Raw genomic sequence first — 113,540 nt, forward strand, 5'->3', positions numbered from 1 at the left:
TGTTCGCCGTTATTGATATCCGTGTGCGTCGGGGCTTGCACATTTTGCGATTATATTGTAGGCTATGTCCCGGATTGAATGAACTTGATATTTTTGATATATAGCGGAGGAAGAAATACGATGATCGAAGCGTGGCTCAAAAGTGCGCCGCGTCCGACGACGTTCTGCGCCGGCGTTTCGGCGGCGGCGCTCGCGATGAGCTTTGCGGGGGTTCCCGATTTGCCCGCCGATCCCGCATGGATTGCGGTCATTCTGTGCGGCGTTCCCATTCTCTATGTCGCGGGGCGCGGCATCATGGACGGGTTTGACATCCGCGCCGGCGTCCTCGTCTCGCTCGCCCTCATCGCCGCGCTGCTGACGAAGGAGTATTTCGCCGCGGGCGAGGTCGCGCTCATCATGCAGATCGGCACGCTGCTTGAGGACTGGACGGTCGCGCGGGCGCGTGCGGGGCTCGAGGGACTTGCGGCGCTTGCGCCGCAGGCGGCGCACCGCCTGCGCGGGGATGTGCAGGAGACGGTTCCCGCGGCGGAGGTGCGTGCCGGCGATCTGCTGGTCGTGCGCGCGGGCGAAACCGTACCCGTCGACGGTACGGTGACGGCGGGGGAGAGCGCTGTGGACGCCGCCGTCATGACGGGCGAATCCCTGCCCGTGGATAAGCGTGCGGGCGACGCTGTCATCAGCGGCACGGTGAACACCTACGGCACATTTACCATGCGGGCGGAGAAGGCCGCGACGGATTCCTCCCTCCAACGCATGATCGCGCTTGCGCGTGAAGCGGATGCGAAAAAGGCGCCCATCGTGCGGCTGGCCGACCGCTGGGCCTCATGGCTCGTCGGCATCGCGCTCGCCTGTGCGCTGCTCGTCTGGTGGGGGACGGGCGAGCTCGTGCGCGGCGTTACGGTGCTTGTCGTCTTCTGCCCCTGCGCCTTCGTGCTCGCCACGCCGACGGCCGTCGCGGCGAGCATCGGCAACCTCACGCGTCACGGCGTTTTGATCCGTACGGGGGACGCGCTTGAACGTCTTGCCCGGGTTCAGACCGTCGCCTTTGATAAGACGGGGACGCTGACGCACGGGACGCCTCGGGTTGTTGCCGTACGCGCGCTGTCGGGCGCGTATACCGACGAAGAGGTTCTGCGGCTCGCCGCCGCCGCGGAGCAGCATTCCGAGCACCCGCTGGGACGCGCCGTCGTCGCGGCGTATTTGGAGCATGGAATGCCGCTGCCGTCGGCGCGGGATACGCAGGTGCGCGCGGGGCGCGGCATCACAGCGGAGGTCGAGCGCCGGAAGATTACGGTCGGGAGCCCAGCGCTGCTCGCAGAATATGCGGCGGCCGATACGGCGGAACAGCGTGCCGCCGCCTATGCGCGGGACGGCGCGACGGTCAGCTGCGTTGCCGTGGATGACGAGATTATCGGCATCGTCGCGCTCGCCGATACGCTGCGCGCAGAGGCCGCGGCCGTCGTCGCTGCGCTGCACGCGCGGGGCATCGACACCGTCCTGCTCACGGGGGACAGCGCCGCCGCCGCGGAACATATCGGCGCGCAGGCGGGGATTGCGGAGCTGAGGAGCGCCCTTCTCCCCGCCGATAAGATGAACTATGTTGCGGACGAACGGCGCCGCATCGCGATGGTCGGCGACGGCATCAACGACGCGCTCGCGCTGAAGGCGGCCTATGTCGGAGTCGCCGTGGGCGGCGTCGGCTCGGATATCGCGGCGGCGTCCGCGGACGCGGTGCTCGTTGCGGGAGGCGTGCGGCGGCTCCCCCATCTCTTCGCGATGGCGGAGCGCTGTATGCGGAAAGTGCGGCAGAATATCTTCCTCGGCCTCTGCATCAACTTCGTTGCCGTTGCGCTCTCGGCGCTCGGCCTGCTGACGCCCGTCACGGGCGCCCTCTGGCACAACGCGGGATCGGTTCTTGTCGTCGTGAACGCGGCGCTCCTGCTGCGCGCGCGGGATGACTGAGCGCAAAGGTTCTGCCGCATATGACTTAGGGGAAAATCAAACGCGCATCGGAAACGGGGCTGCTGCACTCTAGTTGTGCAACAGCCCCGTTGTGCCGTATCTATTATTTTTCCTCCATGAGCCGCACAAGCAGCGCGCGGCATCCCGCGTCGACATCGCGGTAGGTTGTTTCGAAGTCGCCCGTGTACCACGGGTCGGCGACATCGCGGCGTTCGCCGACAAAGGAGAGGAGCATATGCGTCTTGCCCGCGGGATCGCCGTTTGTGAGGCGGTCAAGATCGCGCATGTTCTCTTTGTCCATGCCGACGATGCAGTCGTAGGCATCGTAATCCTCGCGCCGCATGAGCGCGGCGCTTCGCTTCGTGAAAGGAATGCCGTGCGCGCGCAGGACCTCCCGGGTGCCGCGGTGGGTGTCGCTGCCGATCTCGTCCGCGCGCATCGCTTTTGATTCGACGCTGATCTCATCCGCGATGCCCGCCGCGCGCACAAGGGATTTCATGACGAACTCCGCCATCGGCGAGCGGCAGATGTTGCCGTGGCAGACGAATAAAATTTTCTTCATAGGCAGCCTCCTCATCGGTTCAAGGTTCATCTCGGCCATATTGCGATTCTATCGTAAAAGTCGGCGTATCGCAACCGCCGCCGCTTGTCTTTTGTATATGAAGATGCTAGAATACGAATGAAACGGCAAACTGGGCAAAGTATCATGTGGGAGTTGAGTTTCGATCGTGTGTAAAGCCGGAGATGTGAGAAAGAGGAAGGCCGCGGTGCGCGGAGGTTTTGCGGCGCTGCTCTGTGCGGCGATTGCCGGCGCGGGGACGAATGTCTGCGCCGCGCCGTCGCTGGCGCGCCCGGGGGAGGACATCGCGGATCAGGCGGTGCGGCCGGAGATCGGCGTCGAGGATCGGACGCCGACATATCGGCAGGATGATTTTGAGGCGCACTTCACGGTGGAGAATTTCGTTCTTGAGGCGCCGGAATTGAATCTCGACAAGGAAGAGCTTTCGCGGATTCTCGAAGAGGGGATGGGCTCCGGCAAGACCATCGCGGATCTGCGCCGTACGGTCGACGCGCTGACGACGTACTGCCGTACGCACGGCTATCCTGCCGCCGCGGCCTATCTTCCGCCGCAGGAGAGCATGGACGGCGTGATTGTCCTGCGCATTATTCCGGGGCGCTACAATGATATCCGGATTGAGAACAACAGCAGACTCAAGACGCCCGTGGCGCAGCGCATCATCGCGGGGCTGAAGCGGGACGATATCATCACCACGGCAAAGCTGGAGACGGCGCTCTATTCGGTCTCGGATGCGACCGGGGCGCGCGCGGTCGGCGTGCTGAGCCCAGGGGCTTCGTTCGGCACCAGTAATCTGACCGTGCGGATCGAGGACTCGAAGGAGTCGAATACGGTGTTCTATGTCGAGAACTACGGCAGTACGAGCACGGGGCGCTACCGCTACGGGCTGCAGGAGACGCTCTATGATCCGTCGGGCGCGGGGGATAAAGTGAGCGCAGGCGCGATCGTCTCGAACGGGAGCCTCCGCAATTTCTATGTGAACTATGAGACGGTCGTCGGTCATGGAGGCACGACGTTCGGCCTCGGCGTTTCGCGGATGAACTATAAGGTCGGCGGCGCGCTCGCGGCGATCGGCGCGGAGGGGAATTCGCTGACGCTGACGCTCTTCGGGCAGGCGCCGCTCTATCACATGACGAACCGCAGCCTCACATTCCGCTACGGCTATAACTACCGCGATTTGAACGACGATATCACGGGGTTTGATCTGGAAGGGAAAAAGCATACGCACAGCGTCTATGCGGGGCTCGTCGGGATGCGGCGGATGCGCGGCCTCCTGCTCAACTATAATATGAACTTGACGCTCGGGCATCTGTCCTACGATTCGACGTATACGAATATTCTTGGCATGATCAATCGAACGAACGAGGGCGCCTATGAGAAACTCGAAGCGGATATGACGGCGGTGCAGCGGCTCGGCAATGCGACGGATCTCATGGTCAAACTGTCGGGGCAAAAGGCGTGGCAGAATCTCGACAGCTCGGAGGATTTCTATCTTGGCGGGCCGAACGGCGTGCGTGCCTACGCGCAGGGCGAGGCGTCGGGCGACGAGGGGCTGCTCGGCACGGCGGAGCTGCGCTGGCACACGCCGCTGCGCGGACTCACGCTCAGTACGTTCTATGACGCCGGCACGGTTTGGCTCAGCCGCAGCCACCTTGCGGGGACAACCAACCGCATGACGCTGCGCGGCTGGGGCGTCGGCGCGGCGTACAGCAATCCGGGCGATTGGTTCGCGCGTCTCGACTATGCCCGCCGGATCGGGCTCGATACGCTGGTATCGCCGAAGAATGCCGCGTCGGGACGCGTTTGGTTCCTCATGGGCAAGATTTGGTAGCCGCGGCACGCCGGGACGGTGGGCGGAGACAACGGGTTAGGCTATGAGACTGCGACGAAAACCGTGGATTGATACGGCAATTTTGGATTATGCGGACTTTGTGACCCCGCGCGGCGGGGATTGGCAGCATCATGCGGGACGTTGGGCGGAGGAATTTGGCCGTACGGCGCCGCTCCATATCGAGATCGGCGTCGGTAAGGGGGACTTCCTTACGGAACTCGCCGCGCGGCATCCCGCGGTCAACTATGTGGGGCTTGAGGCGCAGCAGGGCGTGCTCTACTTTGCCGCGCGCAAGGCGGCGGCGCGGGAACTGAAGAATATCCGCCTCCTCGTTTTCGACGCGGCGCGGCTCACAGAACTGTTCGCGCCGGGCGAGGCCGATCGTATCTATTTGAATTTTTCCGATCCGTGGCCGAAGAAGCGTCATGCGAAGCGGCGGCTGACGAGCGAGGTATTCCTCGCGCGCTATGCCGCCGTGCTGCGTCCGGGTGGGGAGATTCGCTTTAAAACGGATAACGAGGGCCTTTTTTCGTATTCGTTGGAGACGCTGGCGGCCGAGGGGTGGCGGATCTCGGATGTGACGCGCGACCTCCATGCGCTGGGCGACCCGGAGAATATTATGACGGAGTATGAACGCAAATTCAGCGCGCGCGGCGCGAAGATCGGGTACCTCGCGGCGCGCCTGCCGCAGGAGGATACGTGATGCGTACGCGCTATGCGCTCTTTAAGAGTGAGACGGAGCCGATCATTATCATCATGGCAATCCTCATCGTGGCAGGGACGATCAATGTGTTCAGTTCGAGCTATGTGCTTGCCGCGATGGATTTTGAGGATCCGTATTATTTCCTGTGGCGCCATCTGAAATGGCTGCTCATCGGGGCTCCGATCTGCTGGATTTGCCGAAAACTGGATTATCGGAAGTGGCGCGGACTGATGTTTGTCGGCATGGGGATCACGGTGTTCCTGCTCATCGCCGTGCTGTTTGTCGGAACGCCGGTGAACGGGGCGCAGCGCTGGCTGTCCGTCGCGGGATTCACGTTCCAGCCCGCGGAGTTTGCAAAACTGATGGCGGTCCTGATGGGCACGTTTTCCATTTCGACGGTGCTCGGGAAGGAGCATTTCCGCATGTCTGAGGATTGGCCGCGCGTCGTCGTCCCGTTCGGCGCGATTCTCGCGATGGCCTTTCTCGTCTATCGCGAGCCGGATTTTGGGACGGCCTGCATCGTGTTCGGCGTGCCGCTCCTGATGGCTGTCGCCCTCCTGATCCCGCCGCGCTACTGGCTCGCAATTGTACCGATAGGGCTCGGCCTTGCGTTTTTGATCGGCGCGCTTCAGCCCTACCGCATGAAGCGCATTGCGGTCTGGCTCGATCCGTGGTCGGATGCACGCGACGCGGGCTATCAGATGGTGCAGTCGCTCTCGACGATCGGTTCGGGGGGCATCTTCGGTATGGGATTCGGCGACGGCGTGAGCAAGTATGAGTATCTGCCGGAGGCGCATACGGACTTTGCATTTGCGATCTTTAGTCAGGAACACGGCTTTCTCGGCGTGCTCCTGATCTTCTTCCTAATCGGCGTTCTTCTGGCCTATTGTATTCGCGTTGCGGCACAGGCGAAGGACGTTTTCGGGCAGGTGCTTGCGCTCGGCATCATCTTCCTCGTCCCCGGCCAGGCGCTCGCGAACCTCGCGATGGTTGCGGGCCTCCTGCCTGTCGTCGGGGTGCCGCTGCCGTTCATTAGCTACGGCGGGTCGTCGCTCATCGTTACGATGGCGGGCATGGGGATGCTGCTCGGCATTGCCGATCGAAACCATAACGGGGAAGCCGGCGGCCCAACGAAAAAATCTGCGCCGTCCGAGCCGCCCGAAGAGCGGCGCAGCCGCATGCATGTGGTGCGATAGTGAGCGGGCTGCCGTGCGCTGCGGGCGTACGGCATTTTTCTATATTTGAGGAAGCGGATCGTTATTGTGAGGATACCGGATGTTCAGTGATTTTTTCCTAGGTCTGCAGCAGGATATCAAGATCGCGCTGCTGCCTCCGCTCATTTGCGCGGTGTTCCGCCTGATCTTTATCCTGACCTATCGTCCAAAGAAGACGCCGTTTGGCGAGTGGCGCAAATGGCTGTCTTGTTTTAACTACGGATTTTGGTGGGGGATGGACTTCAACGCGTATGTCTATCTCGCGCTTCTGCTCTTTGTCTCCGTGCCGGGGGCGTTCCTGCCCGCTTATTTTGCGGTCGGCGATACGGTGCGCACGGCGTTCGTCCTCGTTTACGCCGCGGCGCTCTATACGGCGTTCATCGGGAAGATGATCTTCTATTTCCACTTCCGCGATACGTTCAATCAGACATTGTGGCTCGGCAGGAATGCGGATAAGCGGAATTTCGCCGATATTTTCTTCAACCAAAATCACGGCGCGTGGCTCTTGTTCGGCTTTCTGCCGTACCTTGCGCTTTGCCTGATGGCCGCGCGCGGTCTGCTCTCTGTGCCGTCGATGCCGTATCCGGTCATGGCGGACGGCGCGCTTCGGTATGCGGCGAATGCGCTCGCGTTCCTCGCCGCGATTTTGTTTTTCTATTGGCTGCGCTACGGCGGAACCCTGCGGCACCGGAAAAAGCCGGAGTGGGACGAGGTGCCGACTCTTGTGAAGAACGATATGGTCCTCGGGAAGGCGACGATCGACGACTTTATCGCGCTCGAAATGGTGTGGAAACGCCCGCCGAACGCGGCGCTGCGGCATTCGGATGAGGAGGCGCGGCATATTCTCGCGGCGGTACTGCCGCAGGGGCGCGGTTTTGCGGAGCGGCCGCTTGAGGCGTATCAAAGAACCGCACGGGGGCATGGGATAGCGCCGCCGCGGCATATTTTCTTTCTCTTGGGAGAGAGCCATATGCAGGCGCTCTTTGACGCGCCCTTTGCGCGGCTGCATCTGATGGAGGCAAGCGAACGCTTTCGTGCCGATCCCCATACGGTGAGCATCAACAATTTCCTCTCGGCGGGGATGATCTCGCAGCCGTCGCTTACGAGTCTGCTCCTGGGCATCTACGATGCGGATATGGAGCTGAACGAGAATAAGGATTTTTGGAGCGGGACACTGTCGACGTCGCTGCCGCTGCAGATGAAAACGCTCGGTTATCATACGGATTTTTGGTACGGCGGCGGCCTGAACTGGGGCAGCCTCGCACATTTTCTGCCGGCGCTCGGCTTTGACGAATCCCACGGCGGCCCCGACATCTGTTCGGCCGACGCGCCGCGCACATGGCTCGGCGTGCACGACCATATCTTCCTCGCGGAGGCGGCGCGCCGCATTCGCGCGGCGGGGGAACGGCGGGGCTTTCATTTTCTCTATACGACGTCGAATCACGGACCTTATCTTCTGCCGTTTGCAGAATACGGATTCGACCCGGAGCGTGTCCTGCGGGATGCGCCCGTATCGTTTCAGGAGGAGAATCTCAGGAGACGCGGCCTTGCCTGCGCGTGGTATGCGGATCAAGCGCTCTGTACGTTCATCGACGAGATGCGGACGTCGTTTCCGGACAGCCTCTTCGTCGTAACGGGCGATCATATGGGCGGGGAACTTCCGATTGAGGAACTGCTTGAGCGACATGAAATCAGTCTGCGAGAGCGTCTGCTGACATCCTTTGCCATCCATCATCCGCAGCTGACGGCGGCGCATTTTGCCGGCAATACCATCGGCGGGCATATGAATATTCTGCCGACGCTCTTTGAACTCGTTGCGCCGAAGGGATTCGAATACTGTGCGATTGAGCGGCCGCTGACGGAGCCTATTGAACGTGTCGTTACGCCCTATGCATGGGTGACGCGTGAGGAGATTGGATTTTACGCCGAGCGTGCGGCGCAGCCTCTGACCGTATCGGCGGGTGAGATCCCACGGCAAAACGATGCAGAGCGTTATGCAGCGGAGCGTGACGGGTGGCGCGAGATGGCGGCGTTCTATGTGCGCCACCCGGAACTATTGGAGGCGTGAAAACCCGGTCATGGGCCCCGGCGTCGTTATATCACCGTGCGTATCGGTCGACGCAGCTTTTCACTGCGGCCCCCTCGCGCTCTCCTCATACCCCGTTATACTTCCGCCTACGCTTGACTCAGGTTGCGGTGAGAGGTACTGCGCCGTCCGATGAACACGCGATGTCTGCCGAAGAATTGCCGCAAAGAAGGAGCGCCTTTACGGCGGGGAGATGTGTTTTTCTTGTGCGAGGACAGATAAATTTCAAAATGGGTCGTTTTTTTACAGAAAGATACGCTAGGAGAAGTGTCAATAAAAAACTTTGTAAAATATGCGTTGACAAGGGTTTTAGCGGGTGATATTATGTGACAGTCCCCTTTTTGGAGGTGAGGATATGTCTCTGGAGAAACTGCGCTCTGCGCGCCGGATTGCCGGCGTTCGGCAGGTGCAAAAGGCCGTGATGAACGGTTCGGCGGAGATGGTATTCATCGCATCCGACGCCGATGAACGCGTGACGCACACGCTTCTTGCGGCGTGTGCGGAGAAGGACGTCGCGGTTGACCGAACGGCGACGAAGGACGAGCTCGGACAGCGGGCGCGCCTCGAAGTCGGCGCCGCCGCAGTCGCAGTACTACGGTAAAAACGCAGCCTCTGCGTTTTCCTACAAAAGAATTGGAAACTCGACGACAAAGGAAGGAGGTGCAGTATGCCAACGATCAATCAGCTCATTCGCAAGAGCAGAAAGAGCCTTGAGGAGAAATCGAAAGCACCAGCACTGAAGAACAGCCCGCAGAAGCGAGGGGTCTGCACGCGTGTCTACACATCCACGCCGAAGAAACCGAACTCTGCTCTTAGAAAGGTTGCTCGTGTTCGCTTGACGAACAGCATCGAGGTGACCGCATATATCCCCGGCATCGGGCACAATCTGCAGGAACACAGCGTCGTCCTCATCCGCGGCGGACGCGTGAAGGATCTGCCGGGCGTGCGTTATCATATCATCCGCGGCTCGCTCGATACGGCCGGCGTGCAGGATCGCGCACAGGGACGTTCGAAATACGGTGCGAAACGCGCCAAGAAGAAGTAAGCGGGAAGTATATCGTTAGGAGGTTGGGCTATGCCACGTAAGGGCCCCGTACCGAAGCGGGATGTTCTGCCGGATCCGGTATATCATTCCAAGACGGTGACGAAGTTTATCAACAAGGTGATGCTCTCAGGCAAGAAGAGTGTGGCGGAGCGCGTTGTGTACGACGCGTTCGACACGATTCGCGAGAAGACGGGACAGGATCCGCTCGAGGTATTTGAGACGGCGCTGCGCAACGTCATGCCTGTGCTCGAAGTCAAGGCGCGCCGCGTCGGCGGCGCCAACTATCAGGTGCCGATCGAAGTGCGTGCCGACCGCCGCATGACGCTCGGCATTCGCTGGCTCGTCAGCTATGCGCGTCTGCGCGGCGAGAAGACGATGGAAGCGCGCCTGTCGGCAGAGCTGATGGACGCCGCGAACAATACGGGCGCAGCAATTAAAAAGAAGGAAGATACGCACAAGATGGCGGAGGCCAACAAGGCATTCGCGCATTATCGCTGGTAAAACCGGCAGTGTAAGGAGCGATAGGAAACAGTGGCAAGAGAATATTCCCTTGAAAAAACGCGGAATATCGGCATCATGGCGCACATCGATGCCGGCAAGACGACGACCACCGAGCGCATTCTCTTCTACACGGGCGTAACGCACAAGATCGGCGAGGTCCACGAAGGCGCAGCCACGATGGACTGGATGGTTCAGGAACAGGAACGCGGCATTACGATTACGTCGGCGGCGACGACCTGCCACTGGAAAGACCATCGCATCAATATCATTGACACGCCGGGTCACGTTGACTTTACGGTCGAGGTAGAGCGCTCGCTGCGCGTGCTGGACGGCACGGTCGCCGTTCTGACCGCGCGCGGCGGCGTCGAGCCGCAGACGGAGACGGTCTGGCGTCAGGCGGAGCGCTACAATGTCCCGCGCATGGCGTATGTCAACAAGATGGACATCACGGGCGCGGACTTCTTCAATGTTATGGACATGATGCGGGAGCGCCTCAATGCGAACCCGGTAGCGATCCAGCTGCCGATCGGGGCGGAGGACGAGTTTAAGGGCATCATCGACCTCGTGAAGATGGATGCTATCGTCTATGAGGACGATCTCGGCAAGGTGACCGACGAGGTCGAGATTCCCGCGGAGTACAAAGAGCAGGCCGAAGAGTACCGCGAGAAGCTGCTTGAGGCGTGCGCCGAGGCCGATGACGAGCTGATGGAGAAGTACCTCGGCGGCGAGGAGGTCACGGAGGAGGAGATCCGCCGTGCGATCCGCAAGGCAACGATCAACTGCGAGATGACCCCGGTCACCTGCGGCACATCGTACCGCAACAAGGGCGTTCAGCCGCTGCTCGACGCGATCGTCGACTACATGCCCGCGCCGACGGATATCCCGCCGATCGCGGGCGTGAACCCCGATACGGGCGAGGCGGACAGTCGCCCGGCATCCGACAGCGCGCCGTTCTCGGCGCTTGCGTTCAAGATCATGACCGATCCGTTCGTCGGCAAGCTCGCGTTTTTCCGCGTATACTCCGGCACGCTCAACTCCGGTTCTTATGTCTTCAACGCGACGAAGGACAACAAGGAGCGCATCGGCCGTATCCTGCAGATGCATGCGAACAACCGCAAGGAGATCGACGTGGTCTACAGCGGCGATATCGCGGCTGCCGTCGGACTCAAGAACACGACGACGGGCGACACGCTCTGCGATGAGGCGCACCCGATCATCCTCGAGTCGATGGAGTTCCCGGATCCCGTCATTTCCGTTGCGGTGGAACCCGCGACGAAGAACGACCAGGAGAAGATGGGCATTGCGCTCCAGAAGCTCGCGGAGGAAGACCCGACGTTCCGCGTGCATACGGACCCGGAAACCGGTCAGGTCATCATCTCGGGGATGGGCGAGCTGCATCTGCAGATCATCGTCGACCGCATGCTGCGCGAGTTCAAGGTCGACTGCAAGGTCGGCGAGCCGCAGGTGGCGTACCGTGAGACGATCCGCAAATCGGTGAAGTCCGAGGGCAAGTTTGTCCGCCAGTCCGGCGGGCACGGCCAGTACGGACACTGCTGGCTCGAACTCTTTCCGCAGGAAGCGGGTGCCGGCTTCACCTTTGAGAACAAAGTCGTCGGCGGCGTGATTCCGAAGGAATTCATCAACCCGATCGAGGCCGGCGTTCGCCAAGCAATGGAGAGCGGCGTTGTCGCGGGCTACCCGATGGTCGACATCAAGGTCGTCGTCTACGACGGCTCGTTCCACGAAGTCGACTCCTCGGAGGCGGCGTTCAAGGTGGCGGGTTCGATGGCGTTCAAGGCGGGCGCCGAAAAGGCGAACCCGGTGCTGCTGGAGCCGTACGTCAAGGTTGAGGTCACGGTGCCGGAGGACTACATGGGCGATGTGATCGGCGATCTGAACGCGCGCCGCGGCCGTATCGACGGCATGGAGCCGCGCAACGGCGTGCAGGTCATCAACGCGTTCGTTCCGCTCTCGGAGATGTTCGGCTACTCGACGGATCTCCGTTCCAAAACTCAGGGCCGCGGGAACTACTCGATGGAGGTTTCCTTCTACGACGAAGTTCCTAAGAATATAGCTGACGCTGTAGTCGCCAAGAACAAAGGCGAATAAGGAGGCAATTTTTAATGGCAAAGGAAAAGTTTAACCGCAGCAAGCCGCATGTCAACATCGGCACGATCGGTCACGTTGACCACGGCAAGACGACGCTGACGGCTGCGATCACGAAGGTGCTCTCCGAGAAGGGCTACGCGAAGTTCGAGGACTATGCGGACATCGACAAGGCGCCGGAGGAGCGCGAGCGCGGCATCACGATCAATACGGCGCACGTTGAGTATGAGACGGATAAACGTCACTATGCGCACGTCGACTGCCCGGGCCACGCGGACTATGTGAAGAATATGATCACGGGCGCGGCGCAGATGGACGGCGCGATCCTCGTTGTGTCGGCTGCCGACGGCCCGATGCCCCAGACGCGCGAGCACATCCTGCTCGCCCGTCAGGTCGGCGTTCCGGCGCTCGTTGTTTTCCTGAACAAAGTCGATCAGGTCGACGATCCCGAGCTCCTCGAGCTCGTCGAGATGGAAGTGCGCGAGCTGCTCTCGCAGTACGAGTTCCCCGGCGACGACATCCCCGTCATCACGGGTTCTGCACTCAAAGCGCTCGAGGGTGACGAGGCGATGAAGGCGAAGATTCTCGAGCTCATGGATGCGGTTGATTCCTATATCCCGACGCCGGTGCGCGACACGGATAAGCCCTTCCTCATGCCGGTTGAGGACGTCTTCACGATCACGGGCCGCGGCACGGTCGCGACGGGTCGTGTGGAGCGCGGCGAGCTGAAGCTGAACGATACGGTTGAGATCGTCGGTCTCCAGGATGAGGCGCGCAGCACGGTCGTTACGGGTATCGAGATGTTCCGCAAGCTGCTCGACAGCGCGGTTGCGGGCGATAACATCGGCGCGCTGCTCCGCGGCGTCGACCGCAAGGACATCGAGCGCGGCCAGGTTCTCGCAAAGCCGGGTTCCATTAAGCCCCACACGAAGTTCAAGGCGCAGGTCTACGTCCTGACGAAGGAAGAGGGCGGCCGTCATACGCCGTTCTTCACGAACTATCGTCCCCAGTTCTACTTCCGTACCACCGACGTGACGGGCGTTGTCCGTCTTCCAGAGGGCACCGAGATGGTGATGCCCGGCGACAACGTCGAGATGGAAGTCGAGCTTATTACCCCGATCGCGATCGAGCAGGGGCTCCGTTTCGCTATCCGCGAGGGCGGCCATACGGTCGGCGCGGGACGCGTTACGGCAATCGAGGGTTAATCTCATTTGATATTCCCATGAGGAGGAGCGGCGCACCGCGTCGCTCCTTTTCGAGGGAGTATGGCAAAACTTCTTAAAATCATCTTTTGGAATCATACGACAGACGACGTACTCCATGCGATGACATGGCAGATGGCTATGCCCCGGCGGGGCAGAGGGAACTGCCGTGGAGAAATGTTTGGGGCGAGACCCCGGACGAAGGAGGAAAACTACTTTGGCGAAACAGCAGAAAATCAGAATTCGTTTGAAAGCCTATGACCACAAGGCGCTGGATCAGAGTGCGGCGAAGATCGTCGACACGGCGAAGAAGACCGGCGCGATGGTCTCCGGGCCCATCCCACTTCCGACGGAGAAGAACGTTTACACGATTCTCCGTTCCCCGCACGTCAACAAGGACTCGCGCGAGCAGTTCGAGATGCGCACGCACAAGCGCCTCATCGATATCCTGCAGCCGACGAACAAGACGGTCGATTCGCTCATGCGCCTCGATCTGCCTGCCGGCGTTGACATCGAGATTAAGCTCTGACAATAGGAGGTGGAAGCCTTGGCTAAGGCTATTTTAGGAAGAAAACTGGGCATGACCCAGATCTTCACAGAGGAAGGCCGCGTCGTCCCCGTGACGGTCGTCGAGTCGGGCAACAATTTGGTGCTCCAGAACAAGACCGACGAGACGGACGGCTACAACGCTGTGCAGATCGGGTTCGGCGATGTGAAGGAAAAGAACGTCAACAAGCCGCTCAAGGGACACTTTGAGAAGGCGGGCGTGAAGGCGGTGCGCTTCATCCGTGAGATGCGCCTCTCGGCTCCTTCCGAATATAACGTCGGCGATACGATCGGCGTCGACATCTTCGCGGAGGGCGACCTCGTCGATGTGGTCGGCACCTCGAAGGGCAAAGGCTTTGCCGGCGGCATCAAGCGCCACAACTTTGCGCGCGGCCCGATGGGCCACGGCTCGAAGTCGCACCGCGAGCCGGGCTCGACGGGCGCGATGATTTCGGGCCCTGGCGGACGCGTCCTCAAGGGCAAGAAGCTCCCGGGACGCATGGGCGGCGAGCGCGTCACAGTGCAGCGTCTGACGGTTGTCCGTGTGGACGCCGACCGCAATCTCATCCTCATCAAGGGCGCGATTCCGGGCCCGAAGAAGGGATTTGTCGTCATCAAAGATACCGTAAAGCCCGCGAAGCAGGCGAAGAAATAAGGAAGGGGGAACAGCAGTATGGCAAACGTAGCAGTATACGATATGTCGCATAAGCAGGTTGGCGAGATCAACTTGAACGACGAATTTTTCAATGTCGAAATGAATGCCGGTCTCCTTCACCAGGCGGTTGTCCTCCAGCTCGCATCGCAGCGTCTCGGCACGCACGCCACAAAGACGCGCGGTCTCGTGCGCGGCGGCGGCAAAAAGCCTTGGCGCCAGAAGGGTACGGGGCGCGCCCGCGCAGGTTCGACGCGCAGCCCGTTGTGGGTCGGCGGCGGTACGGTCTTTGGGCCGCATCCGCGCAAATACGGCTTTACGATGCCGCGCAAGCAGCGCCGCCTCGCCCTCAAATGCGCGCTGTCGGATAAGGTGCGCTCGGGCGACTTCATCGTTCTTGAGAGCCTTGATTTCGATGCGCCGAAAACGAAGGCGGCGGTAAAGTTGCTGAACGATTTCGGCGTCGATGCGAAGAGTCTTTTCGTCACGGCGGACGAGGCCGTGAACGTCGCGCGTTCAACGAGCAATATTCCGGGTGTGAAGGCCATCACGGCAGCCGGCATCAATGTCTTTGACATTCTCCATCACGATAAACTCTTCATTACGAAGGATGCCGTCACCCGTATCGAGGAGGTATTCGCATAATGGAAGCACGCGATATTCTCGTTCGCCCGCTCATCACCGAGCGGACGACGCAGCTCATGGCGGAGGGCAAATACGTCTTCGTCGTTGCAAAGGCTGCCAACAAAATCGAGATCGCCAAGGCGGTCGCAGAGATCTTCAAGGTGAAGGTCGCAAAGGTCAATACCGTGAACGTCCTCGGCAAGACGAAGCGCATGGGACGCACGCAGGGCAAGCGCCCGGATTATAAGAAGGCCATCGTAAAACTCGCGCCGGGCGAGACCATCGAGTTCTTTGAAGGCTGAGACGAAAGGGAGGTACGAACGTGGCAGTAAAGAGTTTTAAGCCGTATTCTGCCGGCAGACGTTTCATGACGGTCTCTTCCTTCGATGAGATCACAACGGACAAGCCGGAGAAGTCCCTCACGCGGCGCCTCACGAAAACGGGCGGGCGCAATCAGCAGGGCAAACTGACCGTGCGCCATCGCGGCGGTGGGCACAAGCGGCTCTACCGCATCATTGATTTTAAGCGCACGAAGGACGGCATCCCCGCCCGCGTCGCAACGATTGAATACGATCCGAACCGCAGCGCGCGCATCGCGCTCCTGAATTATGCGGACGGAGAGAAACGCTATATCCTCGCGCCGAACGGACTGAAGGTCGGCACGATCGTCGAGTCGGGCCCCGAGTCCGACATCAAGCCGGGCAACGCGCTCCCGCTGAAGAACATCCCGCTCGGTACGGTCATTCATGCCGTCGAGCTCAAGATCGGCAAGGGCGCACAGCTCGTCCGCAGCGCGGGCACGTCGGCGCAGCTCATGGCAAAGGAAGGCAACTACGCCCTCCTGCGCATGCCATCGGGCGAGATTCGCCGCGTGCATGTGAGCTGCCGCGCGACGATCGGCGAGGTCGGCAACCTTGAGCATGAGAACATCACCATCGGCAAGGCGGGACGCAGCCGCTGGCTCGGACGCCGTCCGGAGGTGCGCGGTACCGTTATGAACCCGAACGACCATCCGCACGGCGGCGGCGAGGGCCGTTCGCCGGTCGGACGCAAGAGCCCGATGACGAAGTGGGGCAAGATCGCGATGGGCAAGAAGACGCGCAAGAAGAAGAAAGCGTCGAACCGCCTCATCGTTCACCGCCGTAAATAATCAACCCCGATAGAGCCTCGTCGGACGGGGAAACGCCGTCCGGCGAAAGGAGGAGAAACTTTGTCAAGATCGATTAAAAAGGGGCCTTTCGTCGCAGAGAGCCTGATGAAGAAGATCGAGGCGCTCAACGAGAAGAACGAGAAGAAGGTCGTGCGCACATGGTCGCGCAGCTCGACGATCTTCCCGGACTTTGTTGGGCACACCATCGCCGTCCATGACGGCCGCAAGCACGTCCCCGTGTACGTCACGGAGGACATGGTCGGACATAAGCTCGGCGAATTCGCGCCGACACGCACGTTTAAGGGTCACGCGGGCGAAGAACGCAAGACCTCGCTGCGCTGATAGAGAGGAGGACGATTCGTGGCACAGGAAGTAAAGGCTACCGCCAAATACATCCGTATCGCGCCGCGCAAGGTTCGCATCGTGATGAACCTCGTGCGCGGCAAGAGCGTCGCCGACGCTCTCGCAATCCTGAAATTCACGCCGAAGGTCGGCGCCGACGCCGTGGAGAAGGTGCTCCGCTCTGCCGTTGCAAACGCGGAGAACAACTTCGACATGGATGTGGACCGACTGTTCATTTCCTCCGCTTTCGTTGACCAGGGACCGACGCTCAAGCGCATTCACCCGCGTTCCCGCGGGCAGGCATTCAAAATCTTGAAGCACACGTCTCACATCACGGTTGCCGTAAACGAAAAGTAATAAGGAGGGACACAGTTTGGGTCAGAAAGTAAATCCCCATGGCATTCGCCTTGGCATCGTCAAGGACTGGGATGCCCGCTGGTACGCAGACAAGGATTTCGCGCAGAATCTGCACGAGGACATCAAGATTCGCGATTACCTCAAGAAGAGCCTCCAGACTGCCGGCGTGCCCCGCGTTGAGACGGAGCGCAGCAAGAACCGCCTGAAGCTCACGATCCATACGGCCAAGCCGGGCATGGTCATCGGGCGCGGCGGCTCGGGCATCGAGCAGATCAAGGTAGGCCTCAAGGGCCTTACCGATAAGCGCGTCGACATCAATATCGCGGAGATTAAGCAGCCCGATCTCGATGCGACGCTCGTCGCGGAGAACATCGCGGCGCAGCTCGAGCGCCGCATCGCGTTCCGCCGTGCGATGAAGCAGGCGGTCGGACGCACGATGCGTCTCGGCGCCAAGGGCATCAAGATCGCCGTCAGCGGCCGGCTCGGCGGTGCGGAAATCGCACGCCGCGAGTCCTACCGCGAGGGCAGCATTCCCCTGCACACACTGCGTGCAGATATCGACTACGGCACGGCTGAGGCGCATACGACCTACGGCCGCATCGGCATCAAGGTCTGGATTTTCAAGGGCGAGGTACTCCCCGATAAGAAACAGCAGCCGAAAGCCGCCAAGGAAAGGAGCGAGGCATAATGTTACTCCCAAAGCGTGTGAAATACCGCAAGCAGTTCCGCGGCCGTATGAAGGGCAAGGCACAGCGCGGCAACACAGTCAGCCACGGTCAGTACGGCCTCGTCGCCCTGGAACCCGCATGGATTACGAACCGTCAGATTGAGGCTGCGCGTATCGCGATGACGCGTTACATCAAGCGCGGCGGTAAAGTCTGGATTAAGATTTTTCCGGATAAGCCCGTCACGGCAAAACCCGCCGAGACCCGCATGGGCTCCGGCAAAGGTTCGCCCGAGTACTGGGTTGCCGTCGTAAAGCCCGGCCGCGTCCTCTTCGAGATGGACGGCGTCGCGCGCGATGTGGCGGCGGAGGCGATGCGCCTCGCGGGACATAAGCTCCCCATCAAGACGAAATTTGTCGTACGGGAAGAACTAGAGGGCGGTGAAGTGAATGAAGGTTGATGAGATCCGCGGTCTGAGTGCCGACGAGCTCACGGAAAAACTCGCGTCGCTCAAGGAAGAGCTCTTTGGCCTCCGTTTCCAGCACGCCACCGGACAGCTCGACAACCCGATGCGTATCAAGGACGTAAAGAAGACGATTGCCCGCATCAAGACCATTCAGCGCGAGCAGGCAAACGCCTAAGAAAACGTCGATGAAATCGGCCGTTAGATTCGCACAGATTTTCGTCCTGTCTAGGAAACAAGCCAAACGCAGAGTGGCGCTCTGTGGAGGATTGTTGACGAAAAGACTGCGCAAAGACGGCGAAGCTGGTGATACGCAGAAGGAAGGAGGCTCATAGACACATGAGCGATAGAAACGTACGCAAGGTAAGAGTCGGCAAAGTCGTGTCCGATAAGATGGACAAGACGGTTGTCGTTGCTGTCGAGGAGCTCGAACAGCATAAAATGTATAAGAAACCGGTCAAGAAGACGGTCAAGTTCCACGCACACGACGAGAAGAACGACGCCCACATCGGCGACCGCGTATCCATCATGGAGACGCGTCCGCTCTCGAAGACCAAGCGCTGGCGCGTCGTCGAAATCGTCGAGCGCGCGAAGTAAGGAGGAGAGAGATCAATGATACAGCAGGAAACAATCCTGAATGTCGGCGATAACACAGGAGCGAAGGAAATCCTCTGCATTCGTGTGCTGGGTGGCTCGTACCGCAAATATGCCAACATCGGCGATGTGATCGTCGCATCGGTGAAATCGGCGGCGCCGGGCGGCACCGTGAAGAAGGGCGACGTCGTGAAGGCCGTCGTCGTTCGCAGCGTGAAGGGCAAGCGCCGTGCGGACGGTTCCTACATCCGTTTTGACGAGAATGCGGCCGTGCTCATCAAAGACGATCACACGCCGCGCGGAACGCGCATTTTCGGACCCGTTGCCCGCGAGCTGCGCGAGAAGGATTTCATGAAGATCGTCTCGCTCGCTCCCGAAGTTCTTTGAGGAGGAGGTGTTATTTTGTCACCGGCAAAACTGAATGTCAAGAAGGGCGATACGGTCGTCGTTCTTTCCGGCAAGGATAAGGGGAAGCAGGGCAAGATCATCGAGGCGCAGCCCAAGAAGGGCAAGGTCATCGTCGAGGGCGTCAACAAGGTGAAACGCCACACGAAGCCCAGCCAGAGCGCCCCGCAGGGCGGCATCATCACGAAGGAAGCACCGCTCTTCGCGAGCAAGGTGCAGCTCGTCTGCCCCGCCTGCGGAAAGGCCACGCGCATCGCGCACCGCTTCGTTGACGGGCGCAAGATCCGCGCCTGCAAGAAGTGCGGCGAAGCGATTGAGCAGTAATCTTTAGCGGAAAGGAGGAATACGCAAAGTGGAAAGACTCAAGGAAAAGTATCAGAAGGAAGTTGCGCCCGCCCTCACGGAAAAGTTCGGCTATAAGAACGTCATGCAACTGCCGAAGGTAGAGAAGGTCATCATCAATATGGGCGTCGGCGAAGCCGTCGGCAACCCGAAGGCCCTTGACGCCGCCGTGACGGATCTCACGGCAATTTCGGGACAAAAGCCGCAGCTCACGCGTGCGAAGAAATCCCTTGCCGCATGGAAACTGCGCGAGGGCATGCCGATCGGCTGCAAGGTTACGCTGCGCGGCACGCGTATGTACCAGTTCCTCGACAAATTCATGAATGTAGCGCTTCCGCGCGTCCGCGATTTCCGCGGCGTCAGCGAGAAGGCGTTCGACGGCCGCGGCAACTATGCTGTGGGACTGCGCGAGCAGCTCATTTTTCCAGAAATTGACTACGATAAGATCGACAAGATCCGCGGCATGAATATCGTCATCGTCACGAGCGCGCATACCGACGAAGAAGCGAAAGAACTGCTTAGTCTGATGGGTATGCCGTTCCGCGCATAACCCACAAGGAGGAACCACTGTGGCAAAGAAGGCAATGATTGAGAAGTGGAGCAAAGAGCCCAAGTTCTCGACACGCAAGTACAACCGCTGCAAGATCTGCGGACGCCCGCACGGCTACATCCGCAAATTCGACATGTGCCGTATCTGCTTCCGTGAGCAGAGTTACAAGGGCGCCATCCCCGGCGTAACAAAGGCAAGCTGGTAAGACAAACACAAAGGAGGATATCGATTCATGGCAATGACTGATCCTATCGCAGATATGCTGACCCGCATCCGCAACGCGAACTCGGTCTACCACGAGAGCGTCGCAATTCCCGGGTCCAAGGTCAAGACCGCGATCGCAGAGGTCTTGAAAAAAGAAGGTTTCATCAAGGACTACACCTTCAAAGAGGACGGCAAGCAGGGCGTCCTCACCGTCACGCTCAAGTATGGAGCAAAGCGTGAGCACGTCATCTCCGGTCTAAAACGCATCTCGAAGCCGGGACTGCGCCAGTATGCAAAGCACGATGCGCTCCCGCGCGTTTACGGCGGCCTCGGCATCTCCGTGATCTCCACCTCGAAAGGGATCATGAGCGACAAGGATGCCCGTAAGGCCGGTCTCGGCGGCGAAGTGCTCGCATTCGTATGGTAATGCACAGGCAGGAGGTGTAAGAATGTCAAGAATTGGAAGAGCACCGATTGACATCCCGTCCGGCGTTACCGTCACGGTCGGTGCGGATAATCTCGTGAAGGTCAAGGGCCCCAAGGGCGAGCTTTCACGCGTCATCCATCCGGATATGAAAATCACCGTCGAGGGTGCGGTCGTTACGGTCGCGCGTCCCTCCGACGATAAACAGCACAGGTCTCTGCACGGCCTTTCCCGTGCGCTCATCCACAACATGGTGGTCGGCGTCTCGGAAGGCTTTACGAAGACCCTTGAAATCAGCGGCGTCGGCTACCGCGCGGCAAAGCAGGGCAAGAACCTCAATCTCTCGCTCGGCTTCTCGCATCCCGTGATCGTCGAACCGCCCGAGGGCATCACGTTCGAGTGCCCCTCGGCAACCGTGATCACGATCTCCGGCATCAACAAGGAGACCGTCGGTCAGACCGCCGCGGAGATTCGCGCCCACCGCGAGCCGGAGCCGTACAAGGGCAAGGGCATCAAGTACGCCGGAGAGCATGTCCGCCGCAAAGAGGGCAAGGCCGGCGCCAAGGGCAAGAAATAAGAAGGAGAGGAGTGACACTCTGTGCTTATCAGACAGGATAAGAATAAGGCGCGTCAGAAGCGCCATCTGCGTGTGCGCAACCACATTGCGGGCACAGCTGCGCGCCCGCGTCTCAACGTGTTCCGCAGCTTAAAGAACATTTACGCACAGATCATCGACGATGAAAAGGGCGTGACGCTCGTCTCCGCGAGTTCCAAGGACAAGGACTTCTCGCAGTACGGCGGCAACGTCGCGGCGGCAAAGCTCATCGGCGCGGCCGTTGCAAAGCGTGCCCTTGAAAAGGGGATCACCGAGGTCGTATTTGACCGCGGTGGCTACATTTACCATGGCCGCGTCGCCGCTCTCGCCGAGGCGGCGCGCGAAGCCGGACTCAAATTCTAAAGGAGGGAAAGCATGGCTAGACATAACGAAAACGAGACGCCGGAGTTTGAGGAGCGTGTCGTATTCATCAACCGCGTATCGAAGGTTGTCAAGGGCGGCCGACGCTCCTCCTTCAGCGCGCTTGTTGTCGTCGGCAACAAGAAGGGCAAGGTCGGCGTCGGGCTCGGCAAGGCTGCCGAGGTGCCCGAGGCGATTCGCAAGGGCGTGGAGGACGCCAAGAAGAGCCTCATCGAGATCCCGCTTCGTGAAGAGCGTACGATCACGCATGAGATCACGGGTATCTTCGGTGCCGGCCGCGTGCTCTTAAAGCCCGCCGCCAAAGGTACCGGCGTCATCGCCGGCGGCCCTGCGCGTGCGGTGCTCGAGCTTGCGGGCGTGCGCGACATCCTCACGAAGTCGCTCGGCTCGTCCAACCCCAACAACATGGTCCGCGCGACGATGGAAGGCCTCCTCGGGCTCAAGAGCCCCGCGGAGGTCGCGGAACTCCGCGGCAAATCCGTGGCTGAGATCTTTGGCTGATAAGGAGAAACGAACATGGCAAAAGTCAGAGTTACCTTGACCCGAAGCCTGATCGGTCGTCCTGAGACCCAGCGAAAGACCGTGAAATCCCTCGGGCTGCGCAAGCGCAATTCCGTAAAAGAGCTTCCCGACACGCCGGCCGTGCGCGGACAGCTTCACAAGGTCTCCCACCTCGTCACGGTGGAAGAGATTGCAGACTGAAGGGGAGGCTAAATATCTATGAAACTGCATGAACTACAGCCCGCCGAGGGCTCGCGCAAGACGCGCAAGCGCGTTGGACGCGGCATCGGTTCCGGGCTCGGCAAGACCTCCGGCCGCGGCATGAAGGGGCAGAAGTCCCGTTCCGGCGGCGGCGTCCGCACGGGCTTTGAAGGCGGTCAGATGCCTCTTTACCGTCGTCTCCCAAAACGCGGCTTTAAGAACATCTGGGCAAAGACCTTTGCCGAGGTGAATGTCGGCAGCCTCAACTGCTTTGAGGACGGCACAACCGTCGATCCCGTCGCCCTCATCGAGGCGGGGATCCTCAAGAACGTCCGCGACGGCATTCGCATCCTCGGCGACGGCGCGCTCACGGCAAAGAACCTCACCGTCCGCGCGAACGGCTTTACCCATGCGGCGGCGGAGAAGATCGCGGCGGCGGGCGGCAAAATCGAGGTGATCTGAGGTGCTCGAAGCCCTTGGAAACATCTTCCGGATCCCCGAACTGCGGCAGAAGATCATCTTTACCCTCATCATGTTCTCAGTGTTCCGCATGGGGACGCATATCCCCGTACCCGGCGTCGACCCCGGTGCGATCGAACAGCTCTTCGCGCAGGGGACCCTGTTCGGACTGCTCGACCTCTTTTCAGGCGGCGCGTTCAGTAAATTCTCCGTCTTTGCGATGAGCATCACGCCCTATATCAACGCGGCCATCATCATCCAGCTGCTCAACGTCGTCGTACCGACGCTCGAACAGTGGTCGAAGGAAGGCGCGGAGGGGCAGAAAAAGACGACGAAGGTCACACGGTATCTGACGGTGGCGCTCGCATTCTTTCAGGCGATCGGCATGTCGATCGGCCTCAAGAGCGCCATTCTCAACCCGAATCCCGTGAACATCCTCATCATCGCCATCACGCTCACTGCAGGCACCGTCTTCCTCATGTGGCTCGGCGAGCAGATTACGGCACACGGCGTCGGCAACGGCATCTCGCTGATCATCTTTGCCGGCATCGTTGCGGCGCTGCCGAAGAACATCGGAACAATTTATGCCTATCTGAAGGCGGGGACCATCAGCTACTTCAGCGTATTCGCCTTCGCCGTGATCGCGCTTGCAATGATCGTCTTTGTCATTCACATCGAAACGGGCTTCCGCCGCGTTCCGATCACCTATGCGAAGCGCGTTGTCGGCGGCCGTATGGCGACGGGGCATTCGAGCCATATACCGTTCAAGGTCAATCAGGCGGGCGTCATCCCGATCATCTTCGCCTCGTCGGTGCTCATGTTCCCGATCACGGTGGCGCAGTTCATCGACATCCCGTGGGTCAAGACCGTGGCGAGTTATCTGGAGTGGGGCAGACCCCTCCAGACGACGCTTTATGTGCTCATGATCATCTTCTTCACCTACTTTTACACATCCGTGACGGTGAAGATCCAGGATATGGCTGATAACCTCAAGAAATACGGCGGCTTCGTACCGGGCCTTCGTCCCGGACAGGCGACCGCCGACTATCTTGACTACGTACTGACGCGCATCACGCTCGCGGGGGCATTCTTCCTCGCATTTATCGCCGTCCTGCCGAATATGGTGGCGGGTGCGACGAATATCCAGGGCGTATACTTCGGCGGTACCGCGCTCCTCATTGTCGTCGGCGTCGCGCTGCAGACGATGAAGCAGATCGAATCCATGATCGTCATGCGCAACTACGAAGGCTTCATGAAATAAGTGAAGGAGAGTCATATGCACATCATTTTAATGGGGCCCCCGGGTGCCGGCAAAGGCACGCAGGCGGTGAACCTTGTAAAACGATACGGTATTCTCCACATCTCCACAGGCGATATGTTTCGTGAGGCCGTGAAAGAGGGCACGCCGCTCGGCAAAGAGGCTAAGTCCTATATGGATGCGGGCAAACTCGTGCCCGACAGCGTCACCATCGGTATCGTGCGGGAGCGTCTCAGCAAGCCCGACTGCAAGAAGGGCTTTATCCTCGACGGGTTCCCGCGTACCGTAGAGCAGGCGGATGCGCTCGCTCAGATTCTTTCCGATAACGGAATGAAGCTGACGGGCGTACTGAATATCAACGTGCCGCAGGCGGACCTTATTGAGCGCGCCGTCGGGCGGCGCATCTGCAAATCCTGCGGACACTCCTTCCATGTGAAATTTCACCCGACGAAGATCGAAGGCGTCTGCGACGACTGCGGTGGCGAGACATATCAACGTGCCGACGACAGTGAAGAAACCATGAAGAGCCGTCTTTCCGTCTACGAATCCTCTACGCGTCCCCTGATCGAGTATTATCGGAAGGCCGGCGTCTACAAGGAGATCGACGGCAGGCAGGACATCGCAAAGGTCGAGGCGGATCTTTCCGCCGCCCTTGAGGCGTAAAAGGAGCGAAAGGGAAGTATGTCAAAACAGGATGTCATCGAGGTAGAGGGAAGAGTTGTCGAGAAACTTCCCAATGCGATGTTCCAGGTCGAGCTTGAGAACGGGCACGTCGTCCTCGCTCATGTTTCCGGAAAGATACGCATGAACTTCATCCGTATTCTGCCGGGCGATAAGGTGACAATCGAGCTCACACCGTACGATCTTACCCGAGGACGCATTACCTATCGCTTCAAATAAAAACTAGTCACAGAAAATATTTTGTGCTAAAATAGGAAAGATCGACTTGAACGCAGGCAGGACGGAAGGAGGAAGCACCGTGAAAGTAAGACCGTCTGTCAAGAAAATCTGTGAAAAATGCAAGATTATCAAGCGCAAGGGCCGCGTCATGGTCATTTGCGAGAACCCCAAGCATAAACAAAGACAAGGATAAAAGGAGGTGCACTTATGGCACGTATTGCCGGTGTAGATTTGCCCCGTGACAAGAGAATTGAAATCGCCCTGACGTACATCTACGGCATCGGCCTCACGACTTCGCAGAAGCTGCTTGCGATTGCGAACGTGAACCCCGATACTCGTACGCGGGACCTCACGGAGGATGAAGTCGTCAGACTTCGTGATGCCATCGACAAGAACGCCGTGGTCGAAGGAGATCTTCGCCGCGAGGTTCAGATGAACATCAAGCGTCTCGTTGATATCGGCTGCTACCGTGGCCGCCGCCACCGTCTCGGCCTGCCTGTCCGCGGACAGAACACGAAGAACAATGCGCGTACGCGCAAGGGCCCGAAAAAGGCCGTTGCAGGCAAGAAAAAGTAAAGGAGGCTCGTAGAGGTGGCTGTTAAGAAAACAACACGTTCCAAGAAAAAAGTTCGCAAGAACATAGAGTCGGGCGTTGCGCACATCAGCTCGACGTTCAATAATACGATCGTCACGCTCACGGATAAGAGCGGCAATGCACTCTCTTGGGCGAGCGCGGGCGGACTCGGGTTCCGCGGCTCCCGCAAGAGCACCCCGTTCGCGGCGCAGATGGCTGCGGAGACGGCGGCAAAAGCTGCGATGGAGCACGGACTCAAGTCCGTCGAGGTTTACGTCAAGGGCCCCGGCGCCGGCCGCGAGGCGGCGATCCGCTCGCTGCAGGCCACGGGACTCGAAGTCAATATGATCAAAGACGTGACGCCCATCCCGCACAACGGATGCCGTCCGCCGAAGCGTCGCCGCGTCTAATAGGAGGTGTATGTAAAGCATGGCAATAGATAGAGTACCGGTATTAAAACGCTGCCGCGCCCTCGGCCTCGAGCCGGCCACACTCGGCCGCTCCCGTCAGTCGACGCGTCAGCTGCGCCGCACGAACCGCAAGGTCTCCGAGTACGGCCTCCAGCTCAAGGAAAAGCAGAAGGCAAAGTTCATCTACGGCGTCCTTGAGCGTCAGTTCCGCGGCTACTACGAAAAGGCAAAGAAGATGTCGGGCGTCACAGGTGAGAACCTGCTGAACCTCCTCGAGCGCCGTCTCGACAACGTCGTGTTCCGCCTCGGTCTTGCCAACACGCGCCGTCAGGCACGTCAGCTTGTCCGTCACGGACATTTCACCGTGAACGGCAAGCGCGTTGACATCCCCTCCGCGCTCGTCCATGAGGGCGATGTCGTCGAGGTCGCGGAGAAGAGCCGCACAGGTGCGTTCTTTAAGGAACTCAAGGAGAGCAGCAACGCCCTTTCCGCTCCCGCATGGCTGACCGCCGATCAGGCGAACCTCACGGGTACGGTGACGCGTTTCCCCCGCCGTGAGGAAATCGACGTTCCCGTCAACGAGCAGGCCATCGTCGAGCTCTACTCCAAATAATGAATGTGAATGTGTCTGCATTACGCGTTTATTATGGAGGAGGCACATAGATGACAGATATCGAGAAACCGAAGATCGAAATCACGGAGATCAGCGAGGACGGACGCTACGGGCGTTTCGTCTGCGAGCCGCTCGAACCGGGATACGGCACGACGTTCGGCAACAGCCTGCGCCGTATGCTTCTTTCCTCTTTGGAAGGAGCGGCCGTGACCTCTATTCAGATTGACGGCGTGCTCCACGAATTTTCCACCATTCCGGGCGTACGCGACGATGTGACGAGCATCGTGCTCAACATCAAGCAGCTCTGCCTCAAGATGCAGGGCAGCGAACCGCATACGATCCGCATCGAGGCGGAGGGGGAGCGCGAGGTCACCGCGGCCGACATCGAGTGCGGCAGCGATATAGAGATCCTCAACCCCGAGCTGCACATTGCAACGCTCAACGCAACGGGAAAACTCAAGATCGAGATGACCGTCGAACGCGGCAGAGGATATGTCCCCGCCGACAAGAACAAACGGCCGGACGACGCCATCGGCGTCATTCCCATCGATTCCATTTTCTCTCCCGTGCATCGCGTGAATTACACTGTGGAGGATACGCGCGTCGGCAACGTCACCGACTACGACCGTCTCATCCTCGACGTTTGGACGAACGGTTCCATTCGTCCGGAGGAGGCCGTGAGCAAGGCGGCCGCCATCCTCGTCATGCATTTGCGCCTGTTCCAAAATATGGACGGCAGCGCCGTTGAGGAAGAGGAGGAAGTTACGAACTTCCTGCCGGAGGAAGTGGACGACAGCGCCAAGGTGCTGGAGATGACCATCGACGACCTCGATCTCTCCGTCCGTTCCTTCAACTGCCTCAAGCGCGCGGGCATCAATACCGTCGCCGATCTCACGCAGAAGACCGAAGAGGATATGATGAAGGTGCGCAATCTTGGGCGCAAATCCCTGGACGAAGTGAAGAAAAAACTTGAGGAGCTTGGACTCTCCTTGAGACAGGACAACGAATAACGATAGGAGTGGGAACACACATGAGAAAGCTCGGACGCAATTCTGCGGCCCGCAAGGCACTCCTGAGGAGCATCCTCACATCCTTCTTCAAGTACGGACGCATTGAGACCACCGAGGCAAAGGCGAAGGAGCTGCGCTCTCTCGCGGACGGCCTCATCACGCTCGCCAAGCGCGGCGATCTCAGCGCGCGTCGTCGCGCTATTGCGGCGTTGGCAGAAGAAGATGTTGTGCGTAAACTCTTCGGCGAAATCGCAGAGAAGTACGCTGAACGCAAGAGCGGTTACACCCGCATCTTGAAGCTCGGCCCTCGCCGCGGCGATGCCGCCCCGATGGCGATTATTGAGCTGGTCTGAACAGAATAAGAAAAAGAGCCGCCGCACCATATCGGTGCGGCGGCTTTTCCCATGTAATAAATAATATATTTCTTCTTGCAGGAAAGAATAACATAAGTATTGAAATAGAATAGTTAATAAAATCTATATAATAGATGAGCGAAGAAATGAGAAAGGATAGCAATAAAATAAAATGAATGAGAAAACAAAAGAAAATACCTTAGCGTTGTTCGAATATGTTAAGAAAATAAAAGAACAGAGTCGCCGTGTCATTACAGATATTATGAAATATGATAAAATATATGACCCGAGAGAACTGGCACAAAGAGATCCGGAGCATATACATATATATTTTAGGGAAAATGATTCTAGCTCGGAAGAACGGGAATCGTTTGTTCTCTTTGAGGTGGAGCAGCCTGAACTCCATACCTGCCCTAGGCCGCCTGCATCTATTGTAGATTGGCTTGCCGCGGATTGGGAGCGGCTTTCAACTGAGCGTGTCGGGATACGAAAGCAGATTACTTCGACAACATCTATGTCCGAGTTCATCACGGAAGATTTTATTGCAGATCAAAAACGTGTAAAAGCTTTCCATACATGGAATGAACTGCGCAACCAATGGAGAGTACAGGAACAAAAAAGAAGAAATACGAAACGTACCTTTGACGATTTATATAGTATATACCAGGAAATGCGTGACAACCTTGATGGAATGGAGCTTGTTGTCGGCAATGGGGACTTTCGGTGTCGAGAGATGCCGGCAAAAGGAGAAATCATAGATCATCCCCTTTTGCTTAGAAAAGTTCGCTTACAATATCACAAACAGAAACGATCCATTCAAATTGTCGATACAGATGAGCAGACGGAGTTCTATGATGAGTGCTTAAAGTATCTTGACGATATACCTGGACTAAATCAACAACATGTTCGTGAGTATATTCAAGAGAATGATCCGCATCCCATGGATGCGGATATAGAAACGGTATTAAGACATATAGCGTCGGAGTTGACACCAGAATGTCATTTTATCGACAAAAAGGAGAAATCTCCAAAACTTGCAAAATACTATCTTGAGGAAGATATTCGTATATTTCGGCGACAACCGAAGAGCGGTATGATACAGCTTCTAAACGGTGTCATTCAGAAAATAAAAGACGGTGCGGAACTTGCGCCGGGGTTGGAGAAGATTGTCGAGGAACGTGAAGGGGAAATAAATAAAGACGAATCGGTAAACAATTATACAGACGATTCCGTACATAATATTTATGGGGAAGCAGAGGATCTCTATCTGACGAAGCCTGCAAACGAAGAGCAGATTGCCGTTGCTAGACTGATTGAAAGAGAGCCTGCAGTTGTCGTACAGGGGCCACCGGGAACAGGAAAAACGCATACAATCGCAAATTTGATGGGGCATTTTTTGGCGCAAGGAAAGCGTGTATTAGTGACGAGTTTCACACCAAAGGCATTACGCGTTTTGAAGGATAAACTGCCGAAAAATATTCAATGCCTTTGCGTTTCCACATTGGAAGACGGTCATGCCGACATGGAGCAATCCGTTGACGGTATCTGTCAAGTAATGAGTACAAAGAAAGTGAACGATTTGTTCAGTAAAGCTCATAACCTTGAAAAACGGAGGCGTACGATTCTTTCAGAACTGCAGTCAAATCGTGAGAAGCTGCTGCGTATTCGTAAGCTGGAACTACGGCATGATGCTTTTGTTTTTGATGGCAAAGGATATTCGTTGAGCGATATGGCAAAGTTTATTGCCGCACATGAGACGTATGACTTTATTCCGGGCGACGTTAGGGAAGGAGCGCCGTTTCCCCTGACTGCGGATGAGACGGAAAACCTTGCCATTTTGAGTCAACGGATAGATGCAGACGTTTTGCGGGAACTAGGGAACGATATGCCTTGCTCCAGTGATGTTCCGCATGCCATGGCATTTGCCCAGTGGTTGTCGGATAGTGAGCGGATTCGATATGCCTGGGAAAGCGTTCTATCGGAGGTCGGTGGAGTAACATGTAGTTCGGACGGGGGCGTTCTTTTTCATGGAAAACCTGTTATGCGAGAATTTCATGCAGAAGAATTCGATGCGCTTTGTGCATGGTGCACACAGCAAAAGTTGACGCCCGAAACTGAATTATGGGTGCAGGATGCTATTTTGGCAGGCCGCCAGGGAGGGGGGAGACTCGAGGTATGGAATCGTTTGGGGGAAACGATTCGTGAAAGTCGGCAAAAACAAGAGGAGAGTCGTGCCGTCCTATTTGGAAAAACTATCGTGGTGGAATCCTCTATTTTGTATGATGATAGAATTAAAAAGGCACTGGGAGAGCTTTTCAATGAATATGGAGAAAACGCTACACCAAGTAAGGTAAAGCTTCTCATGCATCGAGACTGGAAGTGGGCTATGGAGGGCATCAAAATTGACGGGGACTCGTTAAACGGACGAGAAGCCTATCGATCAGCATTACTGTATTTAGAACTCACAGCGTGTCATGAACAGGTGCGTAAATCGTGGAATGCACTTATGGTGCCGCTTGGTGCAAAGTCCTATGAATCAATGGAGGAGTCTGACGACGATACCGATGATTTATGTGCGGCAGAGTGGACGAAGATAGATCAGGCGCTTCACTGGTATGAAGAGGTCTTTTGTACGCTAAAAAATATGGCGGCGACAGCGGGGATTGATACGGAGGTATTATTCCCGCAGGATGATGCGGCGCTGACACCAAAAGCGGCACTTGATCGTGATATCACATGGATGCACAGTGAGTGGCCAAAGTATCTTGAATTATTTAGGTTGTATTATGTTGAAGAAGCGGAGATTCAAGATCGTATCAGGAGCCTAATAAATATCTTGGGGCAATATACGGGAGGGATTGGAAGAGCTTTATTAAATGCTGTTCAAAGTGGTGATGTAGAGGAATATAGGGCTCATTACGAGAAACTGGTGCAATATGAAGCGCTAATACCTTCCTGTAAGCAGCGCAACGAGCTGATTCAAAAGATTTATCCAGTTGCAGAGCTTTGGGCAAATAGTTTAAGTCAGGGCACCTATATGTTCACAATGGAGCATGCGCATATGGCACAAGATGCGTGGAAGTATAAGCAGTTTGCTCTTCAACTTGAAAATATGCGTACAGAGGATAGTATATATGTCGAGGGGCGCATCTGGGAACTTACGGAAGAGCTTCATATGATAACAGGAGACCTTGCGGAGCTTCTTACATGGGGGCATCTCCTGCGGCGTATTGAGGGGACGGATATTGACCGTGCCCTGCAATTCTGGAAACAATCGGTGAGAAAGCTCGGCAAAGGTACGGGAAAAAAGGCGGGGATGTACCGCAGTGAAGCGAAGAAACATATGCAAAAAGTACAACCGGCCGTACCGGCATGGATTATGTCTATCGAGCAAGTGTGGAACAATTTGTCACCGGAAAGCGAGCGTTTTGATATCGTTATCGTTGATGAGTCGAGTCAGGCAGATATTACGGCATTACCGCTATTTTATTATGGCAATCGTGTCATTATTGTCGGAGATGACGAGCAGGTAAGCCCGTCCTTTTCGCGTATCCCAGATGATGAACTGAAAAAACTCCAGGAACAGACAATTGTTGGGAAAATAGAAAATGCACGTCTGCTGGATTTGAAAACATCTCTTTATGATATAGCGAATTCGAACTTTGAGCGACGCATGCTGTGCGAGCATTTTCGGTGTGTTCCGGAGATTATCGGATACAGCAATAGACTTTCTTACCATAATCAAATTCAACCGTTGCGAGAGTCTGGAAGCAGCGGGTTAAAGCCTGTGATTTCTTATCGTGTTGACGGACACCGTGATAATAACGATGTGAATAAGAAAGAGGCTGAAACCATTGTTGCACTTATTGCAGCGTGTTGTCAGCAAAAAGAGTACGAAGGAAAAACGATCGGGGTCATCAGCATGCTCGGAACGGCGCAAGCGTACGCTGTCAATCAAGCGGTTGCGGAATATTTGCCGTTTGAGCAACGGGAAGCCTGTAATTTTTTAGTAGGGAGCCCTGCGGAGTTCCAAGGAGATGAACGCGACGTTATTTTTCTCAGTCTTGTTGACAGTAATGAGACACCGGGGAAGAAAATGCGCTTACAAGGATTCGGCGCCGATAATCTCATGAAAAAGCGCTATAATGTAGCCGTCAGCCGTGCTAGAGATCAACTCTGGGTCATACATTCTATGGGGCTTGCAGATCTTAAAGAGGCTGAGACGAATCAGGAAGGCGATATTCGTCGTGGTCTTTTAGACTATGTGGAGAATGCAGCGGATAATTTGGATGAGCTGATGACGGCAGCTCAGCGCGCCGAATCAGAATTCGAAAAGCGTGTTGTGCAAGGCTTGTTGGGATATGGCTACCATTTGGAACAACAAGTACGCATCGGCGGGTATCGTCTCGACATTGCAGTAGAATATCAAGGAAAGAAAATTGCTGTCGAATGTGATGGAGATAGGTTCCATAGTACGGATGAGCAGCTTGCAAGTGATTTGAAGCGCCAGTCACAGCTTGAGCGCTTAGGTTGGAGATTTATTCGAATTCGAGGTAGTGAATTCTTTCGTGCTCCGAAAGCGACACTTGAGCGGGTTCATAAAGAGTTGGCTCATTATGGGATTTTCCCAGAAAAAACGTCGTCGGCGATTGGGGATAAACAGCGTGATGAGCTATTCGAGCGCGTGAAGATTCGCGCCCAGGAATTACTCGTAGAATGGGGATTATGCGAGTAATTTTGAAACAGAGTAATATATCCAGGAGCGTGTAAAACCAGCACAGAGCATCGACTATGAAATATTATGATGCCGAATCCTGCGCGAGAATATCCTTCAGACGCTCTTCGTCCTCGGTGACGAAGAGCGTTTTTTCGTTGACGAAGCGGACGAAGCCGGGGACGGCGCCCGCGGGTTTCTTGACGAAGTGGATGCTCGTGTAGTCGACGGGGACGTTCGAGGAGCCGCGCGCCTTGCTGAAATGCGCGGCGAGCTGCGCGGCGAGGTGGAGCGTCTCGTCGGGGACGGGGGCGCCGCCCGTGCGCAGGACGACGTGCGAGCCGGGAATGTTCCGCACATGCAGCCAAATGTCGTTTGGCGCTGCTGTCTTAAAGGTCAGCGCGTCGTTCTGCGTGTTGTTCTTGCCGACGAGGATGGTCATCCCGTCGGGCGCGGTGAAGGCGAACGGACGGGCGCGTCGATCCTTGCTGCGTTTCGGCAGTTTCTGACGGAGGTAGCCCGCCGTGATGAGTTCGTCCTCGATCTCCGCGATCTCGGCGAGCCGCGTGGAGGAGTCGAGCGACGCCTCGATGCTCTCGAGATGGCGGATGCTCGCGGCGCAGCGTTCCTGCTGGACGGCGAGGAGGGCGCGGGCGCGTTTGAGTTTGTCGTATTTCTTGTAATACGCCTGCATATTTTGAATGATACTCTGGCGGCGGTCGAGCGGGATGGTGAGAGATTCCCCGCGCTCGCTGTAGATATTCTTGACGGTGATTTCTGCGTCCGCACGGTCTGTAAAGTTATATTGATAGGTCATAAGGTTGTCGGCATAGATTTTCTGTATCTCGGCGTTCTCGGCGGCGGCGATTTCCTCATCCAGCTTGCCGTATTTTTCGCGCGCGCGGGCAAGCTCCGTGCGCACGAGGCGGCGGAAGCGTTCGCGGTCGGGGATGACATAGCTGCCGAGTCTGCGGTCGGCGTCGATCATGAGGGCGCTGACGGTCGGATAGGAGAGACGGTGCGTGCCGGGCATCTCGCCGAGCGGGAACGCCGCCATCGCCGATACCTTGCCGTTCTCGTCAAGACGCAGGGAGGGGGCGGGGCGCTCCATGAGCCCGCGGAGTTCCGCGAGTGCGGCGGCGAGCGTCGTGAAATCTGCGGCGTCGAGTGCGGAGACGGCAATGTTCGGCGCAAACCCCGCCATAAAGCAGACTTCTTTCGCGGAGACGGGACCAAAGCCGAGACATGCGCCGATGAGCGCTTGGAAGAGTTTTGCCTCCGATTCTGTCCGGATACGCGTGATGATGTCGTCGATACGCGCCGATAGCAGGTCGAGTTTGTCCTGCGCGGGCGGGAGTGCGTAGGGCTGTCCCTTCAGTACGGTGCGGATGCGGCTCGAGTTCTCGCCGATGCGGCGGAGCGCCTCGACGATGGTGCCGTCCTCGGTGAGGATGATGTTGCTGTATTTGCCGATGAGTTCGAGAGTGAGCGTGCGTGTGACGATGCGCCCGCCGCCCGCGATGACGTCGATATCGAGGTGCAGGATGCGGTCACGCCCCTCCTGCCGGACGGCGGCGATGCGCCCCGTCTCGAGCTGCTTGCGCAGTACCATGCAGAACGTGGGCGGCTCGGGCGGATTCTCGGGCGCAGTTTCGATGATGTACGCCGCGGGATTGCCGGCGTTCGTATTGATGTAGAGGAGGATGTTTTTGCCCGGCTGACGAACGGAGAAAACAACGGACTGCTTATTCGGCTGGGTGATCTTGTCGATGCGCCCGCCTGTGAGCGCATCCGCAAGCTCCGTGGCGAGCGCGGACATGGAGAATCCGTCAAGACTCATACGGCGATCCTTCTTTCGTCAATCATATTGGAAAAATTATAGCATCTGCGGGGCGGAATACGCAAGCGCGCCTTGCGCCGAAGGGAAAATCATCGTATAATACAGCAAGGCTAAATGAACGGAAGGCAAGGAAAACGATGGAGTTTACCAAATGGCAGGGCTGCGGAAACGATTTCGTGGTCGTGGATTTCCTTGAGAGGGAACCCGTGGACTTCGCGGCGCTTGCCGTGCGCATGTGCGACCGGCATTTCGGCATCGGGGCGGACGGGCTGATGGTCGTCTGCCCGTCGGAAACGGCGGACATCCGGATGCGCGAGTTCAACCCCGATGGCTCGGAGCCGGAGATGTGCGGCAACGGCATCCGCTGTTTCGCTCGTTATCTTTACGAATATGGGCGCATCCGGAAGGAACGGTTCACGATTGAGACGCTTGCGGGCACGATGACGCCGCGTATTATCATAGCGGACGGGAAGGTGACGGCGGTCGAGGTGGACATGGGCATGCCTGTGCTCGCGGGCGGCGACATCCCTGTGCGCGGATTCGGCGCGGCGCGTGTCGTCGCAGAGCCGCTCACGGTTGCGGGCAGGGAGTACAAAATGACTTGCGTCTCGATGGGGAACCCGCACGCGGTGATCTTCGTGGACGACGCGGAGAACTTCCCGCTCGCAGAGCTAGGAGCGCAGTTTGAACATCACGAACTGTTTCCGCGCAAAATCAATACGGAGTTCGTCGAGGTAAAGGACCGCACACACGCGCGGATGCGCGTATGGGAGCGCGGCGCGGGCATCACGCTCGCCTGCGGCACGGGGACGTGCGCGACGCTGACGGCCGGCGTCCTGACCGGCGTGCTTGACCGTGCGGCGGACATTGAGGTGGACGGCGGCGTGATTCATGTCGAGTGGCGCGCGGCCGGGCATATCTTCATGACGGGCCCTGCGGAGCCTGTCTTTACGGGCGTATGGCAGGGTGCAGTATGAGCGAGATGCAGCGCAGGAGTATGACGGGCTACGGGGCGGCGACGGCGGAGACGCAGGCGTACCGCATGACCGTCGAGATCAAGGCGGTCAACCAGCGGTTCCTGGAGATTACGCCGCATATGCCGCGTTCCTTCGCGGCGTGGGAGAGCGCGCTGCGCGAGACGATCCGCACACAAGTGGCGCGCGGGAAACTCGACATCTTTGTGAATTTTGAGGATCGCAGTGAAAAGCAGTACGACGTCCGCGTCAACGAGGGGCTTGCACGCGCCTATTATGCCGCATTGGCAAAGGTCGCACGCGCGGTGGATGCGCCGCTCAATGACGGCGTGCGTATCGTCGCGGCCCGGGACGGCGTGATTGAAATCAATGAGAATGCGGACGTCTCGGGGGCGCGCGAGGTGTTCATGGGCGCCGTGCGCCGCGCACTCGACGCGTTGGATCACATGCGGCTGACGGAGGGCGCACATATCGCGGGCGACCTTTTAAAACGCATTGATCGCCTCGAGGCGCAGCGCGCACAGGTCAAAGAGATCGCGCCGCAGATTGTGGCGGACTACCGTGCGCATCTGACGGAACTGCTCGCGGAGTTCAAAGAAGTGATGCCGGACGAGACACGCATTGTGCAGGAGGCGGCGCTCTATGCCGACCGCGTCAATGTGACGGAGGAACTGGTGCGGCTCGCGAGCCATTTTGCCCAGTTCCGCGCGATTCTCGCCGAGGACGAACCGGTCGGGCGGCGGCTCGATTTTCTCCTGCAGGAGATCAACCGCGAGGTGAATACGATCGGGTCGAAGGCAAACAACGCCGCCGCGCAGCAGCTCGTCGTCGCGATGAAGAATGAAGTCGAAAAACTGCGCGAGCAGGTACAGAATTTGGAGTGAGAGCATGGAGATCAAACCGATCAACATCGGTTTCGGCGACATCGTATTCGCCGGGCGCATCGTCGCTATCGTTGCGCCAACGTCCGCATCCGCCAAGCGCATGGTGCAGGACGCGCGGGATGCCGGGCGGCTCGTCGACGCGACGTACAAGCGGCGGACGCGCGCCGTCATCGTCACGGACAGCGGACACGTCGTGCTCTCGGCGCTCCAGCCGGAGACGATCGCGAACCGTGTGGGCGGCGTGAAGGAGGATGCGGAATGAAAAAAGGCCTGCTCATCGTGATCTCGGGCGCTTCGGGCACGGGGAAGGGGACGGTCTGCAAGGAACTGCTCTCCCGCGAACCGGACATCGCGTTTTCTGTCTCCGCAACCTCGCGTGCACCGCGGGACGGCGAGGCGGAAGGGCGCGAGTATTACTTCCGTACGCGCGCGGCGTTCGAGGAAATGATCGCGGCGGGCGCGTTCCTCGAGTATGCGGACGTCTACGGCAACTATTACGGCACGCCGCTTGCGCCCATCCAGGAGCGGCGCGCGGCCGGCGAGGATATCCTCCTCGAAATCGATACGCAGGGAGCGCTGAACGTGATGGAGCGATGCCCGGACGGCACGTTCATCTTCCTCCTGCCGCCGTCCTTTGAGGAACTGCGCCGCCGCATCACGAGGCGCGGGACCGAGACCGAGGAGGAACTTATGTGCCGCTTGCATGCCGCGCAGGACGAGATACGGCTCGGGAAAAAGTACCGCTATGCCGTTGTCAACGATACGGTGGCTGCGGCCGTGGAGCGCATCCGCACGATCCTCGCGGCGGAGCGGTTCCGCGCGGATATGAACCCGGCACAGTTTGAACGAGTGAGCTAAGAAACGAGGTACGAACAATGAAAACGAATGCGGAAATCGGCATGGTCAACCCCTCTACGGACGAACTGCTGACGAAGGTGGACAGCCGTTATGGCATGGTTGTGCTCGCCGCGAAACGCACGCGCCAGATCCTAGAGGGCGATCCTGTGAAGTCCGAGCTGGCGCGCTCGACGAAAAACGTCACAAACGCGTTTGAGGAGATTGCCGAGGGCAAAATCAGCTACGACCTCTATAAGGAGAGCATCTGACAATGGGAACTCTTGCGGGACGACGGATTGTTCTCGGCGTCACGGGCGGCATCGCCGCGTATAAGGCGGTCGAGATCGCAAGCAGACTGAAAAAATCGGGCGCCGAAGTCCACGTCGTTATGACGCGGGCGGCGGCGTCCTTTGTCGCGCCGCTGACGTTCCGCGAGATCACGGGCCGGGCGGTCGCGACAAGCATGTGGGCGGAGGTTCCCGCGCATCACGTCGAACATATCGCGCTCGCGGAGATGGCAGACCTTGTGCTCGTCGCGCCTGCAACGGCGAACTTCATCGCAAAGGCGGCGGCGGGCATCGCCGACGACCTCCTGACGACAACTGTCCTCGCAACGCGCGCGCCGCTCTATATCGCACCTGCGATGAATACGGGCATGTGGGAGAATCCCGCCACACGGGAAAACGTCGCGCGTCTGCGTGACCGCGGCGCCCGGATCATCCCGCCCGCCGAGGGGCCGCTTGCGTGCGGAACGACGGGGGCGGGACGTCTGCCCGAGCCGGAGGAAATCGCCGCGGTGATCGAGCGTCACTTTGCATCGGCAGAGCGCCTTGTGGGACGGCGCATCATCGTGACCGCGGGCGGCACGGAGGAGGCGCTCGACCCCGTGCGCTACCTCGGCAACCGCTCCACGGGACGCATGGGCTATGCCGTCGCGGCGGAGGCGGCGCGGCGCGGTGCGGAGGTCATTCTCATCTCCGCCCCCACGCATTTTGATACCCCCGCGGGCGTGCGCCGCGTGAACGTGCGGAGCGCGCGGGAGATGTACGCCGCGGTCATGGCGGAGTACGAGAACGCGGACGCCGTCGTCAAGGCGGCGGCGGTCGCCGACTACCGCCCCGCAGAGGTCGCCCCGCAGAAGATCAAGAAATCGGACGGGGAACTCACGATCACCCTTACGCGCAACCCCGACATCTTGTTCGAACTGGGCCGGAAAAAGACGCGTCAGGTACTCGTCGGTTTTGCGGCCGAGACGGAGAATGTCGAGACATACGCACAGGGAAAACTCACGAAGAAAAACCTCGATTTCATCGTTGCGAACAACGTTGCCGAAAAGGACGCGGGTTTTAGTGTTGGAACAAACCGCGTCAAAATATTTTTCAAGGGCGGCAGAGTCGAGGAGCACCCTCTCATGGCAAAGTCGGAACTCGCAGGGATCATCCTCGACCGACTGGCAGAAGCATTCAAGCAAAAAACGTAGGCTTAGTTGATTTCCCATAGAAGATATGCCGCGCCGCAAAGAGCAGGCGAGTGCGGCAGTGCCTTCCTATGGGGGGTGCACAACAAGTTCTTCGGGAGGTGGCAGGATGACTTATACGGCACATTACGCATCCCCGCTCGGGGATATCTTGATCGCCGAACGCGGCGGTGCGCTGATCGGCCTCTGGATCGCGGGGCAGGACTGCGCGTCCGACCTGCGCGGCGAGACCGTAGAAGAACGCGAGACGCCGCTCCTCCGAGAGACGAGGGCGTGGCTTTCGCGGTACTTCGCAGGGGAACAGCCCGCGATAGAGGAGCTGCCGCTCGCCCCGCGCGGGAGCACGTTCCGGCAGCGCGTGTGGAAATTGCTCTGCCGGATTCCCTACGGCGCGACCACGACGTACGGTGCGCTCGCGCGGAAGGTCGCTGCCGAGACGGGCAAGTCCCGCATGTCCGCACAGGCTGTCGGCGGCGCCGTCGGGCACAACCCCATTTCCATCATCATCCCCTGCCACCGCGTCGTCGGCGCGGGCGGCAGTCTCACCGGCTACGGCGGCGGGCTCCCGATGAAGATCGCGCTGCTCGAACACGAGGGCGTCGATATGAGCGCGTTCTTTGTGCCGAAACACGGGACGAAACTCTGATACAGTGAAACGCATAGAAAAAGAACCTGATGAATTAGCGCAGATAGTTGATTCATCAGGTTCTTATCGTTAGGAGATGTAGTGATAACCGTGCCGCTCGGCATTGCCGAGCAGATAGAGAAAGGCAAATGCCGGAATACGAAGGAGGATTGTTCTTGTTTTCGTCATTTGTAGACCTAGATCATCTGCCGCCTTTGTAATGACAATGGCAGCCGACGCCTCGTTTGCCAGTACGCTGACGGCGTTGTCATCCGAGATGGTCGTATTTTCACGATATTTTACCTCGATGAGTATTTTTTTCGCCATCGGATAGTCAATGACAATATCGACTTCTTTGTTCTTCGTTCCGCCGCGAAAATAACCGATGGAGGTGACATATCGATAGTAGAATGCGGCGACGTGTTTGTAGACGGCTGTTTCGACGATTTTCCCCATCTGAATCGGATCGGTGAGCAGAGTATCGTCCATGAGGACGGCGTTTCTGATGGCGGCGTCGGCGATGTAGATTTTGGGGCGCGCTTTGAGAACGCGCTTGCCCGCCATGTCGATGGGCCAGCTCCGATAGATGAGATTGGCGCTCTCCAGAAACCGGATGTAGTTCTCTACGGTGGGGCGGGAGACGCCGCTCAGCTCTTTTGAGAGCGCATCGACGGAGACAATCTCTGAAGATACGCTGCAAAGGTAGAGGAAGATGCGCTCCAGCTCCGTGATGTTGCGGATGGCGTAGAGCGAGGGAAGGTCGCGCTTGAGCACTTTGTCGACGACATCCTCCCGCATGATTTGCTGTGCGAGAATGTCGTTACTTGCAAGTGCAAGTTCAGGAAATCCGCCCACTTGCAGGTAGCGGGTAAAATGCTGTTGCACCTTGGATAACTGGAGCATGATTTTGGTCTGCTGCGGACGCCGCATATAGGGCAGGTCGGTCGCTTTGAGGTTCTCCGGCAGCTGCGGGCGGTCAAGTGATAGGAGGTTGCAATATTCATAGAATGACAGCGTCGGGACGGGGATTACCGACCAACGGCCGACGCCGCTCTCTTGATTGCCCTTCATCAGCGCGGGGCTTGCAGACCCCGTTGCGACAACCTGTATCTCCGGTGTGCTGTCATAGATGACCTTGAGCCATTTATCCCAGTCCCGAACGTATTGAATTTCATCAAAAAAATAGTAAACATCATGATCAACATAAATGTTTTCATGATAGCAGTCGAGGATTTCTTGAAAGTCGCTGAGTTTCAGCATTGGGTGATCCATCGAGATAAAGAGAATTCGCTGTGGAGAAACGCCGCGCGCGAGTAGCGCCTCGATTAACTGATATTGAATGGTGGTCTTGCCGACACGACGCATACCGCTGAGGACGAGGATGCGGCGCATCTCTGTTTCCGCTAAACGAGCCATTGTCTCGTAGAAAGCAAAGCGCTTATAATGCTTTGTCAGAGCGGGGGGGGGACCGTACCGGTTTTCCACCAAGGATTGTAGCCTATAAGTACCTTTAGGATGTTTTCCTTGTTGATGATGGACATTCTGCGTCACCTGCCTTTGCAATAATTATAACTATACTTTACAATTTTGTCTATAAAAATGTAAAGTATAGTTTGTATCTTTGTGTTAAAATGGGGGACAGCAAAAAAATACGCTCCGGTATTATGGGAGCGTGCTTCCTCCTACACTTGGCGAAGACGGTTGTCTACTTCTTCATCACTCATGGTGTCGAGCGTGCGCGGCGCTTTTGGGAGCGTCAGAGAGAACGGAATACCGTTTCGCTCGATGATCTGACGGTACAGCGCATTGATGACGACGGATACGGGAATACCGAGGCTGCGGAGAATATCCTCCGCCTCCTTTTTCACATCGTATTCGACGCGTGCGCTGACTGTTGCGTCCTTCATGAGACCACCGCCTTTCACTGTGATTGTATTACGACGTCCTGCGAATTGCAAGACTATATCATATACAATGGCCTTGTGGTAAAATGATATACGGACAGAAGGGATATGATATTTTGGACACACGGGAGTCTGAGAAAATGCGGGCGTCATATCGTCTTATGAACAAGCTTGAAAAAGGAAAACAATCCGGCGAGGAGCGAGGTTGGCTGACTTTAGAGGAGATCGAGGAGCGGCTTGGCGCTGCCAAACATAAGGAGTACGGTCATGGAGCAAATCTGCCTTGTTCAGCACTGCTATGAGGTTGCTGACTTCGATGAAGTGAAATATATCGGCGCGTATTCTTCCGAAAAGAGGGCGAAGGAGGCTGTCGAGCGGCTTATGCACCTCAGCGGCTTTAAGGAGTTTTCACGAGAGCATTTTTCTCTGGAAATTTATCGGTTAAATGAAGATGCCGATTGGAAAGGAGGATTTTATCACGCAGTCGATGGGGGCGACGAATACGACGAGCGTGAAATTTGGTACGAATCGCAGACGCAGGGAGCGCCACACCGCACATTACAGAGAACGAACAGCGGGGGAGATGCGGATGCACGTTATGTTTACATCTTAGAGCATGTATATCGTGTGAGGTCGTTTGCTGAAGAGAAACTTATCGGTGTTTATGATTCGAGCGCGGCGGCAGAGGAGGCCGTTATGCGCTTTGATCATCTGCCGGGCTTTTGTTATCATCCGCGGGCGTGCTTTCATATCATGCCCTACGGCATCAATCAGACGCATTGGACGGAGGGCTTTGCGGATATCAAAGTGCCGACTCTAAAAGAAAAAACGTGGGGCGTAGACCTTCCCGCATGGCTTTATGTTGGATAGAAAGAGCTTTACATGAGATGCTGTGATGAGATTTATGTTGAGAGGTGTATGGGGAGAGAAAAGATTGTTGTTGAAGGGCGTCCTATGATTATGATATCAATGCGCATCTTTTTTATGCTGTTCGCCGTGAGTATGTCGCTTTTTACTGTGCAGAAATGTGATGCTACACAAAGGTTCTCGGGCAGTATTTTTTTACAGGATAATTTAGAGCCGAATTTTGTGGTCATCAATCCGAACCGTGTCACCGATGAGGTGAAGATCGATCTGTCACAGGCAATACCGCGTGGATACCGGATAGGGAGTTCCGTTCTCACAGAGTCCGGGATTTATTTTCTCGTGAAGTTGGATTATAATTGTTGTCTCGCAGAGTCGAAAGCCGAGTTAAAAAAGGTGAGGCCGCATCTTTTCCATCTGACGGAGGAGGGGATCGCAGAAATTCCTATTGATTGGCCGGACCAGGAGCTTGAGTTATACCCGTGGGATCTTTATGAATTTGATGATAAATTCTACATTACGTTCGCCGGGAATGAGATTCCTCTTGTCCCAAAGGATCGATGGCCTTCCGATCGTATTTATATAATCCCTAAGACCGGCGGCAAGGCAAGAGAACTTTATACAAAATGCAGGCTTAAGAATTTTGGAGAACCGTCGCAGCGTGACAGCCAGCCGATCGAGTATGGCGACGGTGTGATATGTGTACGCAGTGAGGATTTGGCCGTCGTGTTCGTTCATGATGAGGAGGAAAAGAAATTATTTTCGCTGCCTGTCGGGACGACATATTTGCTGAAAGGATGGTATGAAGAGGGGAAGAGCCTGTTGTTATGGAGTGAGTCACCAAACGTCAGCCTCGTTGTCGATCTACGAGGGAACGTCCTGCAGGAATGGTACCATGGATACGGCAGTACATGCTGTTGGAATATATATGGGACCACGGAAGGCGGCATATTGTTTCGCCGGTCGTCAACCTCTACACTCAAAGAGAATGATCGTTGGCCGAAGTTTGGAAATCATGATTTTTTCTGTACGGAGAGTGTAAAGCAGGATGAATTTGGGATCTATGACACACGGACGGGAGATGTTATTCCACTGGTTCATCATAAGGGAGATGAACATTATTCTGGTTGTTGGCCTAAAATAAGCTATAAAAAAGTACAATTTGAACGCCTTGCAGTGGCGGCACGGGAGAGCGGGGAACTGTCACTGCCACTGACAGAATGCGCTATCAGTGCAACCGGCTCTGCCGTGTCCTTCGATGATGCCTCATGAGTGAAGTCAAAGCATATAAAAATCTCCCGCCCGCCCCTTGACAATATCCTGCACTTTCGTTACAATGCGACGTATAGAAGAGAATATACCTCATCCAGAGCAGCGGAGGGACCGGCCCGATGAAGCTGCGGCAACCATGACGTTTCGGTCAACGGTGCCAATTCCTTTAGGCGGAGCAGCCTATGAGATGAGCGCGGCGGACAGCCTCCCTTATCTCAAGGGGAGGCTTTTCTTATGGAAACGAGGTCGTATTTTTGAAAGGTATTTTTCATCAACTAGGGGAGGTTTTGATATGAAGAAAATGCTGTTCACATCCGAGTCCGTGACGGAAGGACATCCCGATAAACTCGCCGATCAGATTTCCGACAGCATCCTCGACGCGATTCTCGCGCAGGATCCGCAGGGGCGCGTCGCCTGCGAGACGCTCGTGACGACGGGGCAGGCGCATGTGGTCGGCGAGATTTCGACATCGTGCTATGTGGATATTCCGAAGATCATCCGCCGGACGGTGCGCGAGATCGGCTATACGAACGCAAGCTACGGGTTCGATGCGGATACGTGCGGCATCCTCGTATCGCTCGACGAGCAGTCGCCCGACATCGCGCAGGGTGTCAACGAAGCGATCGAGTCCCGCGAGGGCAGGATGGATGCGGCGGATGCCATCGGCGCGGGCGATCAGGGCATGATGTTCGGCTACGCGACGAACGAGACGCCGGAGTACATGCCGCTGACGACGGTGCTCGCGCATAAGCTCGCGCGCCGTCTCACGGACGTGCGCAAGAGCGGCGAACTCTCCTATCTGCGTCCGGACGGCAAGACGCAGGTGACGGTCGCCTATGAGGACGGGAGGCCCGTCTATGTCGATACGGTCGTCATCTCGACGCAGCACGACGAGGCCGTGGACCTCGCGACGATCCGCAGGGATATGATCGAAAAGGTCATCAAGCAGATCATCCCGGCGGAGCTCCTGCGCGCGGAGACGAAATACTTCGTCAACCCGACGGGGAAATTCGTTATCGGAGGTCCGCACGGCGACTCGGGGCTGACGGGACGCAAGATCATCGTCGATACCTACGGCGGCTGGGCGCGCCACGGCGGCGGCGCGTTCTCGGGGAAAGACCCCACGAAGGTCGACCGCAGCGCGGCGTATGCGGCGCGCTATGTGGCGAAGAACATCGTTGCGGCGGGGCTGGCAGACCGCGTGGAGATTCAGCTCGCGTACGCCATCGGCGTGGCGCATCCCGTCTCGATCATGGTGGATACGTTCGGCACGGGCAAGATCGACGAGGAGCGGATCGTCGCGCTCGTACAGAAACATTTCGATCTGCGTCCCGCGGGCATCATCAAGATGCTCGACCTGCGCCGCCCGATCTATCGGCAAACGGCGGCATACGGACATTTCGGCCGCACGGACGTCGACCTCCCGTGGGAGCGTACGGATGTGGCCGACGTGCTGAAGAGCGCGGCGGGACGTTAAGCGGCATATTGTAAATCAAACAGTCTTGCGCGTCTCCGTCTGTGCGGCGCATAAGACTGTTTTCCTATATGGGGGTGAAATGATGACGGAACGGGAAATCATGGAGTTTGCGTGCGAGGAATTTTACTGGCTGCACGCGCATCCGGAACTTTCCTATGAGGAGTTCGAGACGACGGCGCGTCTGCGCGCGGCGTTTGAGCGGTTCGGGATACGGGTGCTCGATGTGCCGCTCGAGACGGGGCTGGTGGCGGCGGTCGGAACGGGTGAAAAACCCATCGTCGCTCTGCGGACGGATATCGACGCGCTGCCGGTCACGGAAGCGACGGAGCTGCCCTATCGTTCTTTAACGGAAGGGAAAATGCACGCCTGCGGGCATGATTTTCATATGGCGGCGGTGCTTGCGGCGGCGCTCCTGTTGAAAGAACGGGAGGACGAACTGAAAGGGACGGTTTACATCGTCTGCCAGCCGGCGGAGGAAGCGCCGGGCGGCGCGCGGCGGGTGCTCGATACGGGCGTCTTGGACGATGTGACGGCGATATTCGGCATTCATGCGCGTCCCCTTTATCCCGTTGGAACATTTGGCCTATGCGCGGGCGGCATGATGGCGTCCACGGATAAGTTCGAGATCACGTTCAAGGGGGTGGGCACGCATGCGGCGCAGCCCGACCGCGGCTGTGATCCGATCGTCATGGCGGCGCAGTTTGTGACAGCGGCGCAGACGATCACCGCCCGCAACGTGAATCCGCTGCACGCCGCCGTTGTGAGCATCGCGCACATCGAGGGCGGGACGACGTGGAACGTGCTGCCGGAGCAGGTATGGATGGAGGGGACGATTCGGCTTTTTGATGCGGCCGACCGCGTGCTGGTGAAAAAACGGATGGAGGAGCTCGCCGCGGGGATCGCCGCAGGTCTCGGCGGGCATGCGGAGATCTCTTGGAAGTCGGGCGCGCCCGCGGTGGTGAATACGCCGCGCTGGAATGAACTTGCGGCGGACGCGGCAAAGCGGGAAGGCTTTGCCGTTGTGGATGCCGTACCGTGGATGGCGGGGGAGGACTTCGCATATTATCAAGAGACGATGGAGAGCTGCTTTGCATTCGTCGGGACGGGGCTTGGGCCGGAGAATCATCATCCGCAGTTTACGGTCGATCCGGCGGCGATACCGCAGGCTGCGCGGTATTTGGTGCGTATAGCTGAAACATCTCTATGTTGTGTGACACGCGATTTTGGCGCATAGCTGTGTCATTTCGAAAAATCCTGCGCTCGACGTGGCCCTTAACTACGCCTTCGCTATTCCTTGCTCTGCATCCAAACTTGCGTGTCTCCTAAGTTGTGAAGGGATTTTCGCGACTAGGTTATATGAAAGACGGGCGGCTCAGGGCGTGTTTCACATCGTAGCGATAAACGACGAAAAAAGATAAGGACGAAAACCGTCCTTATCTTTTTTTGTGTCTATTTTCTTTTCCATATCCCGATGGTGAGCGCGTTGACGATGGGGATATGGTCGCCTATGTTCCGCATGATAATTGCGCCGGCGAGCGTGAGGAGGAGGGTCGCGGCATAGAGTCCGAGCGCGATAGGGGCGGTGAGCACGTGGCCGCGCCCGTAAATCAGCATCAGCAGATAGGTGATCGCGACGGGGTGCGCGAGGTAGATGAAATAGGAATGTTTTCCGAGGAGTTGGAAGGCGCGCCCGAGGAGATTGTCCGTGCCGAGATGCGTGAAGAGCGCGAAGAGCGCGAGCGAGGCGCAGGCAGTGTAGAGGATGCCGAGCGGCGAGAGCTGATGCGCGGTGTAGATCGTCTCGAGCGGTGTGTATCCGTCAACGAGAATCAGCTTGTAGTACCACGCGAGGAGCAGGGCGAGACTGAGAACGCCGAACGCGTAAAGCCGGCGTGCCTGGCGCTCCATCAGCGTGCGGAAGGCGCTCCAGCGCAGGGCGAGCCAGCCGCCGAGCAGGAAGATAAAGACGTAGTGGAGGGGCCAATAGTTCAGCCGGTAGAAGAGCAGCGCGCGCAGGAGCGTTCCCTCGGGGAGGCTGTAAACGTAAAGGTTGAAGGCGGTGTCGAAGCTCGACCAGTAGTCGAACGCAACCTGCGCGATGAACACCGCGCCGAGCAGCGGGCGCGTCATGTGCCGCAGCAGCACGCGCCAGAGCGGCATGAGGAGATAGAACCAGATGAGGATGACCATGAAGTAGAGCTGATACTTCGCGTTTCCGAAGAAGAGAATTCCCGGCCATGAGAGCAGCGGCGGAATTCCCGTGCCGTAATGCCACGCGTCGTGGACGATGTAAAAGAGCGACCATACGAGATAGGGCACGACGACCGCATGACATCGCCGCCGCAGGAAGTCTCGATAGGAAAAGGGCGCAGATAGGTTTTGTCCGTAGAACAGACCGAACGCCGAGATAAAGAAAAAAATCGGCACGCTAAAGCGCGTGCCAATGTCAAAAAGCGCCACAAGATGAAGATTCGGCGTCGGATTCGCAAGATATTCCGCGCCGATGTGGATGCCGATCACGCCCATCATAGAGATACCGCGGATCGCCTCGACCGCGGAGAGACGCGGCGGCTTATTCGATGACATAGGTGACGTTCACAACCCCTTCGACGGCGAGCTGACCCGCGGCAATCGGCGTCGTGCCGATATCCGCAGCGGCTTCCTTCGTCATCGCCATATAGCGCACATCGTTGTACGGCTGCGGCGATGCGTCCGCAGAGGAGATGCTTGCCACGCGGACGATCCGAACGCCGGCCGCCGCGGCGAGCGCATCCGCCTTTGCGCGCGCATCCTTCATCGCCCCCGCGAGCGCCGTATTCTTCGCGGCGACGAGATCGCTCGCGGTGAATTCGAGCGAATCGATGCGGTTTGCTCCGCTGCCGAGCGCAGTGTCGATCACACGGCCGACCTTCGAGAGGTCGTGTACGGTGATGACGACAGTGTTCTGCACGGTGTAGCCGACGAGCTCCGTGCGGCCGTTGTCGCGTGTGTCATAGCGCTGTGAGAAATCGTAGCGCACCGTTTGAATATCGCGGTCTGCAATACCGAGCGCTTTCACCGCGCTGTGTACGCGCGCTGCCAACGCGACATTGTCCGCATGCGCCTTTGCCGCGTCCTTTGCCTCCGTGATGACGCCGACCGTGACGGCGGCGGTGTCGGGAGCGACATGCGTGACGCTCGTGCCGCTGATACTGAGCGTCGAGGGATATGCTTCCGCCGCCGCGGTATGCGCCGGGAGCACGAGCGTGAGCGCGAGCGCCGCCGTGCAGGCGAGCGCGCCGAATGCCATGCGTTTCATGAGAGTCCTCCTTTTATACGGATTCCAAATAACTACGCCGATTATAGCATGTACGCTCGGCCGTTATCATGAAAGAAGGATTATTCTCGTGCGCCTGCCAGCAGATTCTCGTTGTACTTCTTTGCCGCGATATATGCCCATATCGCGCCGATGGGGAGGGTTACGATCAAGCCGAAGCCGAGCGTGAAGAGACCGACGATGATGTTCACGATAAGCATGACGACGGCGCCCATGATCGTCGAGTAGAGCATACCGATGGGGCCGAAGAAGAGTGCGAGTCCGGCGGCGAGACCGACATTCTTTATCGACTGCACGACGATCGCTTTGGGAGCGGTATGCTGCGCGTCCGGCTGTGTGTTCTGCTCGTTGTCCATGATAAAATCTCCTTTTCCCTACATAGATGATAAACAATATCCGGAGATGAGTATAATGCAAAATCCCGCGAATTGCAAATGAAGCGGGAGGGGAATCTGATTTGGCAATTCTCATTTGGGAAACGCGCAAATGAGATTTGATTTTTTGTCGTTTTTTGTGTAATATAGAGCGTAGAAATCGAATTGCATACGACGAAACGATATGCAGAAATAATTCAACGCAAGGGAGAGCGATATTATGGCAAAGGAAACGCATGAGTTTCAAGCCGAGACCAAACAATTACTGGATCTGATGATCCATTCCATCTACACGAACCGCGAGATTTTTTTGCGCGAGCTGATTTCCAACGCCTCGGACGCGATCGATAAGCTCCACTTTGAGAGCCTGACGAACCGCGATATTCTCAAGGGGAACGATGCTTATGAAATCTTTTTGGTGCCGGACGCGAAGAGCAAGACGCTCACGATCTCCGACAACGGCATCGGCATGTCGCGCGCCGAGGTCGTCGAGAACATCGGCACGATCGCAAAATCCGGCACGAAGGCCTTCATGGAGCAGCTCGCGAAGGCCAAGGAGGAGAGCGGCGGCACGCCGGACAAGGACCTCATCGGTCAGTTCGGCGTCGGCTTCTACTCCGCGTTCATGGTCGCGGAACGTGTGACCATCGTCACGCGCCGGGCGGGCGAGACGCAGGCGACGCGCTGGGAATCCGCGGGCGACGGCAGCTACACGATCGAGGACGCGGAGAAGGAAGGGCGCGGCACGACCGTTACGATCCGGCTCGCCAAGGAGTTCACTAAGGGCGAGACGGACTACACGGACACCTATACGCTCGAGCGTCTCGTCAAGAAATACTCCGATTACGTGCGCTACCCCATCAAGATGAACGTCACGACGGAGGAACTCCCGCGCGACGACGAGGGCAAGATCATCGAGGGCGCGGAGAAAGTCAAGAAGACGGAGCTGCGCACACTGAACTCGATGCAGCCGCTGTGGACGCGCGCCAAATCGGAGATCAAAGACGAGGAGTACGGCGACTTCTTCAAGAACCAGTTCCACGAGTGGGAAGCGCCGATGGAGGTGTTTCACACGAAGGCTGAGGGCACGGTCGAGTATACGGCGCTCCTCGAGATCCCCGCGCGCGCGCCGTTCAATCTCTATCAGTCGGACTATGAGCCGGGCATCCAGCTCTACTCGCGCCACGTGTTCATCATGGACAAATGCAAGGATCTCCTGCCGGACTACCTGCGCTTCATGAAGGGGCTCGTAGACTCGCCCGACCTCTCGCTCAACATTTCGCGCGAACTGCTTCAGCAGAGCCGCGAACTGAAGACCATCGGCCGCGCGCTCGAAAAGAACATCCTCAAGACGCTCGGCAAGAAACTCGAGAAGGACCGCGAATCCTACGAAAAGTTTTGGAACGAGTACGGGCGCTCGCTGAAAATCGGCATTTACAACAGCATGTATTCCGGCCGCGATACGGTGGACAAGCTGAAGGATCTCATCCTCTTTACAAGCTCCAAAGAGGGCAAGCTCGTCTCTCTGAAGGAGTACGCCGCCCGGATGCCCGAGAGCCAAAAGAGCATCTTTTACGCGACGGCGAAGGACAAGGCGACCATCGAGCAGCTCCCGCAGATGGAGCAGCTGCGCGAGCGCGGGCTTGAGGTGCTGTTCCTGCTCGACCCCGTGGACGAGTTCGCGATCGAGACGGTGCACGAGTACGAGGGCAAACCGTTTCACTCGATCAGCCGCGGCGATCTCGACCTCGGCGACGCGGAGAGCGAGGAGACGAAGAAGGAGACCGAGGAGATCGCAAAGACGAACGACGATCTCATCAAAGACGTGAAGGAAGCGCTCGGAGAGAGGATCGCCGAGGTCAAGATCTCGCAGCGTCTGCGCTCAAGCGCCGTCTGTCTCGTGGCGGACGAGGCGGGGCCGTCGCTCTCGATGGAGCAGACCTTTGCCGAGATGAACAATCCGATGTTCAAGGCGCGCCGCATCCTCGAGATCAACCCGCACCACGAGCTCTTTGAAAAACTCCGGCGCGTGCATGCGGCGGGCAAGGACAGCGAGGAGTTCAAGGATTACTGCGACCTTCTCTACACGCAGGCGCTGCTCATCGAGGGCATCCTGCCGGAAAATCCCGTTGCCTTTGCGCAGAAACTCGCAAAGCTGATGGCGAAATAAGGAGATATTTGTGGAAATCGAACTCTTTTCGTCGCAGTTCTTTGTGGCGCTCTTTTCGATTATTATCCTCGACCTTGTGCTCGCGGGGGACAACGCCGTCGTCATCGCGATGGCGTCGAACCGTCTGCCCGCCGCGCTCCGCAAGCGAGCGATCTGCGTCGGCACGGCGGGGGCGGTCATTGTCCGCCTCATCATGACGTTCTTTGCCGTCGAGATGCTGACCGTGCCGTATCTGCAGGCGGTCGGGGGACTCGTCCTCCTGCCGATTGCCGTAAAGCTCATGCGCCCCGCGCAGAAGGAGGCGCATGTGAAGGCGGCGGATACGTTCGCGGGGGCGGTCAGGACGATCATCGTCGCGGACGCCGCGATGGGCCTTGACAACGTGCTCGCTATCGCAGGGGCCTCGCAGGGCCATTTCCTGCTCGTCGTGATCGGTCTCGTCGTCAGTATCCCGATCGTGGTCGGCGGCAGTCAGCTCATTGCGAAACTGATGGACCGGTACCCCGTGCTCATCGTCATCGGCGCCGCGATCCTCGGCTGGACGGCGGGGACGATGATCGCGCACGATCACTCCGTAGGACCGATGATTTTAGGTTTCCTGCCCAACGCCGAAACGCTGCTCCCTGCCGCGTGCGCAGGGCTCGTGTGCGCCGTCGGCGGACGGAACCGGAGCGCATGATATGGTCGGCCTTGTGATTGTAACGCACAGCCCCGCACTCGCCGAGGGAGTCGTCGAGACTTGCCGCATGATGGCAAAGGATGTCAGCATCATGGCTGCGGGCGGCATGGAAAACGGCGCCTTTGGAACGAGTTACGCGCGCATCGTGCACGCGATCGATACGGTGTACGGGGCGGACGGCGTCGTCATCCTCATGGATGCGGGCAGCGCGATCCTGACCGTGGAGACGATCGTAGAGGAACGCAAAGACGAGCTGCTGCGGATGGCGGACTGCCCCGTCGTGGAGGGCAGCGTCGTCGCCGCGGTCGCGGCCGTCTGCGGCGCGCCGCTCGACGAGGTCGTGCGCCGCGCGGAGGAGACGCGGCGCGTCGCGAAGATTGACGATTGACAGCGTAAATATAGGGTGTTACAATATGCATAGCGATGCTCTTTGAGGCGGGGTGCAAATCCCCACCGGCGGTACAGCCCGCAAGCCTATGACGGGATGGAGAAATCCTCCCCGAGGCACGATTCGGTGTGATTCCGAAGCCGACAGTGAAGGAGGAAACTCCGCAGTCTGGATGGGAAAAGGCGCGTCTTTTATGGACGATTTGTGTGCCGCCGAGAGGGTTCTCGGCGGTATTTTTATTCGGGTGGATGACGATGGACGAAGAGCGGCCCCTTGACGAATCCTATATGAGAGAGGCGCTGCGCCTTGCGGAATACGCGCGCGGGCGCACGTCGCCGAACCCCTTGGTCGGCGCCGTGATTGTGCGGGACGGTATCATCGTTGGGAGCGGATGGCACCGCGCGGCGGGCGAGCCGCACGCGGAGATTCACGCGCTCCGCATGGCGGGGGATCTTGCACGCGGCGCGACGCTCTACGTGACGCTCGAACCGTGCTGCCATTACGGGCGCACGGGTCCCTGTGCGGAGGCGGTGATTGCGGCGGGCATCGCGCGCGTCGTGACGGCGCTCGGCGATCCGAATCCCGCCGTTGCGGGGCATGGCATCGAGCGCCTGAGAGCGGCGGGGATTGCGGTCGCGACGGGGATCTGCGCGGAGAAGGCACGCCGACAGAACGAGGTGTTCCTCAAATGGGTCGTGACAAAACGACCCTTCGTGACGCTCAAGACCGCCATGACGCTCGACGGCAAGACGGCGAGCCGAACGGGCGCCTCGCATTGGATCACGGGAGAGGCGGCACGCACGCGTGTACATGAATGGCGCGATGCGTATGACGTCATTCTCGTGGGCATCGGCACGGTGCTTGCGGATGATCCGAGCCTGACGGTGCGGCTGCCGCACCGCACGGGGAAAAATCCCGTGCGCGTCGTGCTCGACAGCATGGCGCGGACGCCGCATGATGCGAAACTCCTCACGGACGGCGCGGCGCGGACGATCGTCGTTGCCGGTGAGCGCGCCGACCCCAAACGAACGGCCCTTTTGCAGGCATGCGGTGCGGAGGTCGTGACCTTCGGACGGGAACGGCCGGATATTGCCGCGCTGCTTGACTTCCTCGGGGCGCAGGAGCTGACCTCCGTTTTTGTCGAGGGGGGCGCCGCGGTACATTGGTCGTTCCTCTCGGCGGGGCTTGCGGACAAGATGCATGTCTTCATCGCGCCGATGCTCATGGGCGGGGCGGATGCGCCGACGGCGGTCGGCGGCGCGGGCTTTGACGGGCCGCAGTCAGCGCTTGGACTTTTGGATATGACGGTCGAGCGGGTCGGCGCGGACATCCTCGTTACGGGGTATCCGGTGAAACGCGGGGACTAAGGGGGCGGCATGTTTACAGGCATCATTGAGGAAGTCGGCAGCTTTGAAGGCCTTTCGGGCGGAGAGATGACGATCGGCGCGCGGCGCGTCGTCTCGGACGCGCATATCGGCGACAGCATCGCCGTCAACGGCATCTGCCTCACGGTCACGGAGTTTGATGCGCGCGGATTTCGCACGGACGTCATGCCGGAGACCGTGCGGCGCACGTCACTCGCGGGCCTCGCGCGCGGGGCGCAGCTCAACCTCGAGCGGGCGCTCCTGCCGACGACGCGCATGGGCGGGCATTTCGTCAGCGGCCATATCGACGGCGTGGGGCGGATCGCGTGCATCCGGGAGGAGGGCAACGCGATCCTCATGACCGTCGCGGCGGATACGGAGATTTTGCGGGGGATTGTGGAGAAGGGCTCCGTTGCCCTCGACGGCATCAGCCTCACGGTCGCACAGGTCACGGCGGCGGATTTTACCGTCAGTCTCATCCCGCACACGCGTGCGGTGACGAATCTCGGCACGAAACGCGCGGGCAGCCCCGTCAACATCGAGACGGACATCTTAGGCAAATACGCGCTGAAGCTGCTCGGCGGGATGGCGCCGGGGCAGACGGGCAGATTGACGCAGGAGTTCCTTCTGCGCAGCGGATTTTAGGAGAGGTACGGCATGTCAGATTTTGCAGAGATTGAACAGGCAATCGAGGATATTAAAAACGGGAAAATGCTCGTCGTCGTGGACGATGAGGACCGCGAGAACGAGGGCGACATCATCGTCGCCGCCGAGAAACTCACGCCGGAGCATATCAACTTTATGGCGACGTACGCCAAGGGGCTCATCTGCACGCCCATCATCGGCAGCCGCCTTGACGAACTCCAGATTGGGCAGATGGTAGAGAACAACACGGACAACCACGAGACGGCGTTCACCGTCTCCGTCGACGCCTACGACACGACGACGGGCATCTCCGCGTTCGAGCGCTGCCATACGGTGCGGCTGCTCATCGATCCCGCGGCGAAGCCGTCGCATTTTCGCCGTCCCGGCCACGTCTTTCCGCTGCGCACCGCGGAGGGGGGCGTGCTTCGACGCGCAGGGCATACCGAGGCGACGACGGATCTGGCGCGGCTTGCGGGACTCTATCCCGCGGGGCTCTGCTGCGAGATCATGGCGGACGACGGGCATATGATGCGCACGCCGCAGCTCAAAGAATTCGGAAAACAGCACGGCCTCAACATCATCACGATCAAATCGCTCATCGCGTACCGCACGCGCACGGAGAGCTTCGTCAAACAGGTGGCGGATGTGGATTTCCCGAGCAAATACGGACATTTTCGCCTTGTTTCCTACGAGAATAGCCTGAACGGGCGCTGCGATCTCGCGGTGGTCAAGGGCGATGTGCGCGGCAAGGAGAACGTCCTCGTGCGCGTGCATTCCGAGTGCCTCACGGGCGATGCGCTCGGGTCGATGCGCTGCGACTGCGGCGATCAACTCGCAACGGCGCTCCGCACGATCGAGGCGGAGGGCGAGGGCGTCGTCCTCTACCTGCGGCAGGAGGGGCGCGGCATCGGCCTTGCGAACAAGATGCGCGCCTATGCCTTGCAGGATCAGGGGCGCGATACCGTCGAGGCGAACGTCGAGCTCGGCTTTGCGCCCGATCTGCGCGACTATGGCATCGGCGCGCAGATTCTTGCTGACCTCGGCCTATCGACCATCCGCCTGCTGACGAACAATCCCGCCAAGCGTGCGGGGCTTGAGGGCTACGGGCTGACGATCGTCGAGCGCGTGCCAATCGTCATGCATACGAATGACTTTGACCGCCGCTATATGACGGTGAAAAAAGAGAAAATGGGGCATCTGCTGACGGATGAGGAACTAGGAGGAAACTAAGATGGCAAACATGATCGAAGGAAATATCAGCGGCAAGGGGCTGAAGATCGGCATCGTTGCCGCGCGCTTCAACGAATTCATCACGAGCCGCCTCCTCAGCGGCGCGCTCGACGCGCTGCACCGCCACGAGACGGCGGACGGCGATATCGACGTCGCGTGGGTGCCGGGCGCGTTCGAGATTCCGCTCGCGGCGAAGAAGATGGCGGAGAGCGGCCGCTACGACGCCGTCATCTGCCTCGGCGCGGTGATCCGGGGCGCGACGATGCATTACGATTATGTGTGCAGCGAGGTCTCCAAGGGCGTCGCGCAGGTCGGTCTTGCGAGCGGCGTGCCGACGATCTTCGGCGTCGTGACGACCGAAAACATCGAGCAGGCGATCGAACGCGCGGGCACAAAGGCGGGCAACAAGGGCGCCGATGCCGCCGTCGCCGCGATGGAGACGGCGAATCTCTTTCGGAAGATGTGAGGCCGGTATGAAAATCGGGATTATCAGCGATACGCACGGGCATGAGGGCGCATGGGTACGCGCCTGTGCAGAGTTTTTCGGCGGCGCGGACCTCATCCTCCACGCGGGGGACGTCGCCTACCACGGCCCGCGCAATCCGATGAAGGCGGACTACAACCCGATGGGGCTTATCGAGCGCATCAACGCATCGGAGATTCCCGTCGTCATCGCCAAGGGAAACTGCGATTCGGACGTCGATGCGAGCTGCCTCGCGGTGCCCCTCATGGCGCCCTATGCCTATGTCGTCTGGGAGGGACACCGCATCGTCGTCACGCACGGCGACGCCGTCATGACGGACGCGGAGAAGGACGCGATGGCAGCGCATCTGAAGGCCGACCTCTTCATCAGCGGGCATATCCACGTGACGGTACTCGAAAAGCGCGGCAACACCGTCTTTCTCAACCCCGGTTCGGCCGCGCTCTCGAAACGCCCCGACGGGCGCAACACCGTCGCGGTGCTCGAGGATGGTGCGATTCATGTTTGCGATATAGAAACGGGCGAGGTGCTGCATCATCTCGCCTTGGACTGGTAAGGATTTATGGATCAACTTGTGAAAGCGACCGCCGCAAACGGCGCGGTGCGCGCCTACGCCGCGGTGACGACGGACGCGGTTGCGGAGGCGATGCGCCGGCACGACTGCTGGCCCGTCGCGGCGGCGGCGCTTGGGCGTACGATGACGGGGGCGCTGCTCCTCGCCGCAAATCTTAAGAATAAGGAATCGGTCACGATTAAATTCAAGGGGGACGGTCCGCTCGGCACGGTCACGGCGGATGCGACGACAGAGGGCGCGGTGCGCGGCTATGTGGATGCGCCGCATACGCATCTGCCGCTGAACCCGCTCGGCAAGATTGATGTCGGCGGCGGCATCGGGCGCGGCATCCTCTCTGTGACGCGGTTCACAGGGCTGAAGGAGCCCGTCACGGGCAGTGTCGACATCACAACGGGCGAGGTCGCGGACGACCTCATCAACTATCTCTACACCTCGGAGCAGACGCCGTCCTCCATCGGGCTTGGCGTGCTCGTCAGCCCCGAGCTCCGCTGCCTCGGCGCGGGCGGATTCTTCGTCCAGCCCATGCCGGGCGCGCCGGACGATGTGATAGATAAACTTGAGGGCAACCTGCGGCTCATCTCCTCCGTCTCTCACATGGTGGAGCAGGGGATGGACGCGCGCGCCCTCATCGGCGTGCTGCTCGGCAATTTTGACGATGTGAAGATTCTCTCGTCGACCGATCTCGCGTTCCGCTGCAACTGCTCAAAGAACTACATCACGGACAGGCTTATCACGCTCGGCGCGGATGACCTTGACAGTCTCGTTGAGGACGGGCAGGCCGAGGTGAAATGCCATTTTTGCGGCGAGGCGTATCAGTTCGATAAGGAAGAACTCGGCGCCATCCGCAGCGCCGCCATCAAGATGCGCGCCATGCACGCGCGCAGCGCGAAGTGAAACGGCGCGTGCGGCTCCTGCGCGAGGAGAACCGAACGGTGGAGGGGCGCGCCGTTCATATCTGTTATAAGAATATCCGGAACCTCTATCTGCGTGTGTCTCCCGCGGGAATGGTTGAAGTCAGTGCCCCGCAGTGGATGACAGCGCGTGAGATTGAGGAATTTATCGGCCGCAGGCGCGCGTGGATTGACGAACGCCTGCGGCTCATTTTTGCCTCTGCGGCAGCCTGCGGTATGCGTCGGTATGCCGCGGGGGAGACGATCCTCCTTTGGGGTGCACGGTACCCGCTCGAAATCCGCCCGCTCACCCGCGGCAAAGCTTATGCGGCATATGAGAACGGGCAGATTTATATTTATGCGTTGCCGGACGCGGATGCGGAGGAACGCGCTGCCGCGATCCGCGGCCTCTATCGCGCGGAACTTGCCGCAGCCGTCGCGCGTGCGCTGCCGGAATGTGAACGCGTCGTCGGCAAACACGCCGCCGTATGCCGTATCCGCATGATGAAGACGCGTTGGGGGAGCTGCAACGTCCGCACCGCGCATATCACGCTGAACCTCGCGCTCGCCCGCTATGACCGGCGCGCCCTCGTCTACGTCATCCTCCATGAACTTACGCATCTGTGGGTACACGGACACGGCGCGGCCTTCCGGGCGTGTATGGATCGTTACCTTCCGGACTGGCGCGACATGCGCCGCGCGCTGAACGTATGGGCGCGGGAGGACGGAGGATTGGCGTAGACACGAAAGAACCGATGAGGCATATTCTGCTCAAATGCAAGAAAACTGCACTTGAGCAGAAAAATAATTGCAATATTTGATCCGCGTAGAGAGAATAAAAGTTGCAGAATCATGGAAATTATATTACAATAAAATGAAATAAGAAATCGTCTATCAAGATTTTATGTGCGGAGGGACTATATGACACCCGAGGAATGGCGTGAGCGTCTTACACATGTTCCCGTGCCGTATATCGCCGCGGGGACTGCGGCAGCGGCATGTATTTTCGGCGGCGTCATATACGCATCGTGGGATACGGATCCTCCGGCCGTCATCGAGCGCCCGCCGCAGGAACGCACCCTGGTGCCCGAGGGACCGCGGGAGATCGCGGGACTCGACGCGGCGGCACAGCGCGCGCCGCTGCGGGATCCGTTCACATATATACACGAGACGCGCGGGGAGACGGTTGAGGGGGAAAAGCATCGGGCGGCGGATGAGAGGATGCCCGCAGGGACGGCGCCCCTTGAAAATGCGGCATCCCCCGTTGCCGCAGGCGCACAGCCTGGGACGCCCCCGGCGAAACAGGACCGGCCCGCCTTGCGGGGAACCGTGACCGGCACGGACGGAAGACGCATTGCAATCATTGCCCTCGACAAGGAAAGCGCCGCGCTCTCGGTGGGAGAGACATGGCGGGATTACGTCGTGGAGGATGTGGGCGATACTGCCGTGACCCTGCGGAGGGGCGGCGAGACGATTACACTGCGGAGGGAATAGGAGGCGCGTGGAATATGAAGCGGAGGATCGTTGCGGGACTTTCTTTCCTTCTCATGATGATGCCCGCCGCCGCACATGCCGTGCCCGTCAGCATTGACGTGACGGGCGGCGATGTCCGCACCGTCCTGCTTGCCGTCGCGCGCATGGGCAATGTGCCGCTCATCGTCGACGACGGCGTCACGGGCTCCGTAACCGCACATCTGACGGGCGAACCGGAAGCGCTCCTGCATCTCATCGCGGCGGCGCGCGGCATCCAGATCGAGCGGCGCGACGGCGTTTTCCTTGCCCTCGGAGGGGAGGCGCGGACGGAGAATCGTCGTGTCCACGTTTATCCCGTGCGTTTTGCGGATCCCGAGGAACTCGCATACGCAGCAAATTTATCCCTCAGCGGTGAAGGAAAACGTGGAAACATGTCGAAAACTAACGAGGAGAGCGGGGGCGAAGCCTCGGATTCCGATCGCGGGCGGCGCGTACTCGTCGATTCCGCAACGAATACGCTCCTCTTTTACGGGACGGAAACCGAGGCGTTTGCCGTGCGCGAAATCATCTCCGCACTCGATGTGAAGCCGCGTCAAGTCTCCCTTGAGGCCCGCGTGGTCGCCGTTTCAAAGGAAGCTGCAAAACATCTCGGCGTCGACTGGACATGGTCGTCGCTCCCCCTGTATCCGAACGTGGATGCCGGGAGCCGGCGCATCAGCGGCCGCAGCGCGGGCACCGGAGGGACGAGTGCCTCCGGCATCATACGGTTCGGCAGGGGCCCCGAGGGTGTGCCCTATGAATTTTATTATTCGGCGGCAATTCGGGCACTCATCACAGAAGGCAAGGCAAAGATGCTTGCCCGGCCGAATGTGACCACCGTGCAGGGGCGCGAGGCGCTCATCAACATCGGTGCGGAGGTGCCCGTACCGCGCACGACGATGTCCGATCATGTCACGACCAATGCCGTCGATTACCGCGAGGCGGGGATTATCCTGCGCTACACACCGCGTGTGACGGCGGATGGAACGATTACGGCGCGCGTCCACACGGAGGTCAGCACGCCCGTCTATGTCGAGGATCTCAAGGTCTATCGGTTCCAAAAGCGAAGTGCGGACACAACGGTGCGCCTCCGAGACGGCGAGACCATGGTGATCGGCGGACTCATCGACAGCGACGAGTCAAGGTCGCTGTCCAAGATACCGTTCCTCGGCGATCTGCCCATCCTAGGATCTTTTTTCCGCAGCGTACGGACGAGCAAAACGGAGTCCGAGCTGATGATTTTCCTTACGGCACGTGTACTGGACGAAACATGAGAATTTGCAGGAAGCAAAGAAAAGGGGAGATGTAAGTGGCAATCAGAATACTGCTTGCGGACGACCATGCGCTGCTCCGTCAAGGCATCAAGCGCGTGCTGAACTTTGAGGACGATCTCGAGGTCGTGGGGGAAGCGGAGGACGGACAGGAAGCCCTCGCGCGGACACTCATGCTGAAGCCCGACATCCTCCTGCTCGACATCAATATGCCGGGACTGACGGGCCTCGAGGTGACGAAACAGCTCAAGCAGGCGCGCTGCCGTTCGAAGATCATCGCGCTGACCATCCACGACAGCGACAACTACGTTCTGGAGCTGCTGAAAAACGGTGCGCTCGGATATCTCCTCAAAGACGTCGAGCCGAATGTGCTCATCAAGGCGATTCACATGGTCAACGAAGGGGCTCCCTTCGTCTATCCGAAACTCGCGGAACGCCTCTTCGGCAGTACGGCGATCTACGGGGACGTGAGCCGCATGGCAAAGGAGATCTGGGACGAGAGCCGCGGCGAGCGGCTCACCCCGCGCGAGATGGAGGTCCTCGGCTGCATTGCGAAGGGCCTCTCGAACCAAGATATCGGAAAGGTGCTCGGCCTCAGCGAGAAGACGGTCAAAAATCATCTTACAAGCATCTTCCATAAATTGAAGGTCAACGACCGCACACAGGCACTCGTCTACGTCCTCAAAAATAAAATAGTGACCTTGGAATAAAATATATGAAGCGGTTCGTATCCGGCATGGATACGAACCGCTCGCCTTTTAAAGAATAAAAATACGCAAAAGAAAAAGAGCCGCCTGCAATCCACTGCTCGGGCGTGCTCTTTTTCTTGGAAAGGGATGCTCGCAGATCGGGAAAATCTGCGGCTTGAGAAATGGGATGTAAGGACAATGCCTTACAATTAGGAACGCAGGGAGACGTTCCTTTTAGAGGGATGATCAACAGGGGGAAGATGTCGGGGAGGACGTTTCGTATCCCTGTTGACATTCGTATCATATCATATTAGTTTCGAAAATTTTGTGACTTGAGTCACTTAAGAAGAAAAGAATTTAGTTAAGAATCGATTTGTTTGTGTGAATTTCATATTAAACAAGAGGCGATAAGACGACATGGGGTTAAAAAATTTTCTTCATAAGAAATGCGTGATCCGCTTAAATATGAAGGCGGTTCACATTGCTTTTTCAATGAAAGAATCGTATAATACCGGATAAGGGTTATCAAGCGGAGAGGCTGTGGGAAACGGCGTCCCCCGGGAGGGATGTATCCCTTCGTTGGTGATGGAGGAGGAATATTCATGCGTGATTACTTAAGAATTGCTCAGGTTATCGGACGTGAGATCATCGATTCGCGCGGCAACCCGACGGTTGAGGCGGATGTTATTCTCGAGGACGGGACGATCGGCCGCGGCGCTTCTCCGTCGGGTGCGTCTACGGGCGAGTTTGAGGCGCTCGAGCTGCGCGACGGCAACAAGTCAAAATTCGGCGGCAAGGGCGTATCGAAAGCCGTTAATAACGTGAACAAGAAGATCGCGCCCGCCCTTGTAGGGATCGAGGCGTGCGACATCTATGCCGTAGACCGGGCGATGTTCGATCTGGACGGCACGAAGGACAAATCCAAGCTCGGCGCGAATGCGATCCTCGCGGTTTCCATCGCGGCATCGGCTGCGGCGGCGAAGTCCGAGGATATCCCCCTCTATCGTTTCTTCGGCGGACTGCAGGCGAACGTCCTGCCCGTGCCGATGATGAACATCCTCAACGGCGGCGCACATGCGACGAACTCCGTGGATACGCAGGAGTTCATGATCATGCCGGCAGGAGCCCCCACGTTTCGCGAGGCGCTCCGTTGGTCGACCGAGGTGTTCCACGCCCTGCAGGCACTCCTCAAGAAGGAAGGCAAGACGACGGCGGTCGGCGACGAGGGCGGCTTTGCGCCGGATCTCGATTCCGACGAGGATACGATCGAACACATTCTGAAGGCGATCGTCAAGGCCGGATACAAACCCGGCAAGGATTTCGTCCTCGCGATGGATGCGGCCTCCTCCGAGTGGAAGGACAAGAAAAAGGGCAAGGGCTTCTATCATCAGCCGAAATCGGGCAAGAAGTTCACGTCCGACGATCTCATCAAACATTGGGAATCGCTCGTCGATCAGTTCCCGATTTACTCCATCGAGGACGGTCTGGACGAAGAGGATTGGGACGGATGGAAAGCCATGACGAAGGCGCTCGGGCACAAAGTCCAGCTCGTCGGCGACGACCTCTTCGTGACGAACACGGAGCGCCTCAGGAAGGGCATCGAGATCGGCGCGGGCAACTCGATCCTTATCAAACTCAACCAGATCGGTTCCGTCTCCGAGACGCTCGAGGCGATCAAGATGGCGCACAAGGCCGGTTATACGGCCGTCACGTCCCATCGCTCCGGTGAGACCGAGGATACCACGATCGCAGACCTTGCCGTTGCGCTCAACACCGCGCAGATCAAGACGGGCGCACCGTCGCGTTCCGAGCGCGTCGCGAAGTACAACCAGCTCCTGCGCATCGAGGAAGAACTCGGCGTGAGCGCGGTCTACCCCGGCAAGCGCGCGTTCAGCTTTATGAAATAAGAGCCTTTGAGGGCAATAGAAAAACCACCGCTGCGGCGGTGGTTTTTCTATGTCATGTGGGAGAATGTTCGTTTGTAAAGGCTAAAGTCAGTGGAGCGGAAGCTTTGACGCATCGTCAGGAATAACGAGAACACGAGGAAGGCATATATAGACTACGTCGACGAAGCGTTCGAAAAAGATCCCACTTTAGAGCACTTTCACAATCTCTGTCGCTCTTTTGCGTACGGTATGCCGCGGGGAGGGGACGCCCTGTTCGGCCGGATAGCCGACGGGGAAGATGGCGATGAGGTCGTAGCCCGCCATCTCGGGGAAGAATTCTTTCAGCTTCGGCGCGTCGAAGTGACCGACCCATGTCGAGGCGAGCCCCTCGTTGTGAATGGCGAGCATGATATGCGTCGCGGCGATGGCGGCGTCCACATCGGCAAAATTGCGCTCGTCATATTGCCGCACCCACGCTTCGTCGGCCTTGCCGCCCACCACGAGGAAGAGTCCCGCGCCGAAGGTGTATTTTGTCGTCTTGGCGAGCTTTGCCCGCGCCGCGGGGCTTTGCACGGCCCAGACTTTGAACGGCTGCTTGTTGACCGCCGTCGGGGCAAGCCGCGCCGCCTCGAAGATGCGGCCCGTCGCGTCGTGCGGGATCTCTTTGTCCGAGAGCGCGCGGCAGGAAAAGCGTTCCTTGATGAGCTCGTTGAATTCCATGATAAAACCTCCTCCATCGCTATTCTATTTATTATACCATCGGTGTCAAAATCTTTTTCAGCATAAAATAAGAAATCTATGCTATGCTGAGCATATCGTCATAAGGGAATGAGGTGTATGATGCGAAAGAAACTCTGTGCGGTACTCACGATACTCGCGGTTGCGGCGGGGGCGCTGGTTCCGATGCCGCGCGCGGAGGCCATCGACGCGTGGGCGATCGCCGCGCAGGCGCTCGGCGTGTTCGGCGCGTATAAATCCTCTCTCGCGGCGGTGCTCGCGATGGGCAACGATGTCAACGCGCAGGTGCAGAGCAAGCGGCAGGACCTTGAGGAGCAGGGGCGCGCGAAGAACGCAAATGACGTTCGGCTCGTCGACGGCATCATGGAGCGGCTCGTAGAGCACGGCGACTATGTGCTGCGCGCGAACTCCCTGCCCTTTACGTGGGCGCTCACCGACAGTCCCGTCTTCAACGCGGCGTGTTACCCGACCGACTACGTGACGATTAACCGCGGGCTCGTTCACGGGCTGAACGGCAATGTGGACGAACTCGCCGCGGTGCTCGGACACGAGATGACGCACGGCCTGCGCCAGCACAGCGCGCACAGTTACGCCAAGGCGGCGGCACAGTTCTACGGGATGGCCTTCCTCAACATGAGTACGGGACTCATGGACTGGGAGAAGATGAGCGCGCTGGTCAATTACTCCATCGCAAAGAATGTCACGTTGCCGATTGAGTACGAGGCCGACGAGGGCGGGTTCCGCATCATGACGAGCGCGGGATTCAACCCCGGCGGCGGCGCGGCGGCGATGGCGCGCATGGGCTACTATATGACCTACGAGACGAAGGAACTGCTCGAGTATCAAGACCCGACGCAGAAAGAACTCCCGCAGGACGATTTCTCCGACCATCCCGCCACGGAAAAGCGTGAGAAACGACTTGCGCAGTACATGACGGACTACAGCGCGGGGCATGTCACGGTCAAAGACCGCAAAACGGTCTGCATCGACGGCACGCCGCTCCTCACCGTGACGTGGACGAACGACAATTACGACAACAGCCCTGAGAACGCCTACCTTGTCGCGGGCGCGCTCGCGCGCGCGTTTCATGACTTCGATACGGCCGATGCGTGGGGGCTTGCCGTGACGCGGAACGGCGGAGCGACGCAGCGCGGCGATGCGCGCGTGAATGAACTGCTCTATCATTTTTTGACCGCGGCACATGCGGGCGCACTGCTGCGCGATCTCGTGCAGGCAGCCTATGCGGGTGAGGCGGCGAGCGGCGCGCGGGAGAAACTGCGCGCCGCCGAAAAAGAGCGCGCGGACGCACGCGCGAAGGAGCGCGCGGCGGTCGAGGCGGCGGACGCAAAGGCTGTCGATAAGATGCGCGAGAACAGCGACACGTACAGCGATTACGGGGACAGCGCGCGGGCGCTCATGCTCATGGAGCGGGTATTTGCCTCTCCCAACGACACGGACCGCGCGCTCAGTTACGTTATCCGCGCGCGCGCCTATGCCGCGCGGGGAGATGCCGCGGCGGCGCGCGCAGATGCCGACCGCGGCGTCGCGGAGGGAGAGAAGAACGTCCTCACATGGGTGAACCGCGCGGATGTGCGCCGTACTCTCGGCGACCGTGAGGGAGCGCTCGCAGACTGCATGAAGGCGATCGAAGTGGACGCAAAGAATCCCTTCGGATACCTCATCGCGGCGGAACTCTACGACGAGATGGGAGACGGCGCACAGGCAGAGCAGTATTTCAAGAAACTCTACGAAGTCGAGCCGCGCGCCGCCGCGCGTATCCCGGACACCTACTTAGAGCATATTGATAAAAAAGCATATGATAAACGCGTCAAGGAGCAAAAGAAAGCCCGCGAGGAGAAGGAAAAAGCGCTGCGGGAGAAAAATAAAAAGGAAAGCAGGATGAAGTCGAAATCCTGAGCATATAAAAGAGACTGCCGCGCAGATACATCTGCGCGGCAGTCTCTTTTTGGATATGTTGAGATTCTGCGCCGCGATCGAACCTGTCGTTGGGGCGCCGCGCCGCTGTGTTCTGCGGCTCGTTATGGCGGCAAACCATTCGACGATATGACGAAATTCGGCGCAAAAATCCAGCGTCGCCGGTTAGCGCGCCTTTTCGTATGCCAGTGCAATCAGCGCCATCGTCAGCTCGTAGGATTTGCGCAGGGAGGGGATCGGCAGGAACTCGTAGTTGGAGTGGAAATTGAGCCCGCCCGTGAAGTAGTTCGGTGTCAGAATCCCCTTCGTGGAGATGAAGGAGCCGTCCGTGCCGCCGCGCATGGCGATGGTCTTGGGCGTGATGCCGAGGCGCTCCATCGCCTCGTAGATATTGTCGATGGCGCTGCGGTTCTCGTCCGTCACGGCGTCCGCGATGTTGCCGTAGGTGTCCTCCATCGTATAGGTCACGCGGCAGCGCGGCTCCAGCTGCCGCAGCTTTTCGATGTTTTCGAGGATGAGGCGCTTGCGCCCCTCGTAGCGCGCCTTGTCGTGGTCGCGGATGTTGAGCTCAACGACCGCGGTCGTCGGATTGGAGCGGATGGTCTGGCACCAGATATAGCCCTCCGTTCCCTCGGTGCACTCCGGCGTTTCCTTCCGGTCAAAGAGATTGACGAAATCGACGGCGAGCAGGGTCGGATTGACGAGCACGCCCTTCGCGCTCATCGGGTGCGCGCTCACGCCTTGAATCGTGATGGCCGCAGAACCCGCGTTGAACGTCTCGTAGACGACCTCGCCGAGGGCGCAGCAGTCGATGGTGTAGGCGTAGGCGACGGGGAACTTCGTGAAGTCCATGTTCTTTGAGCCCCAGAGCCCGCACTCTTCGTCGGGGACGAAGGATACATAGATGTCGCCGTGCGGGATGGACGCATCGCCCGCAAGCGTTGCGAGCGCGGTCATGACGTTGGCGATGGCCGCCTTGTTGTCGGCGCCGAGGACGCTCGTGCCGTCGGTGACGATGAGCTCCTGCCCGACGTACGGCGCGAGCTCCGGATGCTCCGCCGCGCGCATGACGATGTTTTCTTTCTCGTTCAGTACAATATCGCCGCCCTCGTAGCGCACGCGGCGCGGTTTCACGACGGGGCTGAGCGAGACGTCGACCGTATCCATATGCGCGCAGAACCCGACGGCGGGAACGTGCGGCGCGCCTGTGGGCAGATTCGCGGGGAGATATCCCGTGAGGACGCATTTATCGCTCAGCGAGACATCCGCCATGCCGAGCGCATTCAGTTCCTCTTGGAGGAGATGTGCCATATCCCATTGGCTCTCGGTGCTCGGCACCTTTACGCCGCCGTTGGCCTCGCTCTGCGACGGCACCTTGACGTAGCGGAGAAAGCGTTTGACGAGTTCTTCTTCTGTTTCATGGTCGGTCATCGGAATCTCCTTTCAATCTGCGTTAAAACATGACGCGCGGATAGACGTAGTCGGCTTGGAACCCGAGCGGGATGTTCAGCCACCAGAAGAGGTAGAGCATAATCGTCAGCGTGACGAGGAGGGTCACCGTGTACGGCAGCATGAGCGAGCTGAGCGTGCCGACGCCCGTCGCCTTATAGTATTTCTGACAGTAGACGATGATGAGCGGGTAGAACGCGAACATCGGCGTGCAGACGTTGACGGCGGAGTCGCTGACACGGAACGCCGCCTGCGTCAGTTCGGGCGCGATGCCGACGGCCATGAGCATCGGAACGAAGATGGGCGCGAGAATCGCCCACTTCGCCGACGCCGAGGTGATGATGAGATTCAGCATACCGACGAAGAGGATGATGCCGAAGATTGTGACCTGCGGCGGCAGCGCGAGCGACTTCAGGAACTCCGCGCCCGCGATGGCAATCAGCGCGCCGATGCCGGACGCACCGAACACATACATGAACTGTGCGGCGAAGAAGTAGAACACGATGAGCTGAATGAGCGTCTTCGTAATCTCCTCCATCGAATGCGTGAAATCCTTGGAACTGCGGAAATTGCCGCTGATGATGCCGTAGACGACGCCGACCGCCGCCGCGAGCAGGAAGATGATGGCGACGATGGACTGCATGACGGGCGCCTTAAAACTCGCGATATTGCCCGCCGGGTCGCGCAGGATGGAATCCTCGGGCAGGAGGGCGAGGACGAGCCCGACGAGGAGCAGCACGAGGAACGCGCTCGCGATATAGAACGCGCGGTTCTCGCGCGGCGTGACGGAGAGGTCCTGCGCGGGGACGTCGATGTCCGCGTCCACGGGGCAGGCCTTGCGGCACCACGGTTCGACGACTTTTTCCGTCACCCACCAGCAGCCCGCGATGACGATGAACGTTGAGCCGAGCGCGTAGAAGTAGTTGCAGAGGACGTTGACCTCATAGGTCGGGTCGATGATCTGCGCCGCCATCTGCGTGAACCCCTGAATGACGGGGTCGATTGCCGACGGCGTGTAGTTGGCGGCGAACGCGCCCGCGATGCCCGCGAAGGACGCGCCGATGCCCGCGAGCGGATGCTTGCCCGATGCGTAGAACATGTACGCGGCGATGGGAATGATAATCATATATCCCGAGTCCGGCGCGAGATGGCTCGCCATGCCGACGAGGATGACGATGGGCGTGATGAGGCGTTTCGGCGTGACGGCGAGGATTTTCTTGAGCCCCGTATTGATATAGCCGGAGCCGTCCGCGATGCCGATGCCGAGCGTCGCCACGATGACCATGCCGAGCGGCGGGAATCCCGTGTAGTTCGTCACCATCTTCGTGAGCAGCGTGACGAGCGCGGCGGGGTCCAGCATATTATTGACCGCAATCGGTTCGTGCGTCGAGGGATGGATGTAGTCGAAGTGCATCTGCGATAGGATTGCGGATAAAACGCAGGTAATGATGAAGGCGCAGATGAATAGCATTGTGATGTCGGGGATGCGGTTGCCCATCCGCTCGATCCATCCGAGGATGCCGCCGACCTCCTGTTTCGGCGGCGCAGCGTTCGGCAGTTCGTTTGTCATACAGATTCCTCCCGGAGTGGCCTCCATCCGATGAGCGGATATGATGTAGAAGCCCGTTGATTACAGCGAAAAACATAATAATTTTGCTATTTCGACAAATAAAGGAAAAATCCTTTTATAAAGATTGGATCCGCGCGTATTTTCGCGCCGCTTCCATTATTTTCGCATACGCCGCCACACTGCGTAGCAGAGCGCGGCACAGAGAACGACGACGGCGTCGACGACACCGTAGGTAAAAGCGTATCCGTAGGCGACGGCGACAAGCCCGAGACCGGCCGCGGCAAGGCCGACGCTGATGTCGAGCGACCAGAAGTAAGTGGCGGTGGCGACGCCGGCGCGCGCCGGCGGGGCGCTGCGGACGGCGAGCGTTTGGAACGCGGGCGTCGCCGCGCCGAAGCCCGCGCCGAGGAGAACGGCCGCCTCGAGGAGGGATATCATATCCGCGGATTTGCCGAGAAAGATCATGCCGGCCCCAAACAGGAGCAGCCCCGGGTAGACGACATAATCCGGTCCTTTACGATCAAAGATGCGCCCGACAAAGGGATGCGTCACGACGATCGCACCCGCATAGCACGCGTAGAAGAGGCTCGTCTCCGCGGCGAGCGCGGCGGCCGTCGTCGTCGAGAGCGCGAAGACGGCGCCGTGGACGAGGCGCAGTCCGTAGATGGCCGAGAGCGAAGCGGCAAAAACGAACGCCGCCATGACGAGGAAGAATGCGCCGGTCACGGCAAGCATCAGCCGGCGCTTGTTTACCGCGTCGATGACAAGTCCCGCAAAGGGGCGCGCGGAGACGGTGCCGATCTGAAAGAAGGTCATGGCAACGCCCGCCTCGACCTCTCCGCCGCCGTATTCCGCCATCATGACGATGGGGAGCGCGGCGATCATGGCATACTGAGAGATGTAGAGCAGAAAATTGCACAGGCTCATGCCGAGAAATTCTTTTGTCCAAAGCGCCTCGCGCTTGTTTGCATACATTGCGCTTCCTCCGTTCGGATCCCCTTATGCGCTCCAATATACTACGCGTGCGGTCCTCTGTAAAGAGACCGGCACGGGCTGCGCCTCAAACGGTGGACATTGCTTTTTTCGCTCGATATGGTAGAATAGCAGCAGTTTTTCGGAAGGGGATACGCCAATGGGGACAAAAAAGCAGATCGGCAGCCGCGAGGCGCACGCCGTGCGCGCCTTTTTCTTCATCGGGGGATTCGGCTCGGCCTCGTGGGCGCCGCTCGTGCCGCTCCTGCGGCAGCGCCTCGCGATCGGCGACGATGTCCTGGGGATGCTGCTGCTGTGCGTCGGGATCGGCTCGCTCTTGACGATGCCTCTTGCGGGGGCGCTCTCCACACGACTCGGCTGCCGCCGTGTGCTGACCGCGACGGCCGTCGTTTATGCGGCGACGCTCCTTGCCGTATGCCTAGTGGATTCCCTGTGGATCGCCGTGCCGGTGATTTTGTTCTTCGGTGCGCTCATGGGCTGCGTGGATGTTGTGATCAACGTTGCGGCGGTCATTGTCGAAAAGGGGATCGGGCGGCGTATTATGAGCGGAACGCACGCGTTTTGGAGTCTCGGCGGATTCGTCGGGGCGGGGCTTTACGGCGTATGGGTCGGCGCCTTGGGGCTGACGGCCTTCCAGTCGACGGCGATTGCCGCCGGGATCATTCTTCTGTTTACGGCGGCTTTCAGCCGCAGTCTTATTCCATATGGTGGCGGAGGCGGCGCGCTCGTCGCGCGGCCGCGCGGTATTATCGTATGCATCGGCGCCGCCGCATTCATCGCGTTCCTCAGTGAGGGCGCGGTGATGGATTGGAGCGGCGTTTATCTGACGACCGTGCGCGGGCTGGATTTATCGCTCGCGGGCGTCGGCTTCTCCGTGTTCTCCGCGGCAATGCTCCTGATGCGCTTCCTCGGGGACGCCGTTGTGCAGCGGATCGGTCAGCGCCGCGTCGCCGTAGGCGGCGCCCTGCTTGCGTGTGCCGGCATCCTGCTCGTCATGTTTGCCCCCGCGGATGCGCTCGTCTACGCGGGCTTCTTTGCCGTCGGCATCGGCAGCGCGAATATCGTGCCCGTCTTCTTCTCGCTCATGGGGAAACAGGACGTCATGCCGATCGGTACGGCGGTCTCCGCCGTCAGCGCGATGGGGTACCTCGGTATCCTCGCGGGACCCGCGGCGATCGGTTTCGTTTCACATCTTGCGAACCTGCATGCGGCGTTCGGGATTCTTGCGGCGCTGTGCCTGGCGCAGGCATGTGTCGGTATGTATGTGTTTCGCCGCATCTCCTAATGCGGCGCGGGATTTTGGCTTCCGGCATCGTCGCTGCGGAAAATTCCGCGATTGACGATATGACGCCGTTATGCGCCAAAATCCCGCGTCACTTGATATGGGCAGCAAAAAACGCCGTTCCGTCCGGAACGGCGTTTTTATATTCTCACTGTGCCAGCGCGTTGACCTTCTTGGCAAGACGCGATTTCTTGCGGGCTGCGGCGTTCTTATGATAGACGTTGTTGGCCGCCGCCTGATCGATCGACTTGTAAGCGGCGACGAGGAGGTTCTTCGCCTCGTCCGCATTGCCCGCTGCGACGGCGTCGTTGACGCTGCGGATCGCACGGCGGACGCGCGTCTTCTCCGCGACGTTGCGTGCGCGGCGCTTGGCGTCAGACTTTACGCTCAGAATAGAAGCCTTGATATTCGGCAAATCGTTCACCCCCTCGACGAAAAATGTACTGCGCTATTCTATCACACGGATATAGAAATTGCAATATGTTTTTCTTTCCCCCGGGGAATGGATCGAACGATAAAAATAAATAATGAAACGATAGACGGAGAATGTCGATTTTGTATGAATATCCTCCCGTAAGCAATTATATTTTTTAAAAAACGGCGGAAGTACGACGAAGCATTGCAGGAAATCAAACTTATTTATCGAATAAAATAATTAATAAATAAATGATCGGCAGAAAGGAGGGAAACGGCGGAAAAGATGAAGGAAACAGCTGTAAGACAGGCAGAAATACGGCGCATCGGGCGGATGTACGGCGTGTCCGCACGGCGCGCATATATCATGAGGATACCGTCGGTATCCGTAAGGGGGGAAGAACCTTATGAAAAAGACAGAGTGCTTGGCAATGATTTTGGCGGGCGGACAGGGCAGCCGCCTTGGGGCTCTTACAAAGCGCGTCGCAAAGCCGGCCGTTCCCTTCGGCGGGAAGTACCGCATCATTGATTTCCCGCTCAGCAACTGCGTCAACTCGGGGATCGAAAAGGTCGGCGTGCTCACACAGTACCGGCCGCTCGAGCTGAACCAATACCTTGGATCGGGCAGCGCGTGGGATCTCGACAAACGCGACGGAGGCCTGTTCGTCCTGCCCCCGTACGCGCGTGAGAAGGGCGCGGAATGGTATCGCGGGACGGCCGACGCGATCTATCAGAACCTCAACTTCATCGATATGTCGGATCCCGACTATGTGCTCGTGCTCTCGGGGGATCACATCTACACGATGGATTATGCGTGGATGATCGAACACCACAAGAAGAAAAAGGCGCAGGCGACGATCGGCGTATTCGAGGTGCCGTGGGACGAGGCGCCGCGGTTCGGCATCATGAATACGGACGAAGACGGGAAGATCGTCGCGTTTGAGGAGAAACCGGCAAAACCGAAGAGCAATCTCGCTTCGATGGGGATCTATATTTTCAACCGCGACTATCTCGCCAAGTATCTGACGGAGGATGCAAAGAGCGAGACCTCGAGCCACGACTTCGGCAAGGACATCATCCCGAAGATGCTTGCGGACGAGGGACGTCTTTACTCCTATGCCTTCGACGGCTACTGGAAGGATGTCGGCACGATCGAGAGCCTCTGGCAGGCGAATATGGACCTCCTGCAGGATGAACCGCCGTTTGAACTCTCGGGCAAGTGGCGTATCTGCTCGTTTAACCCGTCGATGCCGCCGCAGTTCGTCGGCAAAGACGCGAAGATCACGCGCGCGATGATCAGCGAGGGGACGATGATTCTCGGCACGGTCGAGCGCTCCGTGATTTTCCCCGGCGTGCGCGTCGGCAAGGGCGCCGTTGTGCGCAATGCCGTCCTCCTGCCCGGCGCCGTCGTGGGGGAGGACGCCGTCGTTGACTATGCCATCCTCGCGCAGAACTGTACCGTCGAGGCCGGGGCGCAGGCGGTCGGCGAAGAGAACCGGATTGCCGTCATTCCCGAAGGAGAGGTCGTGACCGCCGCGGCAGCACAGCGCGTCGGCTGATCTGCCCGAAGAGACTGGGGTGAGAACAATGAACAGCGTTATGGGGCTCATCAACCTGCAGGAGGACGGCGGCATGATCCGTGAGCTCGCCGAGCGCCGTGCCGTCGGCTCCATTCCCTTCGCCGGGCGCTACCGCCTGATCGATTTTGCCCTCTCGAGCATGGTCAATTCCGGCATCAACAAGGTCGGCGTCATGCTGCCGGACGAGCCGCGTTCCGTGCTCGATCATCTGCGCTCCGGCAAGGATTGGGATCTCGCGCGCCGCCATGACGGCCTCTTTTATCTGCCGGCCCCGCATGAGGATACGATGCGGCGCGGAGGCGATCTGAAGAATTTTTACCACAACCTCGACTTCATCGAACACGCTTCCTCCCGCTATATCCTGTTGACGAACGGCAGCTTCGTCTATAACGTCGACTTTGAGAAGGCGCTGCGGTTCCATCAGAACACGGGCGCGGACATTACGCTCGTCTCCCATACGACGGCCGAAGAGAACGCGGGGAACAACATTGTCCTCGAAACGGCGGAGACCGGTCTGGTGCGCGATATCTCCGAGAAGCCGGTTGCCGCCCCGGGGATGAAAGTATCGATGGGCGTCTGTCTTATGGATCGGCACGTATTTGCCGATGCCGTGCGCTATGCGTATGAGCGCGGCGGGCGGGACTTCATGCTGGACGGCATCATTCGCCGTGCCGCGGATTATACGATGTTCGCATATGAGCACGACGGTTATATGGCGCATGTGGACTCCATGTCCACCTATTACCGCGCGAATATGGAGATCCTCGACCCCGCGGTGTGGGAAAGTCTCTTTATGAGCGAGCGTCCGGTCTACACGAAGATCAAGGACGGCGTTCCCGTGCAGTACAAGGATACGGCGAAGGTATCGAACTCCCTCATCGCGAACGGCTGCGTCGTGCGCGGCGAGGTGGAGCACAGCATCCTGTTCCGCGGCGTCAAGGTGGGCAGGGATGTGAAGATAAAAAATTCAATTATCATGCAGAAATGCGATATCGGCGACGGCGCGCTCGTCGAGAATGTGATCTGCGACAAGAACGTCGTGATTACGCCCGAAAAGTGGCTCAAGGGGGCGCGGGAATATCCTCTCGTCATCAAGAAGAATATCACGATCTAAGCGTAAAATGTTTTGCCTGCCGTTAGAGTAATGCCTTGCTCGTCCGCATAGGGAGAGGGGCGAGCGCTTTAGCGGCTTATTGTTTCCCGGGATTCTTATGGGGATGCCGCGGCCGCGGTGAGGGATGGGACGACGATACCGGAAAAGGAGTGGACGATTTGGCACAGAAGGATCATGTCGCGAGACCAAAGGGGAAAGCGCTTGAAACGATGAAGAAAATCCTAAAGAGCAGGTTCATCACGACCGCACACGTCATGTTCGGCCGCGAGGTGGACCAGCTCACGGAGGTCGAGATCTACAAGACGGTCGCCGCGACCGCCAAACAGTCCATCTCGGACAACTGGATTAAGACGAATAGGACGTATACGGAGCGCGGAGAGAAGCAGATCTACTATTTCTCCATCGAGTTCCTGCTGGGCCGGCTCTTAAAATCCAACCTCATCAATCTCGGCATCGAGGAAGCGCTCAAAGAGGTCCTCGAAGACTTTAAGCTCGATCTCTCCGACGCCTACGAAGCGGAGCCGGACGCGGGCCTCGGCAACGGCGGCCTCGGCCGTCTCGCCGCGTGCTTCATCGACTCCCTCGCGGCGCACCGCCTGCCCGGACACGGGTGCAGCATCCGCTATCAGTACGGACTCTTCGAGCAGAAGATCGTCGGGGGCAACCAGGTCGAGATTCCCGACAACTGGCTGCGCGACGGCTTTGCATGGGAGTACCGCAAGCCCGATAAGTCGGTCGATGTGAAATTCGGCGGCAACGCGTATATGCGCGACGTCGGCGGCAGGCTCGAGCTCGTACATGAGAACCCTATGGTCGTTATGGCGGTGCCCTACGATATGCCGATCGTCGGCTACCACAACGCGACGGTCAACACGCTGCGCCTGTGGAACGCGGAGGTCAACCGCGATTTCTCCGACTACGGCATGCTCACGCAGGAGGAGATTCAGCAGCGCAACGACTACCGCAGCTTTGTCGAGGCGATTACGCGCTATTTGTACCCCGACGACAGCACGTTCGAGGGACGCCGGATGCGTCTCATTCAGGAATACTTCTTCGTATCGGCCGGCGTGCAGAGTATCGTGCGGTATTATAAGAAGACCGGGATGAGCATCTACGAGTTCGGCAGGAAGATCGGCATTCATATCAACGACACCCACCCCGCGCTCTGCGTGGCGGAACTGATGCGCATCCTCGTCGATGAGGAGCGTCTGACATGGGAGGACGCGTGGGCGATCACACGCGATACGATTGCCTATACGAACCACACGATCATGCCGGAGGCGCTCGAGACGTGGAGCATCGATATGTTCCGGCCGCTTCTGCCGCGCATCTACATGATCATCGACGAGATCAACCGCCGCCACCTGGAGGAGGTGCGCCGCCGGTACCCCGGCAACGAGGACAAAGTGCGCGCCCTCTCCATCATCCAGGACGGCGCACTCCATATGGCGCGCCTCTCTGTCGTCGGCGGCCACAGCATCAACGGCGTCGCGAAGATCCATACGGGCATTCTCAAATCGACGACGCTCAAGGATTTCTACGACTACACGCCGCGCAAGTTCAACAACAAGACGAACGGCATCACGCACCGCCGATGGCTTATGGGGGCGAATCCGGAACTTTCGGCGCTCATCGACGATGTGCTCGGCAGCCACGCGTGGCACCGGCACCCGGAACAGATGCGCGGTCTGCACAACCATGTGGACGACAGGGCGTTCCGCGACCGGCTCATGGAGATCAAGCATCTGCGCCGCATGGGGCTCGCACGCTACATCGAGCGGCACAACGGCGTCAAGCTGAACCCCGACTCGATGTTCGACATCCAGGTGAAGCGCATCCACTCGTACAAGCGCCAGCTCATGAATATCCTGCACATCATGTACCGTTACCGGCGCGCGCAGGACGATCCCGCGTTCCTCGCGCAGCCCGTGACCTACTTCTTCGGCGGCAAGGCGGCGCCGGGCTACTACATCGCGAAGGAGACGATCCGCCTCATCAATGCCGTCGCGGATAAAATCAACAACGACCCGCGCGTCTCGGAGTTCATGAAGGTGATCTTCATCGAGAATTTCGGCGTTTCCATCGGCGAGTTGGTCTACCCCGCGGCGGACGTCAGCGAGCAGATCTCCACGGCTTCCAAGGAAGCGTCCGGCACGGGCAATATGAAGTTCATGATGAACGGCGCGATCACGCTCGGCACGCTCGACGGCGCGAACGTCGAGATCCGCGAGGCGGTCGGCAGCGATCACTGCGTCATCTTCGGCCTGCGCGCCGAGGAAGTCATGAACTACTATGCGGGCGGCACGTACTCCGCATGGGACGAGTACCACGCGAACGAGAAGGTGCGCACGGTGATGAACCAACTCGTGGACGGCGCCTACGGAGACTTCCGCTCCCTCTACGACTACCTGCTGCATGCGAACGACGAGTTCTTCATCTTGAAGGACTTCAACGCCTACGACGATGCGCGCCTTGAGGTGATGCGGCGGTTCGGGGACAAGGACGGATGGGCGCGGACGGCGGCGGTGAACGTCGCGCATTCCGGCGGATTTTCGTCCGACCGCACGATTGACGAGTATGCCCGGGATATCTGGGACATCCGACCCGTCGTCATTTCATAATCCGCAGCCGTTAGGAACACATAGGAGGGGATCTTGTGAAGACATCAGCGTTAAGCGAGTTTGATCTTTACCTCTTTCATCAGGGGACGAATTATCATGCACAGGAAATGCTGGGCGCGCATTTCCTCGAGCGGAACGGCAAACGCGGCGTGCGCTTCACGGTCTGGGCGCCGAACGCGAAGTCCGTCAGCGTCGTCGGTGTGTTCAACGACTGGGACGCCGCGCGCCATCCGATGAACCGCATCGCCGACGGCGAGATCTGGGAGACCTTCGTCGAGGGCCTCGGCGAGGGCGAGATCTACAAATACGCGATTGAGCCGCAGTGGGGCGGGCCGCGCATCATGAAGGCCGATCCTTACGGGTTCTATGCGGAGCGGAAACCGCAGACGGCATCCCGCACCTTCGATATGAACAAATATGAGTGGGGGGACGCCGCGTGGCGGGAGCAAAAGGCGCGCGGATCTTCCTACGTGCGGCCGATGCTCACGTACGAAGTGCATGCGGGCTCGTGGCGGCGGACGCTCGAGGGGGCGTACCTCTCCTACCGCGAACTGGCGGATCGGCTGATCGGCTATGTCAAAGAGATGAACTATACGCACATCGAGTTCATGCCCCTCTGCGAGCATCCCTACGACGGATCGTGGGGCTATCAGGCGACGGGCTACTTCGCCGTGACAAGCCGCTACGGCACGCCCGACGACTTCCGCTGGCTCGTCGACACCGCGCATCAAAACGGCATCGGCATCATCATGGACTGGGTGCCCGGGCATTTCTGCAACGACGAGCAGGGGCTGCGGCATTTTGACGGCCGGAACCTCTACGAGTCCGACAATGAGACGCGCGCGGAAAACAGGCAGTGGGGTACGACCAACTTTGACTACGGCCGCACCGAGGTGCAGAGTTTCCTCATCTCGAACGCGCTGTTTTGGATGGAGGAGTTCCACATCGACGGGCTGCGCATCGACGCCGTCGCGAACATGCTCTACCTCAACTATGGGCGCGAGGACGGGGAGTGGCAGCCGAACAAATACGGCGATACGGGCAACCTTGAGGCGATGGACTTCCTCAAGAAACTCAACGAAACCATCTTCAAGTACCATCCGCACGCGCTCATGATCGCCGAGGAGTCGACCTCGTGGCCGCTCATCTCCAAGCCCGTCTATATGGGCGGCATGGGCTTCAACTATAAATGGAACATGGGCTGGATGAACGACATGCTCGACTATGTGAGCCTCGATCCGATCTACCGCAAGTGGAACCAGGACAAGATCACGTTCTCCCTCATGTACGCGTTCTCCGAGAACTTCGTCCTGCCGCTCTCCCACGACGAAGTCGTGCACGGCAAGCGTTCGCTCATCGAAAAGATGCCGGGGGATTACTGGCAAAAATTTGCTGGGCTTCGCGGATTCTTCGGCTACTGGATCGCGCACCCGGGCAAGAAACTGCTCTTTATGGGCGGCGAGTTCGGGCATTTCATCGAGTGGAACTTCGACGACAGTCTCGATTGGCATTTGGTCGAGCAGTATCCGATGCACACGAAGATGCTGGCCTACTCGAAGGCGCTCAACAAGTTTTATGTGGAGAACAAGCCCCTTTGGCAGGTGGATTTCGACTGGGAAGGGTTCCAGTGGATCGACTGCAACGACAGTGAGAACAGCGTCATTGCCCTCATCCGCCGCGCCGACGATCAGAGCGACTTCCTCGTCTGCGTGCACAACTTCACGCCCGAGGTGCATCGGGGCTACCGTATCGGCGTGCCGACGAAGGGGACGTACGTCGAGGTGTTCAACTCGGACGAGGAGGCTTACGGCGGCAGCGGCGTGGTCAACGCGGGCGATCTCGTGAGCGAGAACTATGCCTATCACGGACGCGAGCAGTCCCTCGTCATCACCGTGCCGCCGCTCGCGTCGGCATTTTACCGGCTGAGGCGTCAGAGCGGCGCTGGCACACCCGTCAGCGAGCTGCCCGAGCTCGCGGATGCTGTCGCTCAAAAGAAGACGGCCGCCGCGCGGCCGAAGGCGGCCGCGGCACGAAAAACGAAGGCGGATCGGGTGCCTCCGGCGGAAAAACCAGCGCCGAAGAAGCGGACGGGCGCAAAGAAGGTAGAGCCCGCGAAAACTGACGGGGCGAAGCCGGCAAAGCGGACGGCGGCCGCGAAAAAGCTCGCCGCAAAGACCGCCGCGGACGCGTCCGCGGCCAAGGCGCCAAAGCCCGGGACGAAGCGTCCCGCATCCGCGGCACAGCGGACCGCTTCCGGGGCGGCAAAACCGACCGAAAAGACGGGCATGACCGCGGTGAAGAAGAAGTCCGTCCGCAAGCAGGCGCCGAAGGAGGCGGAAGAACCGCCCAAGAAGGCGAGCGGCACAAAGAGATAAAACCGCCGCGCCGCAAAGGAACGGGAAAGAAGCACAACCGCGAACAGAATATGAACGGCCCATGGAACGGATGACGACTGCGCCGTCCATGAGGATCAAAGGAGGATATAGGGATGAAGGTTCTATACGTCGCATCGGAAGCCGTTCCGTTTGTCAAGACCGGCGGGCTCGCAGACGTGGCGGGGGCGCTCCCTCACGCGCTCGCTGCGGACGGGATTGACTGCCGCGTTATTCTGCCGAAATACGGCGCGATTCCCGAAGAGCTCCGCAGTTCGATGGAGCATGTCTATGACGGCATCCTGAACGTTGCGTGGCGGGATAAGTTCGTCGGCATCGATAAGTATGTCTCGGACGGCGTTACCTATTATTTTGTGGACAACGAGGAGTACTACAACCGCGAGGGGTGCTACGGCTATCCGGACGATGCCGAACGGTTTTCGTTCTTCTGCCGCGCCGTGCTGAACCTCCTCCCCGCGCTCGATTTTTGGCCGGACGTCATCCACGCCAACGATTGGCACGCGGCGCTTGTGCCCGTGCTGCTGCGTCTCGAGCATATGGATGACGAGCGCTACAGGAGGATCCGCACGCTGTTCACGATCCATAACCTGAAGTATCAGGGCGTTTTCCCAAAGGACGTCATGGAGGATGTGCTCGGACTTGACTGGCGGTACTACAACAACGGGGATTTTGAGTTCTTCGGCGCGGTCAACTTCATGAAGGCGGGCATCATCTATGCCGACTGCGTGTCGACCGTCAGCAGTACCTATGCGGAGGAGATCCGGTACGAATATTACGGCGAGCATCTCGACGGCCTGCTGCGCAGCCGCAGCGCGGATCTCTGCGGCATCGTCAACGGCATCGACTACGGCGTCTACGATCCGGAGACGGACGCGAACCTCTACGTCAACTACGGCCCAAAGAATGCCGTCGAGGGCAAGACCGACAATAAGGTCCGGCTCCAGAAGGACCTCGGCCTTCCCAAAAACCGCCGCACGCCGATGATCGCGATGGTCACGCGCCTTGTCGAGAACAAGGGGATCGACCTCGTGGTGCGCGTGCTCGACGAGATACTGATGCACGAGAACGTGCAGTTCGTCTTGCTCGGCACGGGCGACCGCAGCTATGAAGACTGGTTCAGGGAGCTGGCGTGGCGCTTCCCGAACAAGGCGTCGATCAACATCCGCTTCTCGAACGAACTGGCGCAGCGGATCTATGCCGCCTCGGATATTTTCCTCATGCCGTCCATGTTCGAACCGTGCGGCCTCAGTCAGATCATCGCCATGCGCTACGGATCCATTCCCGTGGTCCGTGAGACGGGCGGGCTCAAGGACACCGTCGTGCAGTTCGACCGCGCGGACCCGGACAAGGGGAACGGCTTCCTTTTCTACGAGTACAACGCGCATGAGATGATGTACGCCCTGAAGCGTGCGCTGGCCGCCTACGCGAACCTGCGCGAGTGGCGGCAGCTCATCTTTACCGCGATGCACAGCGACTTTAGCTGGACGCGTTCGGCGAAAGCGTACGAGAAACTCTATGAGCGCATCATGGCGGGGGCGTGAGTGCTCCCGATGGAAATACGTCTGCGTGCGGCATGTGGGAAATGCTCATTGCGGCGCGGACTTTGGGAACCGCCGGCGAATGCATGCGAATGATCGCATTCGATTCGCCGGTGGTTTCTGTGCGTTTGTTTCAGGGAAAGGAGCGGCGCTATGCTGGAAAATGATCAAGTGGAGCACAACTCGCAGGATATTTATTTCCGCTCCATTGTCGGCGCGGCGGAGGCGGGCGCGCGCCTGCGGCTCGGCATCCGTATCCGTACGAGCGAGCCGATCCGGCAGGTGCTCGTGCGCCTGTGGCAGGACCGCACGGGCGAACTGCTCGTTCCCCTTGAGACCAAGGACGCCGATGGGGAGCGGCGCTTCTATACCTGCCGGGTGAACCTGCCGGACTACGGCTGCCTCGTGTGGTACTACTTTATCATCACAGCGGAGAGCGGCACCTACTTCTACGGCAACAACGAGGAGATGCTCGGGGGCATCGGCGCCCTCGGCCGCACGGCGCCCGCCTCGTATCAGGTGACGGTCTACAACAGGGGGGCGCGCACGCCCGACTGGTTCAAGAACGCCGTCATGTATCAGATTTTTCCCGATCGGTTTGCGCGGTCGGGGGATGCGATTGTGCGCAAGAAGGGCGCCGTCATTCGGACGGACTGGACGGACGATCCCATGTATCTCAAGGATCCCGATACCAAGGAGATCGTCGCCTACGACTTCTTCGGCGGCAACCTGCGGGGAATCGTCGAAAAGCTCGACTACCTTGCGGATCTCGGGATTTCCTGCATCTACTTCAACCCCGTCTTTGAGTCCGAGAGCAACCATCACTACGATACGGGGGACTATCATAAGATCGACCCCATGCTCGGCGACATTGAGGATTTCCGCATGCTCGTCAAAGAGGCGCGCGCGCGGGGCATCCGCATCATCCTCGACGGCGTGTTCAGCCACACGGGCAGCAACAGCATCTACTTCAACCGGCGGGGCCGGTACGAATCGATCGGCGCCTATCAGTCGAAAGAGTCGCCGTATTACTCGTGGTACCGGTTCCGCAGCTATCCGAACGAGTACGACTGCTGGTGGAACTTCGACACGCTGCCGAACGTCAACGAGACGGACCCCTCTTATATGGACTTCGTCATCACGGGCGAGAACAGCGTCCTGCACTACTGGATGAACGAAGGGATTGCCGGCTGGCGCCTCGACGTCATCGACGAATTGCCGCCGACATTCTCCAAGACCTTCTTTGCGGAGCTCAAGAAGCATGACCCCGACGCCGTCATGATCGGCGAGGTGTGGGAGGACGCCTCGAACAAAGTGGCCTACGGCACGCCGCGCGAATACCTCTCGGGCTGCGAGATGGACGCGGCGATGAACTATCCGCTGCGCGCGATCCTCTTCGACTTCTTAATGGGGAATGCGGACGGCAGATTAACGGCGCGGCGTCTCGCAAGCCAAATCGAGAACTACCCGAAAGAAAATCTCTATGCGATGATGAACCTCATCGGCAGCCACGATGTGCAGCGCGCCGTCACCGTGCTCGGGGGCGTGCCTTACTACGAGGGGATGCCCGCCGTCGAGCAGGCGCGCGTCCGCATGACGCCTGAGCAGTTCGAACTGGGGTCCAAACGCCTCCTTATGGCGACGCTGTGGCAGATGACCTATCCCGGCGTGCCGAGCGTCTACTACGGCGACGAGATCGGCATGCAGGGGTTCAAGGACCCGTTCAACCGCCGCCCCTACGACTGGGCGAACGGCAGCAAGGAGATCCGCGGCTGGGTGGAGCGTTTCATCGAGATCCGCAACAAGAACGACGCGCTGCGCACGGGGGACATCCTGCCGCTCTACGGCGCGGGAGACGTCGTCGCCTACGCGCGGACGATCCGTTCGGGCTACGACGTGTTCAACCGCGAGAAGGAGGACGGCGTCTTTATCGCAGCGTTCAACCGGAACCCGAGCGAGACGATGACGATAGAGGCGGATGTCAGCGACTTTGCCTGCGGCGTGTTCGAGGACTGCTTCAAACCGTCGCGCCTCTACGAGGCAGAGCGCGGCCGCCTGCGGATCAAGATTCCGCCGCTCTACGGTCTCCTCCTGCGCGAACGCAAAGAACCGCGCTGCTATGAGCGCAAGGCCGGCGTGCTCCTCCATCCGACCTCGCTGCCGTCGAAATACGGCGTGGGAGATTTCGGCAGAGAGGCGTACCGCTTCGTCGATTTCCTCGCCGCGGCCGGGCAAAAGGTCTGGCAGATTCTCCCGCTCAGTCCCGTCGGATACGGCTACTCGCCCTATCAGTCGATCTCCGCATTTGCGGGCAATATCATGCTGATCGATCCGGAGCAGCTCATGGAGGCAGGCTGGCTGACGGAAAAGGACCTCTTCCTGCCCTACCAGGCGAATACGGCGTTCGTCGACTGCGACCGCGTCAAGCAGTTTAAGAAAAAACTGCTCGCAAAGGCGTACGCCGCATTTCGGGAGGAGAGCGAAGGCAATGAGGAGTATCGGCGCTTCTGCTCGATGGAAGCCTACTGGTTGAACGACTACGCGCTCTTCCATGCGGCGAAGGAGGAGTACGGCCGCGTGCCGTGGACAGAGTGGCCGGAGGAGATCCGCGGGCGCGACCCCGCGGCGCTCAAGGAACTCGCCGCGCGCCGGAGCGATGAGATCGCGCTGGATCGGTTCAAGCAGTATATCTTCCACACGCAGTGGAACCGTCTGCACGACTATGCGAAGAAAAAGGGCGTCGAGATCCTCGGCGACATGCCGATCTTCATCGCGCAGGACAGCGCGGACGTGTGGGCGAACCGGCGCCTCTTTGACCTGAACGAGGACGGGACGCCGCGCACCGTCGCGGGCGTGCCGCCCGACTATTTTTCCGCGCGCGGCCAGCTGTGGGGGAACCCGCAGTACGACTGGGAGGCGATGGCGGAAGACAACTACGCGTGGTGGAAGATGCGCTTCCAAAAACTGAGCGAACAGGTGGATATCATCCGCATCGATCATTTCCGCGGGTTCGAGTCCTATTGGTCGATTGACGGCAAAGCCGAGACCGCCGTCAACGGCCGATGGCTGAAAGGGCCGGGCAAGGCGTTCTTCGACGAGATCGAGCGGAGCCTCGGCACGCTCCGTATCGTCGCCGAGGACCTCGGCATCATCACGCCCGAGGTCGACCGCCTGCGCGAGGCGTGCGGATTCCCGGGCATGAAGGTCGTTCAATTCATGCTTGTGCCGAACGAATCGGGCCGCGTCGGTTTTGCCGTGCCGGAGAACACGATCGTTTACACAGGGACGCACGACAACAACACGACGGTCGGCTGGTACCTCCGCGACATCGACGAGGTGCTGCGCGAGACGCTCGCGAACATGGTCGGAACGACGGCCGACCGGCCGCAGACGATCTGCAAGCGTCTCGTCAAGGCGGCGTATGCGTCGAACGCGCGCATGGCGATCATCCCCATGCAGGATCTCCTCGCCCTCGACGAGCGCGCGCGCATGAACACGCCGGGCACCGTCGGCATCAACTGGCGCTGGAGCCTCAAGAAGGACTACCTGCTCCAACTGGATCCCGGAAAACTCAAGGATCTCTGCATTCGCTATCATCGATAAGAGGAGGGCAGCGGGACCGCCGCATGGGATTCGTGCGGCGGGCTTTTTCTTTCCTTTTTAATTGTTTTATGGTATGCTACGAATAGTCTTTTTGTCAGGGAGGAATGGTAACCATGGCGGAGTATACGTTTACGGTTGAAAAGACTTGTCCCGTCTGCGGGCAGCAGACGCACGCGACGAAGATGAAGGCGCGTCTCATTACGCTCGGGACGGACGAGGACTTCTGCGCCCATTACAAGGGGGTCAACCCCTACCGTTACCGCGTTTGGGTGTGCGAGCACTGCGGCTTTGCCGCCGATGAAAAGCAGTTCGTCGACGAGCCGCTCCATCCGCGCGACAAGGAAAAGATCAAGGAACTCCTCGAGGGGCACAAGATCAACCTGCACTATACGGAAGAGCGGTCGGTCGAGGACGCGATCCGCGCCTACAAACTCGGCATCTACTTTGCCGAGCGCCTCGGCTGGCCGCTGCAAAAGCAGGCGGGCTACTGCATGGGGATGGCGTGGGTCTACCGCGATACGGACGAGCGTGAGAAGGAGAACGAGATGCTCCGCCGCGCCGCCGAGCTGTATGAGAAATCCGTCATGACGGAGCATTACCCCATCAACGGGATGACCGATATGATGGCGGTCTATATGACGGGGGCGGCTTACTACCGCCTCGGGGACTATGAGAAGGCGACGCAGATACTCTCGCAGATCATGAGCGATCAAGAAGTGCGCAAAAACGATGCGAAACTCTTTGAACGCACGCGGCATCTTTGGATGGAACTGCGCGAGAAGAAGGCCGCCGCAGAAAAGGCGGACGGCTGATGGTCATCGATATTCCGGCGCATATCGTCGAGGACGTGCGCGGCATCGATTGGGGCGCGGTCAAAGACGCCGTGGCGGACTATGGTCCCGTGCTGAGCGTCGTGCGCGACACATGGGACCGCGAGACCCTGACCGAGATCGCGGACGGCCGGCTCTTCGTGCGCGACGAGATGCTGAACGACGCGATCGCGAAGAATCTCGGTACGGACGCCGCCGTCACGGGCATCCGACTCACGTCGCATGCGGACGGCAGACTCGATATCGACTGCACGACGAAGAAAAAATATAAACATATCGAACTCTCCGGAACCATTGAGGAGATCGTGCACGACGGCGAGAAATCCTACGCCGTCTATCGGGTGCGCAGGAAAAACGTCCCGCATCACGGGCTCGTTTCGTGGATATTCTCGCGCGTCTCCCTTTCGATGGTGGAGCGCATGGTCGGACCGCTCGACGTCTCGGAGCGTGTGCCCGTCGACGTGCGCGGCAACCGTGTCCGCGTCGATTTCCGGGCGGCGCTTGAGGCGTCGCGCCTCGGGCAAACGGAATTCCGCGGGCACCGCCTCGTCGATATGATCGAGATCGAGGGCGCCGAGGTGCGCGAGGGCGGCATCATGTTCGATACGAAGCTCAACGTGCCGGATGATGTGAAGGATGCGCTGAAGAATATTTTGAAAGACGCGGCGCGTTCCAGCGCGGCGGAAGGAGGTACAGCTTGAAAAGCAACCCGTTCATTCGTATACTCTGTTTAGGTTTGCTCCTCGGACTGCTCCCGCAGACGGCCGACGCGGCCAAGGCGGAGCCGCCCGCGGAGAAAATCCTCTTTATCCCGCATGACAGCCGTCCGATCTCGAGCAAACAGACGGCGGACGTCGTGGCGCAGCTCGGCTATGACATCGTGGTGCCGCCGAACGATCTGCTCGGCAACCGCGAGGACCTCGGACATCCCGACGAACTTTGGACGTGGGTGCGGACCAACATCGCGCAGCCCGGGGTCAAGGCCGCCGTGATCTCCTCCGACGCCATGATCTACGGCAGCCTCGTCGGCTCGCGCAAGCACAGCTATACGCGGGAAGAGGTGATGGCGCGCGCCGAACGCTTCGGCGAACTCCAGCACGAGCATCCGAAGGTTCCGCTCTACGTGTTCGGCTCCATCATGCGCACGCCGCGCACGGCCGAGGCCTCGGGACACGAAGAACCGGAGTATTACCGCCGCTACGGAGCGGATATCTTCCGCTACACGGTGCTCCGCGACAAGAATGAGGTCGAGGGGCTGACCCGCCGCGAGAAAAAAGAGTATGCGTTCCTCGAGCGGCTGATCCCGAAAGAGGTGCTCGCCGACTGGATGGGGCGCCGCGAGAAGAACTACGCTGTGAACGAGTATATGATTGGCCTCCTGCGGAAAAAGGGGACGTTCCGCTATCTCGCGCTTGGGCGCGACGACAACGCGCCGTTCTCGCAGACGCATCTCGAGAGCCGCCATCTCACGCAGGAGGGGGCGGACCTCGGCAGGACGCGGTTCCAGACGATGGCGGGCATCGACGAGATCGCGCTCCTCATGCTGACGCGCGCGGTCAACGAGCGGCGCAGCGAGATCCCGTTCGTCTATGCGCGTTACAACTGGGGGCGCGGGGAAGAGACCGTTCCCCTGTACTCGGATGAAAAGATCGGCGCCTCCATCGGAGACGCCGTTGTCGCGGCGGGCGGCATGATCGTGCGCGGCCCGGAGAAGGCGGACGTCGTGCTCACCGTGAATACGAACCCGGACGGCCGCACCTACGAAGCGAATGCGGCCCTGAACGACGGCACGCCGCGCGAGGGAACCTCATATTTTGCAGATATCGTCACGGACTATGTGGGCAAGGGCTACCCCGTCGCGATCGCCGACGTTGCCTTTGCCAACGGCGCGGACAACGCGCTCATGGCGGAACTCCAGAAGCGCGGACTGCTTTATAAGATCCGCGCCTATGCGGGGTGGAACACGCCGACGAACAGCTCCGGCTTTGCGATCGGCGAGGGCATGCTCGTCCGTCATATGCAGCCGGATGCCGTGGATCGCCTGCTCACAACGCGCTATCTCGACGACTGGGCGTATCAGGCGAACGTGCGCAACACGATCGCGCGCCAGCTCACATGGCTGCGCGGCGACGGCTTCTACGGCAGCCTCGGGTCCAAGAAAGACGCCGTCAGCGCCCGCTCCACGCGCATGATGAACCGTTTCGTCGAGGAAAACCTTCCGCCGCTTGCCGACATCGACGAGCTGGAGGTTACGTTCCCTTGGAACCGTATGTTTGAGTCGGATATCCTGCGCGGAGAACGCGGGGCCGCTTATGATTTCCTGGCAAGGAGGAACTGAGCCATGCGTAGAAAGTACCTGATTGCCTACTTTTCCGCGTCTCCCTCGCGGCGCACGGAGAAGATTTCCGAAAAGATCGCGGATGTGATCGACGCCGATCTCTATGAGATTGTGCCCGCCGTTCCTTATACGGAGGAGGATCTCAACTGGAACAATGAAAAGAGCCGATCGAGCATCGAGATGAAGGATCCGGCGAGCCGTCCCGAGATCGCGGGCGAACTGCCGGATATCTCGTATTATGAGACGATTTTCGTCGGGTTCCCGATCTGGTGGTACGTCGCGCCGCATATTATCAACACCTTCCTCGAACATTACGACCTAAAGGATAAAACCGTCGTGCCGTTTTCCACATCGGGCGGCAGCCCCATGGGAGAGACGACGGCGCGCCTGCGCGCCTCGGCAAAGGGCGCCCTTGTCAAGGAGGGACGGCGGTTTGAGATGGGGGAGACGCCGATGGCGATTAATTCGTGGATCGCCGCTCTTGGTATTTAGGCGACGCGCGATTTTGGCGCATAGCTGTGTCATTGCGAAAAATCCTGCGGTCGACGTAGGCTTTTGACTATGACTCCCTTGGATTTTTCTGATTCCTTGCTCTGCATCCAAACTTGCGCGTCGCAGCGATGCGTTGTGAAGAGCGATTTTGGCGCACAGCGGTGTCATTTCGTCGAACGCTTCGGTCGACGTAGGTATTATGCGCGCCCTTGGGGGCGCGCATCGTACTATATGGGGGAACTATGAAACGCAGAAACTTCCTGCTCGGCGCGCTCGCGGGACTCGGAGCGCTCTTGGGCGGGGCGGGACTTTTCGTCCGGCAGGAGAAATTCGGCCGCGCGCCGCAGGGTGCGCGGCTCGAACGCATCAAGCGGTCGCCGCATTATGTGAACGGCCGGTTCGTCTGCCTCGAACCCGTCGAATACATGGACGACAATTTGCCGGATGAGGAGCGCCCCGGGCGTATCGAGACCCTTTGGCGCGTCCTCTTCGGGGGCGATGACGGGCGCGTTCCGAAGGAGCTCATTCCGAGCAATAAGACCGACCTCGCGTCGATTCCTCGCGAAAAGGACATCGCCGTATGGATGGGGCACTCCACGTTTTATCTTCAAATCGCGGGGCGCCGCATCCTCGTCGATCCCGTTTTTTCGGCGTACGGCTCGCCGATCTTCTTCATCAACCGCGCGTTCCGCGGGAGCAACGTCTATACCGCGGCGGACATTCCGGAGCTCGATCTTCTCCTCATGACGCACGACCACTGGGATCATCTCGACTATGCGACCGTCATGGCGCTGCAACCAAAAATCAAGGAGATCGTCTGCCCGCTCGGCGTCGGCGAGTTTTTCGAGGCGTGGGGCTTTGACCTTGCGCATCTGCACGAGGAGGACTGGGACGCGGATATCGCGCTCGCCGACGATTTCCACATCCATATCCTGCCCTCGCAGCACTTTTCCGGGCGCTTCCTCACGCGCAACAATACCGAGTGGTGCGGCTTTGCCGCCGTGACGCCCCAGCGGCGCGTCTACATCAGCGGCGACGGCGGCTATGGGAAACATTTTCGTACAATCGGCGAACGCTTCGGCGGGTTCGACCTCGCGCTGATGGAGAACGGTCAGTACAACATGCAGTGGCACGCGATCCACATGCTGCCCGTCGAGACGGCGCAGGCGGCGGAGGATGTCCGCGCGCGCGCCGTGCTTCCCGCGCATGCCGGGAAATTCGCCCTCGCCCTGCACGCGTGGCAGGAACCCTATCGGGAACTTCTGCGCGAGAGCGTCGGACGTCCCTATCGCCTCGTCACGCCGCGCATCGGCGAGGCCGTCGACATCGCCGCGCCCGCCGATTACGCGCATTGGTGGGAAGGTATGGCATAGCGTAAGAAAGATTCGAGAGCTGCCCCGTATAAAAAAGCGGGAACGGCTCTTTTTTTGTGCAAAGAAAAAAGTGAACATAATTCATAAAAGTGAGTAATAACGAATCTAATTATAAAAGTTTCATAAAGATATAGACAATCATTCTCATAAGTCGTATAATTTGAAATAGATTTTCATTTATCTTCAACAGAATGAGAATCATCCATTATGAATTACAGTTGAAGGAGTGTTATATATAATGAATAAAAGGACACAGAAGCGGATGCGCCGCCTGCTCTCCTGCGCCGTAGGCGCGTGGCTTGCCGCGCCCGTCTGTACCGCATGGGCGGACGACGCCGACATCCGGGTAGAGGCCGACTCCGCGAAGGAGAATGCGAAGTACGAATCCCAGTCGACGACCATCATCACGGCCGAGGACATCGCGAAGAAACAGGCCAAATCCGTCGAAGGCATCATCTTCGACGAGACGGGCATGACGCGCACCGTCGACGCGATGGGACGCGTCGGCCTCTCCATCCGCGGCGCAGAGCCGCGCCATACGCTCATCCTCGTCGACGGCCGGCCCGTCATGGGGGATTTTGCCAAATACACGGGGCAGGGCGACGAGCTCCAGCGCCTCGGCACGGAGAACGTCGCGCGCATCGAAATCATCCGCGGCGCGGCGAGCGCGAAGTACGGCGCGGACGCCATCGGCGGCGTCGTCAACGTCATCACGAAGGAGGCATCGAAGACCGCGGGCCTGTAGGTAAACCTTGAGGGGTGGCGCGCACGGGGCGACGGCGACCTCTTCCCGTTCGCCAACGGCTTTTTGCGCGCGGACAGCGGGCAGATAGGCAAGTTCCGGTTCGATATCTACGGCGGCAAGCGCGACATCATGCCCGCCTACAGCAAGAACACTTTCGGCGGCGTCCTGCACGGCGGAACGAGCGACGGCACGCGCGTGCGCAACTCCCTGCGCTACTACGGCGACATCAAGGACATCGGCTTTACCGCCGCCTACGACATCAACGCGAACCATGGGCTGACGCTCGGGCTCGACCATATCGCCGAGGATATGCAGCGATTTGTTAAGCATTCCAACTCGGATATGGAAGACCGCCAACAGTTCAAGCGCACCGTCACCCGCGACACCTACCGCATGACGTATACGGGGCGCGGCGGCGCGAGCGACTGGCAGGTCGACCTCGACTATGCGAAGATGCGCGGAGACGACATCACGTTGGTCTCGAACCGTGCTCACTCGAAGTATGAGGGCAAGAACCGGCTCGACTATATCGACGATATCCTACATTCCCAGTGGAGCATTAAGGCGTCCGCGAATACACAGATAAATAACGACCATCTCCTCACCTACGGATTCGGATATAGCAAGGAGACGGGCGAGGGCAGCCGACTCAAGAATGCCCCGCAGACCTATATGCGTGCCATCAATCCGTGGGACTATGACAAGAACCTCTTCACACAGGATGGTTCGAGTGATAAACCACCGCTCTCCCGCGTGCACGACTATACGCTCAACTACGACGAGAACGGCATTCCTCAATATGACTACGACTACGAAATGTATGGGCTGCGCGACGCGAACGGCAGAACGCTCAAACCGATATACGACTATAAAGACTACCTCGAAAACGTCCGGAACGATTACCTCAGACCCGACGCTCCGCCCGACGTGAGGGCGCGCCACCACGCCTTTGCCGAGGAACTGAGAAACGACCCGAACAACGCTTGGATAAGACCGGGCAACCTATCGGACGATATGTATTTGTGGCTTTATTATAACAGAGTCATAGACGAAGACGACCCTACGCATCGGATTACCTACAAGGGGCGGATGTTTGGAGAAGAATATTATCTCCGGCAGAATAAGCAAACCGTCGGCAAAGCGGAGATCAAGAAAGAATATCTCTTCGTGCAGGATACATGGTAGCTCGGCCGCGATACCATCCTCGCGCCCATCCTGCGGCTCGACCACAGCAGCCTCTTCGGTACGAACATGACCTTTAACATCGGCATGACGCACAACATCGGCGGCAAATCGAACCGCCGGTTCAAGGCGAATCTCGGCACGGGCTACACGGAGCCGGGCATGGGCGAGCTTTACTACAACTGGGAGATGTACGCGGGACATCCCGTAGACAGCGGCGTCGCGCGCATGGGCTATTACTTCATCGGCAATAAGTATCTAAAACCTGAGAAGTCCGTGAACATCGACATCGGCTACGAGATGGAAGAGGGGCGGACGGCCATCCGCGTCAGCGCGTTCCACAACCGCATTCGTAACTATATGACGACCTTCTTCACAGGGCGCCTGCTGGACTTCTTCCCCGCCAACACAGATGAGGAGAAGTCGCTCAAATGGCTGCTCCCGCCCGATATGATATACAGTTTCAAGAATATCGGGCGCGCGGAGATTACGGGGCTAGAGGCGGAGGTGGACCGCAGGTTCGACAGCCACTGGTCGGGGAAACTCGGCTATACCCTCCTCCATGCGATCAACAAGAGCGACACGCTGATGCCGCGCCGCCTGCTCGACCGCCCGCAGCATAAGCTTGACATCGGTATTTCCTATGAGAACAGGGGCTGGCGCGCCTCGCTTTGGGGGAGCTACTACATCAAGATGCTCGACAGCAACACTGTTGCGAATAACGGCAACTACCTCACCTACGACGAACACGACAACATCAAATATAACTTTGCCGAGGGCGGCAAGCAGACCTATGAGACAAAGACGTTCGGCATTTGGAACCTCATGGTGCAAAAAGACCTCGGCAAGGGGTCAAGCGCATATGTCGGCATCGACAACATCCTGAATCACCGCGACGACGACCGCGCTCTCCAGCAGCGCGTTTACCGCATCGGCGTGAACCTTACCTTCGGCCCCGACGCGGATACCGAGATACGCGCGAAGACCGCCGAAGAAAAACCGTGGACGCTGCCGAAGGACCGGTGGTTCATCGTAAAGCCTTTTGAAACAGAGAAGGAACGCGGCGTGCGCGTCATCGGAGACTACCGCGCACGGTGGAACGTGTTCACGGGCAAAATCAAGCCGTCCGAGGCGCGCGTCACGAGGCAGGCGCAGGTCGGCACGGCGTATAAGAACTACCTCGAGAAGGCGGAGCACGGATTCGAGCAGCGCCTGCGCGCGGGGGTAGACGCGCGCATTGGCAACAATACGAATGTCCGTGTGCTTGGCGGCGCCGCAGGGAATGCGGGCGTCGATACCGAGGTGGACGCATCGAAGAACCACGGCCTCTCCCGCGCGCGGATCGACGAAGCGGACGTCACCCAGCACGTAGGAAAATGGGACCTCTCCCTCGGACGCCTCACCGAGCCGATGGGCGTCACAGGCTACTACTTCGGCAAGGAGTACGACGGCGCGCGCGCCGTCTGGACGGGCCGGGCGACGCAGGTGCGGCTCGGCTATACGGCACGTTCCGCCACAGTACGGGCATCCATGACTCGGCATATACGCACGCGACGCGGCAGGCCTTCCTGCGCGCCCCGACGAAGTATGAATGGCTGGGCGTTGCCGATGGGGGCGAGCTTTATCCTGTCCCGGGGTACGACGGCCTCTACCAGCGCATGCTGAAGGCAGCGACGCCCGAGGAAAAGGATGCCGTTCTAAAGAGCTATCTCGACCTCATCAAGGAGCTGCCGCAGAAGGACGGCTCGGATAAAAAGGTCAAAGAAATGCGTGCGGACCAAGATCTCCAATCGTATCTCTGGAGAAAGACGACCTATACGGACATTCACGGCAACGTTCTGGGAACATATATCGAGCAGATTACGTTCAGACCGAAGACGGACATCGAGTCATTCCTCAATCCCGAGAAACGGCGGCAAAAATTTGAAGATGCGTGGAGAACGCGTGTAGAGCGGTATACGCCCGGGGACATTCGTACATCGCAGGAAGAATTGGAGCTGCCGGGGCACCCGAAGCAGATGGTGAATGCGACGACGGAGTTCATCTCGGGCAGATACATCGGCGACCAAGGATTCGGCCCCCAAGGGGAGCTCTGGTATGCCCGTCCCTATGACCCGAGCGAGTTCGCCCCCATCGCGCGGGACGAGGCAAAGGAGCTGTCCTACCGCAGCCTGACCGACCCCGCGCTGTCTTGGACTGATGGATTTATGTACGGGGACATCGATTTCCACTATTATAATGACGGACAGAGCGCGGCCTTGGCATGCTGCAGGAACAGATCGCACGTTTTACGCTTCCTCAATCATGGGAGCCGGAGAGCGACAGAAAGCTGCCGCTGCATCTATTGGAGAAACTCGGGGTCCTCATGCCGTACACCGGCACTGCGCTTCTACAGGACCGCATTCCCGCGCTTGATAAGGCGCTGTTCGTACAGGCGCGGCACGAGGTCGCGCCGCAGCTCGGCATCACCGCGTTCTACCTGCGCTCCGTCGGCGACCGGACACATACGATGGAGGCCGCGCACGACGAGGGCGATGTGAAGAGCAACGACGTGCATCGCTTTAACCGGCTTGCAAACGTCGTCGGCATCGGCGCCGCATGGCATCCGGGGCGTAACCTGCGTGTCTCCGCGGACTGGGGACGCAACATCACCGCATTCGGGCGATTCATGAACGGCGAGACCGTCTACGAGCATACGCCGGACAGCTCCGAATTCGTCTTTAAGGGACGGCGCATAGGCAGCAATCCCATGTTCTGGACGCTGCGGTTCGACGTCGGCGAGAGCGATACCAACCGCCCCGGCAGCTGGAACGCCTTCCTCGACTATAAGTACTTCGAGCACGGCTCCTTCTTCGGCGGCAACGGCACCGAGAGCGTCCCCGACCGCTACATGGACGGCATACGGAGCTTCACCCTCGGCGCGGGCTACGTCCCGATGGAAAACCTCCTCGTCGAAGCGTTCTACACCTTCGACGCCCGCGGCATCGGCAAACGCGACACACTCTACGGCGCAGAGAAGTTTAAGCTGGGAGACTATTTCCGGATGCAGGTGACGTACAAGTTCTGAGGCGTATCGCGATGTGTAAAAAGCAGGCGGTTTCGCCTGCTTTTTCGTATGGTTTTTATCAATGGGGAAATAGGATTTTAACCCGCTCTCATTTTATTCCGATAGAATACGTAAAAGAGGTGATACAACATTGAAAAAATCCAAGATTCAATTTCCCGTGATTTTCATCGGCATCTTTACGGCGGCAATCCTTGCGGCGCTCTATGTCTCGACCATCGGGCGCATGGAGAAGGCGGACGCGGCGGAGAGCGTCAAACTCTACTGCGACGCATTCGTGCGGCAGGATGAGGCGGCGCAGAACCGGCTGGCAGCCTACGGCGCGCCGACGGAGTCGTTCAATATGAAGGCGGCGTTCTCGAACGCGCTGCAGACGACGGGGGCGGCGCTCTCCCCCGAGGAGGCGGGACAGCTCGGCGACGCGTACATGGAGTCCCTGCGCGGCGCGACGGTCGAGACGGCGGTCTCGGAGCGGAACAAGGAGCGGGCGACGGTCGAGGTAACGGTGACGCGGTTCGATATGCAGGAGGCGAAAGAAAGGGCCTCCTCTCTCCTGCGCCGCCGCATGAAACTCGACGACTCTCCCGAGGAGATCCGGCGCATTGCCGTCGAGGCGACGGCAGAGGCGTATCGCGACCTCAAGCCCGCAGGTACGGCGACGTTCTATGTCCCCGTGCGTTACAATGAAAAGACGCGCATTTGGGATCCCGCGGATCCCGTGCAGTTCGGATTTGATCTTTCGAAACAGACGATGGGGGCGGCGGAGTAATGGCGGAAAAAGACTGGCGGGAACTCGATCGGGAGACGGCCGAGGGGAACCCGCGGCACCCCGAAGGCACGGCGGGGCGCGCGATGCTCGCGCGGATGAACGAGAGCCATGCGCGGCTGACGGCATGGGGGATCGGACTGCTCTCCTTTGCGCCGAACGATACCGTGCTCGACATCGGCTGCGGCGGCGGCAACACACTCGCACGCATGGCGGAGCGCGTGACGGCGGGGCATCTCGTCGGCATCGATTATTCCGAGACGTCGGTCGAGGCGTCGCGGGCATTCAACAGCGCGCTCGTGGCGTCGGGACGCATGGAAATTCTCTCCGGATCGGTAGAGTCTCTGCCGTTCCCGGACGCGCACTTTGATAAAGTTGTGACCGTTGAGAGTTTCTACTTTTGGCCGAATCCTGCGGAGAGCTTGAAGGAGGTCGCGCGCGTTGTAAAGCCGGGCGGGATGTTCCTCCTGCTTGCGGAGATCTACGAGCGCCCCGATCTCCCGGCAGGCATTCGGGAAAAGGTTGAGGCATACGAGCTGACGAATCCGACGCCCGCGGAATTTGAACGGCTCTTCCGTGCGGCGGGATTCCCCGAGGTCGAGACACATTTTATGGACGGCGAATATTGGATCGCCGTTCTTGGGAAAAGATAAATAGAGAGTCGGTATGCCGGTGCATCGTACGCATCGGCATACCGGCTCTTTTATCTATGCTGCGCGAGTGTGCGGACGAATCTCTCGATGTGCGCGGGCGGATGCTGCGCATAGAGGAGTCCATAGGGGACGGCGTACGCCCAATCGACGGGAATCGTCACGAGCGCGGGATGCACATCCTTCCAACAAGAGAGCGTCAGCAGTACGCTGCCCGTTTCGGCACAGCGGTTGAACACCGAGATATCGTAAAAATGCGCGGTATCCTCGATCCGGATATGCAGATCCTCTTCTAATGTGCGGCGCGCGGCATCGTTGCTCGCGGAGTCGCCCGCGGCGACCATGAGCACCGTATCGCCGCGGAGGTCGGACGGCGTGAGCAGCTCCTTTTGCGCAAGGCGATGCCCGCGGGGAACGGCGCACATGATCTCATAGCGTCCCAGCATGAGCATATTGCATTTTTCCAGCCATGCATCGGAATCGCACGCCGCGACGAGGAAATCGTATTTCTCGCCAATGCGCACAATCTCCGCAAGAATGCCGTTGTGATCGTCCTCGAAGGGAACGAGATTCAGCGCGTAGTTCGGGAACGCCTCGCTCATTTGGTACCAGAGATCCATGAACGGCTTTGCCGGGTTGAGCATCGAGGTTCCCACGCGAAACACCTTCGGTTCTTCGGTCATGGCGCGGCGCGCGTTTTCAACCGATTGAGCGGCATAGTCCGTCAGAAACTGTGCGTCCTTGCAGATGATTTCGCCCGCCGGGGTCAGACGGACGCCGTGCGAGCTGCGCGTGAGGAGAGGAAGTGCAAGGCGGCTCTCGAGCGTATTGATCTGTTTCATCACCGCCGTGGGAGAGATGAAGAGCCGCTCGGCTGCCTTGCTGAAACTGCCGCAGTTCGCGACCGTTAAAAATACCGATAACTGTGTGCTGATCATATGATGCCTCCGCTTTGAACTTTTGGTTAAAGTGACTGTAACATATCGGAGATTCCGTGTCAACGAATCTTGCTGTATGATAGGTACAGAAACGAGAACGGAGGCACACAGAATGAAAGCGTTGATTGCGTACTTTTCCCGCGCACACGAGAACTATGTGAGCGGCACACTCAAGGAACTGCCGGTAGGGAATACGGAAGTCGCCGCGGGCATCATCCGGAAGTTGACGGGGGCGGACATATTCCGCATCGATCCGGTTCGGGAATATGCCGCGGATTACAACACCTGCATCGAGGAGGCGCGCGCCGATCGGCGGAACAATGCCCGCCCCGCACTGAAGGAATATCCGGAGAGCCTCGACGGCTATGACGTCGTGTATCTTGGATTCCCCAATTATTGGGGGACGATGCCGATGGCGGTGTTCACCTTTCTCGAGCATTTTGACTTCAAAGGAAAGACGATCCGACCGTTCTGCACGCACGAGGGCAGCGGCATGGGCGCGAGCGAAAAGGACATCGCGCGCCTTTGCCCGGGTGCGCACGTTGCAAAGGGGCTGCCGATTCACGGCGCCGGTGTCACTGCGTCGGAGCCGATCATCCGCAGTTGGATCGAAAGCTTTTCAGAATAAAAATTTATTGACCATGAAAACGGGGGGATTACAATGACGATGATCGAAGAAATCGCAGCGAGCCAAGAGCTGAAACAGCTTGTCGATACCTACGCAAACGAGTCCGACAAGAACAATCAGGACTACTATGTAAACATTTTTACCGAGGACTGCCGGGTGCGTGTTTACTTTAACGGCGAGCTCGGTATGGATCTGAAGAATGTGCATGATCTGATTGCGGCGTACAAGGGATTCGGCGCGGCAAAGGCGGCGTTCCATATGAACGGACAGCAGACGGTCGCCTTCGAGGACGAGACGCATGCCACGGGAACCTGCTATGCGCTGGCACATCTCGTCAACGAGAAGGACGGTGCCGATATGCTGACGACGCACGCCGTGCGCTATGAGGATCGCTATGTGAGGACTGCGGCGGGGTGGCGCATTGCGGCACGGGAGCAGTATTTTATGTTTTCCGATACGCACGCACTTGGAAAATAAACCGGTGACGTTTTGAATCTATCATAGGAAACGGGAAGAACATATGAAAGACGTTATGATTGTGACGGGAGCCGGTCAGCTGAGCATGGCGATTGCGCGCCGCATGGGCTATGAGATGAAGATCGTCGTGGGCGATAAGAGCCGGAAGAACGCGGGCAATATTGCGGAGACCATGACGAACGCGGGCTTTGATGCGGAGGCGATGGAGATGGATCTCTCCGACCGCGCCTCCATCCGCGCCCTCATCGAAAAGGCGCAGGAATACGGCGACGTCAAGATGCTCGTCAACGGCGCGGGGCTTTCGCCCAGTCAGGCAAGCATCGAAGCCATCCTGAAGGTCGATCTCTACGGCACGGCCGTGCTCCTCGAGGAGGTCGGCAAGGTCATCGCACGCGGCGGCACGGGCGTGACGATCTCCAGTCAGTCCGGGCACCGCATGGCACAGCTAACGGCAGAGCAGGACAGAGCGCTCGCCGTGACGCCGACCGAGGAACTGCTCGCGCTCGATTTCCTGCAGCCGGATCGGATCGAAAACAGCCTCCATGCCTATCAGCTCTCCAAACGTGCGAATGCGAAACGCGTCATGGGTGAAGCGGCAGGGCGCTGGAGCGATCGCGGTGCGCGCATCAACTCGATTTCGCCGGGCATCGTCGTGACGCCGCTTGCCATCGACGAGTTCAACGGCATTCGCGGCGACTTCTACAAGAATATGTTTGCCAAATGCCCGGCGGGGCGTCCCGGCACGGCGGACGAGATCGCGAACGTCGCCGAGCTGCTGCTGAGTCCGCAGGGCGCGTTCATCACGGGCGCGGACTTCCTTATAGACGGAGGCGCGACGGCTTCCTATTTCTACGGGAAACTCAGCGAAGATCCGCGGAGCTGAGCAGGGGGCTTGACAAGGCGGGAGACGGCACCGCACTCTGTTGGGAAACAGGAGGATTATACCATGGAATATGTAACATTGAAGAATGGCATTCGGATGCCGATGGAAGGATTCGGCGTCTTTCAAGTTGAGGATGCGGCGCAGTGCGAGCAGGCAGTGTTGGATGCGATTGCGGCGGGCTATCGGCTGATTGACACAGCGGCAGCATATTTTAACGAGGCGGCTGTCGGCGCGGCGATCCGCACATCCGGCGTCCCGCGCGACGAACTCTTTATTACGACGAAACTATGGGTGCAGGATACGAGCTATGAGGGCGCGCAGAAGGCGTTCGCCGTCTCCATGGATAAGCTGGGGCTGGATTATCTGGATCTCTATCTGATCCATCAGCCCTTTAACGACTATTACGGCGCATGGCGCGCGATGGAGGAACTCTATAAGGCGGGCAAGATTCGTGCAATTGGCGTCTCCAATTTCTATCCGGATCGGCTTACCGATCTTTGCCTCAATGCAAAGATTCCGCCGATGGTCAATCAAGTGGAGCTGCATCCCTTCTTCGCGCAGGAGAAGGCACTCAAAACAATGAAGGCGTTTGGCGTCGTACCGCAGGCGTGGGGACCACTTGCCGAGGGCAAGCACGGCATCTTTACGAATGAAAAGATCGTCGCCATCGCGAAAAAATACGGGAAATCCACGGCGCAGGTCGTCCTGCGCTGGAATGTGCAGCGCGGCGTCGTGATTATTCCAAAATCCGTGCGGCGGGAGCGTATGGAAGAGAACATCGATATTTGGGACTTTTCGTTGACGGATGCCGAGATGGCTGAGGTTTCGCGCCTTGACCTCGGGCGCAGCGAGATCGTTGATCATCGCACCGCAGAGACCGTCAAGTGGCTGAGCGGTTGGCATATCCATGACTGAAAGGCGATAGATTGACATGGCCGTCTTTCAGCAAATGCTTATTTTTACGCTGCTCGTGATGGCGGGACTTTATGCGCGGCATAAGCGTCTGGTCACGGACGAAAGCCAAGCGCAGATCTCGGGGATTGTCGTACGGATCGCATATCCCGCAATCATTCTCTCGGGGGCGATTACGGATGAGCCGCATGTGACCGGAACGGAGCTTTTATTTACGTTCGGCGTGACGCTGGCGCTGCTCATCTTCCTCCTTGCGGGGGCATGGATTCTGCCGCGTATACTGCGGTATGAGAAGAAGTATTACACCGTCGTGAACCTCATGAAGATGTTCAGCAGCATCGGGTTTATGGGCGTTCCCATGATTGACGCGCTCTATGGGAAAGGCGCGCTCATCTATATCACGGTATTTTTGATCCCCTTTAACCTGCTGTTTTACTCGTATGCGATGACGGCGATCAAAGGCGGAGCCGGCGGTGGATTTCGTCTGCGCGATGTGCTCAACGAGGGGATGCTCGCATGTTTCCTCGCAGTGCCGCTCTATCTCGCTAACGTGCAGGTACCCTATGCCCTGCAGGCGACGCTGCATATGCTCGGCGCAATGACCGCACCGCTTGCGATGCTTCTCATGGGCGCGCTCCTCGCCGATATGGATTGGCGCGGGATGTTCTCGGATGTCCGCATATGGGCGTTTTCACTCGTGAAGATGATCATCCTGCCGGCAGCGGTTGTTCTGGCACTCGGCCGGTTCGTTGACAGCCCGGTGCTTCTCGGCGTCTGCATGGCGGCGATTGCGACGCCGGTCGGCAACGGATTGGCGCTGCTCGCAGCAATGTACAATAAGGAGGCCTACCCCGTATCCATGAAGGGGATCACGCTGACGACGCTGGTCGCGCCCATAACGATGCCCATCGCCTATTGGCTCGCAGGGCTTGCATGAAAGGAAATAGAGGGAACAACATGAAGAAATCAAAACTTATCGTCGCATGTGTGCCGGGCTCGATCTTTGCTTTGTCGCCAAGCCGCAGAACGCGGCGGCAAAGGAAAAGCCTATTGTCCTTGAGACACAGGGCAGTTTTGCCGTTGGCGGAACGACGGTCACACATCCGGGGACTTTCTCGGAGGAAAAATTCCTCTCCGAGGACGGACAGAAAGCATACGGCGACCATGCCTATGTATTCTATCAGATTCCGGCACATACGCGAAAATATCCGCTCGTATTTCAGCACGGCGGAGCACAGACGAAACGCACATGGGAATCGACGCCCGACGGACGCGACGGCTTCCAAAACATTTTCCTGCGGAAGCACTACAGCGTCTACCTGATTGATCAGCCGCGCACGGGCGATGCGGGGCTCTCTACGAAAGCGAAGAATCCCGGGGAAATGTGGGGCGCGAATCCCATGTACGGCGATCATACGCTTTATATGCTGTCGCGTGTCGGACGTTTTCCAAATGGAGCGCCGGAACTGCTTGCGGATTCAAAATTTCCGCCCGGCGCCGAGAGCTACGATCAGTTCCAACGTTCGTGGACGATTGAGTCGGGGCCGCGTGACGACGATATGAATGCGGACGCTATGGCGGCGCTGCTCAATAAGATTGGACCGTCGATTCTCGTGACGCATTCGATGGGCGGTACGATCGGCTGGCGTACGCCGATCCGTACCGACAACGTGAAGGCGATCGTTTCGTTCGAGCCGGGCGGGACACCGTTTATCTTCCCTGAGAATGAGATGCCCGAACCCATCGAATCCGTTTACCCGCCGCTGAGCGCGCGTGCCAAAGGGATACCCGCAGCGGATTTTGAAAAGCTCACGCGCATTCCCATGCTCCTCATCTATGGCGGCAATATCGCGGAGCAGCCGTCGAAGGAAGTCGGTCCGGATAAATGGCGCACGGAGTATCAAATGGCACAAAGGTTTGTTGCGACGATCAACCGTCACGGCGGAGATGCGACAATCATTTATTTGCCGGAGCGTGGCATCAAGGGAAACACCCATTTCCTTATGGCAGATCTGAACAATAAGGAAATCGCCGATATTGCAGAACAGTGGCTGCATGAAAAAGGACTGGACTAAACTCTTTGCACTGTTTTGTATCATACCGTCAAAAAACTCCCGCTGCGGCGGGAGTTTTTTGATGTGTCTCACATCCGGCATGCGGTTTTGTGCAATTTTTACTGTTCCGTCTGCGCATGGACGAACCGAATGAATTCGTCCGTTGCGGCCTGATCTTTGAGTTTGGCGGTGTACATGTGATTGCCCATCTGTGGCCACATCATCTCGGGCATCCGCTCGCACATGACGAGTTTGCCCGCGTACCGGTCGATGATCTCCTCGTGGCTGTGCACGTAGCGGTGGAAGTCGCGGCGGCTCGCGTAGGCGCAGAAGCAGTGCGCGCCGAGGTCCGGGAGGAGGCGGCGGTCCGCGGTGATCATATCCGCCCAAATCTCGTAGACGTCGGTGGCGTGGGCATAGTTCATCATGTCGGTCGTATAGCCGCCCGCGGGACGCATGTTGACTTCGAGCCCAACGAAGTCGCCGACGCCGCCGAGCCCGCGTTTTTCCTTCGTCAGTCGGAAGAACTCGAGATGGACAAAGCGGCTGCGTACGCCGAACGCCTTGAGCGTGGCGCGTCCCATTTCTTTCAGCGCCTCGGGTACGCGGTCGGCCGTATAGTAGGAGAGGTCGAGCTGATAGAGAACGATGTCCATGACGGACGGCGGCCAGACGGTCATGGATTCGAAGACGGGGACGGAGTTCGAATCGACGACGGCGTCGTACGAACAGATGTCGCCTGTGACGAACTCCTCCATGACGTAAGGAACTTCGGGTTTCGACGAATAGAAGTGGCAGAGTTCGTCGTGGTTGTCGATGCGGTAGGTATCGGTTGCGCCGACGCCTGTGTCGGGTTTGACGATGACGGGATAGCCGACCTCGGCGAGGAATGCCTCTGCGTCCTCGAGCGTCGTGACGGGGCGCAGGCGCGCAGTCGGGATGCCCGCTTTCTTATAGTAGGGCTTCATGCCGGATTTGTTCTTGATGCGCGCCATGTCGCCGAACTGCCAGCCCGTGCGGATGTTGAAGTCCGTGCGCAGGCGCGCGTCGCTCTCGAGCCAGAACTCGTTGTTGGACTCGAGCCAGTCGATGCGGCCGTATTTGAAGGTGAAGAACGCGACGGCGCGCAGCATCTGATCGTAGTCGCCGAGGGACGGGACGAAGTAGTATTCGGTGAGCGCATCGCGCGCTTCGTGGGGCAGTTCGTCATAGGGCGCGTCCCCGATGCCGAGGACGTTGACGCCCTTCCTTTTCAGGCGGTCGCAGAAATTCCAATAGACGCGCGGGAACTGCGGTGAAACGAAGATAAAGTTCATGCGGTCACCTCATTTAGACTTGTTCGCGCAGAACGAACGGGAGAAAATAGGGGAACTGTTTCTTCCACCAGTCCCAGTCATGGTCGACGTCATAGCCCCAAAAGTCCACCCATGCGCGGATATCCTTGCTGTGGAGCACATCGCCCATGAGCGCCGCGGTGCGCCGCCCCTCCTCTTCCCAGCGGCCCTGTCCCACGCAGAGCACAATGCGCCGATCGTTGTAGGTGTCGACGTAGGGGTGGTCGAGCGGCATATTCGAGAGAAAATCGAGCGGCGAGTTGTCGTAGAGAACGCCGTCCATCCAGCCGCCCGTGAAGAATTTTGCGTCGTAGACGCCGGAGAGCGCGAGCAGTCCGTCGAAGAGATCCGGGCGGCGAAAGAATACAATGGCGGCATGCAGCGCGCCGAGACTGCACCCCGCCGCAACGGGGCGGCGCCCCGCGTCGTTCTCACCGCGCATGAACGGCACGACCTCGTCGATGATGTAGCCGTAATACTGCTCCTGCCGCCGCGCGCGCCGGGGATTATCGCCCCCCGCGTCGGACCACGTCTCGGCGTCCACGGTGTCGACGCAGAAGAACTGTATCCGTCCGCGTTCGAGATCGTCCGCCATCGCGTCGATCATGCCGAAGTTCTCGAAGTTGTCGCTCATCGCGTCCTGCGTCGGAAAGACGAGGATCGGGGCGCCGCCCGGCCGGCCGTAGACGCGTATGTTCATGACGCGGTCAAGGCGCTTGCTGCGCCAATTGATTTCTTTGCGTTCTATCATAAATATCCTCCGCGGATCCGAATATACAGATACAATAATACTCTATCGAATCCCCGGGTTTTTGTCAAATGGAATAGATGCGGCTTGCTTTTTTTCAGAATTTCTAGGATAATGGGATGAGCGAAAAGGAGTGGATGACGCTTGTCCTATATCATAAAACTCACGCCCGCCTTTAAGGACTATCTGTGGGGAGGCCATCGGCTCCGCCAGGAGCTCCGGAAGGACTGCGGCATGGGGATCACGGCAGAGAGCTGGGAACTCTCGACGCATCCGGACGGACTCTGTCGTATCGAGAACGGGGCCGGCGCGGGAGAGACGCTCGCCGCGTGGCTGGCCGATCATCCCACAGCGCTCGGCACACGCGCGGGCAGACGTACGGACGCCCCCGTGCTGATCAAGTTCATCGACGCCGCGCAGAATCTCTCCGTGCAGGTACATCCCGACGACGCCTATGCGCGCCGCGTCGAGGGCGATGCGGGGAAGACGGAGCTGTGGTATGTTCTCGACGCGGCCGAGGGCGCGGAGGTGATCTGCGGCGTGTCGGCGCCGCTCACGCGGGAGGAACTCGCGGAGAAGGCGGCGGACGGATCGATCGTCTCCGTGCTGAACCATGTGCCGGTCAAGCGCGGAGACGCGCTGCTTGTGCGCGCGGGAACGCTGCACGGCATCGGCGCGGGCGTGCTTATCTGCGAAATCCAGCAGGCGTCGAACGTGACGTACCGCGTCTATGATTACGGGCGCGTCGACGCGTCCGGGAAGCCGCGCGATCTCCACATTGCCAAAGCGCAGGATGTCGCATGCCTGACGCCGGCGGAAGATGCCGCTCGGGGGACGACGGTGCGTCTCGGGTTCCTCCGCGGCGGAACGGGATATCTGCTCGCGGCGACGGAGTATTTCACGGCGTATCGATTCACCGTCTCGAGCGTCCTGCATTTCGCGGCGGATCCCGCCTCGTTCCATGCGATCGTCGTCACGGGCGGCACGTGTACGCTTATGTACGGGATGCAATACCTCGACTTGGCGCGCGGAGAGACCGCCTTCGTTCCGGCGGGGCTCGGCGATTATACGGTAAGGGGACGATGCGAATTTTTACTGACGCATATATGATTGAGAAAAAAATAAGCTGCCGCCGCAGCTTATTTTTTTGTATAAAGAAAACCACGCGATAGTCGCGTGGTTCCAAAGAGCTTAAGCGGTGAAAAAAATAGACCCTAGTATGGTAAGCTAGAGCCGAGCCTGCCAGCTTAGCAAGAGCAACCGTACTAGGGAGGTCACATAATGTCAAAACGACAAAATGCAGACACAAATAGTTTAGCACATACGAAGTGGAATTGTAAGTACCACATAGTATTTGCACCGAAATATCGGAGGAAAGTGTTTTATGCAGAGAAGCGGATGGCAATACGAGAGATATTGCGGACGTTATGCCAGTGGAAAGGTGTAGAAATAATCGAAGGAGAGGTGTGTCCAGATCATATCCACATACTGATAAGTATCCCACCGAAAATGAGTGTATCGGGGTTTATGGGGTATCTAAAAGGCAAGAGCAGCTTAATGATATTCCAGAAGTTTGGGAATATGAAATTTGCATATAGGAACCGGGAGTTTTGGTGTAAAGGTTACTATGTGGATACGGTAGGGAAAAACACGAAGGCGATAACAGAATACATCGAAGGTCAACTGAAACGAGACAGGGAATCTGATCAGTTGAGTTTATTTGACCCGAGAGACCCATTTATGGGTAGCAAGTAACAAACGCATGGCTGGCAGGCCAATAAAAAGCGTACTTGTACGCCGCTAGTAATATTAGGGCTATGCCCGAAAATGAAAAACCACCCGCTACGCGGGTGGATATTTATTCGCGTGGGAATGCGGAAGATAAAGACGATCAGATGCGCGGTCCATACGACGGCGAGGATGATTCGCGCGTGAGGGCTGTCTGTCAATAGGAAGGAAATTCCCATCAGGAGCGTGATGGGAAGTATGATGCGGAGTTTCCGCCCGATCGTCATGCCGCGCCTGCCGTCGCGCATGATGCGCATCGTCTCTTTGTAAATACGCGTCGTACGCAGCCGGCGGTCGAGGCGCCGCGAGCTGCGCGCGAAGCAGTACGCCGCGAGCAGAATGAACGGAACGGTCGGCAGTACGGGGAGAAATGCGCCGATGACGCCGAGCGCAAAGCTGAGGATGCCGAGCGCGCCGAAGAAGATTTTTTTGAGGGGCATGAGCGCTCCTTTTCCGTCGGTATGTCAAGATTTTGAGAATATTTGTCAGGGAAGAGAATAACATGGGGAAGGAAAAAATTCAACACGCGCCGCCCGGACGGGCGACGGGGCGCAGGTGCGCGTCGGTTACGGCACGTTCCGCCACAGCACGGGCGTCAGCGGCTCTGCCTACACGCGCGCTTTTCCCGTGGCGCGATATTTTGAAAAAATCCTCTATGCGCTGCGCATGGAGACGGAGGACGGTAGCCGCCTGCCGCGCAAGGGGCTGTGACGCATACAAAAAAGCAGGCGATTTCACCTGCTTTTTGTATTCTTTTTGCGAAACAGCCTCGTTTTCGTATGCCGCGGCTATGCTTTGCCGACCCCTAAGGCATCCATGAGCGCGTTCTGCATAATATTTGAGAAATTTACATTGTGCTCCGCGGCAAGCGTGTCGAGCCAACGAGGGATCGAGACATTTTTCCTCACGGACTTTGTGTCATGCTGTTTCCGATAGGCGAGCGTATCGGCTCCGATCAATGTTGCAAAGCTATCGGGCGGGCATTTCAGTTCCCGCAGCGAGGAGGGGGCGGGGATGTTCAATCCTTTCTCTTCCATATGCCACAGCATGAGGTTTAGCGCATCGGCCGCCATATCCATCCCGTCCTGGATAGAGGGACTTTGCGTGAAACACCCCTCAATATCGGGAAACGAGATGAAAAAGCCCGTTTCCTCCGGCTGAAAAACAGCGGGATAAACATATTTCATAGGGGAAACTCCTTTCCGTAACATCTATTTTAGTCCTGCCTGCTTCAAAATACTGTTGGCGAGCCCTATGCCGGCTTCTTGGCCGGCATGGCGCGGGATTTGAAACAATTTCTTCGTAAGAGGGCTGTACCAGATATCATGATTTCCGCCGCTTCGCTCCTTGCGGCAACCGTGCTTTTTGAGTATCTTGATGAGTTCGGATATCTTCATCAACGTTCCTCCTTACTATATAGGTTATGATACGTAATATTGCGTAATATGTCAAGGGAGACCTTTTCCGTTTCCCGGTGTATTAAAACCGTCGGGATATGGTCCGGCCTCCTCTTTTGTCATACTTCTATCGTAATCCTATCAATAACAGATCGGCGGCAAACGATATATCTTGATTGTCCGGCCGCTTTGTTATAAAATAAACAGCAATTGAAAATTGCGGGGAGCGGGACGTCTCCCCCGGAAAGTGGGTTAAATAATGGCGGAATCCGCATGGTCCGTACTTCCTCCGGTCATTACGATCGCGCTTGCGCTCTGGACGAAGGAAGTTTATATGTCGCTCATCATCGGGATTTTTTCCGGGGCAATGCTTTTCACGGGGTTTAACATCCTGGAAGCCGTGCTTATGATGTTCGCGGTGATGGAGGAAAAGATCGGCGCAAACGTGAACATCTTGGTGTTCCTTGCGATCCTCGGCATCCTCGTCGCGGCGATTACGCGCTCGGGCGCGACGCGCGCCTACGGCGAATGGGCGGCGCGCACGATCAGGGGCGAGCGCAGCGCGCTGCTCCTCACGGCGCTGCTCGGCGTTGTGATCTTCATCGACGATTACTTCAACTGCCTGACGGTCGGCACGGTCATGCGGCCCGTTACGGATAAGCTCAAAATCGCGCGGACGAAGCTCGCGTACATCATCGACGCGACGGCGGCGCCGATCTGCATCATCGCGCCCGTATCGAGCTGGGCGGCGGCCGTCGGCTCGTCGCTCCCGGAGAACAGCTCGATCGACGGGTTCTCGCTCTTTTTGCAGACGATCCCGTTTAATCTTTACGCGCTGCTGACGCTCGCGTTCATGATCTTCATCATTTGGACGGGGCGCGACTACGGCGCGATGAGGCGCTCGGTGCGTGAGAATCAAAAGGAATTCTTCGTTCCGGCGGAATACCGTGACAATATGGGAGAAGGCGATGAGGAAGAGGGCAAGGGGACGATGATCGATTTGCTCCTGCCGCTCGCCGTGCTGATCGGCGCCTGCATCTACGGGATGCTCTATACGGGCGGCATCCACGAGGGCAAGAGCGTGGCGCAGGCGTTCGCGGACTGCAGTTCGTCGAAGTCGCTGGTATTCGGCTCTTTCCTCGCGTTCGTCTTTACGGGACTGCTCTATTTGCCGCGCCGCATTCTTTCCTTTACGGAATTTTGCAAGAGTTTCAGCAAGGGGTTCAAGGCCATGGTGCCCGCGATCTTCATCCTGTGCCTCGCGTGGACGCTCTCGGGCGTGTGCAGCGATAAATATCTGAACCTCGGCGGCTTTGTCGGCGGACTCGTCAGCGCGCACGCGTCCATCGTCATGTTCCTGCCGCCGATCTTCTTCCTTGTGGCGCTCGGCCTGTCGTTCGCGACGGGGACGTCGTGGGGGACGTTCGGGATCCTGATTCCGATCGCAATCGCGGTGCTCGGCGACGTGGACAGCTCCGCAATGCTCGTCGTCTGCGTGGCGGCGGTACTCTCGGGGGCGGTCGGCGGGGATCACGCGTCGCCCATCTCGGACACGACGATTCTCGCGTCCGCGGGCGCGCAGTGCCACCATCTCGACCATGTGAACACGCAGATCCCATATGTGTTCACGGTCTCGCTCTGTTCGTTCATCGGCTACGTTGTGGACGGTATGACCCGGAACGGCTGGCTCGGCGTTGCCGCGGGATTTGCGGCGCTCGGCATTGCGATTGCCGTCATCCTCCGGCGCGTGCCGCCGATCGAACGGAAAAATCCAGCGTCGGCATAACCGGCATATGTGCAAGGACTGCGCCCGCGGTCCTTTTTACGTTCCGCAGGTTCACGAATATGGCATTTGTGGTTTTACAGGGCTTTCATTTGTGTTATAATGAAAGGCGGTTTTTAAGGGACCGCCCTCTCATCGGAACGTTCCTTATTCGGATAGAAATAGGAGTTACGCAATGATTCGGATGAAGAATGTCTCCAAGACATACAATAACGGAGTCGTCGCGCTCGATCATATCAATATCGAAATCGGCAAGGGCGAGTTTATCTTCGTCGTCGGCGTGAGCGGCGCGGGGAAATCCACATTCATCAAGATGCTGTTCCGGGAGGAACTCCCGACCGAGGGCGAGCTTTTCGTCAACGGCCACGACGTCGTCCGGATGGATATGAAGGACGTGCCGTATCTCAGGCGCGGCCTCGGCGTCATCTTTCAGGACTACCGACTGCTGTCCGACAAGACGGTTTATGAAAATGTGGCGTTTGCCATGCGCGTTATCGAGGCCCCGCGCCAAATGGTGCAGCGGCGCGTGAACGCGGTTCTCGACGTGGTCGGGCTGCGCGATAAATACAAGAACTTTCCCTCGCAGCTCTCGGGCGGCGAGCAGCAGCGGGTGGCGATTGCGCGCGCGATCGTCAACGATCCCGCGATTCTCATTGCGGACGAGCCGACGGGGAACCTTGACCCGGAGACGAGTTGGGATATTATGGATATTTTTAAACGCATCAATGCGGCGGGGACAACGATCGTTATGGCAACGCATGATAAAGGCATTGTCGATACGATGCAGCGACGTGTGATTGCCATTGAAGGCGGTCATATCGTACGCGACGATATGCACGGAGGCTACGGCTATGAAGATTAGAACCGCCGAATACTATGTGCAGGAGGTCTTTCGATCCCTGCGCCGCAACAACTGGATGACCTTTGCGGCGGTCGGTACGGTCGCCGTGTCGCTCTTCATTCTCGGCGTGTTCCTCATCCTTGCGCTCAACATGAACCGCGCGGCCTCTCTTCTCGAGTCGCAGGTACAGATCAGCGTCTATATGGCGGACGATCTGACGGAGGACGAAGAGGAGGAGCTCGGCGATAAGATCAAGGCCCTCCGGGGGATTGAAAGCGTCAAATACGTCGGCCGTGCGGAGGCGCGGGAGCGTCTCTCCGAGCGCCTCGGCGAGCAGAAATATCTGCTCGATGCGCTCGGCGACAAGAACCCGCTGCCCAACGCCTACGAGGTGACGGTACGCCAGCCGGACATGGTGGAGACGGCGGCAAAGCAGATCGAGCGCATGGACGGCGTCGAGTCGGCGAAGTACGGGCAGGATGTCGTGGAGCATCTTTTTGACATCACCCGGCTCGTGCGCCTCTTCGGCGTGCTGCTCATTCTCCTGCTCGGCGGAGCGACGGTGTTCATCATCGCCAATACGATCCGCCTGACGGTCTTCGCGCGGCGCCGCGAGATCGCGATCATGAAGTACGTCGGCGCGACGGACGCGTTCATCCGTTGGCCGTTCGTGCTCGAGGGCGTCGTCCTCGGCTGTATCGGCGGCGTGATTTCCGCATTCGTCCTGCGCAGTTTCTACGCGGGGGTGGCGAATAAGGTATACGATACGCTCGCGTTCTTCCCCCTCATCCCGCAGTCGCCGTTCATGACGTATGTGAGTATCGTCATCGTTCTGCTCGGCATGGCGATCGGCGCGGCGGGCGCATGGGTATCGCTGAAGCGTTTCTTGAGGGTATGACCGCATGAGCATTGGGAGTAAAAGATATGTGAGCGCGGTACTCGCCGTACTCGTCCTTGCGTCGAGTCCGGTCACGGCCGCGACCCTCGAGGAGGAGCGGGACAGCTACGACGCGCAGGCGGAGGATCTCGGCCGGCAGAGCGACGCGCTTGCGGACAAGATCGATTCGCTCTCGGAGCAAAAGAGGATGCTCGACGAAGCGGCGAGCGAGGCGATCGCCGAGCACAAGGCGCGGCGGGCGGAACTGAACGAGACGCTCGCCCGTCTCGAAGAGAACGAGGAAAAGCTCGCGGCCGCAGAGATCGAATACGAGCGCAAGAGCGACGCCCTCGGCAAGCGCGTGCGCGACATCTATATCAACGGGCAGATATCCTATGTGGACGTGCTCTTTGGGGCGAAGGATTTCTCGGACCTCCTGACGCGCATGGATCTCCTCAAGCGCGTCATCAAGCAGGACTATGAGCTCGTTCACGCCGTGCTCGAACAGCGCGACGCGATGGTTACGCTCAAGGCCGAACTCGAGGAGGACAAGGCCGCGCAGGAACCTCTCGAGAAGAAGGCGCGCGAAGCGCGCCTCGCGATGGAGGACAAGGTTGAGGCGCAGCGGGCTCTCATCGAGCAGATGAAGTACGACAAGGCGACGATCGACCGCAAGCAGGACGAAGCGCGCGCGGCCTCGGAGCGCATCACGCGCATGCTGCAGCGCAGCGGCCTGCGCAACCTGCCCGTGCAGGGTTCGGGCGCGATGATCTGGCCGCTCGCGGGCCCTATCACCTCGCCGTTCGGTTGGCGCACACATCCGATCACGGGGGCGCAGCGTTTCCACAGCGGTATCGATATCGGCGGCGACTACGGCGATCCGATCTATGCCGCGCAGGCGGGCACCGTCGAATACGCGGGCTGGATCTCGGGGTACGGCTACGCCGTGATCATCAACCACGGCGGCGGCATCTCAACGCTCTACGGGCACTGTCAGTCCCTCGACGTGAGTTCCGGCCAAAGCGTGGCGCAGGGCGACCTCATCGCCGAGTGCGGATCGACGGGCAACTCGACGGGGCCGCACTGCCATTTCGAGGTGCGCGTAGACGGGGAGCCGGTGAATCCGCTCGGTTATCTGTGATGAAACGAAAGAGTATATGAGCAGAAAAAAAATAGCTGCCGGCATCGTCCTTTCCGCGCTGGTTGGAAGCCTGCTGACCGTTTTGGCAGCCGGCGCCTTCCTCCGCGCGGCGGGATTTTACGGCGACGACGTACTGCGCCTGTTCGGCGTCATGAAGTTCATCCAGGCGCGTTACGTGAACGCGCCCGATACCACGCATCTCATCGACGGCGCGATCGAGGGCATGGTGGCCTCCTTGGGCGATCCGCATTCCGTCTATATGCCGCCCGGGATGTTCGGGGCGCTGCGGCAGCAGACGGAGGGGGCTTTCGGCGGCATCGGCGTGACGATGGGGTTCAAGGATAAGCGCGTGAAGATCATCTCCGTGCTTGAGGGGACGCCCGGAGAGGCGGCGGGGCTGCGTGCGGGAGACGAGATCCTCGCGGTCGACGGTGCGCCGACGAGCGAGATGCAGAGCGAAGAAGTCGCGATGAACATCCGCGGCAAGGTCGGGACGAATGTTACGCTTCGCATCCTGCGCGACGGAGCGGAGAATGACGTTACGATCACGCGCGCGACGATACAGGTGCCTTCCGTACGCGGGACGATTGTCGACGGGACGACGATCGGCTACATCCGTATCGCGTCCTTCGCGGAGCATACGGGCGACGAGTTCGCCGCCGAGATGAACCGCCTTGCGGGGCTCGGCATGACGTCCCTCATCATCGATCTGAGAGAAAATCCGGGCGGGCTGATCACGAGCTGCGTCGCCGTTGCCGAGCAAATTGTGCCGGCGGGACCGATCGTCTCGGTGGTTGACCGCGACGGGAACGAGGAGACCTACCGCTCCCGTCTTGCGGAGCGGAAATATCCGATCGTTGTGCTCATCGATGAGAACAGCGCGAGCGCCTCCGAGATTCTTGCCGGCGCCCTTCAGGATACGGGCGCCGCGACCGTCATCGGGACAACATCCTACGGCAAAGGCTCCGTGCAGACGGTACTGCCGCTCATGCATGAGGACGGGCTCAAACTCACGGTCGCAAAGTATGCGACGCCGAGCGGCCGCTTCATCGACGGGATCGGCATCGTGCCCGACGTCGTCGTCGAGCGCAGTCCGCAGGATGCGTCCGATGTGCAGTTTGAGGCCGCGAAGCGATGGCTGATCGATCATCCAACTCTCTAATGAAAACATAATTCTGCTCAAAGAAAAGGTTAGCGCCCTTGCGGTAGCATGGGCGCAATTATTTTAGATGCTTGCGATCGAGGAGGTTTTTTTATGTACGGTCAAAAGCGCCGCATGCTTTGTCTGCCCTTGTTTGCCGCATATTTATTTGCGGTGCAGTCCGGGGCGGAGGCGCGCGATCTCTCTCTGCAGGAGGCCGTCGGTACGGCGCTCTCCGCAAACACGGGACTGCGCATCACGCGTCAATCGGAGCATACGGCGGATGCCGCCCTGAAACAGGCGCGCGGCAAGAACGGCGTCTCCGTATCGGCGAGCGACAGTCTGCGTGCGGGCAAGACGAACGGGGAAAGCGAACAGGCATCGAACGGGCTGAATCTTTCGGCGAGCATGCCGCTTTACAGCGGCGGGGCGAACCGGGCGAGCATCAAGTCGGGCGAGATCGGCGCGGCGGCTGCGCGGCTCACGACGGAACGCGCACGGGAAGATCTGAAATACGAGGTGATCGCCGCGTATTACAATGCGGTCGAGGCGCTGAAGAAGACGGAAGTGCAGCGCGAAGCGGTCGGCAACTACGACGCGCATCTCGGGAATGTCACGGCGCTCTACGAGGCGGGGGCGCAGGCGCGCATCGATGTGCTGCGCTCCTCCGTCGAGCTCTCGAACGCGCGGCAGGAGCTCATCAGCGCGGAGAATGCCTACGAAGTAAATCTTGCGACGCTGCGCAATCTCCTCAATATGGACCGCGGCGAGGAACTGCATCTCACGACGGACGTCGCCTACGTTCCTTTTGACAAGGCGGTGCAGGACTGTATTGCCTACGCCTACGGCAACCGGCGGGACCTGCAGGTGCAGAAGGACACGCTTGCCCAGCGGGAACTCGCCGTAGACATCGCGAAGGCCGGGAAGAAGCCGACCGTCAATCTCACGGTCGGCACCGGCATCACCAGTCAATTCCGCCCGCGCAGCGATACGAATCGCGACGTCTCCGCGTCCGTCGGGGTGAACTGGAACATCTTTGACAGCGGCGTGACGCGCGCGCAGATCGACGCGGCGGAGGCCGAGCGCGACACGGCGCTGCTGAATGTCCGCAGGACCGAGGAGACGATCGATCTGGACCTGCGGAAGGCCTATCTGAACCTGCGTGAGGCGGAGAAGCGCTTTACGGCGACGGGGGACGCGGTGAAGCAGGCGGAGGAAGATTATTTCATCGCAAGTCAGCGTTACCGTGCGGGGGAGGGGATCCTCCTCGACGTGCTGGACGCGCAGCTTGCGCTGTCGAAGGCCAAGCAGAACGATATCAACGCACGCTATGACTATGCGCGCTATCGGGCGCAGGTGGAGAATCTGATGGGCGAACCGCTCACCGCGGCGGAACGCGCCGCGGCCGACGGGCTGCCCGAGGTCACACAGGCCGAGCGCGACAGTGCGGACGCCGCAAACCTCGCGACGAGCGCGGCGGTACAGATGACGGTTGCGAAGAATGAGGTGCCCGGCAAATGAAACGGAAGAAAATCATCGGTATCGGTGTGCTGATCGCGGCGGTCGTCGCTTTCGGCGGCTATTACTACTATTCGGCGGGCGAGGCGGAAAAATCCGCGCAGGTCGTTGAGACCGTTGCCGTACAGCGTATGGATATCAAGTCGACCGTCGAGGCGACGGGGACGATACAGCCCGTCGATTCCGTTGAGGTCAGCTCCAAGATCACCGCGCGCATCAGCTCGGTGCTCGTGAAGGAGAACGATACGGTGACGGCAGGACAGACCGTCGCGA

Annotated in this window: 121 protein-coding genes and 2 riboswitches (1 of these 123 cut by a window edge); of the genes, 103 read left to right on the top strand and 18 right to left on the bottom strand. The window is 58.9% G+C overall.

The genetic code is table 11. The annotated features are described in order from the left end of the window. Nucleotides 1-120 precede the first annotated feature (120 nt). The gene (locus HMPREF9161_RS07900) at nucleotides 121-1,962 is read left to right on the top strand and encodes a cation-translocating P-type ATPase (protein ID WP_009729150.1); all 1,842 of its coding nucleotides are present in this window, start codon (nucleotides 121-123) and stop codon (nucleotides 1,960-1,962) included. 103 nt (nucleotides 1,963-2,065) lie between these two features. Here the strand turns inward: HMPREF9161_RS07900 and HMPREF9161_RS07905 are convergent, their stop codons facing one another. Further along, nucleotides 2,066-2,524 (bottom strand): low molecular weight protein-tyrosine-phosphatase, encoded by a 459-nt coding sequence (locus HMPREF9161_RS07905; protein ID WP_009729151.1) that lies wholly within the window; start codon nucleotides 2,522-2,524, stop codon nucleotides 2,066-2,068. Nucleotides 2,525-2,708: 184 nt separating this feature from the next. Between HMPREF9161_RS07905 and HMPREF9161_RS07910 the strand changes: the two genes are divergently transcribed. The 40 genes from HMPREF9161_RS07910 to HMPREF9161_RS08105 all read left to right on the top strand — a co-directional run bounded on the left by HMPREF9161_RS07910 (nucleotide 2,709) and on the right by HMPREF9161_RS08105 (nucleotide 32,535). Continuing rightward, nucleotides 2,709-4,370, top strand: a complete 1,662-nt coding sequence (locus HMPREF9161_RS07910; RefSeq protein ID WP_037348684.1) for a ShlB/FhaC/HecB family hemolysin secretion/activation protein — start codon at nucleotides 2,709-2,711, stop codon at nucleotides 4,368-4,370. Between the two features lie 43 nt (nucleotides 4,371-4,413). Continuing rightward, a complete protein-coding gene (gene trmB, locus HMPREF9161_RS07915) occupies nucleotides 4,414-5,073 on the top strand; it encodes a tRNA (guanosine(46)-N7)-methyltransferase TrmB (RefSeq protein WP_009729153.1) in 660 nt (219 codons plus the stop codon). Beyond that, on the top strand, nucleotides 5,073-6,269 hold the full coding sequence (locus HMPREF9161_RS07920) for an FtsW/RodA/SpoVE family cell cycle protein (protein WP_009729154.1): 1,197 nt from the start codon (nucleotides 5,073-5,075) through the stop codon (nucleotides 6,267-6,269). The genes trmB and HMPREF9161_RS07920 overlap by 1 nt, the downstream gene beginning before the upstream one ends. 79 nt (nucleotides 6,270-6,348) lie before the next feature. Beyond that, nucleotides 6,349-8,355, top strand: coding sequence for an LTA synthase family protein (locus HMPREF9161_RS07925; protein ID WP_009729155.1), 2,007 nt, complete (start codon nucleotides 6,349-6,351; stop codon nucleotides 8,353-8,355). A 373-nt stretch (nucleotides 8,356-8,728) separates the two neighbouring features. Further along, nucleotides 8,729-8,974, top strand: a complete 246-nt coding sequence (locus HMPREF9161_RS07930) for a ribosomal L7Ae/L30e/S12e/Gadd45 family protein (protein ID WP_009729156.1) — start codon at nucleotides 8,729-8,731, stop codon at nucleotides 8,972-8,974. Nucleotides 8,975-9,040: 66 nt separating this feature from the next. After that, a complete protein-coding gene (gene rpsL / locus HMPREF9161_RS07935) occupies nucleotides 9,041-9,418 on the top strand; it encodes a 30S ribosomal protein S12 (protein ID WP_006307578.1) in 378 nt (125 codons plus the stop codon). Between the two features lie 30 nt (nucleotides 9,419-9,448). Then, entirely contained in the window at nucleotides 9,449-9,919 is a 471-nt protein-coding gene (gene rpsG / locus HMPREF9161_RS07940) for a 30S ribosomal protein S7 (RefSeq protein WP_009729157.1), read from the top strand. A 30-nt stretch (nucleotides 9,920-9,949) separates the two neighbouring features. After that, nucleotides 9,950-12,028 (top strand): elongation factor G, encoded by a 2,079-nt coding sequence (gene fusA, locus HMPREF9161_RS07945; RefSeq protein WP_009729158.1) that lies wholly within the window; start codon nucleotides 9,950-9,952, stop codon nucleotides 12,026-12,028. Nucleotides 12,029-12,042: 14 nt separating this feature from the next. Beyond that, the gene (tuf, locus tag HMPREF9161_RS07950) at nucleotides 12,043-13,230 is read left to right on the top strand and encodes an elongation factor Tu (RefSeq protein ID WP_009729159.1); all 1,188 of its coding nucleotides are present in this window, start codon (nucleotides 12,043-12,045) and stop codon (nucleotides 13,228-13,230) included. Nucleotides 13,231-13,444: 214 nt separating this feature from the next. Then, a complete protein-coding gene (gene rpsJ, locus HMPREF9161_RS07955) occupies nucleotides 13,445-13,756 on the top strand; it encodes a 30S ribosomal protein S10 (protein ID WP_006695835.1) in 312 nt (103 codons plus the stop codon). A gap of 18 nt (nucleotides 13,757-13,774) precedes the next feature. Beyond that, nucleotides 13,775-14,428, top strand: coding sequence for a 50S ribosomal protein L3 (gene rplC, locus HMPREF9161_RS07960; protein ID WP_009729160.1), 654 nt, complete (start codon nucleotides 13,775-13,777; stop codon nucleotides 14,426-14,428). Between the two features lie 18 nt (nucleotides 14,429-14,446). Next, on the top strand, nucleotides 14,447-15,070 hold the full coding sequence (gene rplD / locus HMPREF9161_RS07965; protein WP_009729161.1) for a 50S ribosomal protein L4: 624 nt from the start codon (nucleotides 14,447-14,449) through the stop codon (nucleotides 15,068-15,070). Next, a complete protein-coding gene (gene rplW / locus HMPREF9161_RS07970) occupies nucleotides 15,070-15,351 on the top strand; it encodes a 50S ribosomal protein L23 (protein WP_009349619.1) in 282 nt (93 codons plus the stop codon). Before rplD ends, rplW begins: the two co-directional genes overlap by 1 nt. A 20-nt stretch (nucleotides 15,352-15,371) precedes the next feature. Further along, complete coding sequence (rplB, locus tag HMPREF9161_RS07975; protein WP_009729162.1) at nucleotides 15,372-16,199, top strand: 50S ribosomal protein L2; 828 nt, start codon at nucleotides 15,372-15,374, stop codon at nucleotides 16,197-16,199. 60 nt (nucleotides 16,200-16,259) lie between these two features. Beyond that, complete coding sequence (gene rpsS / locus HMPREF9161_RS07980) at nucleotides 16,260-16,541, top strand: 30S ribosomal protein S19 (RefSeq protein ID WP_006695832.1); 282 nt, start codon at nucleotides 16,260-16,262, stop codon at nucleotides 16,539-16,541. Between the two features lie 18 nt (nucleotides 16,542-16,559). Next, complete coding sequence (gene rplV, locus HMPREF9161_RS07985) at nucleotides 16,560-16,898, top strand: 50S ribosomal protein L22 (protein WP_006307561.1); 339 nt, start codon at nucleotides 16,560-16,562, stop codon at nucleotides 16,896-16,898. Nucleotides 16,899-16,914: 16 nt separating this feature from the next. Beyond that, nucleotides 16,915-17,586, top strand: a complete 672-nt coding sequence (gene rpsC / locus HMPREF9161_RS07990) for a 30S ribosomal protein S3 (protein ID WP_009729163.1) — start codon at nucleotides 16,915-16,917, stop codon at nucleotides 17,584-17,586. Further along, nucleotides 17,586-18,023 (top strand): 50S ribosomal protein L16, encoded by a 438-nt coding sequence (rplP, locus tag HMPREF9161_RS07995; protein ID WP_009349623.1) that lies wholly within the window; start codon nucleotides 17,586-17,588, stop codon nucleotides 18,021-18,023. The genes rpsC and rplP overlap by 1 nt, the downstream gene beginning before the upstream one ends. After that, nucleotides 18,013-18,204, top strand: coding sequence for a 50S ribosomal protein L29 (gene rpmC / locus HMPREF9161_RS08000; RefSeq protein WP_006307553.1), 192 nt, complete (start codon nucleotides 18,013-18,015; stop codon nucleotides 18,202-18,204). The genes rplP and rpmC overlap by 11 nt, the downstream gene beginning before the upstream one ends. A 161-nt stretch (nucleotides 18,205-18,365) precedes the next feature. Then, complete coding sequence (rpsQ, locus tag HMPREF9161_RS08005; protein ID WP_006691170.1) at nucleotides 18,366-18,623, top strand: 30S ribosomal protein S17; 258 nt, start codon at nucleotides 18,366-18,368, stop codon at nucleotides 18,621-18,623. Between the two features lie 15 nt (nucleotides 18,624-18,638). Next, on the top strand, nucleotides 18,639-19,007 hold the full coding sequence (gene rplN, locus HMPREF9161_RS08010; RefSeq protein WP_009729164.1) for a 50S ribosomal protein L14: 369 nt from the start codon (nucleotides 18,639-18,641) through the stop codon (nucleotides 19,005-19,007). 15 nt (nucleotides 19,008-19,022) lie between these two features. Next, nucleotides 19,023-19,349 carry a 50S ribosomal protein L24 gene (gene rplX / locus HMPREF9161_RS08015; protein WP_009729165.1) on the top strand — a complete coding sequence of 109 codons (327 nt, stop codon included), beginning with the start codon at nucleotides 19,023-19,025 and terminating at the stop codon, nucleotides 19,347-19,349. 28 nt (nucleotides 19,350-19,377) lie between these two features. After that, complete coding sequence (gene rplE, locus HMPREF9161_RS08020; RefSeq protein ID WP_009729166.1) at nucleotides 19,378-19,917, top strand: 50S ribosomal protein L5; 540 nt, start codon at nucleotides 19,378-19,380, stop codon at nucleotides 19,915-19,917. A 19-nt stretch (nucleotides 19,918-19,936) separates the two neighbouring features. After that, nucleotides 19,937-20,122 (top strand): type Z 30S ribosomal protein S14, encoded by a 186-nt coding sequence (locus tag HMPREF9161_RS08025; RefSeq protein WP_006307548.1) that lies wholly within the window; start codon nucleotides 19,937-19,939, stop codon nucleotides 20,120-20,122. Nucleotides 20,123-20,149: 27 nt separating this feature from the next. Beyond that, entirely contained in the window at nucleotides 20,150-20,548 is a 399-nt protein-coding gene (gene rpsH / locus HMPREF9161_RS08030; RefSeq protein WP_009729167.1) for a 30S ribosomal protein S8, read from the top strand. Between the two features lie 22 nt (nucleotides 20,549-20,570). Then, nucleotides 20,571-21,122, top strand: coding sequence for a 50S ribosomal protein L6 (gene rplF / locus HMPREF9161_RS08035; RefSeq protein ID WP_009729168.1), 552 nt, complete (start codon nucleotides 20,571-20,573; stop codon nucleotides 21,120-21,122). Nucleotides 21,123-21,143: 21 nt separating this feature from the next. Continuing rightward, nucleotides 21,144-21,503, top strand: coding sequence for a 50S ribosomal protein L18 (gene rplR, locus HMPREF9161_RS08040; protein ID WP_009729169.1), 360 nt, complete (start codon nucleotides 21,144-21,146; stop codon nucleotides 21,501-21,503). 12 nt (nucleotides 21,504-21,515) lie between these two features. Then, nucleotides 21,516-22,022 (top strand): 30S ribosomal protein S5, encoded by a 507-nt coding sequence (rpsE, locus tag HMPREF9161_RS08045; RefSeq protein ID WP_009729170.1) that lies wholly within the window; start codon nucleotides 21,516-21,518, stop codon nucleotides 22,020-22,022. Nucleotides 22,023-22,037: 15 nt separating this feature from the next. After that, complete coding sequence (rpmD, locus tag HMPREF9161_RS08050) at nucleotides 22,038-22,223, top strand: 50S ribosomal protein L30 (RefSeq protein ID WP_009729171.1); 186 nt, start codon at nucleotides 22,038-22,040, stop codon at nucleotides 22,221-22,223. A gap of 18 nt (nucleotides 22,224-22,241) precedes the next feature. Beyond that, complete coding sequence (gene rplO, locus HMPREF9161_RS08055; protein WP_009729172.1) at nucleotides 22,242-22,685, top strand: 50S ribosomal protein L15; 444 nt, start codon at nucleotides 22,242-22,244, stop codon at nucleotides 22,683-22,685. A 1-nt stretch (nucleotide 22,686) separates the two neighbouring features. Beyond that, nucleotides 22,687-23,943 (top strand): preprotein translocase subunit SecY, encoded by a 1,257-nt coding sequence (gene secY, locus HMPREF9161_RS08060; protein ID WP_009729173.1) that lies wholly within the window; start codon nucleotides 22,687-22,689, stop codon nucleotides 23,941-23,943. 15 nt (nucleotides 23,944-23,958) lie between these two features. Continuing rightward, nucleotides 23,959-24,603 carry an adenylate kinase gene (locus tag HMPREF9161_RS08065; protein WP_009729174.1) on the top strand — a complete coding sequence of 215 codons (645 nt, stop codon included), beginning with the start codon at nucleotides 23,959-23,961 and terminating at the stop codon, nucleotides 24,601-24,603. A gap of 18 nt (nucleotides 24,604-24,621) precedes the next feature. Next, nucleotides 24,622-24,840 (top strand): translation initiation factor IF-1, encoded by a 219-nt coding sequence (infA, locus tag HMPREF9161_RS08070; protein ID WP_006307539.1) that lies wholly within the window; start codon nucleotides 24,622-24,624, stop codon nucleotides 24,838-24,840. Nucleotides 24,841-24,919: 79 nt separating this feature from the next. Then, nucleotides 24,920-25,033 (top strand): 50S ribosomal protein L36, encoded by a 114-nt coding sequence (rpmJ, locus tag HMPREF9161_RS09835; RefSeq protein ID WP_006307538.1) that lies wholly within the window; start codon nucleotides 24,920-24,922, stop codon nucleotides 25,031-25,033. Between the two features lie 14 nt (nucleotides 25,034-25,047). Next, a complete protein-coding gene (gene rpsM, locus HMPREF9161_RS08075) occupies nucleotides 25,048-25,416 on the top strand; it encodes a 30S ribosomal protein S13 (protein WP_009729175.1) in 369 nt (122 codons plus the stop codon). 15 nt (nucleotides 25,417-25,431) lie between these two features. Continuing rightward, nucleotides 25,432-25,824: a 30S ribosomal protein S11 gene (gene rpsK / locus HMPREF9161_RS08080; protein WP_006307536.1), complete on the top strand. Its 393-nt coding sequence runs from the start codon at nucleotides 25,432-25,434 to the stop codon at nucleotides 25,822-25,824. A 19-nt stretch (nucleotides 25,825-25,843) separates the two neighbouring features. Beyond that, nucleotides 25,844-26,437 carry a 30S ribosomal protein S4 gene (gene rpsD / locus HMPREF9161_RS08085; RefSeq protein WP_009729176.1) on the top strand — a complete coding sequence of 198 codons (594 nt, stop codon included), beginning with the start codon at nucleotides 25,844-25,846 and terminating at the stop codon, nucleotides 26,435-26,437. Nucleotides 26,438-26,487: 50 nt separating this feature from the next. Beyond that, nucleotides 26,488-27,447: a DNA-directed RNA polymerase subunit alpha gene (locus HMPREF9161_RS08090; RefSeq protein ID WP_009729177.1), complete on the top strand. Its 960-nt coding sequence runs from the start codon at nucleotides 26,488-26,490 to the stop codon at nucleotides 27,445-27,447. Nucleotides 27,448-27,467: 20 nt separating this feature from the next. Then, nucleotides 27,468-27,800, top strand: a complete 333-nt coding sequence (rplQ, locus tag HMPREF9161_RS08095) for a 50S ribosomal protein L17 (protein WP_009729178.1) — start codon at nucleotides 27,468-27,470, stop codon at nucleotides 27,798-27,800. Between the two features lie 172 nt (nucleotides 27,801-27,972). Further along, entirely contained in the window at nucleotides 27,973-32,535 is a 4,563-nt protein-coding gene (locus HMPREF9161_RS08105) for an AAA domain-containing protein (protein ID WP_009729179.1), read from the top strand. A 64-nt stretch (nucleotides 32,536-32,599) separates the two neighbouring features. On the opposite strand, the gene HMPREF9161_RS08110 is transcribed toward HMPREF9161_RS08105, so the two are convergent. Continuing rightward, a complete protein-coding gene (locus tag HMPREF9161_RS08110; RefSeq protein WP_009729180.1) occupies nucleotides 32,600-34,354 on the bottom strand; it encodes an NFACT family protein in 1,755 nt (584 codons plus the stop codon). 137 nt (nucleotides 34,355-34,491) lie between these two features. Between HMPREF9161_RS08110 and dapF the strand changes: the two genes are divergently transcribed. The 7 genes from dapF (at nucleotide 34,492) to HMPREF9161_RS08145 (ending at nucleotide 39,172) form a co-directional block, all read left to right on the top strand. Beyond that, on the top strand, nucleotides 34,492-35,331 hold the full coding sequence (gene dapF, locus HMPREF9161_RS08115; RefSeq protein WP_009729181.1) for a diaminopimelate epimerase: 840 nt from the start codon (nucleotides 34,492-34,494) through the stop codon (nucleotides 35,329-35,331). Then, nucleotides 35,328-36,212: a YicC/YloC family endoribonuclease gene (locus HMPREF9161_RS08120; RefSeq protein WP_009729182.1), complete on the top strand. Its 885-nt coding sequence runs from the start codon at nucleotides 35,328-35,330 to the stop codon at nucleotides 36,210-36,212. Before dapF ends, HMPREF9161_RS08120 begins: the two co-directional genes overlap by 4 nt. A gap of 4 nt (nucleotides 36,213-36,216) precedes the next feature. Then, nucleotides 36,217-36,474: a DUF370 domain-containing protein gene (locus tag HMPREF9161_RS08125; protein WP_009729183.1), complete on the top strand. Its 258-nt coding sequence runs from the start codon at nucleotides 36,217-36,219 to the stop codon at nucleotides 36,472-36,474. After that, complete coding sequence (gene gmk, locus HMPREF9161_RS08130; protein ID WP_009729184.1) at nucleotides 36,471-37,070, top strand: guanylate kinase; 600 nt, start codon at nucleotides 36,471-36,473, stop codon at nucleotides 37,068-37,070. Before HMPREF9161_RS08125 ends, gmk begins: the two co-directional genes overlap by 4 nt. A gap of 17 nt (nucleotides 37,071-37,087) precedes the next feature. After that, nucleotides 37,088-37,318 (top strand): DNA-directed RNA polymerase subunit omega, encoded by a 231-nt coding sequence (gene rpoZ, locus HMPREF9161_RS08135; protein ID WP_009729185.1) that lies wholly within the window; start codon nucleotides 37,088-37,090, stop codon nucleotides 37,316-37,318. A gap of 2 nt (nucleotides 37,319-37,320) precedes the next feature. Next, the gene (gene coaBC, locus HMPREF9161_RS08140; protein WP_009729186.1) at nucleotides 37,321-38,529 is read left to right on the top strand and encodes a bifunctional phosphopantothenoylcysteine decarboxylase/phosphopantothenate--cysteine ligase CoaBC; all 1,209 of its coding nucleotides are present in this window, start codon (nucleotides 37,321-37,323) and stop codon (nucleotides 38,527-38,529) included. A 106-nt stretch (nucleotides 38,530-38,635) separates the two neighbouring features. After that, nucleotides 38,636-39,172: a methylated-DNA--[protein]-cysteine S-methyltransferase gene (locus HMPREF9161_RS08145; protein ID WP_009729187.1), complete on the top strand. Its 537-nt coding sequence runs from the start codon at nucleotides 38,636-38,638 to the stop codon at nucleotides 39,170-39,172. Nucleotides 39,173-39,241: 69 nt separating this feature from the next. On the opposite strand, the gene HMPREF9161_RS08150 is transcribed toward HMPREF9161_RS08145, so the two are convergent. Next, a complete protein-coding gene (locus tag HMPREF9161_RS08150; protein ID WP_232213526.1) occupies nucleotides 39,242-40,567 on the bottom strand; it encodes an ATP-binding protein in 1,326 nt (441 codons plus the stop codon). A gap of 266 nt (nucleotides 40,568-40,833) precedes the next feature. Continuing rightward, entirely contained in the window at nucleotides 40,834-41,058 is a 225-nt protein-coding gene (locus HMPREF9161_RS08155; RefSeq protein ID WP_009729190.1) for a type II toxin-antitoxin system RelB/DinJ family antitoxin, read from the bottom strand. A 158-nt stretch (nucleotides 41,059-41,216) separates the two neighbouring features. On the opposite strand from HMPREF9161_RS08155, the gene HMPREF9161_RS10005 reads away from it, so the two are divergent. From HMPREF9161_RS10005 to HMPREF9161_RS08175, 5 genes are all read left to right on the top strand, one after another. Next, nucleotides 41,217-41,357, top strand: coding sequence for a hypothetical protein (locus tag HMPREF9161_RS10005; RefSeq protein ID WP_198002164.1), 141 nt, complete (start codon nucleotides 41,217-41,219; stop codon nucleotides 41,355-41,357). Further along, a complete protein-coding gene (locus HMPREF9161_RS10010) occupies nucleotides 41,323-41,925 on the top strand; it encodes a hypothetical protein (protein ID WP_009729191.1) in 603 nt (200 codons plus the stop codon). Before HMPREF9161_RS10005 ends, HMPREF9161_RS10010 begins: the two co-directional genes overlap by 35 nt. Before the next feature lie 48 nt (nucleotides 41,926-41,973). Continuing rightward, nucleotides 41,974-43,191 (top strand): hypothetical protein, encoded by a 1,218-nt coding sequence (locus HMPREF9161_RS08165; protein WP_051010582.1) that lies wholly within the window; start codon nucleotides 41,974-41,976, stop codon nucleotides 43,189-43,191. An 87-nt stretch (nucleotides 43,192-43,278) separates the two neighbouring features. Continuing rightward, a riboswitch (SAM riboswitch) is annotated at nucleotides 43,279-43,385 on the top strand. Between the two features lie 98 nt (nucleotides 43,386-43,483). Further along, on the top strand, nucleotides 43,484-44,668 hold the full coding sequence (metK, locus tag HMPREF9161_RS08170; RefSeq protein ID WP_009729193.1) for a methionine adenosyltransferase: 1,185 nt from the start codon (nucleotides 43,484-43,486) through the stop codon (nucleotides 44,666-44,668). A 79-nt stretch (nucleotides 44,669-44,747) separates the two neighbouring features. After that, nucleotides 44,748-45,902 carry an amidohydrolase gene (locus HMPREF9161_RS08175; protein ID WP_037348694.1) on the top strand — a complete coding sequence of 385 codons (1,155 nt, stop codon included), beginning with the start codon at nucleotides 44,748-44,750 and terminating at the stop codon, nucleotides 45,900-45,902. A gap of 215 nt (nucleotides 45,903-46,117) precedes the next feature. Here the strand turns inward: HMPREF9161_RS08175 and HMPREF9161_RS08180 are convergent, their stop codons facing one another. The 3 genes from HMPREF9161_RS08180 to HMPREF9161_RS08190 all read right to left on the bottom strand — a co-directional run bounded on the left by HMPREF9161_RS08180 (nucleotide 46,118) and on the right by HMPREF9161_RS08190 (nucleotide 48,340). Then, a complete protein-coding gene (locus tag HMPREF9161_RS08180) occupies nucleotides 46,118-47,254 on the bottom strand; it encodes an acyltransferase (RefSeq protein ID WP_009729195.1) in 1,137 nt (378 codons plus the stop codon). Then, nucleotides 47,241-47,966, bottom strand: a complete 726-nt coding sequence (locus tag HMPREF9161_RS08185) for an SIMPL domain-containing protein (protein WP_009729196.1) — start codon at nucleotides 47,964-47,966, stop codon at nucleotides 47,241-47,243. The genes HMPREF9161_RS08180 and HMPREF9161_RS08185 overlap by 14 nt, the downstream gene beginning before the upstream one ends. Before the next feature lie 80 nt (nucleotides 47,967-48,046). After that, a complete protein-coding gene (locus HMPREF9161_RS08190) occupies nucleotides 48,047-48,340 on the bottom strand; it encodes a hypothetical protein (protein ID WP_009729197.1) in 294 nt (97 codons plus the stop codon). A 238-nt stretch (nucleotides 48,341-48,578) separates the two neighbouring features. Here HMPREF9161_RS08190 and htpG point away from each other — a divergent pair, with 238 nt between their 5' ends. The 14 genes from htpG (at nucleotide 48,579) to eno (ending at nucleotide 62,158) form a co-directional block, all read left to right on the top strand. After that, a complete protein-coding gene (gene htpG, locus HMPREF9161_RS08195) occupies nucleotides 48,579-50,528 on the top strand; it encodes a molecular chaperone HtpG (protein WP_009729198.1) in 1,950 nt (649 codons plus the stop codon). Between the two features lie 10 nt (nucleotides 50,529-50,538). Continuing rightward, on the top strand, nucleotides 50,539-51,207 hold the full coding sequence (locus tag HMPREF9161_RS08200) for a TerC family protein (protein ID WP_009729199.1): 669 nt from the start codon (nucleotides 50,539-50,541) through the stop codon (nucleotides 51,205-51,207). Between the two features lies 1 nt (nucleotide 51,208). Then, the gene (gene dhaM / locus HMPREF9161_RS08205) at nucleotides 51,209-51,595 is read left to right on the top strand and encodes a dihydroxyacetone kinase phosphoryl donor subunit DhaM (protein ID WP_009729200.1); all 387 of its coding nucleotides are present in this window, start codon (nucleotides 51,209-51,211) and stop codon (nucleotides 51,593-51,595) included. 34 nt (nucleotides 51,596-51,629) lie between these two features. After that, nucleotides 51,630-51,782, top strand: a riboswitch (FMN riboswitch). A gap of 67 nt (nucleotides 51,783-51,849) precedes the next feature. Then, nucleotides 51,850-52,962 (top strand): bifunctional diaminohydroxyphosphoribosylaminopyrimidine deaminase/5-amino-6-(5-phosphoribosylamino)uracil reductase RibD, encoded by a 1,113-nt coding sequence (gene ribD, locus HMPREF9161_RS08210; RefSeq protein WP_009729201.1) that lies wholly within the window; start codon nucleotides 51,850-51,852, stop codon nucleotides 52,960-52,962. A gap of 9 nt (nucleotides 52,963-52,971) precedes the next feature. Further along, a complete protein-coding gene (locus HMPREF9161_RS08215) occupies nucleotides 52,972-53,604 on the top strand; it encodes a riboflavin synthase (RefSeq protein WP_009729202.1) in 633 nt (210 codons plus the stop codon). A 12-nt stretch (nucleotides 53,605-53,616) separates the two neighbouring features. Further along, nucleotides 53,617-54,834, top strand: a complete 1,218-nt coding sequence (locus tag HMPREF9161_RS08220) for a bifunctional 3,4-dihydroxy-2-butanone-4-phosphate synthase/GTP cyclohydrolase II (RefSeq protein WP_009729203.1) — start codon at nucleotides 53,617-53,619, stop codon at nucleotides 54,832-54,834. Nucleotide 54,835: 1 nt separating this feature from the next. After that, on the top strand, nucleotides 54,836-55,300 hold the full coding sequence (ribE, locus tag HMPREF9161_RS08225; protein WP_009729204.1) for a 6,7-dimethyl-8-ribityllumazine synthase: 465 nt from the start codon (nucleotides 54,836-54,838) through the stop codon (nucleotides 55,298-55,300). Between the two features lie 7 nt (nucleotides 55,301-55,307). After that, the gene (gene yfcE / locus HMPREF9161_RS08230; RefSeq protein ID WP_009729205.1) at nucleotides 55,308-55,871 is read left to right on the top strand and encodes a phosphodiesterase; all 564 of its coding nucleotides are present in this window, start codon (nucleotides 55,308-55,310) and stop codon (nucleotides 55,869-55,871) included. 6 nt (nucleotides 55,872-55,877) lie between these two features. Continuing rightward, entirely contained in the window at nucleotides 55,878-56,783 is a 906-nt protein-coding gene (hslO, locus tag HMPREF9161_RS08235; RefSeq protein WP_037348698.1) for an Hsp33 family molecular chaperone HslO, read from the top strand. Next, a complete protein-coding gene (locus tag HMPREF9161_RS08240; protein WP_009729207.1) occupies nucleotides 56,780-57,520 on the top strand; it encodes a M48 family metallopeptidase in 741 nt (246 codons plus the stop codon). Before hslO ends, HMPREF9161_RS08240 begins: the two co-directional genes overlap by 4 nt. Before the next feature lie 180 nt (nucleotides 57,521-57,700). Further along, nucleotides 57,701-58,273, top strand: coding sequence for a hypothetical protein (locus HMPREF9161_RS08245; RefSeq protein WP_009729208.1), 573 nt, complete (start codon nucleotides 57,701-57,703; stop codon nucleotides 58,271-58,273). A gap of 14 nt (nucleotides 58,274-58,287) precedes the next feature. After that, complete coding sequence (locus HMPREF9161_RS08250; protein ID WP_009729209.1) at nucleotides 58,288-59,565, top strand: type II secretion system protein GspD; 1,278 nt, start codon at nucleotides 58,288-58,290, stop codon at nucleotides 59,563-59,565. A gap of 35 nt (nucleotides 59,566-59,600) precedes the next feature. Next, complete coding sequence (locus HMPREF9161_RS08255) at nucleotides 59,601-60,272, top strand: response regulator transcription factor (protein WP_009729210.1); 672 nt, start codon at nucleotides 59,601-59,603, stop codon at nucleotides 60,270-60,272. A 581-nt stretch (nucleotides 60,273-60,853) separates the two neighbouring features. Further along, nucleotides 60,854-62,158, top strand: coding sequence for a phosphopyruvate hydratase (gene eno / locus HMPREF9161_RS08260; protein WP_009729211.1), 1,305 nt, complete (start codon nucleotides 60,854-60,856; stop codon nucleotides 62,156-62,158). 186 nt (nucleotides 62,159-62,344) lie between these two features. Here the strand turns inward: eno and HMPREF9161_RS08265 are convergent, their stop codons facing one another. After that, complete coding sequence (locus tag HMPREF9161_RS08265) at nucleotides 62,345-62,857, bottom strand: nitroreductase family protein (protein WP_009729212.1); 513 nt, start codon at nucleotides 62,855-62,857, stop codon at nucleotides 62,345-62,347. Nucleotides 62,858-62,977: 120 nt separating this feature from the next. Between HMPREF9161_RS08265 and HMPREF9161_RS08270 the strand changes: the two genes are divergently transcribed. Further along, entirely contained in the window at nucleotides 62,978-64,792 is a 1,815-nt protein-coding gene (locus tag HMPREF9161_RS08270; RefSeq protein WP_009729213.1) for a M48 family metallopeptidase, read from the top strand. 183 nt (nucleotides 64,793-64,975) lie between these two features. On the opposite strand, the gene pepT is transcribed toward HMPREF9161_RS08270, so the two are convergent. The 3 genes from pepT to HMPREF9161_RS08285 form a co-directional block, all read right to left on the bottom strand. Continuing rightward, nucleotides 64,976-66,241: a peptidase T gene (gene pepT / locus HMPREF9161_RS08275; RefSeq protein WP_009729214.1), complete on the bottom strand. Its 1,266-nt coding sequence runs from the start codon at nucleotides 66,239-66,241 to the stop codon at nucleotides 64,976-64,978. A gap of 22 nt (nucleotides 66,242-66,263) precedes the next feature. Beyond that, a complete protein-coding gene (locus HMPREF9161_RS08280) occupies nucleotides 66,264-67,829 on the bottom strand; it encodes an AbgT family transporter (RefSeq protein WP_009729215.1) in 1,566 nt (521 codons plus the stop codon). Between the two features lie 156 nt (nucleotides 67,830-67,985). Beyond that, nucleotides 67,986-68,804: an MFS transporter gene (locus HMPREF9161_RS08285; protein WP_009729216.1), complete on the bottom strand. Its 819-nt coding sequence runs from the start codon at nucleotides 68,802-68,804 to the stop codon at nucleotides 67,986-67,988. A gap of 157 nt (nucleotides 68,805-68,961) precedes the next feature. On the opposite strand from HMPREF9161_RS08285, the gene HMPREF9161_RS08290 reads away from it, so the two are divergent. Then, complete coding sequence (locus HMPREF9161_RS08290; protein ID WP_009729217.1) at nucleotides 68,962-70,107, top strand: MFS transporter; 1,146 nt, start codon at nucleotides 68,962-68,964, stop codon at nucleotides 70,105-70,107. A 145-nt stretch (nucleotides 70,108-70,252) separates the two neighbouring features. On the opposite strand, the gene rpsT is transcribed toward HMPREF9161_RS08290, so the two are convergent. Then, the gene (rpsT, locus tag HMPREF9161_RS08295) at nucleotides 70,253-70,519 is read right to left on the bottom strand and encodes a 30S ribosomal protein S20 (protein WP_009438217.1); all 267 of its coding nucleotides are present in this window, start codon (nucleotides 70,517-70,519) and stop codon (nucleotides 70,253-70,255) included. Between the two features lie 406 nt (nucleotides 70,520-70,925). Between rpsT and HMPREF9161_RS08300 the strand changes: the two genes are divergently transcribed. The 18 genes from HMPREF9161_RS08300 to HMPREF9161_RS08365 all read left to right on the top strand — a co-directional run bounded on the left by HMPREF9161_RS08300 (nucleotide 70,926) and on the right by HMPREF9161_RS08365 (nucleotide 94,810). After that, nucleotides 70,926-72,077: a glucose-1-phosphate adenylyltransferase gene (locus tag HMPREF9161_RS08300; protein WP_009729218.1), complete on the top strand. Its 1,152-nt coding sequence runs from the start codon at nucleotides 70,926-70,928 to the stop codon at nucleotides 72,075-72,077. A gap of 28 nt (nucleotides 72,078-72,105) precedes the next feature. Continuing rightward, nucleotides 72,106-73,212, top strand: coding sequence for a glucose-1-phosphate adenylyltransferase subunit GlgD (gene glgD / locus HMPREF9161_RS08305; RefSeq protein WP_009729219.1), 1,107 nt, complete (start codon nucleotides 72,106-72,108; stop codon nucleotides 73,210-73,212). A gap of 158 nt (nucleotides 73,213-73,370) precedes the next feature. Further along, nucleotides 73,371-75,833: a glycogen/starch/alpha-glucan phosphorylase gene (locus tag HMPREF9161_RS08310; RefSeq protein ID WP_009729220.1), complete on the top strand. Its 2,463-nt coding sequence runs from the start codon at nucleotides 73,371-73,373 to the stop codon at nucleotides 75,831-75,833. A 35-nt stretch (nucleotides 75,834-75,868) separates the two neighbouring features. Continuing rightward, complete coding sequence (gene glgB / locus HMPREF9161_RS08315; RefSeq protein WP_009729221.1) at nucleotides 75,869-78,208, top strand: 1,4-alpha-glucan branching protein GlgB; 2,340 nt, start codon at nucleotides 75,869-75,871, stop codon at nucleotides 78,206-78,208. A gap of 113 nt (nucleotides 78,209-78,321) precedes the next feature. After that, a complete protein-coding gene (gene glgA, locus HMPREF9161_RS08320; protein ID WP_009729222.1) occupies nucleotides 78,322-79,767 on the top strand; it encodes a glycogen synthase GlgA in 1,446 nt (481 codons plus the stop codon). A gap of 150 nt (nucleotides 79,768-79,917) precedes the next feature. Beyond that, a complete protein-coding gene (gene malQ, locus HMPREF9161_RS08325) occupies nucleotides 79,918-83,367 on the top strand; it encodes a 4-alpha-glucanotransferase (RefSeq protein ID WP_009729223.1) in 3,450 nt (1,149 codons plus the stop codon). Between the two features lie 113 nt (nucleotides 83,368-83,480). Continuing rightward, nucleotides 83,481-84,179 carry a DUF2225 domain-containing protein gene (locus tag HMPREF9161_RS08330; protein WP_009729224.1) on the top strand — a complete coding sequence of 233 codons (699 nt, stop codon included), beginning with the start codon at nucleotides 83,481-83,483 and terminating at the stop codon, nucleotides 84,177-84,179. Further along, entirely contained in the window at nucleotides 84,179-84,898 is a 720-nt protein-coding gene (locus HMPREF9161_RS08335; RefSeq protein ID WP_009729225.1) for a hypothetical protein, read from the top strand. Before HMPREF9161_RS08330 ends, HMPREF9161_RS08335 begins: the two co-directional genes overlap by 1 nt. Then, nucleotides 84,895-86,535, top strand: a complete 1,641-nt coding sequence (locus HMPREF9161_RS08340; protein WP_009729226.1) for a DUF4127 family protein — start codon at nucleotides 84,895-84,897, stop codon at nucleotides 86,533-86,535. Before HMPREF9161_RS08335 ends, HMPREF9161_RS08340 begins: the two co-directional genes overlap by 4 nt. A gap of 3 nt (nucleotides 86,536-86,538) precedes the next feature. After that, complete coding sequence (locus HMPREF9161_RS08345; protein WP_009729227.1) at nucleotides 86,539-87,027, top strand: flavodoxin; 489 nt, start codon at nucleotides 86,539-86,541, stop codon at nucleotides 87,025-87,027. A gap of 242 nt (nucleotides 87,028-87,269) precedes the next feature. Continuing rightward, entirely contained in the window at nucleotides 87,270-88,400 is a 1,131-nt protein-coding gene (locus HMPREF9161_RS08350; protein WP_009729228.1) for an MBL fold metallo-hydrolase, read from the top strand. A gap of 238 nt (nucleotides 88,401-88,638) precedes the next feature. After that, the gene (locus HMPREF9161_RS10220; RefSeq protein ID WP_009729229.1) at nucleotides 88,639-89,145 is read left to right on the top strand and encodes a TonB-dependent siderophore receptor; all 507 of its coding nucleotides are present in this window, start codon (nucleotides 88,639-88,641) and stop codon (nucleotides 89,143-89,145) included. Nucleotides 89,146-89,208: 63 nt separating this feature from the next. Next, nucleotides 89,209-90,330 carry a hypothetical protein gene (locus HMPREF9161_RS10225; protein WP_009729230.1) on the top strand — a complete coding sequence of 374 codons (1,122 nt, stop codon included), beginning with the start codon at nucleotides 89,209-89,211 and terminating at the stop codon, nucleotides 90,328-90,330. A gap of 66 nt (nucleotides 90,331-90,396) precedes the next feature. Beyond that, nucleotides 90,397-91,992, top strand: coding sequence for a TonB-dependent siderophore receptor (locus tag HMPREF9161_RS10230; RefSeq protein WP_009729231.1), 1,596 nt, complete (start codon nucleotides 90,397-90,399; stop codon nucleotides 91,990-91,992). Next, on the top strand, nucleotides 91,986-92,867 hold the full coding sequence (locus HMPREF9161_RS10235) for a hypothetical protein (RefSeq protein ID WP_366928473.1): 882 nt from the start codon (nucleotides 91,986-91,988) through the stop codon (nucleotides 92,865-92,867). The genes HMPREF9161_RS10230 and HMPREF9161_RS10235 overlap by 7 nt, the downstream gene beginning before the upstream one ends. Further along, nucleotides 92,837-93,394, top strand: coding sequence for a hypothetical protein (locus HMPREF9161_RS10240; protein ID WP_366928472.1), 558 nt, complete (start codon nucleotides 92,837-92,839; stop codon nucleotides 93,392-93,394). Before HMPREF9161_RS10235 ends, HMPREF9161_RS10240 begins: the two co-directional genes overlap by 31 nt. Before the next feature lie 130 nt (nucleotides 93,395-93,524). Further along, complete coding sequence (locus HMPREF9161_RS08360; RefSeq protein WP_009729233.1) at nucleotides 93,525-94,160, top strand: hypothetical protein; 636 nt, start codon at nucleotides 93,525-93,527, stop codon at nucleotides 94,158-94,160. Further along, on the top strand, nucleotides 94,160-94,810 hold the full coding sequence (locus HMPREF9161_RS08365) for a class I SAM-dependent methyltransferase (protein WP_009729234.1): 651 nt from the start codon (nucleotides 94,160-94,162) through the stop codon (nucleotides 94,808-94,810). The genes HMPREF9161_RS08360 and HMPREF9161_RS08365 overlap by 1 nt, the downstream gene beginning before the upstream one ends. Before the next feature lie 50 nt (nucleotides 94,811-94,860). On the opposite strand, the gene HMPREF9161_RS08370 is transcribed toward HMPREF9161_RS08365, so the two are convergent. After that, nucleotides 94,861-95,745: a LysR family transcriptional regulator gene (locus HMPREF9161_RS08370; protein WP_009729235.1), complete on the bottom strand. Its 885-nt coding sequence runs from the start codon at nucleotides 95,743-95,745 to the stop codon at nucleotides 94,861-94,863. A 112-nt stretch (nucleotides 95,746-95,857) separates the two neighbouring features. Between HMPREF9161_RS08370 and HMPREF9161_RS08375 the strand changes: the two genes are divergently transcribed. From HMPREF9161_RS08375 to HMPREF9161_RS08400, 6 genes are all read left to right on the top strand, one after another. Next, nucleotides 95,858-96,373, top strand: a complete 516-nt coding sequence (locus tag HMPREF9161_RS08375; protein ID WP_009729236.1) for a flavodoxin — start codon at nucleotides 95,858-95,860, stop codon at nucleotides 96,371-96,373. Between the two features lie 33 nt (nucleotides 96,374-96,406). Further along, complete coding sequence (locus HMPREF9161_RS08380) at nucleotides 96,407-96,850, top strand: nuclear transport factor 2 family protein (protein WP_009729237.1); 444 nt, start codon at nucleotides 96,407-96,409, stop codon at nucleotides 96,848-96,850. Nucleotides 96,851-96,893: 43 nt separating this feature from the next. After that, on the top strand, nucleotides 96,894-97,733 hold the full coding sequence (locus tag HMPREF9161_RS08385; protein WP_009729238.1) for an SDR family oxidoreductase: 840 nt from the start codon (nucleotides 96,894-96,896) through the stop codon (nucleotides 97,731-97,733). Between the two features lie 63 nt (nucleotides 97,734-97,796). Next, nucleotides 97,797-98,648: an aldo/keto reductase gene (locus tag HMPREF9161_RS08390; protein ID WP_009729239.1), complete on the top strand. Its 852-nt coding sequence runs from the start codon at nucleotides 97,797-97,799 to the stop codon at nucleotides 98,646-98,648. A 34-nt stretch (nucleotides 98,649-98,682) separates the two neighbouring features. Further along, entirely contained in the window at nucleotides 98,683-99,582 is a 900-nt protein-coding gene (locus HMPREF9161_RS08395) for an AEC family transporter (RefSeq protein ID WP_232213527.1), read from the top strand. A gap of 46 nt (nucleotides 99,583-99,628) precedes the next feature. After that, nucleotides 99,629-100,720 carry an alpha/beta fold hydrolase gene (locus HMPREF9161_RS08400; protein WP_009729241.1) on the top strand — a complete coding sequence of 364 codons (1,092 nt, stop codon included), beginning with the start codon at nucleotides 99,629-99,631 and terminating at the stop codon, nucleotides 100,718-100,720. A 98-nt stretch (nucleotides 100,721-100,818) separates the two neighbouring features. Here HMPREF9161_RS08400 and HMPREF9161_RS08405 read toward each other — a convergent pair whose 3' ends face one another. Together HMPREF9161_RS08405 and HMPREF9161_RS08410 are read right to left on the bottom strand one after the other, a co-directional pair. Further along, complete coding sequence (locus HMPREF9161_RS08405; protein WP_009729242.1) at nucleotides 100,819-102,015, bottom strand: acetyl-CoA carboxylase biotin carboxylase subunit family protein; 1,197 nt, start codon at nucleotides 102,013-102,015, stop codon at nucleotides 100,819-100,821. Between the two features lie 13 nt (nucleotides 102,016-102,028). After that, on the bottom strand, nucleotides 102,029-102,784 hold the full coding sequence (locus HMPREF9161_RS08410) for an esterase family protein (RefSeq protein WP_009729243.1): 756 nt from the start codon (nucleotides 102,782-102,784) through the stop codon (nucleotides 102,029-102,031). A 141-nt stretch (nucleotides 102,785-102,925) separates the two neighbouring features. Between HMPREF9161_RS08410 and HMPREF9161_RS08415 the strand changes: the two genes are divergently transcribed. Together HMPREF9161_RS08415 and tnpA are read left to right on the top strand one after the other, a co-directional pair. Next, a complete protein-coding gene (locus tag HMPREF9161_RS08415) occupies nucleotides 102,926-103,891 on the top strand; it encodes a type I phosphomannose isomerase catalytic subunit (protein WP_009729244.1) in 966 nt (321 codons plus the stop codon). 171 nt (nucleotides 103,892-104,062) lie between these two features. Further along, nucleotides 104,063-104,536: an IS200/IS605 family transposase gene (gene tnpA, locus HMPREF9161_RS09840; protein WP_009728778.1), complete on the top strand. Its 474-nt coding sequence runs from the start codon at nucleotides 104,063-104,065 to the stop codon at nucleotides 104,534-104,536. On the opposite strand, the gene HMPREF9161_RS08420 is transcribed toward tnpA, so the two are convergent. After that, nucleotides 104,488-105,009 carry a YbaN family protein gene (locus HMPREF9161_RS08420; protein WP_009729245.1) on the bottom strand — a complete coding sequence of 174 codons (522 nt, stop codon included), beginning with the start codon at nucleotides 105,007-105,009 and terminating at the stop codon, nucleotides 104,488-104,490. The two genes, tnpA and HMPREF9161_RS08420, sit on opposite strands and share 49 nt — an antisense overlap. A gap of 115 nt (nucleotides 105,010-105,124) precedes the next feature. Here HMPREF9161_RS08420 and HMPREF9161_RS09970 point away from each other — a divergent pair, with 115 nt between their 5' ends. Beyond that, entirely contained in the window at nucleotides 105,125-105,280 is a 156-nt protein-coding gene (locus HMPREF9161_RS09970; protein WP_156804660.1) for a hypothetical protein, read from the top strand. Between the two features lie 77 nt (nucleotides 105,281-105,357). Here the strand turns inward: HMPREF9161_RS09970 and HMPREF9161_RS08425 are convergent, their stop codons facing one another. Both HMPREF9161_RS08425 and HMPREF9161_RS08430 read right to left on the bottom strand, forming a co-directional pair. Beyond that, nucleotides 105,358-105,756, bottom strand: coding sequence for a type II toxin-antitoxin system HicB family antitoxin (locus HMPREF9161_RS08425; RefSeq protein WP_009729246.1), 399 nt, complete (start codon nucleotides 105,754-105,756; stop codon nucleotides 105,358-105,360). Nucleotides 105,757-105,780: 24 nt separating this feature from the next. Then, nucleotides 105,781-105,966, bottom strand: a complete 186-nt coding sequence (locus HMPREF9161_RS08430) for a type II toxin-antitoxin system HicA family toxin (protein WP_009729247.1) — start codon at nucleotides 105,964-105,966, stop codon at nucleotides 105,781-105,783. Nucleotides 105,967-106,225: 259 nt separating this feature from the next. Between HMPREF9161_RS08430 and HMPREF9161_RS08435 the strand changes: the two genes are divergently transcribed. From HMPREF9161_RS08435 to HMPREF9161_RS08465, 7 genes are all read left to right on the top strand, one after another. Continuing rightward, nucleotides 106,226-107,752, top strand: coding sequence for a Na+/H+ antiporter NhaC family protein (locus HMPREF9161_RS08435; protein WP_037348709.1), 1,527 nt, complete (start codon nucleotides 106,226-106,228; stop codon nucleotides 107,750-107,752). A 172-nt stretch (nucleotides 107,753-107,924) separates the two neighbouring features. Continuing rightward, nucleotides 107,925-108,611, top strand: coding sequence for a cell division ATP-binding protein FtsE (gene ftsE, locus HMPREF9161_RS08440; protein WP_009729249.1), 687 nt, complete (start codon nucleotides 107,925-107,927; stop codon nucleotides 108,609-108,611). Further along, on the top strand, nucleotides 108,601-109,488 hold the full coding sequence (ftsX, locus tag HMPREF9161_RS08445; RefSeq protein ID WP_009729250.1) for a permease-like cell division protein FtsX: 888 nt from the start codon (nucleotides 108,601-108,603) through the stop codon (nucleotides 109,486-109,488). The genes ftsE and ftsX overlap by 11 nt, the downstream gene beginning before the upstream one ends. 4 nt (nucleotides 109,489-109,492) lie before the next feature. Further along, nucleotides 109,493-110,608, top strand: coding sequence for a murein hydrolase activator EnvC (locus HMPREF9161_RS08450; protein ID WP_009729251.1), 1,116 nt, complete (start codon nucleotides 109,493-109,495; stop codon nucleotides 110,606-110,608). A gap of 16 nt (nucleotides 110,609-110,624) precedes the next feature. Next, entirely contained in the window at nucleotides 110,625-111,770 is a 1,146-nt protein-coding gene (locus tag HMPREF9161_RS08455; RefSeq protein WP_009729252.1) for a S41 family peptidase, read from the top strand. Nucleotides 111,771-111,863: 93 nt separating this feature from the next. Beyond that, nucleotides 111,864-113,270, top strand: coding sequence for a TolC family protein (locus HMPREF9161_RS08460; protein ID WP_009729253.1), 1,407 nt, complete (start codon nucleotides 111,864-111,866; stop codon nucleotides 113,268-113,270). Then, on the top strand, nucleotides 113,267-113,540 hold the beginning of the coding sequence (locus HMPREF9161_RS08465) for an efflux RND transporter periplasmic adaptor subunit (protein WP_009729254.1). 848 nt of this gene lie beyond the right edge of the window; only the first 274 of its 1,122 coding nucleotides appear in the window; the start codon lies at nucleotides 113,267-113,269; the stop codon falls past the right edge of the window. Before HMPREF9161_RS08460 ends, HMPREF9161_RS08465 begins: the two co-directional genes overlap by 4 nt.

This window comes from Selenomonas sp. F0473 (genome assembly GCF_000315545.1).
GTDB lineage: Bacteria > Bacillota > Negativicutes > Selenomonadales > Selenomonadaceae > Centipeda.

Coding starts and splice junctions, on each gene's coding strand:
- HMPREF9161_RS07900 (WP_009729150.1), top strand. CDS start 121: ATGATCGAAGCGTGGCTCAAAAGTGCGCCGCGTCCGACGACGTTCTGC.
- HMPREF9161_RS07905 (WP_009729151.1), bottom strand. CDS start 2,524: ATGAAGAAAATTTTATTCGTCTGCCACGGCAACATCTGCCGCTCGCCG.
- trmB (WP_009729153.1), top strand. CDS start 4,414: ATGAGACTGCGACGAAAACCGTGGATTGATACGGCAATTTTGGATTAT.
- HMPREF9161_RS07920 (WP_009729154.1), top strand. CDS start 5,073: ATGCGTACGCGCTATGCGCTCTTTAAGAGTGAGACGGAGCCGATCATT.
- HMPREF9161_RS07925 (WP_009729155.1), top strand. CDS start 6,349: ATGTTCAGTGATTTTTTCCTAGGTCTGCAGCAGGATATCAAGATCGCG.
- HMPREF9161_RS07930 (WP_009729156.1), top strand. CDS start 8,729: ATGTCTCTGGAGAAACTGCGCTCTGCGCGCCGGATTGCCGGCGTTCGG.
- rpsL (WP_006307578.1), top strand. CDS start 9,041: ATGCCAACGATCAATCAGCTCATTCGCAAGAGCAGAAAGAGCCTTGAG.
- rpsG (WP_009729157.1), top strand. CDS start 9,449: ATGCCACGTAAGGGCCCCGTACCGAAGCGGGATGTTCTGCCGGATCCG.
- tuf (WP_009729159.1), top strand. CDS start 12,043: ATGGCAAAGGAAAAGTTTAACCGCAGCAAGCCGCATGTCAACATCGGC.
- rplD (WP_009729161.1), top strand. CDS start 14,447: ATGGCAAACGTAGCAGTATACGATATGTCGCATAAGCAGGTTGGCGAG.
- rplW (WP_009349619.1), top strand. CDS start 15,070: ATGGAAGCACGCGATATTCTCGTTCGCCCGCTCATCACCGAGCGGACG.
- rplP (WP_009349623.1), top strand. CDS start 17,586: ATGTTACTCCCAAAGCGTGTGAAATACCGCAAGCAGTTCCGCGGCCGT.
- rpmC (WP_006307553.1), top strand. CDS start 18,013: ATGAAGGTTGATGAGATCCGCGGTCTGAGTGCCGACGAGCTCACGGAA.
- rpsQ (WP_006691170.1), top strand. CDS start 18,366: ATGAGCGATAGAAACGTACGCAAGGTAAGAGTCGGCAAAGTCGTGTCC.
- rplN (WP_009729164.1), top strand. CDS start 18,639: ATGATACAGCAGGAAACAATCCTGAATGTCGGCGATAACACAGGAGCG.
- rpsH (WP_009729167.1), top strand. CDS start 20,150: ATGGCAATGACTGATCCTATCGCAGATATGCTGACCCGCATCCGCAAC.
- rplF (WP_009729168.1), top strand. CDS start 20,571: ATGTCAAGAATTGGAAGAGCACCGATTGACATCCCGTCCGGCGTTACC.
- rpsE (WP_009729170.1), top strand. CDS start 21,516: ATGGCTAGACATAACGAAAACGAGACGCCGGAGTTTGAGGAGCGTGTC.
- rpmD (WP_009729171.1), top strand. CDS start 22,038: ATGGCAAAAGTCAGAGTTACCTTGACCCGAAGCCTGATCGGTCGTCCT.
- rplO (WP_009729172.1), top strand. CDS start 22,242: ATGAAACTGCATGAACTACAGCCCGCCGAGGGCTCGCGCAAGACGCGC.
- HMPREF9161_RS08065 (WP_009729174.1), top strand. CDS start 23,959: ATGCACATCATTTTAATGGGGCCCCCGGGTGCCGGCAAAGGCACGCAG.
- infA (WP_006307539.1), top strand. CDS start 24,622: ATGTCAAAACAGGATGTCATCGAGGTAGAGGGAAGAGTTGTCGAGAAA.
- rpsM (WP_009729175.1), top strand. CDS start 25,048: ATGGCACGTATTGCCGGTGTAGATTTGCCCCGTGACAAGAGAATTGAA.
- rpsD (WP_009729176.1), top strand. CDS start 25,844: ATGGCAATAGATAGAGTACCGGTATTAAAACGCTGCCGCGCCCTCGGC.
- HMPREF9161_RS08090 (WP_009729177.1), top strand. CDS start 26,488: ATGACAGATATCGAGAAACCGAAGATCGAAATCACGGAGATCAGCGAG.
- rplQ (WP_009729178.1), top strand. CDS start 27,468: ATGAGAAAGCTCGGACGCAATTCTGCGGCCCGCAAGGCACTCCTGAGG.
- HMPREF9161_RS08105 (WP_009729179.1), top strand. CDS start 27,973: ATGAATGAGAAAACAAAAGAAAATACCTTAGCGTTGTTCGAATATGTT.
- HMPREF9161_RS08110 (WP_009729180.1), bottom strand. CDS start 34,354: ATGAGTCTTGACGGATTCTCCATGTCCGCGCTCGCCACGGAGCTTGCG.
- dapF (WP_009729181.1), top strand. CDS start 34,492: ATGGAGTTTACCAAATGGCAGGGCTGCGGAAACGATTTCGTGGTCGTG.
- HMPREF9161_RS08120 (WP_009729182.1), top strand. CDS start 35,328: ATGAGCGAGATGCAGCGCAGGAGTATGACGGGCTACGGGGCGGCGACG.
- HMPREF9161_RS08125 (WP_009729183.1), top strand. CDS start 36,217: ATGGAGATCAAACCGATCAACATCGGTTTCGGCGACATCGTATTCGCC.
- gmk (WP_009729184.1), top strand. CDS start 36,471: ATGAAAAAAGGCCTGCTCATCGTGATCTCGGGCGCTTCGGGCACGGGG.
- rpoZ (WP_009729185.1), top strand. CDS start 37,088: ATGAAAACGAATGCGGAAATCGGCATGGTCAACCCCTCTACGGACGAA.
- coaBC (WP_009729186.1), top strand. CDS start 37,321: ATGGGAACTCTTGCGGGACGACGGATTGTTCTCGGCGTCACGGGCGGC.
- HMPREF9161_RS08145 (WP_009729187.1), top strand. CDS start 38,636: ATGACTTATACGGCACATTACGCATCCCCGCTCGGGGATATCTTGATC.
- HMPREF9161_RS08150 (WP_232213526.1), bottom strand. CDS start 40,567: ATGGCTCGTTTAGCGGAAACAGAGATGCGCCGCATCCTCGTCCTCAGC.
- HMPREF9161_RS08155 (WP_009729190.1), bottom strand. CDS start 41,058: ATGAAGGACGCAACAGTCAGCGCACGCGTCGAATACGATGTGAAAAAG.
- HMPREF9161_RS10005 (WP_198002164.1), top strand. CDS start 41,217: ATGAACAAGCTTGAAAAAGGAAAACAATCCGGCGAGGAGCGAGGTTGG.
- HMPREF9161_RS10010 (WP_009729191.1), top strand. CDS start 41,323: ATGGAGCAAATCTGCCTTGTTCAGCACTGCTATGAGGTTGCTGACTTC.
- HMPREF9161_RS08165 (WP_051010582.1), top strand. CDS start 41,974: ATGGGGAGAGAAAAGATTGTTGTTGAAGGGCGTCCTATGATTATGATA.
- metK (WP_009729193.1), top strand. CDS start 43,484: ATGAAGAAAATGCTGTTCACATCCGAGTCCGTGACGGAAGGACATCCC.
- HMPREF9161_RS08175 (WP_037348694.1), top strand. CDS start 44,748: ATGATGACGGAACGGGAAATCATGGAGTTTGCGTGCGAGGAATTTTAC.
- HMPREF9161_RS08180 (WP_009729195.1), bottom strand. CDS start 47,254: ATGTCATCGAATAAGCCGCCGCGTCTCTCCGCGGTCGAGGCGATCCGC.
- HMPREF9161_RS08185 (WP_009729196.1), bottom strand. CDS start 47,966: ATGAAACGCATGGCATTCGGCGCGCTCGCCTGCACGGCGGCGCTCGCG.
- HMPREF9161_RS08190 (WP_009729197.1), bottom strand. CDS start 48,340: ATGGACAACGAGCAGAACACACAGCCGGACGCGCAGCATACCGCTCCC.
- htpG (WP_009729198.1), top strand. CDS start 48,579: ATGGCAAAGGAAACGCATGAGTTTCAAGCCGAGACCAAACAATTACTG.
- dhaM (WP_009729200.1), top strand. CDS start 51,209: ATGGTCGGCCTTGTGATTGTAACGCACAGCCCCGCACTCGCCGAGGGA.
- ribD (WP_009729201.1), top strand. CDS start 51,850: ATGGACGAAGAGCGGCCCCTTGACGAATCCTATATGAGAGAGGCGCTG.
- HMPREF9161_RS08215 (WP_009729202.1), top strand. CDS start 52,972: ATGTTTACAGGCATCATTGAGGAAGTCGGCAGCTTTGAAGGCCTTTCG.
- HMPREF9161_RS08220 (WP_009729203.1), top strand. CDS start 53,617: ATGTCAGATTTTGCAGAGATTGAACAGGCAATCGAGGATATTAAAAAC.
- ribE (WP_009729204.1), top strand. CDS start 54,836: ATGGCAAACATGATCGAAGGAAATATCAGCGGCAAGGGGCTGAAGATC.
- yfcE (WP_009729205.1), top strand. CDS start 55,308: ATGAAAATCGGGATTATCAGCGATACGCACGGGCATGAGGGCGCATGG.
- hslO (WP_037348698.1), top strand. CDS start 55,878: ATGGATCAACTTGTGAAAGCGACCGCCGCAAACGGCGCGGTGCGCGCC.
- HMPREF9161_RS08245 (WP_009729208.1), top strand. CDS start 57,701: ATGACACCCGAGGAATGGCGTGAGCGTCTTACACATGTTCCCGTGCCG.
- HMPREF9161_RS08250 (WP_009729209.1), top strand. CDS start 58,288: ATGAAGCGGAGGATCGTTGCGGGACTTTCTTTCCTTCTCATGATGATG.
- eno (WP_009729211.1), top strand. CDS start 60,854: ATGCGTGATTACTTAAGAATTGCTCAGGTTATCGGACGTGAGATCATC.
- HMPREF9161_RS08265 (WP_009729212.1), bottom strand. CDS start 62,857: ATGGAATTCAACGAGCTCATCAAGGAACGCTTTTCCTGCCGCGCGCTC.
- HMPREF9161_RS08270 (WP_009729213.1), top strand. CDS start 62,978: ATGCGAAAGAAACTCTGTGCGGTACTCACGATACTCGCGGTTGCGGCG.
- pepT (WP_009729214.1), bottom strand. CDS start 66,241: ATGACCGACCATGAAACAGAAGAAGAACTCGTCAAACGCTTTCTCCGC.
- HMPREF9161_RS08280 (WP_009729215.1), bottom strand. CDS start 67,829: ATGACAAACGAACTGCCGAACGCTGCGCCGCCGAAACAGGAGGTCGGC.
- HMPREF9161_RS08285 (WP_009729216.1), bottom strand. CDS start 68,804: ATGTATGCAAACAAGCGCGAGGCGCTTTGGACAAAAGAATTTCTCGGC.
- HMPREF9161_RS08290 (WP_009729217.1), top strand. CDS start 68,962: ATGGGGACAAAAAAGCAGATCGGCAGCCGCGAGGCGCACGCCGTGCGC.
- HMPREF9161_RS08300 (WP_009729218.1), top strand. CDS start 70,926: ATGAAAAAGACAGAGTGCTTGGCAATGATTTTGGCGGGCGGACAGGGC.
- glgD (WP_009729219.1), top strand. CDS start 72,106: ATGAACAGCGTTATGGGGCTCATCAACCTGCAGGAGGACGGCGGCATG.
- glgA (WP_009729222.1), top strand. CDS start 78,322: ATGAAGGTTCTATACGTCGCATCGGAAGCCGTTCCGTTTGTCAAGACC.
- malQ (WP_009729223.1), top strand. CDS start 79,918: ATGCTGGAAAATGATCAAGTGGAGCACAACTCGCAGGATATTTATTTC.
- HMPREF9161_RS08330 (WP_009729224.1), top strand. CDS start 83,481: ATGGCGGAGTATACGTTTACGGTTGAAAAGACTTGTCCCGTCTGCGGG.
- HMPREF9161_RS08335 (WP_009729225.1), top strand. CDS start 84,179: ATGGTCATCGATATTCCGGCGCATATCGTCGAGGACGTGCGCGGCATC.
- HMPREF9161_RS08345 (WP_009729227.1), top strand. CDS start 86,539: ATGCGTAGAAAGTACCTGATTGCCTACTTTTCCGCGTCTCCCTCGCGG.
- HMPREF9161_RS08350 (WP_009729228.1), top strand. CDS start 87,270: ATGAAACGCAGAAACTTCCTGCTCGGCGCGCTCGCGGGACTCGGAGCG.
- HMPREF9161_RS10220 (WP_009729229.1), top strand. CDS start 88,639: ATGAATAAAAGGACACAGAAGCGGATGCGCCGCCTGCTCTCCTGCGCC.
- HMPREF9161_RS10230 (WP_009729231.1), top strand. CDS start 90,397: ATGACCTTTAACATCGGCATGACGCACAACATCGGCGGCAAATCGAAC.
- HMPREF9161_RS10235 (WP_366928473.1), top strand. CDS start 91,986: ATGCTGAAGGCAGCGACGCCCGAGGAAAAGGATGCCGTTCTAAAGAGC.
- HMPREF9161_RS10240 (WP_366928472.1), top strand. CDS start 92,837: ATGGAGGCCGCGCACGACGAGGGCGATGTGAAGAGCAACGACGTGCAT.
- HMPREF9161_RS08365 (WP_009729234.1), top strand. CDS start 94,160: ATGGCGGAAAAAGACTGGCGGGAACTCGATCGGGAGACGGCCGAGGGG.
- HMPREF9161_RS08370 (WP_009729235.1), bottom strand. CDS start 95,745: ATGATCAGCACACAGTTATCGGTATTTTTAACGGTCGCGAACTGCGGC.
- HMPREF9161_RS08375 (WP_009729236.1), top strand. CDS start 95,858: ATGAAAGCGTTGATTGCGTACTTTTCCCGCGCACACGAGAACTATGTG.
- HMPREF9161_RS08380 (WP_009729237.1), top strand. CDS start 96,407: ATGACGATGATCGAAGAAATCGCAGCGAGCCAAGAGCTGAAACAGCTT.
- HMPREF9161_RS08385 (WP_009729238.1), top strand. CDS start 96,894: ATGAAAGACGTTATGATTGTGACGGGAGCCGGTCAGCTGAGCATGGCG.
- HMPREF9161_RS08390 (WP_009729239.1), top strand. CDS start 97,797: ATGGAATATGTAACATTGAAGAATGGCATTCGGATGCCGATGGAAGGA.
- HMPREF9161_RS08395 (WP_232213527.1), top strand. CDS start 98,683: ATGCTTATTTTTACGCTGCTCGTGATGGCGGGACTTTATGCGCGGCAT.
- HMPREF9161_RS08400 (WP_009729241.1), top strand. CDS start 99,629: ATGTGTGCCGGGCTCGATCTTTGCTTTGTCGCCAAGCCGCAGAACGCG.
- HMPREF9161_RS08405 (WP_009729242.1), bottom strand. CDS start 102,015: ATGAACTTTATCTTCGTTTCACCGCAGTTCCCGCGCGTCTATTGGAAT.
- HMPREF9161_RS08410 (WP_009729243.1), bottom strand. CDS start 102,784: ATGATAGAACGCAAAGAAATCAATTGGCGCAGCAAGCGCCTTGACCGC.
- tnpA (WP_009728778.1), top strand. CDS start 104,063: ATGTCAAAACGACAAAATGCAGACACAAATAGTTTAGCACATACGAAG.
- HMPREF9161_RS08420 (WP_009729245.1), bottom strand. CDS start 105,009: ATGCCCCTCAAAAAAATCTTCTTCGGCGCGCTCGGCATCCTCAGCTTT.
- HMPREF9161_RS08425 (WP_009729246.1), bottom strand. CDS start 105,756: ATGAAATATGTTTATCCCGCTGTTTTTCAGCCGGAGGAAACGGGCTTT.
- HMPREF9161_RS08430 (WP_009729247.1), bottom strand. CDS start 105,966: ATGAAGATATCCGAACTCATCAAGATACTCAAAAAGCACGGTTGCCGC.
- HMPREF9161_RS08435 (WP_037348709.1), top strand. CDS start 106,226: ATGGCGGAATCCGCATGGTCCGTACTTCCTCCGGTCATTACGATCGCG.
- ftsE (WP_009729249.1), top strand. CDS start 107,925: ATGATTCGGATGAAGAATGTCTCCAAGACATACAATAACGGAGTCGTC.
- ftsX (WP_009729250.1), top strand. CDS start 108,601: ATGAAGATTAGAACCGCCGAATACTATGTGCAGGAGGTCTTTCGATCC.
- HMPREF9161_RS08450 (WP_009729251.1), top strand. CDS start 109,493: ATGAGCATTGGGAGTAAAAGATATGTGAGCGCGGTACTCGCCGTACTC.
- HMPREF9161_RS08455 (WP_009729252.1), top strand. CDS start 110,625: ATGAGCAGAAAAAAAATAGCTGCCGGCATCGTCCTTTCCGCGCTGGTT.
- HMPREF9161_RS08460 (WP_009729253.1), top strand. CDS start 111,864: ATGTACGGTCAAAAGCGCCGCATGCTTTGTCTGCCCTTGTTTGCCGCA.